The 115,094-nt window shown below is 70.5% G+C and carries 102 protein-coding genes, 1 tRNA gene and 3 pseudogenes (1 of these 106 running past the window's edge); 49 read left to right on the top strand and 57 right to left on the bottom strand.

Features of this window, described 5'->3' with window-relative positions; genetic code table 11:
* Positions 1-558, bottom strand: the 5' portion of a protein-coding gene (locus AB0M30_RS24085) for a GNAT family N-acetyltransferase (protein ID WP_364587342.1). The gene continues 66 nt to the left of window position 1, outside the view; the window shows 558 of its 624 coding nt (coding positions 1-558); it begins with the start codon at positions 556-558; its stop codon lies off the left edge, out of view.
* A gap of 55 nt (positions 559-613) precedes the next feature.
* Positions 614-1,054 (bottom strand): hypothetical protein, encoded by a 441-nt coding sequence (locus tag AB0M30_RS24080; RefSeq protein WP_364587340.1) that lies wholly within the window; start codon positions 1,052-1,054, stop codon positions 614-616.
* Positions 1,055-1,869: 815 nt separating this feature from the next.
* Between AB0M30_RS24080 and AB0M30_RS24075 the strand changes: the two are divergent.
* A pseudogene (locus AB0M30_RS24075) lies at positions 1,870-2,544 on the top strand (phosphotransferase); the annotation flags it as partial.
* A 252-nt stretch (positions 2,545-2,796) separates the two neighbouring features.
* Here AB0M30_RS24075 and AB0M30_RS24070 read toward each other — a convergent pair.
* Positions 2,797-3,243, bottom strand: a complete 447-nt coding sequence (locus AB0M30_RS24070) for an NUDIX domain-containing protein (protein WP_364587586.1) — start codon at positions 3,241-3,243, stop codon at positions 2,797-2,799.
* 123 nt (positions 3,244-3,366) lie between these two features.
* Positions 3,367-5,955 (bottom strand): NB-ARC domain-containing protein, encoded by a 2,589-nt coding sequence (locus AB0M30_RS24065; protein ID WP_364587338.1) that lies wholly within the window; start codon positions 5,953-5,955, stop codon positions 3,367-3,369.
* A gap of 433 nt (positions 5,956-6,388) precedes the next feature.
* On the opposite strand from AB0M30_RS24065, the gene AB0M30_RS24060 reads away from it, so the two are divergent.
* Positions 6,389-6,763 (top strand): PadR family transcriptional regulator, encoded by a 375-nt coding sequence (locus AB0M30_RS24060; RefSeq protein ID WP_364587335.1) that lies wholly within the window; start codon positions 6,389-6,391, stop codon positions 6,761-6,763.
* Between the two features lie 868 nt (positions 6,764-7,631).
* Here the strand turns inward: AB0M30_RS24060 and AB0M30_RS24055 are convergent.
* Positions 7,632-9,467: a hypothetical protein gene (locus AB0M30_RS24055; protein WP_364587332.1), complete on the bottom strand. Its 1,836-nt coding sequence runs from the start codon at positions 9,465-9,467 to the stop codon at positions 7,632-7,634.
* A 486-nt stretch (positions 9,468-9,953) separates the two neighbouring features.
* Here AB0M30_RS24055 and AB0M30_RS24050 point away from each other — a divergent pair, with 486 nt between their 5' ends.
* From AB0M30_RS24050 to AB0M30_RS24025, 6 genes and pseudogenes are all read left to right on the top strand, one after another.
* On the top strand, positions 9,954-11,966 hold the full coding sequence (locus tag AB0M30_RS24050; RefSeq protein WP_364587329.1) for a P-loop NTPase fold protein: 2,013 nt from the start codon (positions 9,954-9,956) through the stop codon (positions 11,964-11,966).
* 125 nt (positions 11,967-12,091) lie between these two features.
* Positions 12,092-12,703 (top strand): hypothetical protein, encoded by a 612-nt coding sequence (locus AB0M30_RS24045; protein WP_364587326.1) that lies wholly within the window; start codon positions 12,092-12,094, stop codon positions 12,701-12,703.
* On the top strand, positions 12,700-14,070 hold the full coding sequence (gene qatC, locus AB0M30_RS24040) for a Qat anti-phage system QueC-like protein QatC (protein ID WP_364587324.1): 1,371 nt from the start codon (positions 12,700-12,702) through the stop codon (positions 14,068-14,070). Before AB0M30_RS24045 ends, qatC begins: the two co-directional genes overlap by 4 nt.
* The gene (locus tag AB0M30_RS24035; RefSeq protein WP_364587321.1) at positions 14,067-14,825 is read left to right on the top strand and encodes a TatD family hydrolase; all 759 of its coding nucleotides are present in this window, start codon (positions 14,067-14,069) and stop codon (positions 14,823-14,825) included. The genes qatC and AB0M30_RS24035 overlap by 4 nt, the downstream gene beginning before the upstream one ends.
* Positions 14,752-15,425: pseudogene (locus tag AB0M30_RS24030) on the top strand (hypothetical protein). Before AB0M30_RS24035 ends, AB0M30_RS24030 begins: the two are co-directional and overlap by 74 nt.
* Positions 15,400-16,509, top strand: coding sequence for a hypothetical protein (locus AB0M30_RS24025; protein WP_364587318.1), 1,110 nt, complete (start codon positions 15,400-15,402; stop codon positions 16,507-16,509). The pseudogene AB0M30_RS24030 and the gene AB0M30_RS24025 overlap by 26 nt, the downstream one beginning before the upstream one ends.
* 411 nt (positions 16,510-16,920) lie before the next feature.
* Here the strand turns inward: AB0M30_RS24025 and AB0M30_RS24020 are convergent, their stop codons facing one another.
* The 4 genes from AB0M30_RS24020 to AB0M30_RS24005 form a co-directional block, all read right to left on the bottom strand.
* Positions 16,921-20,109: a hypothetical protein gene (locus tag AB0M30_RS24020; protein WP_364587316.1), complete on the bottom strand. Its 3,189-nt coding sequence runs from the start codon at positions 20,107-20,109 to the stop codon at positions 16,921-16,923.
* The gene (locus AB0M30_RS24015) at positions 20,106-21,476 is read right to left on the bottom strand and encodes a hypothetical protein (protein ID WP_364587313.1); all 1,371 of its coding nucleotides are present in this window, start codon (positions 21,474-21,476) and stop codon (positions 20,106-20,108) included. The genes AB0M30_RS24020 and AB0M30_RS24015 overlap by 4 nt, the downstream gene beginning before the upstream one ends.
* On the bottom strand, positions 21,466-22,851 hold the full coding sequence (locus AB0M30_RS24010; RefSeq protein ID WP_364587310.1) for a hypothetical protein: 1,386 nt from the start codon (positions 22,849-22,851) through the stop codon (positions 21,466-21,468). Before AB0M30_RS24010 ends, AB0M30_RS24015 begins: the two co-directional genes overlap by 11 nt.
* A 71-nt stretch (positions 22,852-22,922) precedes the next feature.
* The gene (locus AB0M30_RS24005; RefSeq protein WP_364587307.1) at positions 22,923-24,539 is read right to left on the bottom strand and encodes a Wadjet anti-phage system protein JetD domain-containing protein; all 1,617 of its coding nucleotides are present in this window, start codon (positions 24,537-24,539) and stop codon (positions 22,923-22,925) included.
* 425 nt (positions 24,540-24,964) lie between these two features.
* Between AB0M30_RS24005 and AB0M30_RS24000 the strand changes: the two genes are divergently transcribed.
* The 3 genes and pseudogenes from AB0M30_RS24000 to AB0M30_RS23990 all read left to right on the top strand — a co-directional run bounded on the left by AB0M30_RS24000 (position 24,965) and on the right by AB0M30_RS23990 (position 28,706).
* On the top strand, positions 24,965-25,114 hold the full coding sequence (locus AB0M30_RS24000) for a hypothetical protein (protein WP_364587304.1): 150 nt from the start codon (positions 24,965-24,967) through the stop codon (positions 25,112-25,114).
* 225 nt (positions 25,115-25,339) lie between these two features.
* Positions 25,340-27,838 (top strand): DEAD/DEAH box helicase, encoded by a 2,499-nt coding sequence (locus tag AB0M30_RS23995; protein ID WP_364587301.1) that lies wholly within the window; start codon positions 25,340-25,342, stop codon positions 27,836-27,838.
* Between the two features lie 287 nt (positions 27,839-28,125).
* Positions 28,126-28,706 (top strand): annotated as a pseudogene (locus tag AB0M30_RS23990) (TIGR02391 family protein).
* Between the two features lie 21 nt (positions 28,707-28,727).
* On the opposite strand, the gene AB0M30_RS23985 reads toward AB0M30_RS23990, so the two are convergent.
* The 4 genes from AB0M30_RS23985 to AB0M30_RS23970 form a co-directional block, all read right to left on the bottom strand.
* The gene (locus tag AB0M30_RS23985; protein ID WP_364587298.1) at positions 28,728-29,813 is read right to left on the bottom strand and encodes a hypothetical protein; all 1,086 of its coding nucleotides are present in this window, start codon (positions 29,811-29,813) and stop codon (positions 28,728-28,730) included.
* Between the two features lie 64 nt (positions 29,814-29,877).
* Positions 29,878-30,696, bottom strand: coding sequence for a hypothetical protein (locus tag AB0M30_RS23980; protein WP_364587295.1), 819 nt, complete (start codon positions 30,694-30,696; stop codon positions 29,878-29,880).
* Positions 30,693-31,103, bottom strand: a complete 411-nt coding sequence (locus AB0M30_RS23975) for a hypothetical protein (protein WP_364587292.1) — start codon at positions 31,101-31,103, stop codon at positions 30,693-30,695. Before AB0M30_RS23975 ends, AB0M30_RS23980 begins: the two co-directional genes overlap by 4 nt.
* 36 nt (positions 31,104-31,139) lie before the next feature.
* Positions 31,140-32,450, bottom strand: a complete 1,311-nt coding sequence (locus tag AB0M30_RS23970) for a tyrosine-type recombinase/integrase (protein WP_364587289.1) — start codon at positions 32,448-32,450, stop codon at positions 31,140-31,142.
* 476 nt (positions 32,451-32,926) lie between these two features.
* Between AB0M30_RS23970 and AB0M30_RS23965 the strand changes: the two genes are divergently transcribed.
* Positions 32,927-34,597 (top strand): recombinase family protein, encoded by a 1,671-nt coding sequence (locus tag AB0M30_RS23965; RefSeq protein ID WP_364587286.1) that lies wholly within the window; start codon positions 32,927-32,929, stop codon positions 34,595-34,597.
* Here AB0M30_RS23965 and AB0M30_RS23960 read toward each other — a convergent pair.
* Positions 34,562-34,645 (bottom strand) — tRNA-Leu (locus tag AB0M30_RS23960). The genes AB0M30_RS23965 and AB0M30_RS23960 overlap by 36 nt on opposite strands.
* A 494-nt stretch (positions 34,646-35,139) precedes the next feature.
* Between AB0M30_RS23960 and AB0M30_RS23955 the strand changes: the two genes are divergently transcribed.
* On the top strand, positions 35,140-35,691 hold the full coding sequence (locus AB0M30_RS23955) for a cellulose-binding domain-containing protein (protein WP_364587284.1): 552 nt from the start codon (positions 35,140-35,142) through the stop codon (positions 35,689-35,691).
* On the opposite strand, the gene AB0M30_RS23950 is transcribed toward AB0M30_RS23955, so the two are convergent.
* Entirely contained in the window at positions 35,688-36,578 is an 891-nt protein-coding gene (locus AB0M30_RS23950; RefSeq protein WP_364587281.1) for a LysR family transcriptional regulator, read from the bottom strand. The genes AB0M30_RS23955 and AB0M30_RS23950 overlap by 4 nt on opposite strands.
* Before the next feature lie 94 nt (positions 36,579-36,672).
* Here AB0M30_RS23950 and mdlC point away from each other — a divergent pair, with 94 nt between their 5' ends.
* The 3 genes from mdlC to AB0M30_RS23935 are packed head-to-tail and all read left to right on the top strand — an operon-like array spanning position 36,673 to position 40,924.
* Positions 36,673-38,241 carry a benzoylformate decarboxylase gene (mdlC, locus tag AB0M30_RS23945; protein WP_364587278.1) on the top strand — a complete coding sequence of 523 codons (1,569 nt, stop codon included), beginning with the start codon at positions 36,673-36,675 and terminating at the stop codon, positions 38,239-38,241.
* A 2-nt stretch (positions 38,242-38,243) separates the two neighbouring features.
* Positions 38,244-39,671, top strand: a complete 1,428-nt coding sequence (locus AB0M30_RS23940) for a benzaldehyde dehydrogenase (protein ID WP_364587275.1) — start codon at positions 38,244-38,246, stop codon at positions 39,669-39,671.
* Between the two features lie 11 nt (positions 39,672-39,682).
* Complete coding sequence (locus tag AB0M30_RS23935) at positions 39,683-40,924, top strand: aromatic acid/H+ symport family MFS transporter (RefSeq protein WP_364587272.1); 1,242 nt, start codon at positions 39,683-39,685, stop codon at positions 40,922-40,924.
* Here AB0M30_RS23935 and AB0M30_RS23930 read toward each other — a convergent pair.
* The 3 genes from AB0M30_RS23930 to AB0M30_RS23920 form a co-directional block, all read right to left on the bottom strand.
* Complete coding sequence (locus AB0M30_RS23930; protein WP_364587269.1) at positions 40,921-41,094, bottom strand: hypothetical protein; 174 nt, start codon at positions 41,092-41,094, stop codon at positions 40,921-40,923. The genes AB0M30_RS23935 and AB0M30_RS23930 overlap by 4 nt on opposite strands.
* A 29-nt stretch (positions 41,095-41,123) precedes the next feature.
* Positions 41,124-41,360: a DUF6480 family protein gene (locus AB0M30_RS23925; protein WP_103337245.1), complete on the bottom strand. Its 237-nt coding sequence runs from the start codon at positions 41,358-41,360 to the stop codon at positions 41,124-41,126.
* A 71-nt stretch (positions 41,361-41,431) separates the two neighbouring features.
* Complete coding sequence (locus tag AB0M30_RS23920) at positions 41,432-42,040, bottom strand: HSP18 transcriptional regulator (protein ID WP_364587266.1); 609 nt, start codon at positions 42,038-42,040, stop codon at positions 41,432-41,434.
* Between the two features lie 107 nt (positions 42,041-42,147).
* Here AB0M30_RS23920 and AB0M30_RS23915 point away from each other — a divergent pair, with 107 nt between their 5' ends.
* The gene (locus tag AB0M30_RS23915) at positions 42,148-42,579 is read left to right on the top strand and encodes an Hsp20/alpha crystallin family protein (protein ID WP_364587263.1); all 432 of its coding nucleotides are present in this window, start codon (positions 42,148-42,150) and stop codon (positions 42,577-42,579) included.
* 36 nt (positions 42,580-42,615) lie between these two features.
* Here the strand turns inward: AB0M30_RS23915 and AB0M30_RS23910 are convergent, their stop codons facing one another.
* Entirely contained in the window at positions 42,616-43,062 is a 447-nt protein-coding gene (locus AB0M30_RS23910; RefSeq protein WP_364587260.1) for a nitroreductase family deazaflavin-dependent oxidoreductase, read from the bottom strand.
* Positions 43,063-43,388: 326 nt separating this feature from the next.
* Here AB0M30_RS23910 and AB0M30_RS23905 point away from each other — a divergent pair, with 326 nt between their 5' ends.
* On the top strand, positions 43,389-44,687 hold the full coding sequence (locus AB0M30_RS23905; protein WP_364587257.1) for an amidase family protein: 1,299 nt from the start codon (positions 43,389-43,391) through the stop codon (positions 44,685-44,687).
* A complete protein-coding gene (locus AB0M30_RS23900; RefSeq protein ID WP_364587254.1) occupies positions 44,671-45,480 on the top strand; it encodes a MerR family transcriptional regulator in 810 nt (269 codons plus the stop codon). The genes AB0M30_RS23905 and AB0M30_RS23900 overlap by 17 nt, the downstream gene beginning before the upstream one ends.
* Here AB0M30_RS23900 and AB0M30_RS23895 read toward each other — a convergent pair.
* Entirely contained in the window at positions 45,473-45,835 is a 363-nt protein-coding gene (locus AB0M30_RS23895) for a metalloregulator ArsR/SmtB family transcription factor (RefSeq protein WP_364587252.1), read from the bottom strand. The two genes, AB0M30_RS23900 and AB0M30_RS23895, sit on opposite strands and share 8 nt — an antisense overlap.
* A gap of 54 nt (positions 45,836-45,889) precedes the next feature.
* Here AB0M30_RS23895 and AB0M30_RS23890 point away from each other — a divergent pair, with 54 nt between their 5' ends.
* The gene (locus AB0M30_RS23890; protein ID WP_364587249.1) at positions 45,890-46,870 is read left to right on the top strand and encodes a cation diffusion facilitator family transporter; all 981 of its coding nucleotides are present in this window, start codon (positions 45,890-45,892) and stop codon (positions 46,868-46,870) included.
* Between the two features lie 10 nt (positions 46,871-46,880).
* Here AB0M30_RS23890 and AB0M30_RS23885 read toward each other — a convergent pair whose 3' ends face one another.
* Entirely contained in the window at positions 46,881-48,077 is a 1,197-nt protein-coding gene (locus AB0M30_RS23885; RefSeq protein WP_364587246.1) for an MFS transporter, read from the bottom strand.
* The gene (locus AB0M30_RS23880) at positions 48,074-48,850 is read right to left on the bottom strand and encodes a DeoR/GlpR family DNA-binding transcription regulator (RefSeq protein ID WP_364587244.1); all 777 of its coding nucleotides are present in this window, start codon (positions 48,848-48,850) and stop codon (positions 48,074-48,076) included. The genes AB0M30_RS23885 and AB0M30_RS23880 overlap by 4 nt, the downstream gene beginning before the upstream one ends.
* 123 nt (positions 48,851-48,973) lie before the next feature.
* Between AB0M30_RS23880 and AB0M30_RS23875 the strand changes: the two genes are divergently transcribed.
* Entirely contained in the window at positions 48,974-49,561 is a 588-nt protein-coding gene (locus tag AB0M30_RS23875; protein WP_103337238.1) for a TetR/AcrR family transcriptional regulator, read from the top strand.
* On the opposite strand, the gene AB0M30_RS23870 is transcribed toward AB0M30_RS23875, so the two are convergent.
* Entirely contained in the window at positions 49,558-50,658 is a 1,101-nt protein-coding gene (locus AB0M30_RS23870; protein WP_364587241.1) for a Gfo/Idh/MocA family oxidoreductase, read from the bottom strand. The genes AB0M30_RS23875 and AB0M30_RS23870 overlap by 4 nt on opposite strands.
* Positions 50,655-51,389, bottom strand: a complete 735-nt coding sequence (locus tag AB0M30_RS23865; RefSeq protein WP_364587238.1) for a TIM barrel protein — start codon at positions 51,387-51,389, stop codon at positions 50,655-50,657. Before AB0M30_RS23865 ends, AB0M30_RS23870 begins: the two co-directional genes overlap by 4 nt.
* Before the next feature lie 215 nt (positions 51,390-51,604).
* Here AB0M30_RS23865 and AB0M30_RS23860 point away from each other — a divergent pair, with 215 nt between their 5' ends.
* Together AB0M30_RS23860 and AB0M30_RS23855 are read left to right on the top strand one after the other, a co-directional pair.
* Positions 51,605-51,799, top strand: a complete 195-nt coding sequence (locus AB0M30_RS23860; RefSeq protein ID WP_364587236.1) for a hypothetical protein — start codon at positions 51,605-51,607, stop codon at positions 51,797-51,799.
* Positions 51,800-51,884: 85 nt separating this feature from the next.
* Positions 51,885-52,739: an SAM-dependent methyltransferase gene (locus AB0M30_RS23855; RefSeq protein WP_364587583.1), complete on the top strand. Its 855-nt coding sequence runs from the start codon at positions 51,885-51,887 to the stop codon at positions 52,737-52,739.
* Positions 52,740-52,743: 4 nt separating this feature from the next.
* On the opposite strand, the gene AB0M30_RS23850 is transcribed toward AB0M30_RS23855, so the two are convergent.
* The 9 genes from AB0M30_RS23850 to AB0M30_RS23810 are packed head-to-tail and all read right to left on the bottom strand — an operon-like array spanning position 52,744 to position 63,117.
* On the bottom strand, positions 52,744-53,094 hold the full coding sequence (locus AB0M30_RS23850) for a CU044_2847 family protein (RefSeq protein WP_103337234.1): 351 nt from the start codon (positions 53,092-53,094) through the stop codon (positions 52,744-52,746).
* Between the two features lie 21 nt (positions 53,095-53,115).
* Positions 53,116-54,402 (bottom strand): ABC transporter substrate-binding protein, encoded by a 1,287-nt coding sequence (locus AB0M30_RS23845; RefSeq protein ID WP_364587580.1) that lies wholly within the window; start codon positions 54,400-54,402, stop codon positions 53,116-53,118.
* A complete protein-coding gene (locus AB0M30_RS23840; protein WP_364587233.1) occupies positions 54,402-55,517 on the bottom strand; it encodes a hypothetical protein in 1,116 nt (371 codons plus the stop codon). The genes AB0M30_RS23845 and AB0M30_RS23840 overlap by 1 nt, the downstream gene beginning before the upstream one ends.
* Positions 55,514-56,947: a VWA domain-containing protein gene (locus tag AB0M30_RS23835; protein WP_364587230.1), complete on the bottom strand. Its 1,434-nt coding sequence runs from the start codon at positions 56,945-56,947 to the stop codon at positions 55,514-55,516. The genes AB0M30_RS23840 and AB0M30_RS23835 overlap by 4 nt, the downstream gene beginning before the upstream one ends.
* 4 nt (positions 56,948-56,951) lie before the next feature.
* Complete coding sequence (locus AB0M30_RS23830) at positions 56,952-59,165, bottom strand: tetratricopeptide repeat protein (RefSeq protein WP_364587227.1); 2,214 nt, start codon at positions 59,163-59,165, stop codon at positions 56,952-56,954.
* Positions 59,162-60,706: a trypsin-like peptidase domain-containing protein gene (locus AB0M30_RS23825; RefSeq protein WP_364587224.1), complete on the bottom strand. Its 1,545-nt coding sequence runs from the start codon at positions 60,704-60,706 to the stop codon at positions 59,162-59,164. Before AB0M30_RS23825 ends, AB0M30_RS23830 begins: the two co-directional genes overlap by 4 nt.
* Before the next feature lie 51 nt (positions 60,707-60,757).
* Positions 60,758-61,831, bottom strand: coding sequence for an ABC transporter permease subunit (locus tag AB0M30_RS23820; protein ID WP_364587221.1), 1,074 nt, complete (start codon positions 61,829-61,831; stop codon positions 60,758-60,760).
* Positions 61,828-62,712, bottom strand: coding sequence for an ABC transporter ATP-binding protein (locus AB0M30_RS23815; RefSeq protein ID WP_364587218.1), 885 nt, complete (start codon positions 62,710-62,712; stop codon positions 61,828-61,830). The genes AB0M30_RS23820 and AB0M30_RS23815 overlap by 4 nt, the downstream gene beginning before the upstream one ends.
* Before the next feature lie 9 nt (positions 62,713-62,721).
* A complete protein-coding gene (locus AB0M30_RS23810) occupies positions 62,722-63,117 on the bottom strand; it encodes a GntR family transcriptional regulator (RefSeq protein ID WP_364587577.1) in 396 nt (131 codons plus the stop codon).
* Positions 63,118-63,227: 110 nt separating this feature from the next.
* Between AB0M30_RS23810 and AB0M30_RS23805 the strand changes: the two genes are divergently transcribed.
* From AB0M30_RS23805 to AB0M30_RS23795, 3 genes are all read left to right on the top strand, one after another.
* A complete protein-coding gene (locus AB0M30_RS23805) occupies positions 63,228-64,001 on the top strand; it encodes a cyclase family protein (RefSeq protein WP_364587215.1) in 774 nt (257 codons plus the stop codon).
* Positions 63,998-65,617 carry a thiamine pyrophosphate-binding protein gene (locus AB0M30_RS23800; protein ID WP_364587212.1) on the top strand — a complete coding sequence of 540 codons (1,620 nt, stop codon included), beginning with the start codon at positions 63,998-64,000 and terminating at the stop codon, positions 65,615-65,617. Before AB0M30_RS23805 ends, AB0M30_RS23800 begins: the two co-directional genes overlap by 4 nt.
* 91 nt (positions 65,618-65,708) lie before the next feature.
* A complete protein-coding gene (locus AB0M30_RS23795) occupies positions 65,709-66,692 on the top strand; it encodes a hypothetical protein (RefSeq protein WP_364587209.1) in 984 nt (327 codons plus the stop codon).
* A gap of 203 nt (positions 66,693-66,895) precedes the next feature.
* On the opposite strand, the gene AB0M30_RS23790 is transcribed toward AB0M30_RS23795, so the two are convergent.
* The 4 genes from AB0M30_RS23790 to AB0M30_RS23775 form a co-directional block, all read right to left on the bottom strand.
* On the bottom strand, positions 66,896-68,125 hold the full coding sequence (locus tag AB0M30_RS23790) for a DUF222 domain-containing protein (protein WP_364587206.1): 1,230 nt from the start codon (positions 68,123-68,125) through the stop codon (positions 66,896-66,898).
* A gap of 34 nt (positions 68,126-68,159) precedes the next feature.
* Positions 68,160-68,402, bottom strand: a complete 243-nt coding sequence (locus AB0M30_RS23785; RefSeq protein WP_364587574.1) for a DUF6444 domain-containing protein — start codon at positions 68,400-68,402, stop codon at positions 68,160-68,162.
* Between the two features lie 140 nt (positions 68,403-68,542).
* On the bottom strand, positions 68,543-69,274 hold the full coding sequence (locus AB0M30_RS23780; RefSeq protein WP_364587204.1) for a hypothetical protein: 732 nt from the start codon (positions 69,272-69,274) through the stop codon (positions 68,543-68,545).
* 2 nt (positions 69,275-69,276) lie between these two features.
* On the bottom strand, positions 69,277-69,717 hold the full coding sequence (locus AB0M30_RS23775) for an Lrp/AsnC family transcriptional regulator (RefSeq protein ID WP_013227655.1): 441 nt from the start codon (positions 69,715-69,717) through the stop codon (positions 69,277-69,279).
* Positions 69,718-69,870: 153 nt separating this feature from the next.
* On the opposite strand from AB0M30_RS23775, the gene AB0M30_RS23770 reads away from it, so the two are divergent.
* Complete coding sequence (locus AB0M30_RS23770; RefSeq protein ID WP_364587201.1) at positions 69,871-73,269, top strand: indolepyruvate ferredoxin oxidoreductase family protein; 3,399 nt, start codon at positions 69,871-69,873, stop codon at positions 73,267-73,269.
* Here the strand turns inward: AB0M30_RS23770 and AB0M30_RS23765 are convergent.
* The 3 genes from AB0M30_RS23765 to AB0M30_RS23755 all read right to left on the bottom strand — a co-directional run bounded on the left by AB0M30_RS23765 (position 73,250) and on the right by AB0M30_RS23755 (position 75,255).
* The gene (locus AB0M30_RS23765) at positions 73,250-73,876 is read right to left on the bottom strand and encodes a response regulator (RefSeq protein WP_364587198.1); all 627 of its coding nucleotides are present in this window, start codon (positions 73,874-73,876) and stop codon (positions 73,250-73,252) included. The genes AB0M30_RS23770 and AB0M30_RS23765 overlap by 20 nt on opposite strands.
* A gap of 65 nt (positions 73,877-73,941) precedes the next feature.
* Positions 73,942-74,448 carry a histidine kinase gene (locus AB0M30_RS23760; protein ID WP_103340520.1) on the bottom strand — a complete coding sequence of 169 codons (507 nt, stop codon included), beginning with the start codon at positions 74,446-74,448 and terminating at the stop codon, positions 73,942-73,944.
* 165 nt (positions 74,449-74,613) lie between these two features.
* The gene (locus AB0M30_RS23755; protein ID WP_364587195.1) at positions 74,614-75,255 is read right to left on the bottom strand and encodes an NAD(P)H-dependent oxidoreductase; all 642 of its coding nucleotides are present in this window, start codon (positions 75,253-75,255) and stop codon (positions 74,614-74,616) included.
* An 82-nt stretch (positions 75,256-75,337) separates the two neighbouring features.
* Between AB0M30_RS23755 and AB0M30_RS23750 the strand changes: the two genes are divergently transcribed.
* Positions 75,338-75,811, top strand: coding sequence for a MarR family winged helix-turn-helix transcriptional regulator (locus AB0M30_RS23750; protein WP_364587192.1), 474 nt, complete (start codon positions 75,338-75,340; stop codon positions 75,809-75,811).
* A gap of 4 nt (positions 75,812-75,815) precedes the next feature.
* Here AB0M30_RS23750 and AB0M30_RS23745 read toward each other — a convergent pair whose 3' ends face one another.
* The 4 genes from AB0M30_RS23745 to AB0M30_RS23730 are packed head-to-tail and all read right to left on the bottom strand — an operon-like array spanning position 75,816 to position 78,866.
* Entirely contained in the window at positions 75,816-76,418 is a 603-nt protein-coding gene (locus AB0M30_RS23745) for a precorrin-3B C(17)-methyltransferase (protein ID WP_364587571.1), read from the bottom strand.
* 15 nt (positions 76,419-76,433) lie between these two features.
* Positions 76,434-77,048 carry a CPBP family intramembrane glutamic endopeptidase gene (locus AB0M30_RS23740; RefSeq protein ID WP_364587189.1) on the bottom strand — a complete coding sequence of 205 codons (615 nt, stop codon included), beginning with the start codon at positions 77,046-77,048 and terminating at the stop codon, positions 76,434-76,436.
* The gene (locus tag AB0M30_RS23735) at positions 77,045-77,941 is read right to left on the bottom strand and encodes an NAD(P)H-binding protein (RefSeq protein ID WP_364587186.1); all 897 of its coding nucleotides are present in this window, start codon (positions 77,939-77,941) and stop codon (positions 77,045-77,047) included. The genes AB0M30_RS23740 and AB0M30_RS23735 overlap by 4 nt, the downstream gene beginning before the upstream one ends.
* A 10-nt stretch (positions 77,942-77,951) precedes the next feature.
* Positions 77,952-78,866 carry a DMT family transporter gene (locus tag AB0M30_RS23730; protein ID WP_364587183.1) on the bottom strand — a complete coding sequence of 305 codons (915 nt, stop codon included), beginning with the start codon at positions 78,864-78,866 and terminating at the stop codon, positions 77,952-77,954.
* Between the two features lie 73 nt (positions 78,867-78,939).
* Here AB0M30_RS23730 and AB0M30_RS23725 point away from each other — a divergent pair, with 73 nt between their 5' ends.
* Positions 78,940-79,863 carry a LysR family transcriptional regulator gene (locus AB0M30_RS23725; RefSeq protein ID WP_364587180.1) on the top strand — a complete coding sequence of 308 codons (924 nt, stop codon included), beginning with the start codon at positions 78,940-78,942 and terminating at the stop codon, positions 79,861-79,863.
* A 1-nt stretch (position 79,864) separates the two neighbouring features.
* Here the strand turns inward: AB0M30_RS23725 and AB0M30_RS23720 are convergent, their stop codons facing one another.
* Positions 79,865-80,740, bottom strand: a complete 876-nt coding sequence (locus AB0M30_RS23720) for a LysR substrate-binding domain-containing protein (protein WP_364587177.1) — start codon at positions 80,738-80,740, stop codon at positions 79,865-79,867.
* Between the two features lie 84 nt (positions 80,741-80,824).
* Here AB0M30_RS23720 and AB0M30_RS23715 point away from each other — a divergent pair, with 84 nt between their 5' ends.
* Positions 80,825-81,778, top strand: coding sequence for a threonine/serine dehydratase (locus AB0M30_RS23715; RefSeq protein WP_364587174.1), 954 nt, complete (start codon positions 80,825-80,827; stop codon positions 81,776-81,778).
* Here AB0M30_RS23715 and AB0M30_RS23710 read toward each other — a convergent pair.
* The 5 genes from AB0M30_RS23710 to AB0M30_RS23690 form a co-directional block, all read right to left on the bottom strand.
* Positions 81,720-82,538 (bottom strand): LLM class flavin-dependent oxidoreductase, encoded by an 819-nt coding sequence (locus AB0M30_RS23710; RefSeq protein WP_364587171.1) that lies wholly within the window; start codon positions 82,536-82,538, stop codon positions 81,720-81,722. The genes AB0M30_RS23715 and AB0M30_RS23710 overlap by 59 nt on opposite strands.
* Before the next feature lie 82 nt (positions 82,539-82,620).
* Positions 82,621-83,451, bottom strand: coding sequence for a peptidoglycan-binding protein (locus AB0M30_RS23705; RefSeq protein WP_103340511.1), 831 nt, complete (start codon positions 83,449-83,451; stop codon positions 82,621-82,623).
* A 40-nt stretch (positions 83,452-83,491) separates the two neighbouring features.
* Positions 83,492-85,705: a heavy metal translocating P-type ATPase gene (locus AB0M30_RS23700; protein ID WP_364587168.1), complete on the bottom strand. Its 2,214-nt coding sequence runs from the start codon at positions 85,703-85,705 to the stop codon at positions 83,492-83,494.
* Positions 85,702-86,598, bottom strand: a complete 897-nt coding sequence (locus AB0M30_RS23695; RefSeq protein ID WP_364587165.1) for a hypothetical protein — start codon at positions 86,596-86,598, stop codon at positions 85,702-85,704. The genes AB0M30_RS23700 and AB0M30_RS23695 overlap by 4 nt, the downstream gene beginning before the upstream one ends.
* Positions 86,595-86,798 (bottom strand): heavy metal-associated domain-containing protein, encoded by a 204-nt coding sequence (locus tag AB0M30_RS23690; RefSeq protein ID WP_364587163.1) that lies wholly within the window; start codon positions 86,796-86,798, stop codon positions 86,595-86,597. Before AB0M30_RS23690 ends, AB0M30_RS23695 begins: the two co-directional genes overlap by 4 nt.
* Before the next feature lie 355 nt (positions 86,799-87,153).
* Between AB0M30_RS23690 and AB0M30_RS23685 the strand changes: the two genes are divergently transcribed.
* The 5 genes from AB0M30_RS23685 to AB0M30_RS23665 all read left to right on the top strand — a co-directional run bounded on the left by AB0M30_RS23685 (position 87,154) and on the right by AB0M30_RS23665 (position 90,013).
* Positions 87,154-88,206 (top strand): C40 family peptidase, encoded by a 1,053-nt coding sequence (locus AB0M30_RS23685; protein WP_364587160.1) that lies wholly within the window; start codon positions 87,154-87,156, stop codon positions 88,204-88,206.
* A gap of 61 nt (positions 88,207-88,267) precedes the next feature.
* Positions 88,268-88,690 carry a hypothetical protein gene (locus AB0M30_RS23680; protein WP_364587157.1) on the top strand — a complete coding sequence of 141 codons (423 nt, stop codon included), beginning with the start codon at positions 88,268-88,270 and terminating at the stop codon, positions 88,688-88,690.
* A 66-nt stretch (positions 88,691-88,756) separates the two neighbouring features.
* On the top strand, positions 88,757-88,957 hold the full coding sequence (locus tag AB0M30_RS23675) for a DUF3072 domain-containing protein (protein WP_013227672.1): 201 nt from the start codon (positions 88,757-88,759) through the stop codon (positions 88,955-88,957).
* Positions 88,958-89,525: 568 nt separating this feature from the next.
* Positions 89,526-89,804, top strand: coding sequence for a hypothetical protein (locus AB0M30_RS23670; protein ID WP_364587154.1), 279 nt, complete (start codon positions 89,526-89,528; stop codon positions 89,802-89,804).
* A gap of 32 nt (positions 89,805-89,836) precedes the next feature.
* The gene (locus AB0M30_RS23665; protein ID WP_364587151.1) at positions 89,837-90,013 is read left to right on the top strand and encodes a hypothetical protein; all 177 of its coding nucleotides are present in this window, start codon (positions 89,837-89,839) and stop codon (positions 90,011-90,013) included.
* 4 nt (positions 90,014-90,017) lie between these two features.
* Here AB0M30_RS23665 and rho read toward each other — a convergent pair whose 3' ends face one another.
* Positions 90,018-91,079, bottom strand: coding sequence for a transcription termination factor Rho (gene rho / locus AB0M30_RS23660; RefSeq protein WP_364587148.1), 1,062 nt, complete (start codon positions 91,077-91,079; stop codon positions 90,018-90,020).
* Positions 91,080-91,326: 247 nt separating this feature from the next.
* Between rho and AB0M30_RS23655 the strand changes: the two genes are divergently transcribed.
* Positions 91,327-91,842: an ATP-binding protein gene (locus AB0M30_RS23655; RefSeq protein ID WP_364587145.1), complete on the top strand. Its 516-nt coding sequence runs from the start codon at positions 91,327-91,329 to the stop codon at positions 91,840-91,842.
* A 634-nt stretch (positions 91,843-92,476) separates the two neighbouring features.
* Here the strand turns inward: AB0M30_RS23655 and AB0M30_RS23650 are convergent.
* Together AB0M30_RS23650 and AB0M30_RS23645 are read right to left on the bottom strand one after the other, a co-directional pair.
* The gene (locus AB0M30_RS23650) at positions 92,477-92,689 is read right to left on the bottom strand and encodes a hypothetical protein (protein ID WP_103340506.1); all 213 of its coding nucleotides are present in this window, start codon (positions 92,687-92,689) and stop codon (positions 92,477-92,479) included.
* A gap of 63 nt (positions 92,690-92,752) precedes the next feature.
* Positions 92,753-94,996: a PHB depolymerase family esterase gene (locus AB0M30_RS23645; protein ID WP_364587142.1), complete on the bottom strand. Its 2,244-nt coding sequence runs from the start codon at positions 94,994-94,996 to the stop codon at positions 92,753-92,755.
* Positions 94,997-95,144: 148 nt separating this feature from the next.
* Between AB0M30_RS23645 and AB0M30_RS23640 the strand changes: the two genes are divergently transcribed.
* Genes AB0M30_RS23640 through AB0M30_RS23625 form a run of 4 tightly spaced genes read left to right on the top strand, consistent with a single transcriptional unit; the run spans position 95,145 to position 99,217 of the window.
* Positions 95,145-96,722, top strand: a complete 1,578-nt coding sequence (locus tag AB0M30_RS23640; RefSeq protein WP_364587139.1) for an alkaline phosphatase D family protein — start codon at positions 95,145-95,147, stop codon at positions 96,720-96,722.
* Between the two features lie 54 nt (positions 96,723-96,776).
* Positions 96,777-97,598 (top strand): helix-turn-helix transcriptional regulator, encoded by an 822-nt coding sequence (locus AB0M30_RS23635; RefSeq protein WP_364587136.1) that lies wholly within the window; start codon positions 96,777-96,779, stop codon positions 97,596-97,598.
* A 42-nt stretch (positions 97,599-97,640) separates the two neighbouring features.
* Positions 97,641-98,501, top strand: a complete 861-nt coding sequence (locus tag AB0M30_RS23630; RefSeq protein WP_364587133.1) for an oxidoreductase — start codon at positions 97,641-97,643, stop codon at positions 98,499-98,501.
* A complete protein-coding gene (locus tag AB0M30_RS23625) occupies positions 98,498-99,217 on the top strand; it encodes an SDR family oxidoreductase (RefSeq protein WP_364587130.1) in 720 nt (239 codons plus the stop codon). Before AB0M30_RS23630 ends, AB0M30_RS23625 begins: the two co-directional genes overlap by 4 nt.
* A 107-nt stretch (positions 99,218-99,324) precedes the next feature.
* Here the strand turns inward: AB0M30_RS23625 and AB0M30_RS23620 are convergent, their stop codons facing one another.
* Together AB0M30_RS23620 and AB0M30_RS23615 are read right to left on the bottom strand one after the other, a co-directional pair.
* On the bottom strand, positions 99,325-100,194 hold the full coding sequence (locus tag AB0M30_RS23620; RefSeq protein ID WP_364587127.1) for an NAD(P)H-hydrate dehydratase: 870 nt from the start codon (positions 100,192-100,194) through the stop codon (positions 99,325-99,327).
* Positions 100,172-100,891: a histidine phosphatase family protein gene (locus AB0M30_RS23615; protein ID WP_364587124.1), complete on the bottom strand. Its 720-nt coding sequence runs from the start codon at positions 100,889-100,891 to the stop codon at positions 100,172-100,174. Before AB0M30_RS23615 ends, AB0M30_RS23620 begins: the two co-directional genes overlap by 23 nt.
* 81 nt (positions 100,892-100,972) lie before the next feature.
* On the opposite strand from AB0M30_RS23615, the gene AB0M30_RS23610 reads away from it, so the two are divergent.
* Positions 100,973-102,196, top strand: a complete 1,224-nt coding sequence (locus tag AB0M30_RS23610) for a GAF domain-containing SpoIIE family protein phosphatase (RefSeq protein WP_364587121.1) — start codon at positions 100,973-100,975, stop codon at positions 102,194-102,196.
* 22 nt (positions 102,197-102,218) lie between these two features.
* Here the strand turns inward: AB0M30_RS23610 and AB0M30_RS23605 are convergent, their stop codons facing one another.
* Complete coding sequence (locus AB0M30_RS23605; RefSeq protein WP_364587118.1) at positions 102,219-102,602, bottom strand: STAS domain-containing protein; 384 nt, start codon at positions 102,600-102,602, stop codon at positions 102,219-102,221.
* 166 nt (positions 102,603-102,768) lie between these two features.
* Here AB0M30_RS23605 and AB0M30_RS23600 point away from each other — a divergent pair, with 166 nt between their 5' ends.
* From AB0M30_RS23600 to AB0M30_RS23575, 6 genes are all read left to right on the top strand, one after another.
* Positions 102,769-103,149, top strand: coding sequence for an STAS domain-containing protein (locus AB0M30_RS23600; protein WP_364587115.1), 381 nt, complete (start codon positions 102,769-102,771; stop codon positions 103,147-103,149).
* Entirely contained in the window at positions 103,149-104,732 is a 1,584-nt protein-coding gene (locus AB0M30_RS23595; RefSeq protein ID WP_364587112.1) for a GAF domain-containing SpoIIE family protein phosphatase, read from the top strand. The genes AB0M30_RS23600 and AB0M30_RS23595 overlap by 1 nt, the downstream gene beginning before the upstream one ends.
* Positions 104,729-105,160 carry an ATP-binding protein gene (locus tag AB0M30_RS23590; RefSeq protein WP_364587109.1) on the top strand — a complete coding sequence of 144 codons (432 nt, stop codon included), beginning with the start codon at positions 104,729-104,731 and terminating at the stop codon, positions 105,158-105,160. The genes AB0M30_RS23595 and AB0M30_RS23590 overlap by 4 nt, the downstream gene beginning before the upstream one ends.
* Before the next feature lie 64 nt (positions 105,161-105,224).
* Positions 105,225-109,310, top strand: coding sequence for a SpoIIE family protein phosphatase (locus AB0M30_RS23585; RefSeq protein WP_364587107.1), 4,086 nt, complete (start codon positions 105,225-105,227; stop codon positions 109,308-109,310).
* Complete coding sequence (locus AB0M30_RS23580; RefSeq protein WP_364587104.1) at positions 109,307-109,606, top strand: STAS domain-containing protein; 300 nt, start codon at positions 109,307-109,309, stop codon at positions 109,604-109,606. Before AB0M30_RS23585 ends, AB0M30_RS23580 begins: the two co-directional genes overlap by 4 nt.
* 245 nt (positions 109,607-109,851) lie before the next feature.
* The gene (locus AB0M30_RS23575) at positions 109,852-110,583 is read left to right on the top strand and encodes a GAF and ANTAR domain-containing protein (RefSeq protein WP_364587567.1); all 732 of its coding nucleotides are present in this window, start codon (positions 109,852-109,854) and stop codon (positions 110,581-110,583) included.
* A 3-nt stretch (positions 110,584-110,586) separates the two neighbouring features.
* Here AB0M30_RS23575 and AB0M30_RS23570 read toward each other — a convergent pair whose 3' ends face one another.
* A complete protein-coding gene (locus AB0M30_RS23570; protein ID WP_364587101.1) occupies positions 110,587-110,997 on the bottom strand; it encodes an ATP-binding protein in 411 nt (136 codons plus the stop codon).
* Between the two features lie 123 nt (positions 110,998-111,120).
* Here AB0M30_RS23570 and AB0M30_RS23565 point away from each other — a divergent pair, with 123 nt between their 5' ends.
* Complete coding sequence (locus AB0M30_RS23565) at positions 111,121-114,390, top strand: glucodextranase DOMON-like domain-containing protein (RefSeq protein WP_364587098.1); 3,270 nt, start codon at positions 111,121-111,123, stop codon at positions 114,388-114,390.
* Between the two features lie 19 nt (positions 114,391-114,409).
* Entirely contained in the window at positions 114,410-114,970 is a 561-nt protein-coding gene (locus tag AB0M30_RS23560; protein ID WP_364587096.1) for a DinB family protein, read from the top strand.
* Positions 114,971-115,094: the final 124 nt, after the last annotated feature.

Raw genomic sequence — 115,094 nt, 5'->3', positions numbered from 1 at the left:
GGCGCGGAACGACTGCGCCACCGGGCCATCCGGCAATGGCGCCGTCCAGCGGTAAGACGGGGCACGAGCCACGGCAGCTGCCACCAGAGTGCGGCCGAAGCCGAGCCGCCGGTACTCGGCGACGACATGGACGTAGTCCACCGTGGCCGTTCGGCAGCTGGCGCACGGGCTGGCGGTGACCGCGCCGACCTCGGTGCCGTCGAGATGGAGTTCGATCCGGCCGGCCAGCGTCCCCGCAGCCGGTGGATGGGCGACCAGGACGAGCCCGTCGCCCGGGGCCGCGCCGGGCGCGTGCTGGACCGTGACGTCGAGGTGAGCCCATTCGGCAAGGCGCCGGGCTGCGGGGTCGCAGCCTTCCTGCGCGCGGCAGACCTCGCAGAGCGTGCCGTGCAGCCGGTAGCGGTGACTGTAGGGCTTTAGCTTGTCATAGAGGTCCAGGTCAAGCCGATGGCCACGCAAGCAGACGACGAGATTGCCGGTCGCCGGCCGAACGGGAATCAGCCCGCCGAACTCACCGCGCGCCCCTGACCGAACGGCGCCGCCGACTTGGTCGATCATCGGGCACCTCGGTACAGTCCCGACCGATTCGAGCGCGACGGTGACGTTGTGCGGGTCATCCGGCGACCTCGGTCAACCCACGGCCGGCGGGTGCCTCGACGGTGGCGACGGCACCGCCGGGGCCGGGGAGCTGCAGCGCGACGGTGCGCGGACGGGCCGCAGCACCGCGGCCGCGGCTGGTCGCCACGACCTCACGGAACTCCAGGTGGCCGAAGCCGTCGTCAGCGAGACCGCGCCACCGGCGGTTCGCCACGCGCACCTCAAGGTCGGCGGCCGGCCACGAGCCGGCGGCGATCAGGACCGCGCCCCGATTCCGCACCCGCCCCGCCAGCCGACGGGCCAACTGCGGCTGCATCCGGCGAGCGGCGGCCAGACCGAGCGCGACCAAGTCGAACCCGTCGATCAACGCCGACAACACCGCCGCAACCTCGGCCCCGGGCTCGGGCACGAGCGCCAGCCGCTCCAGCTCGACGCCCAGCTCGGCAGCAGCCGCCACACTGCGGGACGGTGCTGGCACTGTCAAGCCGGGCCGGTCAAGCTCACCCCGCCGCGACTGCGCCCGCGCGCAGGGCGGCGGGCAGTCCTTCTGGACTCATGAGCTACCGACGCCAGCAAGCCCAGTGGCTCAGCGGCACGGCAATGTGAGATCCCGCTCGATGCCGAGGATCACCCACGCAGCCCTCGGACTCTTCCCCGGCGTCGCCGCGCGGAAGGATCACATCGGGCCGCTGACCGTACGCGAAGAACTAACGTTGTCGCCTCCCCGCGCGTTAAATCACGACGCGCACGGTGACCTGATCATCCGCCAGCCGGAAGACCCTGGAGGACCGGGCCGTGTGGCCCTGGCTGCCAAGCACGGCCGCGGCCGATAGTTCATGAGTCGGCCCGGGAGCCGCCCCCCAGCTTCCCGGGCCGACGCAGTTGGTCAGGCTGGCGTCGAGAGCCACCACGGCCTCCAGTTGTCGATCGGCGCGGATACCCCCGGACGTCGCCGCCCGTCGCGCCGACGAACGCGGCGGAGACCGCCGTCCCGCGTTCACCGGCGAGCAACGCGCTCACCTCACCTGGGTCGACCATGCGTACGTACTGCTTGCCGAACGAGACCCCCAGCTCACCGCCCTCAATGTCACCAACCTCGACCCGGTCGACACCCACCTAGCCATTCACGCCGCCCTGGGTCAGATCAGCCAGACGGGCGACATCGACCTGGGCTCGTGTGCGGGGCACCACGAAACCGCCGAGCCCGTCTCCTACGCTGGCCACGCCAGGCCCCGTCTATCCGCCCCGAGCCGAAACCGAGAGTCCGAAACGATGACCACGTTGGCCAGCCACCGCGAGAACTCCGCTCCCACCGACCTGCTCAGCGCCCTGCGCACCGCGCGGGCAGCCGGAGCCGACGCACTGGCCGCCACGCTCGACGAACACGGGTTGCACTCACTCGACGGTGGCCGCAACAACGACGTCTTCGCATGGACCGCGGCCACCACGCCGATCTGCATCAAGCTCTACAAGAAGACCGACCGGCAGCGCGTCGAGCGCGAGTGGCATGGCCTCACCCACGCCGCCGGCCTAGGCAGCGCACCGGAACCGCTGTGGCTCGACCGGGACCCCGAACAGCCGGCCCTCGGCATGACGCTGCTCCCCGGCGCCCCGATCCTCGACGTTCTCGACCCGGCGTCAGCCATCAAGTCGCTCGCCAACACCACCCGCGCTCTGCAGAGCGTTCCGCTGAAAGAGCCGCTAGCCAGCCTGGAGCGCGTCGACTCCATCGGCCACTACATCGCCCGGCTCACCGATGTCTGGCCCGGCCAGCTCGCCGACGCCGCCGACGATCCCCAGACCCCGGAGATGCTCGATCTCCTGCACCGCTGGGAGAACAGCGGCGACGCCGAACTGCTCGCGCAGCCCGTCACCCGCGTCTACTCCCGCGGCGACGCGAACCTGCTCAACTGGCTCCACGAGGGCGAGTCCACCTACGTCGCGGACTTCGAGTTCAGCGGCTACTCCGACATCGCCGTCGACGCCGCCGACCACATCGAGCACATCAGCGCCCGCGTCATTCCCGACGACGTCTGGACCAGCGCCGAAGCCGACCTCGGCGTCACACCGGACAACCGGGCTCGGTTCGAGGCCGCGCGGCGCACCATCGCGCTGCGCTGGCTCGCCGTGCTGTGGAAGCAGCGCACCAAGCGGGTCGAGGAGTTCACCGCTGCACGAGCGGGTTCGCGCGCTCCAGGGCTAAATCACGACTGCCCAATGCCCGCCAGCGACGTCAGCACGGCCGCCGCGTCGACGTCGCCCTTGCTCAGCATCGGCACAACCGCGAACAAGCCGGTCGCCAGCAGCCGCGTGTCGGCGAACATCGCGAGGCCGTCGAGCTCCTCCGGCCCCGCCCGCCCAGCGGAACGGATGTTCCGGCTCTCGGACTGCAGCATCAGGGTCGGTGACAAGGGCGAAGTACTGGTGATCGACATGCACGTGACGATCCCCGCAGTACCCATCCGGCGGCACCGGCTGCTCGGTGATCCACCACGGCATCGTCAACACGGTGCGCGGAAAGTCGGCCGGGACTGCTGGACCTGGGGGCCGCACCAACCGAACCCGTCGGCCAGTTTCCTCTTCGACCTCGCGAAGGGCGGCATCAACCTGCGACTCGCCCGGTTCAGCATGACCACCAGGGATCATCCAACGCCGCAGGCGAGGATGCTCGACAGCCCCAAACTCCACACTCCACCGACCAGCCCGAAGATGAACACGCTCGATGTGAAGTGCTTGATCACTCAATGAGTTTGCCAGACCTCGCGATGTTCAACGCCACCGTAGGTGACGGAGCACGGAACGCAACCTTTGCAGGAATGTCCGCCGCTGCAAGGCCGTTCGATGAGCGGCGAGTCGCTTCACCAGGTCGCCGTTATCTGACGCGGCAATGGCTCCCATCGCCGTATCCACCTCTTCGATGGCCGCCGTGTCGTCCCCGAATCGCTGGCGCATTCGATCGTGACGGTCCACGTCGGTGACGCAGTCAACCAAGCGCGCGGCATCCGCGGACTGGTGGAGCATTCGTGGGTATGAAGACAACAAGTAGTCAGGTGTGTCTTCGGGCCAATTGCGAGCTCGGTAACTATCCGCCCAACTGTGCAGCCTATCGCGGTACTTCGCAAGGGTTGTCGGTCCAAACATCTGCAGAGCAGTTACGTTCAGCTCCTCGTGGGCCAAAAAGTAAACGGGTGCGCCGTTTCCCTCGCGCTTGGTGAAGCTGCGTTCGTCCATGAGGTCTTGGACAGCCCACACGGGTGTGTCGGTGAGTTCGGCGAGGTCATGCACCGTCAGGCCGCCGCATGCGGCGGCAATCAGACCAAGCAGGTCACGGTTGCTGCCCTCGCCCAGCAGCCTCTGCAGATCCCGGAGCATCTCGGCTTGTAGAACTCTGGCGTGGGTACTCGGGTTTAGCGGGCGGACGATGCCTGGGATTCGCAGGGAGTGGTGAGGCGGCACGTCGGCCGGGAGTGTCGCGTTCGATCGGTCCGCGACGATGATCCGCAATCCTCGCGGTGGGTGAGTTGGCAGTAGCGCGGCGATGCTGTGGGCGTCAGGTCCCGCGTGCACTCCTCGGTCCTCGTCCAGGCCGTCGACGAGCAGGACCAAATGCTCACCGCGGCTGCTGCAGGCTTGCGCCGCTTCCTCCAGGAGGGCAAGCAAATGGGCCTCGCGGGTCACCTCGGTCGAGAACGGTGGAATTTGCTGGCCTAACACCGCCAGTAGCTGCTCCATGACGTTGTCGACGAACGCCGACCGGTCGGACTGCCCAACCACGCGTCCCGTGACGAAGAACGACACTACCTGCACTCCTGCTGGTGGGTGCAGTGCGAACCAGGACAACAGTGCGGTCTTGCCTGACCAGGCTCCGGCTCGCAGCCACAGGTAGCTAGGTTCGTTGTCGTTTGTGGCGAAGGCAGCCAGCTCCGCGAGTTCGCGGTCGCGGTCAGCGAGCATCTGAGGTGCGATGCGCTGGATTTGGGATGAGTAGCGGGAGCGGACCGGCGAGGTGCGCCAGTCCACTGCAGCGTCTGGGGCGTCGAGCGAGTAGATCTCCACGTCGCCGTGGACCTGGCTTTGCAGGTACACCCCGAGCCGGTCGTACAACGCGTTCGCCTGTGCGTCGGACACCGCCAGGCTCTCGGTGTGCTCGATCACCATGCTGGCGTGTGCTGCGAGCATCGCGCATCGCGGCCATTGGGCCGGGTCGTCCGGGCGGATAGGGAACAGTTGGTTCACCAGCGCGACAGCCCGCGTCGCCCACGTTCGGGCGCTGGCGCCCAGGTGCAACCGCGTCACCTGCGACACCAGCCGGTGCAACCTGATTCGATCGGTGTCGATCCTGGTAAAGAGGTTAGTTCGGACCAAGGCGCCTACCGCGCGCTCGTGGTCGATCGGCTGGGCGACGGTGCCCGCTAATTCGGGCGGAAGGAGCTTGGGTAGGGACAGCAGCAGGTGTAGGTCGATATCCTCGGGGTCGAGGAAGGCACACAGCCTCAGCAGTTGCAGGGCCGCGGGTTCGTCCTCGGCGAGCTGGTCGTAGTGCAGCAGCCAGGTCGTGGCGACACTGGCCGGATATCCGTCGATTGCCTCGGCAAGTAGACGGCCGGCCGCGTCGCGATCCCGATACAACTCCAGGTACCTCTCGATCGGCAGATCCCGCAGGTCGAGGTAGCCAGCGGCCTGAACTAGCGCCAGCGGCAGGTCGCCCAGCGCTTGGGCTAAATCATCGGCGGCGGCCGGGCTATAGCGCACAACAGCGCGGGCCAGATAGGCCAGGGACTCCTCGCGTGTGAACCGATCGAGGTCGACTTGCGCTGCCAGCTTGCCCCAGCCGCGGAACCGGCTGGTGATCAAGGTGGCTCCTAAGCCGACTGGGATCCAGGGGCGGACGGCGTCAGGACCAGCAACATTGTCGAACACGATCAGCCAGCCGCTTCGTTCCTGAAGGGCCGCGCGCACGTCCTTAACGGTTTGGTCTTGGTCATCCGACACGCTCAGGCCCAGGGTGGGGGCCAGGTCTGCGATGTCTTCGACGAGCGTCGATTCCGTCTCCGCCCGTATCCACCAGGCGATGGAGTACCTCCCGGACTCGTGTCCCCGGTGGGCGAGTTCGAGGGCGATGGCCGACTTGCCCATGCCGCCAAGTCCGTGCATCGCCACCACCGCGACGGGGCCGCCCGCGAACTCGGCCTCGATGCGTTCGAACACCGCGTCGCGGCCGATGAAGGCCGGATTGCGCGGCGGCAGGTTGTGGACGGGCTTGACGGTGGCGAGCTCAACGGTGCGGGCGGCAGCAGGCTGGCCAGGTTCGTCGGAGGACAGCCGCTGGAGAGCAACACCAACAAGGATGACCAACATAGCGAGAACCGTGGTTGCACCCCAGGTCCACCAGGGATCCTGGGTCCAGCGTGCGAACCGCTGTGGAACTGCGTTGGTGGCCAGATTGGTGGACACTGCTAGCAGAGCGACGAGCAGGGCGCTCAACCCGGTCAGCAAGGCAAGCAGACCAGTGCGCCGTCGGTGACGCCTGCGCTCCCTAGCGGCCATGACCAAATCGTCCCAGAGGTCCTGCACAGGTACTGGAGTGCCCTCACGAGTCTTGCTCCGGTTGTTGTGACCGCGAGCGATAGTTGTCACCGGGAGGTGTGGGAGATCCACCCACCGACGCGGCTTGTTGTGGCCCCTGGCTGCCACCGGAGTGGGACCTACTCGTCACTACAGGCCACTTGGCCGCTGGACTGGGCACTCTCAGACCTTGCCGGCCACTGTACGACCTAGGTAATATAAGGGGATGGCGGATGCTCCAGCCCGGGTGACCGCGTCCCTTCTCGACGTACTCGTCGTGCTCCTTGATGGGTTCGCGCAGGGCGAGGACGTACACGGATGGGCGATCATGAAGACGATCAAACGCTCCGGCCCCACCGTGTATGGGGTGCTAGATCGGCTCGAAGACATCGGATGGGTGACTGGTCGCTGGGAAGACAGTCCCCCTGAGTCAAATAAACCCCGTCGCCGTTTCTATCGACTTACCCCGCATGGGGAGAGTGCTGCGCGCGCTCTTGTCGCCGAGCGGCGCGGCGAGAACTGCCAATCCCAGGTACACCCCACGCTCGGGTTGGCGCTTGTCCGAGAGCTTTTCGGTCGACAGCCCGGGCGGGCGACGTGACCACTGGAGAAGTAGTAATCACGATAGCCTTGGGTTTGGCGGTTAACGAGACGAGCGAACTTTCCCCTTGGCTTGCCAGGCGTGCAGTCCGAGTCGCCGCGCGTCTACGCTACGCACGGAACCGTCGTAGCGAACTTCGAGGGGAGGAATGGGCGGCACTAATAGACGAACGTCCCGGTAAACTCTTCAAGCTTCTCACCGCAACCGGGTTTCTTCTCGCTGGCTTTTTCGGTTTCACGCTTCGCATAGGCTGGTACGTGACTACCCTATGGTTTGGCGCCGCATGCGCGAAAATGTTGATAATTGGCGGGCTTCGGTACGTCGTCTCCAACGGCGACAGTCGAGCCGCTGAGGCGGCGCAGGCAATTATGCTTCGCGGAGTGCAGTTTACAATACGGCCAGCGGTGCGATTGGGCACTTTTTCAACCGAGGAACAAGCGATGGAGTTCTTGTTTGCTCACCTTTCCAGCGGTGAGCTCATGCAAAGGTTGAGCGAACTGAACTCGAAACCCGCCCCGCCCCTAAGTCGAAGCAGTCAAGTCACTGATGGATGGCTTAGGGTCAAAGCAATCAAATTGCTAGTTCTGACTTTTTTTGGCCTGGCCGCCATAATGACGTTGGTCGGATTTTCGCTAACACGAGCAAGGTTTTCCGAGCATCGCCTGATCCGGCTGACTCAGCAACTTGAGAAGAGATTATTTCATATCTACGCATGAAACCGGTCTGGACGATGACTTACGAGCGCGCGCACGATCGCTACTTTCGGCGAACCCGCGCCGGGTACTTCACGATCCCCATGTGACAGGAGACGTCTTGACGGCCATTCTGCCTCAGGGAGTCGCGCCTCAGCTGACCAAGTCGGATTCGACTACCTCACACTCGGAGGTCGGACGACCAACCCGAAGTCGGCAGCCATCCTGTCCAGCGCCTGGCGGACCCACCTGTCGACGTCCTCACCCGATAGCCCCAGAGGGGCAGTCGCAGCCACGGAGAGATCTCGGGACTGGCTACTGCGTGGGACGCCGAGACTAGACAGGTCGACCATATCTAAGGGCCTGACAGTCCGATCTGTTCCAGCGTATTCCGGACGTTCGCTCTGGATGTAAAGCTCCACCCGTGGCGCGCCGGCAGGCTGGGCACTGATCGGGTCGTCCAAGGCTGCCAGTGGCACCACCATCGTGGCGACACGCCAGGCTTGTATGAAGAACTCGATCAACTCGGCCATCGAAACTCGAAGAGTCACAGGAATCAGCAAGGGAGCATTCGATGCCATAGCAGGGGCAAGTGCGGTGAAGTCGATGCGCAAGTCGACGACTGTCCGCAATTCTTTGGTGTAACCGTCTGGCAGCACCATGTACAAGCAGATCGACACCGCCGGGCGGCCCTCGGCGCCGGTCGCGGTGAGGTGATACGCGCTGAACCGGCTGTTGTTGTGACCGTCAGGTTCGTCGATTTCTTGCCATTCCATCCCGGCAGCGTCGAGTCCGTATCGATCTGCAAGGTGACGGCAGACCTCACCCAGTCCGGTCTTCTGGAGGGCGGTCAGCATCTTCGCCCGACCGCGGTCGGTGATTCCCCAGTCCTCCACTGCCAGCGGGATTCTTCCGGCAAGCCGTAGCCGAAGGTCACGCTTGTCCGACAAGCTCGTCCAGGAGTCCTTATCCCGGCTGGCTTCGCTGTCCAAGACGATCTCCGGCTGCCACACCGGGGTCTTGCCGGGCCGGCGAATCAGGCGACCACGACCTCTACGGCCCCACTGCCCGCCCTCCAGCTCGATCTCCTGGCGGTCCGAGCCGATGAATGGATCCGGGTCGGCGCGATTGACGGCAGGAAAACCGATCCCGATTGTTCCGGAATTCGGCAGCCCGCCACCAATCGCCTGCAGGTCGTCCCACACGGTGCGAGCGAGGACTGAAGCAGGTTTTCCGGGCAATTCGACCAGGACCGCGGGCTCGCCATAGGGTCCGCCAGGGAAGTGCTGAACCCAGCCAGGTCCGGCTTCCTGCACTTCGCCCATCGCCTCACCGAACCGTCCGGCGCCTCCGGCCACGTCATAGGCGGTTTGGAAGGTCGCTTCGTGTCCGGGCTGACCAGGGCGATACTGCGGGCCAGGAAGAACGACATCGACTCGCGAGGGAACGGGGGGCGCCGTGAGACGATCATGCATTGCCGCGAGCACCTCGTTCGGCGTAATCAAGGCCCTGAACGCCCGCCGGACATCGGGGTAGCTGTCGAGCAAGGTGCAGACGGTGATCCCGTCCCAGACTGCCCAGCCCTTCAGACCCAGCGCTGTCGCGTAGCTTCGGATCAACGCATCGATTTGGTCCTTGCCGCCCTTGCCGGGTACAGCAGAGAGTGACACGTTGGTCACAAAGATCAGGTACTCGGGCAACCGACCGTCGAGTACACGTTTCTTACCGGAGGCGGACCACGCCTTCAACTCAGCGGAGACCTGCTGCCGCAACCAGGCCGTATCCGATCCGGTGCCCATGATCTTCGCCTTGTACTTGGCTTGCAGAACGCCGTAGCCGTCCCACGGCTCGATGGGGTTTGGATACGGCAGCCGACCGCGAAAGGTCGCTTCGCGCCCGCCATCCGGTCCCTCGCCGAACACCTCAACGCCCGGACCCAGGACACGGACGGCCAGAGCCTGACTCAGGCGCTCGAAGCCCTGCGGACCAAGCCCGCTTAGGTCGTCTACCACCTGTTCATCCTCGCCGATCGCACCAGTAAGACCCGCATCGGCCCTCTCGGCCCCTCATGATCGAGCCGCCAGCGCGGAGTTCACATGACCGGACGATGTGGAGCACCGCGGCCTCGGCGCTTGGGACGAGCAGGACCTTTCGTTTCGACGCCGGCCTGCCGAGTCCGGAAAGTCTGTTCGCCATCCGAGCCGGGATCGCAACACCCCAGTTCGACGCAGAGCTGCACCTCGTTGACCAGCTGGTTCCGGCCAGAGGCGTGCAACGACGCGAGCAGACGGCCACATCGATGGTGCACCGGGCCCTGCATCGTGATCGCAACGCGCCTATCACGCTTTGGTAACCGCCAGTAACAGTACGTGGTCGTCGGCGACACGTCCGTCAAAAGACCATCGACGCTGATCACCGATCTATCCTCGATGTTCGCCTTCGGCCGGCGGCCACCGAGGAGCGGATAGTCAAGATGCCGCGTCGAACGGAGCAGGGCAATGTGGGCGGACAACGAAACCGAGGTGGATCTTCTCGGCTTCGACTTCCTGGTGGACACCCTGTTCGTGGCGCTCACCGAGCCGCGGCTGCTCCCGCTGACGGTGGGTCTCCTGGGTGACTGGGGCTCTGGGAAGAGCAGCCTGATGCGGATCACCCGGCAGGAGCTTCTGAAGATCCGTGACGGCGAAGAGTTGCCGTCACGGTATGTGTGCGTCGAGTTCAGTCCCTGGCAGTACGAGGACTACGACGACGTCAAGGTCGCGCTGATGACGACCGTGCTCGACGCGGTCGGCCAACGAGTCGCCCCCGACGAGCAGGAACAGGTGTCCAGGCTCCGTAGGTTTGCCCAGGGCCTTGGCCGGTGGGGGCGCAGGAGCGGACGGGTCGCGGTAGCCGGCGCCCAGACCGCGGCTCCCTTGGTGATCCAGGCGATGGATCCGAGCATTGACCCGCAGGTCGTGGACGTGACGAAGGTCGTGGTGAACGCCGCTGCGAGCGAGGCCAACAAGTTGCTGGAGGATCCCAAGACCAAGCAGGCTACGTCAGGCAACGACACGGCTGAGGCGATCGCGGACGCGGGGCGGTTCCGGGCGGAGTTCGCGAAGGTCGTCGCGACGTTGGAGGACGTGGATGCCGTCGTGGTGTTCATCGACGACCTCGACCGGTGCTTGCCCGAGACCGTGGTGGACACCTTCGAGGCGATTCGGTTGTTCCTCAACACTCCCAAGACCGCGTACGTCCTGGCGGCCAACCAGGCGGTTGTCGAGTCCGCGATCGACTCGCGCTATCCGCAGTTGCGCCGGCCCGACGGCGCTGGGATCGGTGCCGACTACCTGGAGAAGATGCTGCAGCTCAAGGTGGCCATCCCGCCGCTGTCCGCCCCGGAGGCCGACACCTACGTCAACCTGCTGCTGGCCGAACTGCGCCTCAACAACGAACAGTTCGCCAAGGTCCTGGACGAGACCCGCAGCCGCCGCGAAGCCGGGAACCTGCAGGTCGCGTTCAACGTCGGCATAGCCGGGGAGGTCCTCGACAACGTGCCAGCCGACCTGGTGCGCGACCTGAACTGGGCGGCCAGCATCGCCCAGGTACTCGGGGGCGGACTGCGCGGGAACCCCAGGCAGCTCAAACGATTCCTCAACAACCTGCTGCTCAAGCACCGCAGCGCGCAGCGCCGGAAGATCGCCCTCGACCTGCCGGTGCTAGCCAAGCTCATGGTCCTGGAGGAACAACACTTCAGCGACTTCCAGCGGCTGTTCGATTGGCAACTCACCTCGCCCGGCCCGATCCCGGAGCTGGCGGCTGCGGAGACCATCGCACGGGCCGGAGCGACCACCTCCAAACCGAACGACGAGAAGGACACGCCTCGGCCTGACGAGAGCGACGCCGCCGACGGGCCTTCGGGCGCCCGCCGGACCCCGGCCGGAAAGCGGGGACGGAGGGCCTCCCAACAGCCGCCAGTCGCCGAAGAGGTGCGGGCATGGGCGGACAAGTCGCACGTTCGTGCGTGGCTGGGGTTGGAGCCTCCGCTCGGTGAGTTGGACTTGAGGCCGTACTTCACCTACTCCCGCGACAAACTCGCCTTCGGTGTCGCCGTCACCCGGCTGCCTCCCCACCTGCAGGAACTACTCGCCAGGGTGCAGACTGAGGTCGCCGCAGCGCGGCGACTCGCCTGTGACGAGATCGCAAAGCTGCCTGACGACGAGCGTGCCCAACTCGTGGAAGCGCTGGTGGAAGTACTGACGCGTCGACCAGGCGGACCGGCCTTGGTCGCTGCGCTCGAACTCGCTGAGCGGGCACCCGACACCGTGTCAGCCGTCTGCGACGCTCTCATGCGGATCCCACCTGCGGCCGTCCCACCCGCGCAGGCTGGGAACGCCGTTCGTCGCCTCCCAGCCAATAACCCGACCGTGTCCACGCTGCTGGACCAGTGGGAAAACAGCGATGTGCCCAGTCTGAAGACCATGGTCAAAGCCGCTCGCGAAGCACAACGACTCAGCGGCCGGCGCTGATGGGGACCTCGGCCGATCGCACCGCGGGCAGTGGCGGAGCGTGGACTCCGCTTAAACACGCGACCGCGTCCTACGTGCGCGGGCTGACCTCCGGATCTCCGAGCACCCGCACGTATGCCCAGCGAGTGCTCGCTCGCCACGTCCCCGTGCTGGGTGGAGCTGGCGGTGCCGCAGCCGGCGCACGTGCAGGACGCAGCGGTGTCCAACGCCTCGGCGCCTTGCTCGCTGGAGTCGGTGGAACCGGGCTCGAAAGCACGCTGACCTCGCTGGGACTGGCCACTCTCGTTGGCCGGACCCGGTTCGACGTCCTGGATGAACTGATCACCTTCATCGCGGGAGACGGCGATGACCTGGACTCCCAAGCCGCCCGTGACGCCGCCTGCGACGTGCTGGACGAGGTGTTCGGCGACGCCGACACGTGGACCGAGCTGACCGACACTGCTGAGACGGCCGTCTCGCGGGAAAACCTGCTTACCCTGCTGGAAACGTTCCTCGCCCAGTACGTTTACAACCGGGTTCCGGTCATTGCCGAACGCCTCAGCCGCATTACCGATCCGCACGCCTTGCGCCAGGCCGACGAGGAAATGCGCCAGATCATCCAGGTCCTCGTCTCGCTCCGCATCCCCCACGACCCCTACGCGGTCGACTGGGCCGGCCCCGAGGGACGCCAGATCGCCGAGGACACCGTCCTCATGACATACGAGGCCCTGCAAGGACTGGACGGAGACGCACAGTGACCACATACCTGGTGCGCACGGATCTCACCACCTCGGTAACCGAACCCGACGACGTTCGGCTGCTCGACTGGGCCCCTGCGCGGACCGCAGCCACGATCCAAACCGGCGACACCGGCCCCGAGTTCTTCGCCGGCTGGCGACCGCCCCGGCCAGCTGCCGACCTCCTGTTGCTCGGAGCAGCCGTGTACTGCGCCGACAAGACCACTCGACGGCGCGCCACATCGGACTCCTGGACGAGGGAGCTCAAACTGCGGCTTCCCGTCGAAGACCCTGCTGCCTGGCAGAGCGCCGGCTTTGACGCGGCCCTGCGATTTCTGACCGGCGACCACTGGGAGATCAGCCCCTACGAGTCCGATCGCCACCCGCTCGCTCATGTGGCCGGCGTTCCCGCTGCTGATCGCCCGGTTGGGCTCGACGTGGACGGCGTGTGCCTGTTCTCCGGCGGTCTCGACTCGCTGTGCGGCGTCATCGATCTTCTGGAAGGAGATCCCAGACCGCGGCTGTGTCTGCTGTCCCACCACGAAGGCGGACAGGCATCCACCGCCCAGCAACTGCTCCTCGACGAACTGAACGAACAGTACGGCGCTGAACGCATCGTTTCCCGCCGCCTCTACCTGCGCCCCGCTCCCGCGAACAGCCGCCAGGCACGCGCGCTGCCCAGGCCACGCGAGAACACCACTCGATCTCGGTCGCTACTCTTCCTGTCGGCCGCCCTGGCTCTCGCCGCCGCTGAGGGAACCGAGACACCGGTGTACGTGCCGGAGAACGGCTTCATCGGCATCAACGTGCCCCTCACCCGATCTCGTGTCGGCAGCGCGAGCACCCGAACCACTCACCCGCACTTCATGAACCAACTCGGCGCCGCCGTCACTGCGATCGGCGTGCCGAATCCGGTCCTCAACCCGTACCGACTGCGGACCAAGGGCGAGATGCTCGCCGAATCCCGGAACGCCGAACTGCTGCGCCGGCTGGCGCCGCTCAGCGTCTCCTGCTCGCACCCCGAAACCGCCCGCTATGTCGGCCGCAAGCAAGGAAACTGCGGATACTGTTTCCCCTGCCTGATTCGCCGCAGCTCGCTGGCGCACATCGGATGGGACGACGACGAGTACGCCTACGACGTGTTCGACGAGCACGACATCACGATTCTCCTCAACCGCCGTAGCCGCCGCGGAGCGGACCTGCGGGCCGTGATAGCCGGTGCGTTCGAAGATCGACCGGACCGCGACGTCCTCCGCAACGGCCCGCTCCCGCAAGGCGAACGCGCAGCGTTCACAGGAGTCTGGCGACGGGGACTCGCCGAGCTTCGCGCCTGGCTAGCCCGCGGGGCCCGCGGGGCCCTGACCGAACTGGTGGAACCGCGATCGTGACTACTGCGGCGCTAACTGACACCCACTGCCACATCGACGCCTACGACAACCCCGTCGCGGTCCTAGACGGCGCCCATGCCGCGGGAGTGCACGTGATCGCCGTGACCGAAGACCCCGGAAAGTACCGCCTCCTGCGCACCCGCCTTGGCCGACGTGACGGCGTCGATGTCGCACTGGGCTTTCACCCGCTTCGTGCAGGAGATGCATCCCCCCACGATTTAGCCCGATTTCTTCGACTTCTGCCGCAGGCCACATGGATCGGCGAGATTGGACTCGACTTCTCCCGCGCTGGAGTCGCAACCCGAAAGCAACAGCTTCGTGTGTTCGAGGCCATCTTGGCTGACCCTCAGGTGCGAACTCGACCTGTCACCGTCCACAGCCGGGGCGCTGAGAGGGAGACCATCGCCCGACTCGCGCAGGCGCACGTGCCGGCAATCCTGCACTGGTATACCGGACCGCTGTCCGCCGTCGACGAGGCGCTGACCGCAGAGCTCTGGTTCTCGATCAACCCGGCCATGGTCCGGTCGAAGAAAGCCGTGCCGCTGCTCCAACGGCTTCCGCAGGAACGCGTCCTGCTGGAAACAGACGGCCCCTTCGCTTGCTCCGGGAGCCGCTCAGCCGTTCCTTCCGATCTCCTCGGAACACTCGATCACCTGGCACGGCTCTGGGGCATGTCGACCGATGAAGCGCGAGAGGCGATTGCGCAGAACGAACAGCGACTTCGCTGCACCGCCAGTGAGCCGCCGCCAGCCTGACTTACGACTCCTTGACCGCCTGCGGCCGACTCCCAGGAGGCATACCATCGCCATGGCGAGCCGTATCACCGACGTCACCCGGCGGCGCCTCATCGAGGGTCTCGCCACCACGGCCCGGTACGGGGTGCTCAACGGAGCGGAGTTCCTCGGGCGCCTCTACGACCTCGACACACTGCCCACCACAGATTCCCGGTCCACGAAATTCCCCACGGCGCGCGAGGACATCATCCAGCACTGCATCGCCAACCTGGACTGGCCCGAAGACTGGATCTTCAACGACGAGCGGTTCGGCTTGGCCGACACGACGACGCGCTCCTGCGGTTCCTGGCCGAGATGCTGCACCCAGCGGTCCGGACCAACCTCACCGAATTCGAGCAGTTGCACGACTTCCTCAATCAGACGCTGGTTCACGCCGGCTACGAGATCGTCCAGGTCGCCGCCATCAGCGGCGCGCCCGTCTTCGCCGGCCGCAGGATCGGTGCTGGTGTGCCCGGCTCCATGAAGAACCTGATCTTCGCCGCGGCCGGCCCCAAGTCGCAGATCATGTTCACGCAGAGTTGCAATGAGGAGTGCTGTGGATATACTCAGCGATTGGTATAACTCTCTTGGCGACGCAGTGAACCCCGAAGATGGCAGAATCACGTGGTTGGGTCGTCGCCTCGCAGTTCCGGGCTTGGAGCCTGTTACCGCTAGCGAGATACTTCACGTGGTCCCAAGAGAGAAGATAATTCGTCCAGGTCGAGGGCCTGAGCGATTGCATATGTTCGGTCTTCCTATTCTCAGAGAGAAGTCGGGCTTCGCTCTATGGGAAGCCGAGTTGTCGTCGGCGGTTGCTGGAGTGTTGACATTTGCCACAGGGCGAAGGATAGAGACTTTTGAGGAGATGGCGCTCAAGCCTAAGGAGGGCGACGTCTTTTTCTCTCCGGTGGTCCAACTAATCGACAAGAGACTAGATGCGCCTATTGATGATGGAGTCGACTTAGCTCAAAGCTTTCGGAATATCGTTTTGAAGCTGGTCAAGCTTGAGGAAAAAGAACGGTTAGCCGTGACTGCCGCGCTTCAACTTCACTACGGCGCTTGCATTCTTGCCCCTAGCTCACCGACTACTGCCTACACGTCTGTAGTTGCAGGAATTGAGACTTTGTCCCGAAAGTTTGGAAGCCCTCCAAGTGATTGGTTCGAGTGGGATCTAGCGGCGACTTGGGATAAGTTTGCCCGTGAAGCTGGCCTAACCGAAGACCAACACCTTAGCCTGCGCGCAAAACTAATGAAGGACCGACAAATTAGACTAAAGGAGACCTTCTCTCGGTATGCAAGCTCTCGACTGCCTGAGAGTTTCTACGATGAAGTTTATGTGGATTGGACATACGTCGGGGACGGTGTTGGCGGATGGCAGAATGGATTCGAGGCATGGCGAGAGCCCTTCTCGAATTTTGTCCCTCGCGACCGTGAAGATCTAAGGCAGAGCTTGAAGCGCAGTTACGATCTTCGGTCGGAGTTTGTTCACACGGGACGCAGTTCTATTACATTTCTTACGCCAGGTATTCCATATGACCTGGGAACTTCGAGGGGTATGACTAATGAATCGCGTTACAAAAGCGGCGACCCGTTGTCGTTTGCGATGCTCCGATCGGTTCTTGTCGCTCTGATTAGGGCCGAGTTGAACTCCGCGCCTGTTGGCTAGTGCTGCGTCATGCGACCTTGATCGGGTAATGGGGCCAAGCCGTAATAGCAGATTACGGCGGTGTAGCCAACGACGATCGACCCAACCGATGAGCGACGTTCGAGGTGGTCTGTAGATCAGGCTGCAAGGGGTTGCCCTTCTCTGCGTCACGCGGTGAACGGCTCAGCCGTTGATCGCCCCTCAATAGGTTCCTGTTACTCGGAGCGCACGGCCTTGACCAGTCGCCGCGCCGGAGTCGCGCCTATGCCTAACTGAACACGACGGGTTTCGCCGAAATCGGCTTCTGGTGCGCGGCACGATGCGTGGTTGGCCGGTGAGCCATGCGCTCGACAGCCCCGTTCACGACATGGGAAGGTTACAACCTTCCCAGTCACGTCTGGTGCTCACTGCCATTTGGGTCTGACTGGCGCGCTAGATTGGGTTACGGCCCTCGGTAAGGGCCTCGGCAGTGAGTTCGACGCGGCTTCCGTTCGGGTCGAAGCCGAACATCCGCGTCGGACGGTTCAGGGGTGCGGATTTCGAGGGATAGTGGAAGTAGAGAACCTCGCCACAGTAGGGGCGCGCCTCTGTCATGATTGCGTCTTGACAGGTCGCCAGAATGGTGATGCCGTGAGCTTTGGCCACGGTCGCAATAGCGTCAAGGACCTCGCGCCGATGTTCTGCTCCGAGCGAATCTGCGAGTTCATCAAGAATGAGTACCCGTCCACGCGGGTGAGGCGCGGCGAGCAGAGCCGCAAGGACAAGGTGGATCGAAAACAGCTTCTCCTGTGCCGTGTTGGTAACATTGTCGTAGGGAAGCAGGGGGCCACCCGGATTCCTGCGCCACCGCGGGGTAACGCGGCATGTCCAGTCTTGGTCCGGCGCACCGGGAGGAATTACGTCGTAGGCAAGTTGAGCACCGATACCGCCTGAACCTCGGTTGAGGTTGTCAAGTGCCGCGCTGATTCCGTCAAGGGCACTGGCCGCGCGCTGGGTGATCGCTTCCTGCGTCTGGTTCAACGCGTCCTGAAGCTGTCTCGTCTGGGAGGTGACGAATTCAGTAGTCGCCGCTCGGTTAGCTCTGGCCGTATGAACTTGTTCGTGCGCGGTTCGATCCCGATCGTCATCGTCATCGAGCCACGCCTGTAGATTGGCCAACGTCGTCTCGAACAGGTCGCCCGCCGGATCCTCCTCTCCGGCCTCGCGTGCCTTCAGGTACAAGTCAGCCGCAAGACGAAGTTCTGACGGTGGGCCTCCTACTCCTTCTGCGTGGTATTCGAACGCTGATAGCGCCGTTGCTAGCTGCGTGCGCGCAGCTTCCGCCAGCGTGATGGCTCGGCGGCGCTCGACCGTGACCAATTCTGCCGAGATTGGAGGAGCTGTGGCCTCCTCGCTCAGTCGATCCGGCATTGCCGATTCCGGCACTCCTGGCGGCCAGCCTAGCTCGGTACGTGCGGCATCCCTGCCTCGACCCCAGGCGGCCAGCACCGCGTCTTCTGGTCGAGCCGCTTGCGTCAGCCGCTCGATCTCCGCGTCTTTCTTACCAAGGCGATCGCGTGTTCCGCGAATGGTGTCGCCGAGGCGATTGAAGTTGCTGTCCCGGTCGGCTAGAACACGTTTCGCGGTCTCGTGGGATTTCCAGGCTTCGTCGCGCTTTTGTTCAAGCGGAGGAAGGACCTCGCTCCGGTGATCGGCGAGTAGTTTCTCTTGTTCAGTCACTTTGGGTGCAAGCGTGGCGACGCGTTCGGCCGCCTCTGCTCTGGTTGCGGTGGCGGTAGCCAGTTCGAGTTTCGTACCCAGGGTTGCCATGTGTCGGGCCAGTGAGCTTAGGCGCTCGCGAGCCTGGTGCATGCGGTTGCCAAGATGTTTCCGCAGATCCTCCCCACCAATAACGGGGTCGTCGAACCCACCTACAACATGGACCCCGGTAGACGGGTCTATGGCGTGTGGCACCGGAACGTCAGTTGCTTCCTGCGTGGCCAATGCGCGCAGAAGGGGAACTGCTTCCGCGGGCGCGTACAGGATCCCTTCAGGCAACGATGTGACGACGTTCGTACTGTCGATATCGTCTTGCTGCGTTGGTAAGGTGTTCGACGAAACTAGGATTGCACCCGGAGCGTCGGCCAAGATACGGAGTGCGTCTGGCAAGTGTGGTGTTGCGACACATACGGCGTCACGCCATGGCGCGAGTCGCGCCTCCCACATCGGGCGCGTTTCGGGTGCCAGACGAGTGACCTCAGCGAGAGATTCTGAGTGGATGTCCTCGGCAGCTAGAGTTCGAATGATCTGGCCGGCGAAGCCGAATTGCCCGTCGCGCGCGTGTTCGAGGTCCTCTTCGAGCTGTCGTACTTTGGTTTTCATCTCCTCGTGCGATTTGCTTGTTTCTTCATGTTCCTTGGCCAGGTCGTCACGTTTGGTCGCGCACTCGGCGGCGGTGCCGTTTCGACTGGTGTCGTGGCCTGCGGCTGCGGCCCGGCTCTCGCGCAGTTGGCGTTCGAGGTCGTTGAGGGTGTATTCGAGTGCCCCCTCGGTACGGACGGCCATGTCGTATGCCGCTTTGTGCGTGGACAGTTCTTGTGCCGCGTCGGCGACGGCTTTCCGTAGCGTGGCGGGTTTGCGCAGTGCTTCCTGATCTTGTAGGTGCTGTTGGAGCTCGGCATAGATTTTGTTGCGATCTGGTTCGGCCTGCGAGAGAAGGGCGGCGGCTGATTCGGCCTTGGCGTAGGTGTCAAGGACGGCCCTCGCACGGTATGCCCGCCATTGGCCGGTGGCGCCCTTTGCCTGTCTGCGGAGCCGATTCCGGGCCTCCACCTGGCGGAGGATCTCGTCCTCACGTGCGGTGTGTTCTTTGTCGCGCTCAATGTGTTTGGCGAGCTCGGTCTGTTTCGCCGAGAGGTCTCGACGGTCCTGTTGGTCCCTGTCGAACAGTGTGGCTCGACCGGTTAGGGCGATCAAGGCGTCACCGATTTGCTCAGGAGTAAAGGTTCCAGCATCGAGTTTGAGTAGGGACGGTCGGGAACGGACCCGGCCGCGGCTGGCGACGTATGCGAGAACGCGAGGGCTTCGTCCGTACAGGCGATGGGCATATTCAGTGCTGCCGAGCGGCTCCACCCCCAACGACCGGCAGATTCTGGGTGCGGCTTCATGGCGCTCTCGATCATCGACGCCGCGCGCGAGATGTACACCTTGTACGTGACGGACCTGCAGGTGAGGCCGTCCCGACGAGATCTTCATCCATACGGTGTGTGCCGTGGTCGACACATCCTGGGGCTCTGCGAACACGCCAACGATGTAGCCCTCGGTCGCAGCATTCAGGCCGACTGTGACGCCGGCTGTAATCGGCTCGAACAGCAGAGCTTCCACGCTGGCGGCACCGGTGCCGGCGACTCGCCACTCCGGGTCGCCCAAGAGCAGAGAAACTGCGGACAGGAAGCTGGTTTTGCCCGACTCGTTTGAATCAACCGGGCCCATCCCTGTCACGGCGACGAAGGTTTCCGGTATGAGACGGACGGGGTGCGCTGTAAGCCTGGCGATATCCAACGTCTGCACGGCAACGAGTTGGCGAGTACCGATGATGCCTAGTCGTTCGGTAGGCATGCCAGGTATTGGATCGGTGGTCATGTCTGGTCCTTACCTGCTGCATCAACGGACGGGAACCCGTGGTGTGTTGCCGTGGCCGCATCGTGGCGCCGGCTCCGAATCTTCTCGGCCATGTAGCCGTTGGGCCGTCCCAGGATTACTAGGTCCTCCCACAGTGCCTCCCGGGCAGCCGGACTGAGCCGGGCGAGCGCGGACCCGGGCACATAGCCGCCGGAGGACGTGGTCGTGACGTAGCCCGCGGCGCGCAGCCCCCGAAGAGCGTCGGTGATGGCGGTGCGAGATAGCCGTCGGTTTGCGTCGAGTTCGTCAAGGGTGGTCGGATGATCGGTGCCAGTCCATCCGCCGTGGTGGTGGCGGCCCTGAGCGCGTGGAATCGCCACGGTGCGTAGCAGAATCAACGCGAGTACCGCCCGTTGCATGTGAGTAAGTGTGCCGGTCTGTTCCGCCGCGAGGGCTTGCGCGATGTGGTCAACGTAGCCCGTCGTCCAGCCACCATCCGGTGTCGAGATCAACGTACGGCCGCAGCCGGCTAGGGCCTCCTCGGTCGCCCGCCGGATGGCGGGATCTGCCAATGCGGGCAGATCCGAGCGGGAGACAGGGCGTTGAGCAATCTCAAGGGCGGTGACGGCCGCGCGGACCGTCGTTTCGATGGGACCGGCTGGGTCGGCACACGGGCCGGGCAGCCTGCGGGCGGTCAACGGCTCTTCTTGTTCATCGCTCTCCCGAGCGGTCCTGTCCTCAACGGAGGTGGATCTGTCAAGAGCGGCGTGCGGTAGACGATCGTGAACTCGGCGAAGGGCGGACCAAACGGCGCTCGGCAGCGCTGCCGCGGCGGGGCCCAGCCGTCCGCTTGCTGCTGAGAAGGTGATCAATCCCGCTTGCGGAAGCGTGCGGTCGAGTGCGGTAACGACGTTGGGCAGGTAGGCGCCCAGGTCCACGCAGGTCTGCAGGATGTGCGTGCGGCGGAACGGCTGGCCAGGGTAGGGTTCGGCTGCCGCGTGGGGCCAGGCTGCGGCCAAACAGACGCCCCATACCAAGTACGGTATCGGGGACAGACGGCTGGGTGGCGCGGATGGATGTTGGTCGGGGTCAGGTCCTGCGCCGTCGGCCCAGCCGAGTACCAGTCTCCGCCTCGCGTCAGAGCGCCGGCTGATTTCAATCAGCCGGCGGTCCACCTGCGTTGCAGCGGCCGAGGCGGACATCAAGGCATCAGCTGAGGCCGTTGCTGGTGCATGTCCAACAGCCCGAATCTGCGCGAGGATCAGTGCGCCACCGATCGTAGATCTGGATGGACGGATACCCAGGGTTTCCTGCACTGCGTCCAGGTCTACTGGCTGCACCTGCGGTGCGGCCGACGCGGTGAACTCGTCATCGAACTCATCGGTCACGGTTTTCTCCGAGTTCTTCCGCGTCGCCCGAAGTGAAACCGCTCTCCGGTATTACAAGATCCGTGCGGATGAGGCGTGCGGGGTGCAGGTACGTTACTGGTGCTGCGGAATCGACCATAAGCCACTCGGCAAGGTCGAGAACGAACGGCTCTCTTGGATCGGCGTCGAGGGCAAGCGCATCAACAACAATCTGTACGGCTGTATCCCAGCTGACCTGCATGTGCGGTGTGAGGTCGACTTCTCGCTCGCCAGCGAGGAGAGCCTCCAGTCCAAGCCGACGATGACGGCGGGCGGCCTCGTCTGCTACCTCGACAGCTGCGAGCGGATCCGGATCATCAGGAGGTGCCACGGATTCGGGTGGGCGGACACGGGTCCGTGACCGGGGCTGGTACTGCTCTATCGCCTCGATCAGCGCTTCAGGGTCTACGTAGGTGCTGGGCGCATCGAATATCAAACTTGTTCCTACCTCAGCGAGCTGGTCGACGCTAGCGGTCAACGCGGCCGTCTCGTACTCAGCCGGGGTTAACACGTCGAAGTTGAGGCCGGCCCCGCCCTGGGCCAACACCTTACCGATCGCTGAACGCACCTGGGAGCGATAGAACTGCTCCGCCTCGATCAGCGCGGTACCTGCCTCCTCCAGCTCATATCGCCCGGCGAACCGGGCCGTCACCAACTGGTTCAGCTCGGCGACCTGGCGGGTGAAGCTGCTGTGGTCATGTTGTCGCCCCGCCTCAATCAGTTCGGCGGCGGTACCGGACGCGACCCGCCGCTGCAAGTCCAACGCAAAGACCATGAGGGCATGCCGACACGAATTCAAATGCGCCAGGATCCGGACAGGGTCGGGATTCCGCAGTTGTAGCGCAGACCGCGTCCGGTCTAGAAGCAAGATGAGCTCGTCGACGCCGCCGCGTTCAGTAACGCGGGCCGCAGCAAGTGCGCCCGCCAGCCCGGCTGGCCGCACCACGTACCGTCCCTGATGCAGTTTCGGCAGGTACGGCTCAAGAAAGCCCATCCGATGAAGGTGCTCAAGCCGAGCTTCGATAACCGCCAACGGGCGCCGAATCCCGAGATGTCGAAGCCCTTCCTTCAGCTGGGCAAAACTCAAACCGCTACGGCTCTGATGATCAGCGAATATGGCGAGAATATGAACAGCCAGCTGAACGAGCTCGGGGTCCTCAACAACGGCACCTGCGTTGGCGGCCAAGGGGGCCGCAAAAGCCCTCCACGTCGCCAGCCGCTCAGCCACGGCGAGTTGCTCGTGCTGAACATCCATGAGGCTCAACTGCTCGATGTGCGCACCGGCGTCGTGGTCCGGCTCAACCGTCAAGTCGTCTGAACCGTCGACTGGCTCAAACGGCACCTCGCTGTCCTGCACTGCTGCACACCCCTCTCCGAGGCATCCAACGTGAACAACTGCTGACAGTTTGCCCTTTCCGAGACGATGTGCTAACGGCTGAGGCCGCGTGTCGCGGCGGGTTCCCCAGATTCGTCAGGGCGGACTATCGCTGCCAGAGTCTCGGCAAGGTGTGGCAGTACCAGATCCTGAATCGCCTCCTGTTCGCACGAACCACCATACGTGGCGATCTCTTGAGCCAGCGCTCGCAGAGACTCGGGACCTTTGGTAGCCAGCCTGGTTGCGAGAGCCTTGTCTCGTGTGATCTGCTCGGGCTTCTGCCGACGGTGAGGGGTAGACCGCCACAGGTCTAGCCCCATGCCGACTGGGCGAATGGGACGCTGCAGCTTTCGGGCAAGGACGTCGATGATGCCGATACCGTCTGCGTCCAGATCACACCAAGCAACCACCGGACGCGGCGCTAGATACGATAGCAAAGCCACGACACCGTCACTTATATGTCCCTTTCCCCAGACACACAGCCATCGTTCAACTATCTCGGGGATCCTGCAAATCTGCTCGAACGTATCGGAATTCTCCACAAGCAGGATGCCGTCGGCCGTGCAACGTACAATTCCGGCAGCATGAAGTCCCTTGGCTGGCAACGAAATCCACGGTTCTGCCACGCCCGCGTCGGCGGCAACTCGACCCAGTCGCCAGACAAGTGGACCACGCACCCTCACGTCGGTATCGGCCTGCGACACCGCCTGGTCGAAACTGATGCCCAGTAAGTTCGAGAACGCAAGCTCCCGCTCAGCAGTCCATCCTTTCGAGTTTCGAAACGCTTTGGAAGCTAACCCTTTTGCCGTCAACGGCTCTCCGCCAGCATGTCGATGTGGCCACCAGACTGCGGCGGCACGGATGACGTTCTCGTAAACGCTCCACGCCTCTGTGCCGGTGGCGCTGCCCTTCGGCACCCGTAGCGGTGAACCCGGAAGGTATGCGGACAACAGCGCGCGTTCGCCGCGCAACTCATCGACCTGCGTCATCATCTGTACCAATTCAGCACGAAGCGCATCAGGGTTTGGACGCCCGCGAAGATCATTCAGAAGGTCCGCGTGCTGCAACGACCATGCATGCGATCGACGCCAGTCGATCGGCTGCGCGAGGTCGAGGTTCTCGTCCGTGCCACAGCGGAGAACCACGCCCCCGCATCGCACGAGTGTGATCGCCATATCCCAAGCCCGTTCCGCCCCGAAGAAGTTCTTAACGGTTGACCATTCCCGACGGCCAGCTTCCAGAGCGAAGATCAATTCGCGGGCTGCCAGATGCGCCGGCGGATTGTAAGCACTGGTCGGCCCATCTGAAATCAGATCCACATCGCCGATCTTCAGTCGACGGCGGCGATCCCGAGGTGCCCTCGCCTCGCCATCTCGGCGTACCGGCACCGACACGGCAATCACGCCGCTCGGAAGATCGCCCACCGGAACCCGCACCCGGCCGTCACGTTCACCGAGCAAGAGTTGGACGTGCGCTAGCCCGGTTCCGTGCAGGTCGGTGCTGTCGCCGTCGCTGCCAGTTGCGGCCATGTTCCGGTCGCCACCAGGGGGACCGGCAGTCACCGCGTCGGGGCGTTCGGCGAGAAGTTGGCTGCGTGCGGTCGAGTACGACTCGCCGGTCTTGGCCATTCGGGCTCGCACGCGCTGCTTGAAGTCAGCCTGCTTAGTCATGGTGTCTCCCGCGACCCTCCGCGGATCCCCCAGCGACCGGTGCGGCGAGTGCACCATCGACAACGAAGCTCCGGCCGAGAGGTGGGCCTCCCTTTGCCTCCGTGGGTAACCCAGCTGGGGCGGGTCGCCGGAGGTTCGGCGCGGACGGGCGCCGCCTGGCATTTTACCGCGCCTGGTGACCGAACACACATGCGCTAGGTCAGCTGGGTGATTCGGGCGGCGTCACGACGATCTTGGACTTGCTTCCCATGCAGGTCAGCGGTACGGCACAAGCCGAGGCCATTCGCCGAGCCAGTTCGCGAAGCCTTCGTCGTGTTCGGGTTCGGCCTTGCCGTCAGTCGGCGCGCCGGCCGGCGCGCGATGGCCCGCGCGAGCGGCAGGCCACCGTCCATGATCACGCTGCCGCTGTCACGGCGGAACCACTGTTGTCGGATCCGACTTGGGCCTTGGCCTGCTCGCCCGAGGCACGCGCCTGGGCTTCGCTGCGCGGCGGCGCCGAGCTCACCGAAGGCCCAGCCACGGACAAGCTCCTCGCCGCGTTCTTCGACCGGCTCGCCGACCGCTACGCGAGTTAGTTAGCCCCCAAGCCTTATCCGCATGGCCCGTCCAAGAGTGGGACCCCGCGGAACGCTAGTATTGACAGCTCCGATGCAGGTCAAAGTGCAATCGTTGCAGGCAGGGACCTCCCGCTGAAGTACACCCGAATGGGTACTGAGGGTGCTCGGTAGAAACGCTGGCCGGAACGATGACGACCAGGACAACACGGACACCGACGTGCGCGACCGCGCAGGGGGCTGATGATGGCGGGACTCGACTTCGGCAAGTTGACCAAGCGATCGGTCGTGGACTCCGCCACCGAACCGCGGCGCATCTTCGCCGCGCTGCCAGCGCGCGACCCGAAGTACGCCCGACCGTGGGACGTGCAGACGCAGGTGTGGGACCGCTGGCACGAGCGGCGCACCGAATCCGACCTGCTGGTCAAGATGAACACCGGCGGCGGAAAGACGGTCGTGGGGCTGATGATGCTTAAGAGTTGCCTCAACGAGGGGGCCGGTCCGGCCGTCTACATCACCCCCGACATCTACCTCGCCGACCAGGTCCGGGTCGAAGCCAAGGCCCTGGGCATCGAGACAACCGACGATCCCCGCTCAGGTCGCTTCCAAACCGGGAAGGCCATCCTCGTTACATACGTGCACAAAGTGATCAACGGCTTGTCCGTGTTCGGCGTCGTGGGCGACACCCGGCAGCACATCGAGATGGGCTCAGTGCTGGTCGACGACACGCACGCCTGCCTGGCGACCCTGGAAGACCAGTTCACGCTGACCATCCCCCGCGGCCACGCGGCCTACAACGCACTGGCCAACCTGTTCGATGATGCGCTGCGGGATCAGTCGCCCTCGGCGCTTCGAGACCTGGCTGAAGACGTCCCCGGTGTCGCGCTGCGCATCCCGTACTGGGCCTGGGCTGACCGTCACGAGAAGGTCCTCAACGCCCTGCACTCGCACCGCGCGAGCGACGAGTTCAAGTTCGTGTGGCCTCTCATCCACGAGGTTCTGCAGCTGTGCGACGTAGCGATCAGCTATGACGAGATCGAGATCAAGCCCCCATGCCCGCCAATCGACCGGATCCCCAGCCTGGCCGCCGCCCAGCGCCGGATCTACCTGACCGCGACCCTGGCCGACGACAGCGTCCTGGTGACGCACTTCGACGCCGCGCCGGCCACGATCGCCACGCCGATCACCCCGCAGACCGCGGACGATCTCGGCGACCGCATGATCCTGACCCCGCTGGAAACCCACCCCGGTACGACCGACGAGGAAGTACGCGACTTCCTGGTCGAGCAGGCCGAGCAGCACAACGTCGTGGTCATCGTGCCGTCCCGCCGCCGAGCCGCGTTCTGGCGCGACGTCGCCGACGCCGAGCACGACAGCAAGACCATCCACGACGGCGTCCGCGCGCTGCGGGACGGACACGTCGGCCTCGTGGTGTTGATCAACAAGTATGACGGCATCGACCTTCCCGGCGACGCCTGCCGCATCCTTGCCCTCGATGGGCTGCCCGAGGCATACAGCGCCTTGGACCGCATCGAAGCCCTCGCGCTGGACGAGAGCGACGCGATGATCACCCGGCAGATCCAGAGGATCGAACAAGGTATGGGCCGCGGCGTGCGGTCCAACGACGACCACTGCGTGGTGCTGCTGCTCGGCTCGAAACTCACCCAACGCCTGCACAAGGCCGGCGGCGCAGCCAAGTTCAGCCCGGCCACCCGAGCCCAGCTGACCCTGTCTGGACAGGTCGCCGACATGCTCCACGGGATGCCGTTCAGTGAACTCGGCAACGTGATCGACCAGTGCCTGGACCGAGATCCCGAGTGGGTCACGGCCAGCCGTGACGTCCTTGACGGCGTCACCTACCCGGCTACCAGCACTATCTCGCCCGTTGCCGTGGCCGAACGGGAGGCGTTCCGCTTGGCTGAGCTCGGCCGCTACCGGGACGCTCACGCGAAAATGCGCGAGGCGATCACTGCTGCCCGCGGCGATCGGCGGCACGAGGGCTGGCTCAAGCAGCGGGCCGCCGGCTATCTGCACTTGGTGGACCCGGCCGCCGCGCTCCAGATGCAGAAGTCCGCGCAGACCGACAATAAGGCGGTGTTGCGTCCGCGCGACGGCGTCGAATACCACCGCTTGAACAGCATCTCCGACCAGGCCCGGCAGGCCGCGGACTACCTGACCGCGCGCTACGACAACGGGAACGACCTGATCGTCGGCGTCGCAGCAGTCCTTGACGACCTCACACCGGACCCGGACCCGGCCAGCGTGCCGAACTTCGAGCAGGCCATGCACGACCTGGGCCTTCACCTCGGGTTTGGCGCACAACGACCTGAGCGCGACACTGGAGAAGGGCCGGACGTGTTGTGGTCCCTGGGCGAGCTGACATATCTGGTCATCGAGTGCAAGAGCGGCAGCACGACGGACGCGATCTGGCGTCACGATGCCGAGCAGCTGTCGCACTCGATGGACTGGTTCGACGAGAAGTACGACCACACCTCCAGCGCGACCCCGGTCCTCATCCACAACACCAACGTGCTGCACAAGCAATCCTCCGCCCGACCTGGGGCCCGAGTGATCACCTTCGCCAAGCTCGCGAAGCTCCGCGAAGCCGTCAGCAAGTACGCCGCAGCCCTGGCAGCCGACAACGCCTACCAGGACGCCGACAAGATCAGTGCCCAGCTGGCGACCTGGGGTCTCAACGGCAAATCCTTCATCCAGAAATGGGGCGTGGCGCCGCGCAAGCCCTGACCGTCCAGGAGACCATGGCGCCGGCAACATGCCGTTGATGAAGGGAAGAACCAGTGGGGCAGCTCCATCCGCCCTGGGACGCGCAGGTCGTCGAAGGTGTCGCCGACGTTCTGGGTGACACCAATACCGGCCTAACCGCCTCCCAGATCGGTCAACTGCTCGCCGAGCTGAACATCCCCGACCCCCTGGAACGCGACACCAAACGAGTGCGGCTTCGCTACGCCCTGCTGTCCAAGCAGCAAAACGACCGCGCGTCCAACTGCGTGATCGCCTTCATCACCCGGTCTATGGCTCCGGTGCGTTATCGGAACGAACCGAGCCTCCGGACGCTGCGCCAGGACGCTCTCAACGAGGTGCTGGTCTACGAGGGACTCCGGGTCAACGACAAGGGGCAGATCCAGCGAGGACCGCTGGCGTCCACCTTGAGCGAGGCCGCTCAGCACGCCAACAACCTGCGCGCAGAGCTTCGCCGCCGCGGCACGCATCCGGACGTTCTGCGCTACTGCACCACCGAACTGCTCCAGAAGAACGCCTTCCACGCCATGCTGGAGGCCACGAAGAGCGTCTTCGACAAGCTCCGTTCCCGGACCGTCTCACCGGCGATGGTGCCGCTCTCGTCGACGCCGCCCTTGCGCTGGGCCGGTCAGGCATCCCGCGGCTGGCCATCAACACCTTGGCCAGTCATACCGACAGGGACGAGCAAACCGGCTGCGCCAACCTGATCAAGGGTCTCTCCGGAATGTTCCGCAATCCTGTGGCGCACGATCCACGCCTGAATCGCACCGTCACCGACGACGAGTTGCTGGAGTTGCTGACGACGCTGTCGATGGTCCATCGCCGCCTCGACAACGCCCAGCTGCAGCCGTAGCCGGCCAGGCGATCTCGTGTGTCAGCCAGTAGCCTTGCGAGGATCAAAATCCTGGTCCGCGCGCTCTTCGTCCTGCGGGTGAACGAGTGTGAGCCCGCGACCGGCCGCCGCGCTGGTGCGCTCTCGCGCTACGGCGACGCCCTGCTCAACCGGCTCCTGATCACGGACGACGACGATGCCGGCGAGCTTCTCGGTAACCCAGCTTGCGGGCGTCCTGCCCGCGAGCAGGTCGTGGACGTAGTCGGGAGGGCGATGCCGCAAGCCACCGAGGACGTGCGCCAGGTAGGGCACGCCGAAGTGTCCACGGTCCGTCGGGAGATGGCTGAACACTGCGTCGTCGACGGTGTCCGCTTCGTCGGAGAGCGCGGCAGAATACTGACCCAGGCGGATCGTGTGGGCCGCTTCCAGCATGACCTTGGCGAGTCGCCGGGCGCCGACCTGCGGACGGCGCATGAACTCGGCGACGTCCGGATGAACCTCTGCCAAGGGATGCAACGGCGGCTGGGGGTGGTTGGGGTCAGCGACGTCCTCAAGCGGCAACGCCCAATGGAACGCCTCAGCCGCGAGGGTGTCGCCTACTCGCGGCATGAGGTAGTGCGGAACGATGCTGGGAACAATGGAGACCCCGGCTCGGTCACGGTCACGGCAGTTGGCGCCTTCGGGGTGTGTCAGGCCGCAGTCGAGACCACTGCGGTACGCAGGCGTACCGCAGTACAGGACGTGTGCAGCCGGGACGTTGAACTCCCTGGACGAGGCGAGGAGCCTGTCAATCTGCGTAGGCTCGGTTTTTCTACGGCGGTATCCGAAGTCGACGTGCCACCCGACGCCGCGGCGTTTCAGGACCTTGGCCTGGGTCAGCAGCCCGAAGCTGGCCCCGGATGTGTCGATCCACCACCACAACCAGTCAGCGCCAACGGTGCTCTCCTGCTGCTTGGTGAATTTCCAGTACCGGACGTCGGGCGCTGCTTCTGCGAGCAGGATGTCCGTCGCCGTCTCCTCTGCCCACATGTCCTCAACCTGGAGCACCTTCGACACGTGTCGGTCGACAGCGAGGCGCCCCCGTTGGAACGCCCGGTACAGATCAGGCTTCCCGTCGCCTACGGTCACGCGCTCACCACCATCCGACACGCCGGGTACAGGCGGAGCTGACCTGGCTCAAGTGACGATTCTCTCATGCAGCCACGGTCGCAGCGGCGTTCTGGACCTCACGCGTGTGTTCCTCGGCTTCGGGATCGGACGCACCATTCGTTTTGAACTTGGCGCGAACGATCTTGACGAGCCGTCGCGCTGTGGCGGAGCCAATCTCCAGCCGAACACGAAGGGTGTCAGCGGAGATCGGCTTCTGGTGGGCAGCCCGATGAGCCGCGTCCTCCTGCCGCGCCCGTTCCAGAAGCTCCTCCAGAGGACGCCTGCGCGTCGCCCGTCGATCAAGCTCCGACGGGCTCAGATCCTTTCTCTCGCCCTCCGGCCGAGCCGAAACATCGCCCAAATTCTCGGTTTCGGCGCCTTGGTGCTCGACGGTGACGACGCCGCCGCCGGACGCTGGTTCTGGCGGGTGGGTCGCGCCGATCGCCTGCAAGAAGCCTGGTCCAACCTCGGCCCAGCCGATCAAGAGAAGAGGTCCGACGGCATCGAAGGCCGCCTTGCCGTACTCGCCGGCAACGAGCGGGTCCGCAACGTTCAACGCCAACGTGACCACACTCGCGAAGATCAGTAGCCGGCGCGCCGGTCGCAGCACTTCTTCGGTAGCGCCGGCCAGCGCAAGGTGCCGGGTGCCGAGCAGCAGTCCGAGGATGGATAAGTCGACTGCCGGTGCGACGAGTGGAGCCACCCAGGCCGGCACCCCCAATCGAAGAGCGAGGTTGAGCACGTTGCCGAACCCGAACATGAAGGTGAGGCCCACTACGGTGCCCATGATCACGCTGACAGCCTTGACGACGGTCACTTCCACACCTGACCGAGTGGCCAGTTCTGCCGCATGCCGCGTCATCGGGCACCCCCTGCTCCGACGCGTGGACGCCCGTGGCTATCTCGGGTGGGGATACCGCGCTCGCGCAGCTTGTTGAGCACGGTTGTGTGGTTGACGCCGAAGTGATCGCCGACTCGCGCCAGGGACCAGCCGAGCTTGTAGAGGTGGATGGCGTCGTCGACCTGCTCAGGCGAGAGGCCGCGGCGGCGCATCTCTACGCCATGCCGATGGAGGATGTTGCTGACTGTTCGCCGCTCGATGCCGAACCGGTCACCGAGTTCGTACACCGTCGCGCCGGACCGGTAGTCGGCGATCAACTGCTCGACTTGCTCGGCAGCGAGTTGCCGGGCGCGGCCGGGGCGGTCGCGCTTCATCGACGGCGGCTCGGGTGTGTCGAGCCCGGGGAGCTTCTCGCGGAGCTCTTCCAAGGCTCTGACCTGGTCTTTTATGTTCGAGTAAGTCCCCTAATCTCCACATCGTAGGAAACCCCTTCGTTTCAGCCTTCCTGGCTGGTCGGAGGGGTTTTCTGCATTCCGGGTTCGATCTTCGGTGATCAGCTGGCGGCGTGATCTTGTGCTCCTGCTGGGGCAGAACTGGAGCACCGCCCCACCGCTGATCCGACGCCGGCGCGGTGTTCCTGCTGCTCCCCGGCTCGTCCGGCGGGTGACCCCCACCGTGGCGAAGAGGGGGACAACCGGCGCCACCCGCCCACCGTCGACCACACCCGGTGACGGTGTCGGCGGTAGTGGTGTCGCCGTGTGCCAGCGGCGCTCGAGATCGTCGAGCAACCGCTGCTCGACCTCCGGCGCGACGTGGGAGTAGGTCTCGATCACCCGGTTGTCCAGGTGGTGACCGAGCCTGCGGGCCTGCGGGATCTCCGGCGCACCGCCCGCGATCAGCCAGGTCTTGTGGCTATGCCGCAACCCGTGGAACGTCAACCCCGGTCGGACCGCTGCACAGCCCGCCTTCGTCCCGGACGCGTCGCTGCCGTCGACGGCGGGGCGGAAGACACGTCGCAGGAACGTCGAACGCCACAACCATGTCCCGCTCGGCGTCGTGAACACGAACTCATACCCGTGCCGCGCGAGATGCTCACGCAGCAACTCCGTCAGGAACGGCGGCAGCGCGATCGTCCGCGCGGAGGCCCGCGTCTTCGGCGGACCCAGCCACCGCATCGACCCCGACTCATGCAACGCCCCCACCAACGGATCGATCACGATCACCCCGCGTCGGAGATCGACGTTGTCCCGATGCAAGCCGGCCAGCTCGCCCCACCGGCAACCGGTCCAGGCCGCCGTGATGATCAGCAGCCGCGCGATCGGCCCACCGAGCAGACCGGCCTGCGCAGCGATCCGCACCACCTGCTCCGGAGTAGCCCAGACCCGCTCCGCCACGGCCCGCCGTGATCGCCGGCCCCTGCGCCGCCGTCGACGCACCGGATTGAACGGGATCAGCCGCTCATCGGCGGCGTCGGTCAGCAGCATCGACAGCAGGTTCAGCTGCGAGCTCACCGTCGACGGGGCGTACCCATCCCGCTCCAGCTCCCGAGCCCACTCGGTCACCCCCAACGCCGTGATCGCACCCAACGACAGGTCCCCGAACTTCGGCAAGACATGACACCGCAGCCGACTCCGATAGCTCTCGATCGTCCGCCGATCGAGATCCAGCGACCGGAACCACCGCCCTGTCCACTCCGCCACCGTCACCGCGCTGTCGGCCGGATCGATCCACACCCGCCGACGCCGATCCACCTCCAACCCGGCGGCATAGGCCATAGCATCACGCCGCGAACCGAACCCCGACACCGAACGAACACCGAAACCTGGCCGCCGATACCTCACGCGCCACGACCTACTGTCGAATCAGACGATCTTTACAACTTGGTGTCGTGGTGTCTCCTTTCCTCTTCTCGAGCGGAGTTGGTCGTCGAGACGCGCGCTGTCAAAGTCGACCTGAGCAGGTACTTCCACTCTGGCCGCTACGACGGTGTCGTGGACGATCCGTGCACACCGACCAAGCCTGGGGCGGACATGACGACTCCTCCGAACACCTCTGCGCGACCAAGCCGAGCGCCGCGCCGTTCACGACCGGCTACGCGCCAGGACACCGCCGGAAGTCGGCCTCGACCTGATCGTCGGCGCGACGTAAGCGCGCCGACAGTGTTACTGCCGGCATCCCCGCCGCAGTTGTCGCACGGCGCTGCCAGCGCGCTGCTGCGGCTGCTGCTTGACGCGGACAAGGCGGCCTGATCATGCGGTTCGCGTTCTACGGCCGGGTCTCCACCGAAGACCAGCAAGACCCCGAAGCATCTCGGAACTGGCAGCTGGCCCGCGCGAAGGCGCTGGTCGACAAGCACGGGGAGATCGTCGCCGAATTCTTCGACATCGGCCAGTCCCGCTCGATTCCCTGGAAACGCCGCCCCGAGGCAACCCGGCTGCTGGCGGCGATGCGCAACCCGGACCGCGGGTTCGACGCCGTCGTCATCGGCGAACCTCAACGCGCGTTCTACGGCAACCAGTACGGCCTGACCTTCCCCGTCCTTGTCCACTACGGCGTCGGACTGTGGGTGCCCGAGGTCGGTGGCGCGATCGAGCCGGAATCCGAAGCCCACGATCTCGTGATGTCGGTCTTCGGCGGGATGAGCAAGGGCGAACGCAACCGGATCAAGATCCGCGTCCGCGCCGCCATGGCCGCCCAAGCCTCCGTCGAAGGCCGCTTCCTCGGCGGCCGGCCGCCCTACGGCTACCGCCTCGCCGACGCCGGCCCTCACCCCAACCCGGCCAAAGCTACTGAAGGCAAACGGTTGCACCGCCTCGAACCCGACCCTGATACCGCGCCAGTCGTGCAGCGCATCTTTGCTGAATACATTGGTGGGCGCGGGAAGTTCGCCATCGCCGAGGCACTCACCCGCGACGGCATCCTCTCCCCCTCGAGCAACGACCCCGCCCGCAACCGCCACCGCACCGGCGTCGCCTGGGCCAAAGGCGCAGTCAGTGTCATCCTCACCAACCCCCGCTACACCGGTCGCCAGGTCTGGAACAAGCAACGCAAAGACGAAGTCCTCATCGACGTCGAAGACGTCGGCCTCGGCCACGAAACCAAGATGCGCTGGAACACCCGCGACAAGTGGATCTTCTCCGAGGAAATCGTCCACGAGCCGATCATCGACGTCGAGACCTTCCAGCGCGCCCAGGAGATCACCGCCGCCAAAGGCGCCGGCCGCACAACCCGCGAACGCACCCGAACTCAGCATCGCTACGTCCTGCGAGGGCTGCTTCACTGCGGCATCTGCGGCCGTCGCATGCAGGGCCAGAAGAGCCGCGACCAGCTCCTCTACCGCTGCCGCTACCCCAACGAGTACGGACTGGCGAACAAAACCGAGCATCCCCGTAACGTCTACCTCGCCGAACGCGACCTGCTCGGCCCGCTCGACAGATGGCTCAGCACCTGCTTCGCACCCCACCGACTCACAGAGACCATCGACAACCTCTATGAAGCCCAGCCAGAACTCGACATCGACCCCGGCGCAGCGGCCGCCACCAAGACGATCGAGGAATGCGACCGAGCGCTCGGACGCCACCGCGCAGCCCTCGAAGCCGGCGCTGACGCCGCACTAGTTGCCGGATGGATCACCGAGACCCAAGCCCGCCGCGCCGAAGCGAAGGCACGCATCGTCGCGCGACCCCAACGGCAGCGGCTGAGCAAAGAGCAGATCGGCGACCTCGTCGAGCGGCTGGGAGACATCCGGAAGATGCTGGCCACGGCCGACGCCGAACGGAAGGCGGAGGTGTACCGGCAGCTCCAGCTGCACGCGACCTACCACCCCGGCAAACGACAAGTGCGGATCGAGACCAATCTCGATCCGCACAGTTGGGGTTATGGTAAGTGTCCGAGGGGGGACTTGAACCCCCACGCCCGTTAAGGGCACTAGCACCTCAAGCTAGCGCGTCTGCCATTCCGCCACTCGGACCTGCTGAGAAAAGAGTATACGGCCACCCCGCCCCCTCGTTCAGGGGGGTCCGGGTCCACGTCCGGACCGGGTCTGGCATCATCGGCCGGTTCTGTGGCTCTGCATCGATCCAGGCGCCGCCGCACCTGGTCGCTTCCTGCGTAACGCTGTTGCTCATACGGTTTACAAGACCGGTTCTGCTTCCTAGGATTCGCCGGGCAAGCCAGCGCGTTCGAGCGCCCTCAGGACCTGGAGGTTCCGGTATGGCGCGCGCCGGTTGGCGGTCTGATGATGAGATTTCCGTTGATGAGCTGCTGCGGGAAACCGGGGCCATGCCTCGGGCGCTGGATGCCTCCGAGCCCCTCGCGCGGGTCCGTGAGGATGACACCGGTGACGGGTACCGGGAACGGCTCGAGCAGCGGGCGCGGGAGGCCGCCGCCGCTCAGCAGCGTGCCGGGCGGCGGATTCGGTGGGTCTCTGCCGTCTGTGGGGCCGTTGTCGTCGTCGGGAGCCTGGTGATCATCGCCGTCACCTCGGAGAGCTCGCCTGGGCGGCAAGCCGCTTTGGCTGGTGATCCGCTGGCTCCCGCCACCACTCCGCGGATCGTGGCCAGCACGACGCCGAGCGCCACGCCGGTGCCCACCGTCCTGCGGCAGGTCTCGACCTCCGCGTCTCCTACCACGACTGCGCCCAAGACCACCGCCGCCACCAGTCAGGCGCAGGTGGCCGCCCCGCCCGCTCCGGTTGCCTCGTGCACCGTCCACTACGCCGTCACCGACCAGTGGAACAACGGGTTCACCGCCGGGGTCGCCGTCACCAACACCGGGAACCAGACGCTCTCGCCCTGGTCCGCCACCTGGAACTTCACCGCCGGCCAGCGGGTCACCCACAGCTGGAACGGCGACTACTCGCAGAGCGGCTCGCGGGTCACCATGAAAGCGGTTTCCTACAACCTGACCCTCGCCCCCGGCGCGACCGTCGACATCGGCTTCAACGGCGCCTTCGACCACGGCAACCCCACGCCCGTCGGCTTCACCCTCGACGGCGCCCGCTGCGCCACGAACTAACCCAGCACCTCGCGCATGAAGCCCACCAGCCAGTGCTGGGCCGGGCTGCGGGCGTGCGTGTGCCGCGTGTACACCGACACCTGGGCCGGCTCGACCTCCATCGGCAGCTCGAACAGCCGGACCCGGTGCTCGGCCGCGAACATCTCCGCCACCAGCCGCGGGACCATCGCCACCAGCTCGCCGTCCTGCACGAGGTACGGCAGCGCCGCGAACCGGGTCACCTCCAGCACCACGCGGTCGAGCAGGCCGCACGCCTCCAGCGCGCGGCGGGGGCCGTCGTGGCCGGTCGGGCCGAACACCGTCACGTGGCGCTCCGCCGCCAGCTCGCCGGACGACACCGTCGCACCCAGACGCGGGTGGTCGCGCGCCACCATGCCCAGGTAGCCCTCGGAAAACAGCGGGATCCGGGCGACCCGCTGGGAGCTGATCAGCGAGGACGCGATGAACGCGTCGATCTCGCCGCGGCCGAGCTGGTCGGCCGCGCGGTCGACGTCCAGGGGCCGGACCGTCAGCGTCACCCCGGGAGCGCGGGCCGGCAGCGCCGCCATCAGCCGTGGCAGCAGCGAGATCTCCCCCAGATCCGACAGGCACAGCGTGAACGCCGTCCGGGCCGTCGACGGCGAGAACGCCTTCGCGCCGCTCACCGCCGTCTCGATCTCGGACAGCGCGCTGTGCAGGGGCTCGTACAGCGCGCGGGCCGTCGTCGTCGGGACCAGGCCGCCACCGGTGCGGCGGAACAGCTCGTCGGCGAACCGGCGCCGCAGCTTCTGCAGGCTGTAGCTGATCGTCGGCTGCGTGACGTGCAGGGACTCGGCCGTGGCGGTCACGCTGCGGGTCTCGTACAGCAGCACGAACGTGCGCACCAGGTTCAGGTCGAAGTCCGGCATCATCGATCCCCTCTATGAAGTACCGAGGCAACATTTATTGGAACACAGGCGAGCAGCTCCATAGGGTCGGTCCGACTTCGAGGAGGCCCCGCCCATGCCCACCGCCCGCCGGCTCGCCCACGAGTTCCTGGACCGCCGTGGCCTGACCACCGTCTTCGGCAACCCCGGTTCCAACGAGCTGCCGTTCCTCGCCGAGCTGCCGGAGCACTTCCGCTACGTCCTCGGCCTGCACGAAGGCGCCGTCGTCGGGATGGCCGACGGCTACGCCCAGGCGACCGGCCGCCCGGTGCTGGTCAACCTGCACGCCGCCGCCGGCTCCGGCAACGCGATGGGGGCGCTCACCAACGCCGTCTACTCCCGCACTCCCCTGGTGCTCACCGCCGGCCAGCAGGTCCGGACGGCGATCGGGCTGGAGGCGATGCTCGCCAACGTCGACGCGACGCAGCTGATGCGCCCCCTGGTCGCCTGGTCGGGCGAGCCGAGCTGCGCCGCGGACGTGCCGCGCTCGCTCGCCCAGGCGGTGTTCGAGGCCGAGCTGCACCGGCGCCCGAGCTACCTCTCGGTGCCCTACGACGACTGGGCCGTGGAGCTGGCGGAGACCGCGACGCTCGACCGGCAGGTCCAGCGAGGGCTCTCCCCGAGCGAAGGCCAGCTCGACGCCCTCGTCACGGCCGTCGCCGCGGCGCGGAACCCGGCGCTGGTCCTGGGCGGCGACATCGACGCCACCGGGCTGTTCGACCGGGCCGTCGCCCTCGCCGAGCACCTCGACGTGGCGACCTGGGTGGCGCCGTCGCCGCACCGGCTGCCCTTCCCCAATCGGCACCGGCTCTTCCGGGGCGTGCTGCCCGCCGGCATCGCGCCGGTATCGGCCGCGCTGACCGGCCACGACCTCGTGCTGGTGCTCGGCGCGCCGGTCTTCCGCTACCACCAGCACGTGCCCGGCACGTACTTGCCGGAGGGCACCCGGCTGATCCAGGTCACCGACGACTTCGGCGCCGCGGCCCGCGCGCCGATGGGCGAAGCGCTGGTCGCCGACCCCGCGCCGGTGATCGAGGCACTGCTGGCGAAAGTCCCCGCCCGGGGCACGACAGGCGGCTACGTCGAGACCCCGGAGCCCAAGACCGGCGCGAAAGCGCTGCACCCCGAGCAGGTGTTCGCCGCGCTACGCGACACCCAGGCGGGCGACACGCGCTACGTCGTCGAGTCGACGTCGACGAACTCGGCCTGGTGGCGGCAGATGGACCTGCGCCGCGAAGGCTCGTACTTCTTCCCGGCCGCCGGCGGGCTCGGCTTCGGCCTGCCCGCCGCCGTCGGCGTCGCGATGGGCAGCCCGGATCGCCCGGTCGTCGGCGTCATCGGCGACGGCTCGGCCAACTACGGCATCACGGCGTTGTGGAGCGCCGCGCACTACCGCGTGCCGGTCACCTTCGTGATCCTGCGCAACGGCGTCTACGGCGCCCTGCGCTGGTTCGGCGAGCTGCTCGGGACGCCGGACGTGCCCGGCACGGAGATCCCCGGGCTCGACTTCACGGCCATCGCGGCCGGATACGGCGTCGAAGCCACCACTGCCGGCGACGAAGACGACTTGCGCGCCCACCTCAAGACGACCCCGGACGGCCCGCGGCTGATCCAGGTCGACACCGAACCGACCACACCGGAGTGATCATGACCCTGCTCGCAAGAGAATTCGCCGGCGGTAGCGGCGGGACCCACCCGGTCGTCGAACCGGCCACCGGGAAAACCCTGGGCCGCGTGGGCATCGCGACGCCGGACGACGTCGCGGAAGCCGCCGCGGCGGCCGCGAAGGCCCAGCGCGACTGGGCCCGGCGCAAGCCCGCCGAACGCGCCGCCGTGCTGCGCCGCGCCGGTGACCTGTGGGAGGCGCACGCCGCCGAGGTGCAGGACTGGATCGTCCGCGAAGCCGGCTCGACGCGGCCCAAGGCCGGGATCGAGACGGAGATGGCGGCCGGGATCTGCTTCGAGGCCGCGGCCCTGCCCACCCACCCGCTCGGCGAGGTGCTGAGCACCGGCGAACCGCGCTGGTCGCTGGCCCGGCGGGTGCCGGCCGGGGTGGTTTCGGTGATCTCGCCGTTCAACTTCCCGCTGATCCTGGCCATCCGCTCGGTCGCGCCCGCGCTCGCGCTCGGCAACGCCGTGCTGCTCAAGCCGGACCTGCGGACCGCGGTGTCCGGCGGCGTGAGCATCCTGCGCGTCTTCGAGGAGGCCGGGCTGCCCGAAGGCCTGCTGCACCTGCTGCCCGGGGACACGGGCGTCGGCGCCGCGGTGGTCGACGCGCCGGAGGTCTCGGTGGTGTCGTTCACCGGCTCGACCGCGGCCGGGCGGAAGGTCGGCGAAGCCGCCGCGCGTTCGCTCAAGCGCGTGCACCTGGAGCTGGGCGGCAACAACGCGCTCGTCGTGCTGCCGGGCGCCGACGTCGCCAAGGCGGCCTCCGCCGGCGCGTTCGGCTCGTTCCTGCACCAGGGCCAGATCTGCATGACGACCGGCCGCCACCTCGTCCACGAGTCCCAGGTGGACGACTACGTCGAAGCCCTCGCGGAGAAGGCCCGGCGGCTTCCGGTGGGGAACCCGGCCGAGAGCGACGTCGCGCTCGGCCCGATCATCGACGACCGTCAGCTCGCGCACGTCACCGACGTGGTCGACCGCAGTGTCGCGGCCGGCGCGCGGGTTCTGGCGGGTGGGAAGCCCGACGCGCCGTTCTACCCACCGACCGTCCTCTTCGGACTCGACGACGCGAGCCCGGCCTGGCGCGAGGAGATCTTCGGCCCGGTGGCGCCGGTGCGCGCCTACCGCGACCTCGACGAGGCCGCCCGGCTGGTCAACGACTCCGAATACGGCCTGTCGGTCGGGATCCTCGGCGACGTCGGCACCGCGATGACGCTGGCCGAGGAGGTCCGCTCGGGCAAGGTGCACATCAACGAGCAGACCGTCGGCGACGAACCGACCGCGCCCTTCGGCGGCGTCGGCGACTCCGGCAACGGCTCCCGCTTCGGCGGGGCGAAGGCCAACATCGAGGCCTTCACCGAGACGCAGTGGCTGACCGTCCGCGCGGACATCGCGAACTACCCGTTCTGAGGAGCACGAAGATGAAGACGTCTCGTGGTGCGTGGACGGCGGTCCTCTGCTGGCTGACCGTCCTGCTCGAGGGCTACGACCTGGTCGCGCTCGGCGCCACCATCCCGACCCTGCTCAAGAGCGGCTACCTCGGCTTCACCGCGGCGGGCGCGACCGCGGTCGCCACGGTGTCGCTGATCGGCGTGGCCGTCGGTGCCGCCGGTCTCGGCCCGCTGACCGACCGGTTCGGCCGCCGCGTGCTGCTCATCGGCTCGGTCCTGCTGTTCTCGCTGTTCACCCTGGTGACGCCGCTCGCGCCGAACGTCGCGACGTTCGGGGTGTTCCGGTTCGTCGCCGGGCTCGGCCTCGGCGCGTGCATGCCGGTGGCGCTGACGGTGATGTCGGAGAACCTGCCGGCCCGGCGGCGCGCCAGCGCGAGCACGTTCACCATGACCGGCTACCACGTCGGCGCGGTGCTGACGTCGGTCCTCGCGCTGTCCGCCAAGGAGGACTGGCACCTGCTCTTCTACGGCGGCGGGGTCATCGGCCTGCTGGCGGTGCCGCTGATGTGGTGGAAGCTGCCGGAGTCCGCGGCCTACCTCGCGGCCCGGGACCAGCACGAACGCGTGGGGCTGAAAGACCTGCTGAGCGGCCGGTTCCGGCGGATCAGCATCGCCGTGTGGACCGGTTCGTTCATGGGGCTGCTGCTGGTCTACGGGCTCAACACCTGGCTGCCGCAGCTGATGCGCACGGCGGGCTACCCGATCTCGACGTCGATCACGCTGCTGCTGGTGCTCAACATCGGCGCGGTGCTCGGGCTGGTGCTGGCCGGCACGATCGCCGACCGGTTCGGCATCCGCCCGATCGCGCGGATCTGGTTCGGTGCCGGGGCGGTCCTGCTGGCGGCGCTGAGCCTGAAGATCCCGAACGCGGTCGTGCTCAACGCGGTCGTGCTGCTGACCGGTGTCTTCGTGTTTTCCGCGCAGGTGCTGATCTACGGCTACGTCGCGCACGCGTTCCCGGCGTCGGCCCGAGGTACCGCGCTCGGGCTGACGTCGGCGGTCGGGCGGCTGGGCTCGATCCTCGGCCCGTTCGTCACCGGGGCGCTGGTCACCGCCGGGGTCGCTTATCCGTGGGGCTTCTACTTCTTCGCCGTCGTGGCGGGGCTGGGTTTGGTCGCGGTGCTGCTGCTGCGCGGCGAGACGCGGTCCGAGGAGCGGTTGGCGCCCGTGTCCGCCGGGTCGCCGGCCACGCAGGAGAACTCCCGCGGCTAGACCGTGTCTTCCGGACGGCGGCGGCCCTGCGTCGCCTCCGGGTGCTCGGTGCGGCGGTCGGAGTCGCGCAGGACCTCGCGGGCCTGGCCCTCGGGGTCCGCGCTGTCCACGGTCTGCTCTTCGGGCAGCAGCTCGGCGCGGGTTTCGGTGCGGTCAGGGGTGTCGGTCATGCTTCGCGAGTACCCGATCCGGAACGATCTCAGACACCCCGCAGCCAGCCGAACGCGAGCGCGATGACCAGCCCGGCGACCATCAGCACGAGAACACCGGTCAGGACCAGCCACAGCACCGGCATCGCCTTGGACGGCATCGGCTGCGGGTGCGACAGCCCCGACGTCTGAGCGGAGTCGGGCGGCGTGCTGCCCGGCGGCACCCCGCCTCCGGCTTCCAGGTCCGGGGTCCGGCGGGGGTCCGGGTCCGGGGGTTCGGCGGTCATGGCGGCACCGTCCTTCCGTCGCTCCCGCGGCGGGTGCCCGGCCGGGAGCCGGGCAAACCCGGTCAAACCGCTCAATCCCGGGACCGGCGGTTGCCTGCGGCGTCGCGGCGCAGCTGGTCGGTGTGGGCCGAGATCTCGCCGAGCTGCTCGGCCAGCCCGGCGTGCGCGCCGGTCAAGTGCGGTTGCGCGGCGGCCAGCGGCGGGAGCAGCGTCGCCGGGTCGTCGTCGCCGAGGGCCGCGCCGAGGCGGTCGGCGCTGGCCTGCCCGGCCGGGCCCAGCCCGTCGAGCGCGCTGACGCGGCCGGCGAGCTGGCGCAGGATCGCGGAGTTGCGGCGGGCCCAGTCGGCGACGGCCCGGTCGCCCGCGCGCCGGTCGCGTTCCGCGTCGACCCGCGCCTCGCCGGTCTTCTCGCCGGTGTGCGACGGCTGCAGCCGCAGGTAACGCCGTTCCGCGGCCTGGCGGCTCGCGACGCCCAGTGCGGGGGCGAGCGCGACCCAGCTGGCGCCGGCCGCCCTGGCCGCCGCGATCAGCTCCGGTTCCCAGCTCGCCAGCTCCTCGCGCAGCAGCCGCAGGCCGGACAGCGCGTCCAGCACCCGGTCCTGGTCGCCCGTCCCGGCCCGGGCGGCCGCGACCGCCTCCTGGATCCGGCGCAGCGCGCCGGTGGGATCGATCCCGTCCATCGTGTCATCCTTTCGACGACCCACACCTTGTCATCGTTTTGACGACATGCTAGAACAGCTTCGCGTGTTGACACCAGAGTCGACGAGTTCCCAGGAGGTGGATCCCGATGTTGATGCGCACCGCCCCGTTCCGCGACTTCGACCGGTTCGCCCAGCAGGTCTTCGGCGCCGGCACCTGGTCGAAGCCGGCCGCGATGCCGATGGACGCCTACCGCGCCGGCGACGAGTTCGTGGTGTGCTTCGACCTGCCCGGCGTCGATCCCGGCGCCGTCGAGCTGGACGTCGAGCGCAACGTCCTTACGGTCAAGGCCGAACGACGGCCCCTGCCGACCGGTGACGACGTCCGGATGCACGTCTCCGAACGGCGGCTGGGCGTGTTCTCCCGCCAGCTGTTCCTCGGCGACACCCTGGACACCGAGCACATCACCGCGAACTACGACGCCGGAGTGCTGACCGTCCGCATCCCGATCGTCGAGAAGGCGAAGCCGCGGCGCATCGAAGTCGGCGGCGCCGGCGACCGCACGCAGATCGAGGCGTGACCCCGGCGGGCCGGGTGCGCCCGGCCCGCCGCCGGCTCAGGACTGTTCGACGCGGAAGACCGCGATGCGCTCCGCGGCCGCCGCGACGGCGTCCGGCGTAGGTGCGTCCGCCAGGCCGGTCGTCACGAACCGCTTCCCCACGCTCGCCGGGCTCGTTTCGACGAGCCGGCGCAGGACCGGCCGCCGCTCCGGCACCGGCAGCTCGGCCAGCCGGGCGACCGACGAACGGCGGCCGCGGGTGAGCGTCACCTCGCCCGCGGCCCGCACGTTCGCCACCCAGGCCGCCTTCGGATAGGCCTGGACGATGTAGCGGGCACCGTCGATCGGAAGCACCGCGATGGGGAACGTGCGGGGCACGCCGGTGCGCCGGCCGGGCACGGTGAGCAGCTGCATCGGGCCGAAGGCGACGCCGAGCCGCTGCAGGCCCACGACGATCTTGTTGCCGGCGTTGACCATCCGGCGGTAGCTCTGCGCTGTTGTCATACCCCGACGGTACACGAGATCATATGAAACTCATATGATCTGTAAGTCATAGCCGATCTCGGTCGGGACCGGGAGCCGGCTCCGGCGGCAGCGGGTCCGGGACGGGCACGCCGGGTCCCGGGAGTGGCCGGCCCGGTCCCGGGTCCGGGACGACCGGGGCAGGCTGGACCGGTTCGGGCGGTATCGGGGGTGCGGTGGACATCGGTCTTCCCTCCGCCTCTCTGCGCCGCCCGCGAATCGGACGACGATCACCGGAGGGCTACCCGCCGCGGCGGGGCGGGGAAACCCGTTGACCCTGACACCGTGTCAGGCGCTATCCCGGACCCATGACGCCTTTCCGCACCGCGACCGAGGTGGCCGCCGGGATCCGCCGCGGCGAACTCTCATCGCGTGACCTGACCGAACAGCTCTTCGCCCGCATCGACGCCTCCACGGTCAACGCCGTGATCGCCACCTGCCGCGACTTCGCGCTCGAAGCCGCTTCGGAGGCCGATCGGGCCGCGGCGCGCGGCGACGACGTCGGCCCGCTGCACGGCGTCCCGATGACGGTCAAGGACGCCTTCGCCGTGAAGGGCCTGCCGACCACCTGGGGCGAGCCGGCGTTCGCGGCCTGCGTCGCGGACGAGGACGCGACGGTCGTCGCCCGGCTGCGGGCCGCGGGCGCGATCGTGGTGGGCAAGTCGAACGTGCACCACCTGCTGGCGGACTTCGGCCGGACCGACAACCCGCTCCACGGGCGGACGCTCAACCCGCGAGACCCCACCCGGACGCCGGGCGGTTCGAGCGGGGGCGCCGCGGCCGCGCTCGCCGACGGCCTGACGTACCTCGAATACGGCTCCGACCTGGCCGGGTCGATCCGGATCCCGGCCGCCTACTGCGGCGTGTACGGCCTCAAACCCACCCCGGGCACCGTGCCCCTGCACGGGTTCCAGCCGCCGGGGCCGCCCGCGCCGCTCGCCCGGGAATTCCCCTCGGCGGTGGGTCCCCTGGCCCGGTCGGCGGCCGACCTGCGGCTCGCCCTGGAAGTCACCGGCGGCCCGCTGCGGCCCGCCCGGCGGTCCCGGCTCGAGGACTTCCGCGTCGGCGTCGTGCTCGACGATCCGGCCTGCCCGGTGACCGGCGAGGTCGGCGCGGTGCTGTCGGACGCCGTCGACGCACTGGCCCGCGCCGGGGTGCGGGTCCGCGCGGGCTGGCCGGCGGGCGTCGACCCGATCGCCCAGGCCGAGGCGTTCGGCTTCCAGGTGGACCTGTTCTTCGCGAGCCAAGAAGGGCGCGAACCGGCCGGGATCGCCGAACAGGAGCGGCGGCGGGCGGCCTTGACCGCTGCCTGGAATCGGCACTTCGCCGACGTCGACGGGTTCCTCTGCCCGACGGTGTTCACCACGGCGCCGGCCCACGACGACCGGCACCGCTACGAAGACCAGGTGTTCTGGATCGCGCAGGCGTCGCTGCCCGGGCTGCCGGCGGTCAGCGCCCCGGTGGGCGGGGCGCGGCCGGCCGAGCTGCAGGTCGTCGGGCCCGCGCACGAGGACGGCACCGCGATCACGTTCGCGGAACTCGCCGCGGACGTCGTCGGCGGGTTCGTCCCGCCTGGGGAAGGATCGAGCCGTGTTCTCGATCGGTGACTTCGCCCGCCACGGCCGGGTTTCGGTCCGGATGCTGCGCCACTACGACGCGCTCGGCCTGCTGCGCCCGGCGCGCGTCGACCCCGCGACCGGCTACCGCAGCTACACCGCGGGCCAGCTCGCGCGGCTCAACCGGATCGTCGCGCTGAAGGACCTCGGGTTCACGCTGGAGCAGGTGGCCACGCTGCTGGCGGACGAGATCACGGTCGAGCAGGTGCGCGGCATGCTGGCGCTGCGGCGCGCGGAGCTGGAAGCCGCGCTCGCCGAAGGCGCGGCCCGGCTCGCGCAGGTCGAAGCCCGGCTGCGGACCATCGAGGCGGAAGGCCGGCCGCCGGCCCACGACGTCGTCGTCAAGGAACTGCCCGGCCTGCGGGTGGTGGAGCTGACGGGGGTCGCGGCGGGGTTCGCGCCGGAGGCGATCGGGCCGGTCGTCCACCCGCTGTGCGCGGAGCTCGGCCGCCGCCTGCCGCAGGCGGACGTCACGCCGGCGGGCAGGCTGACCTGCTACTACGAGCAGCGCGCCGAGGACGAGGTCATCGTGCACGCCGCGGTCCCGGCATCGGTCGGCGGCGGCGATCTCAACGGCCTGGCGGTGGTGGACCTGCCGCCCACCCGCGCGGCGACGCTCGTCCACCGCGGCGCGATCGACGGCGTCCTGCCCGGCTGGCAGGCGGTGGTGCGCTGGATCGACGACCACGGCTGCCGGTCGGCCGGGCCGCAGCGGGAGGTGTACCTGGACTGCCCGGAGGACCCGGCGGGCTGGGTGACGGAGCTGCAGGAGCCGATCAGCTAGACCGCGGGCGGTGGGCGTGCTCGCCCGAGGGGAGGTCGCGGTCCACGTGCTCGGCGTGGTGCAGGGCCTGGGCCAGCAGGCCGCGCACGTGGTTGTCGGCCGCCGAGTAGTACACGAACGTTCCTTCGCGACGGCCCTTCACCAGGCCCGCCAGCCGCAGCTTGGCCAGGTGCTGGCTGACCGCCGTCGGGGCGGCGCCGGCCAGTTCGGCCAGGCAGGCCACCGATGATTCACCCTGCAGCAGCGCCCAGAGCACCTTGATGCGAGTGGGGTCGGCGAGCAGGCGGAACGACTCCGCCGCCAGGTGGACCTGCTCTTCGGTGGGCATGTCGAACTCCGGCAGCGACGCGTGCATGGCCGAAACCTTACTACTTGCGTATCTGCGTGCTTGCGCAGATAGACTGCTTCCATGCCGGGACACGGACACGGCCACGGCCACTCGAAGTGGCGGCCGCACAGCCACGACAGCGCCGACCGCGTCGACCACGCCCTCGAAACCAGCCGGCGCGGCGTGCGGGCGCTCGGGTGGTCGTTCGCCGCGCTGTCCTCGACCGCCGTCGCGCAGCTGGTGCTCGTGCTGGTCACCGGGTCGGTGGCGCTGCTGGGCGACACCATCCACAACTTCGCCGACGCGCTGACCGCCGTCCCGCTCGGCGTCGCGTTCCTGCTCGGCCGCCGCGCCGCGACCCGCCGCTACACCTACGGGCTCGGCCGCGCCGAAGACCTGGCCGGCGTGGTGGTCGTGTTCGTCGTCGCGGCTTCGGCGGCGATCGCCGGCTACGAATCGGTGACGCGGCTGCTCGACCCGCGGCCCGTCGCGCACCCCTGGGTGGTCGCCGCGGCCGGCGTGATCGGCTTCGCCGGCAACGAACTGGTGGCGCGGTACCGGATCAGGGTCGGCCGCGAGATCGGCTCGGCCGCGCTGGTCGCCGATGGGCTGCACGCCCGCACGGACGGCTTCACGTCGCTGGCGGTCGTCGCCGGCGCGGCGGGCGTCGCGTTCGGCTTCCCCGCGGCGGATCCGGTCGTCGGGCTCGTGATCACGGTCGCGATCCTGTTCGTCCTGCGTGACACGGCGAAGGAGGTGTTCCGGCGGCTGCTGGACGCCGTCGACCCGGCGTCGGTCGAGCTGGCCGAACGGACGGCCCGCGCCGTCGGCGGCGTGCTCGGCGCGCGGGACCTCCGGATGCGCTGGATCGGGCACCACCTGCGGGCCGAGCTGGCCGTGACGGTGGCGGCGGACCTGACCGTCGAAGCCGCCCACGCACTGGCCCACGAGGTGGAACACCGCCTGCTGCACACGATCCCGCGGCTGACCGCGGTGGTGATCCACACCGAACCGGCCACCGGCGCGGACCGGGCGCACGAAACCGTGGCCCACCACCGGTGAGCGCCGCCGCTCAAGAGCCGACGGGCTGCTCCACCGGTTCCGGCTTCGGGCTCAGCACCCCGGCGAACACCGCCGCCAGGACGCACAGCACCACCGGTACCCCGAAGGTCACGTTGAGCGGCATCCACCGGGTCAGCCCGCCGATCAGCGCCGGGCCGGCCAGCAGGCCGACGTACCCGAGGCCGACCACCCGGGCCATCAACGCGCCCGATGCCCGCGTGTCCAGGTTGCCCGCCGCCGAGAACAGCTGCGGGACGCCGCCCGAAAGGCCCAGGCCGAACAGCGCCCAGCCCACCAGGGACAGCGGTACCCACGGGGCCGCCGCGGCCGTCGTCAGGCCGACCGCCGCCAGCGTCGCTCCATAACGGACGATCGCCGCCGGGCCCGCCCAGGCCGCGACGCGGTCGGTCAGGAAGCGGCCGGTCGTCATCGCCACCGCGAACGCGCCGTACGCCAGCGCCGCCGTGGACGCCGACGTGCCGAGCACCTTTTCCATGTGCAGCGCCGCCCAGTCGTTCGCGACGCCCTCCGACAGCATCAGCGCGAGCGCCAGCAGGCCGAGCAGCCAGACCGTGCGGCCCGGGGGCCGGCGCGTGCCGACCGGCCCGGAGGCGGCGGCAGGCGCATCAGGAGCAGGCACCGCGTCCGGCTCCATCAGGAAACGCGCCGACAGCACGGAAAGCAGCACGCACAGCAGGCCCGTGCCGGTCAGCGTCACCCCGGTGGGCACGCCCGCGCCGAGCGTCGCCGCGCCGATGACCGCGGCGATCGCGCCGCCGATCGACCACATCGCGTGGAAGGCCGCCATGATCGGGCGCGGGTAGGCCCGCTCCACGACCACCGCGTGGGAGTTCATCCCGACGTCGATCGAGCCGTTGCCGAAGCCGAAGCCGATCAGCCCCAGGCCCAGCGTCCACCACGAGTCCGCGAACCCCGGCCCGCACACCGCGAGCCCCATCAGCACGCCCGCGGCCGGCACCAGCCGCCGGTGCCCCAGCCGGTCGACGAGCGGGCCGGCCACCTGCATGCCGGCGAACGCGGCGCCGCCGAGCACCAGCAGCAGCGCGCCGAGCGTGCTGTGCGAGATGCCCGTCGCGCGCTCGATGTTCGGGATGTGCACCACCCACATGCCCATCGCGAACCCGTTGAGGCCGAAGAACATGAAGGTCGCGAACCGGGCGGCGCGCGGGCGGGGCGGGGCGGTCATCGGCTCTCCATGGGGACGGCGACGTGCACGAGCACGCCGCGCTCGGCCAGCGCGGCACGCTGGTCCTCGGGCGCCGCGGGATCGGTGATCACCACGTCGGCGCGGTCGGCGGGACAGATGCGGGCGAGCGCGGCCCGGCCCCACTTGGCGCCGTCGGCGAGCACGATCGCCCGGGCCGCGACGTCGAGGGCGGCCTGCTTGACCTCGGCGTCGCCCAGGTCGAAGGCGGTGAGCCCGGAGTCGAGGCCCAGCGCGCACGGGCTGATCACGGCGACGTCGAACCGCAGGGCCCGCAGCGACGCCAGCGTCAGCGGGCCCACCAGGGCCTGCTCGCCCGGGCGCGGTTCGCCGCCGGGCAGCAGCAGCCGGACGTCCGGGTCGTCGGCCAGCTCACGGACCGCGTGCAGGGACAGCGGCATCACGGTGACCGGGCGCCCGCGCAGCAGCCGCGCCAGCTCCAGCGCCGTCGTGCCGCTGTCGAGGACGACCGTCTCGCCGTCGCGGATCAGCTCCGCCGCCGCGGCGGCGATGGCCCGTTTCGCCGCCATCGCGGCCGTCGCGCGGGCCGCGAACGGCGGTTCGACTCCCGACGGCGACGCCGGGACCGCGCCGCCGTGCACCCGGCGCAGCACGCCCCGGGACGCCAGGTGGTCGAGGTCGCGGCGGACGGTCATCTCCGACGCGCCGGTCGCTTCGGCCAGCTCGGCGACACCCACCTGGTCGGCGTCCCGCAGCCGCTCCACGATCACCCGTTGCCGGTCCGCGCTCTTCACGCCGTGATGCTCGCAAGCCGTCCGCGTTCGCACAACCGGTTTGTTCGTTCGCTCACGTGGCTTGTGCGAACGACCGCTGCGGCATGATGGTGCCGTGCACGCCGCCGAGACCAGCGCCACCCCGTGACGGGGGGCTACCTGAAGGGCCGGATCCGCCGCGAAGACATCATCACGGCGGCGGCCGCGGCGTACGGCGAACTCGGCTACCACGGCTCGTCGCTGCGCGAAATCGCCAAGCGCGTCGGGATTTCCCACGCCGGTCTCCTCTACTACTTCCCCACGAAGGAAGCCCTGCTCGCCGCCGTGCTCGAACGCCGGGACGCCGAGGACGCCGAGCGCGAGCAGCTGACCGTGCCCCCCGGGCTGGCGGTCCTGCGCCACTTCGTCGCGCTCGCCGAGCACAACGTCCGCCACCCCGGGATCGTCGACCTCTACTCGCGGCTCGCCGCCGAAGCGGTCGCCGCGGACCACCCGGCGCACGAGTACTTCGTGCGCCACTACCGGGCCGCGCGGGACGGCGTGCACGAGTCGTTCGAAGCCCTCGCGGCCCGCGGCGAACTGCGGGAGGGTGTCGAGCCCGCGATGGCGGCGCTGACGTTCATCGCGCTGATGGACGGCCTGCAGGTGCAGTGGCTGACCGTGCCCGGCGCCGTCGACCTGGTCGGCTCGCTGCGCTTCTACCTGCAGAACCTGCTCACCGTCCCGCTCTAGAGGGTCTTCGCGTACGGGTCCCACCCCGCCGGCAGCAGCGGCGGGACCTCGACGGTGCTCGCGACCTCCACGCTCTGCCCGCGCGTCATGGATTCGCCGATGGCCAGCATCGCGTCGAGCACGTGGTAGGCCAGCTCGCCGGACGCGCGTTCGGGCACCCCGGCGCGGATCGCCCGGGCCAGCTCCAGCGCGCCGGTGCCGCGCGAAGCCGCATGTCCTTGCGGCGCCAGCTCTTCCGGCTCGTCCCGGTCGAGCAGGTGCAGCCGCGTCGGCTCGTCGAACCGGTTGGGATCGGGCAGCGCGGCGGTGCCGAGCGCGCCGGTCAGCTCGAGCAGCCCGGTCCGGTGGAGCGCCGAGTCGAAGCTCAGGACCAGCTGCGCCGAGGCGCGTTCGAACTCGACGAGCGCGGTGACCGTCGTCGGCACCGACACCGGGAACTCCGTGCCCGCCCGCGGCCCGGACCCGACGACCCGGGTGTCGCGCGCCCGCCCGCCGGCGCCGGTGACGCGCCGGACCGGGCCCAGCAGGTGCACCAGGGCCGTCAGGTAGTACGGGCCCATGTCGAGCAGCGGCCCGCCGCCGGGCTGGAAGTAGAACTCCGGCGCCGGGTGCCACCGCTCCGGCCCCGGCACCTGGAACAGCGCCAGCGCGGTCAGGGGACGGCCGATCCGGCCCGCGTCGACGGCCTGCCGCGCGGTCTGCAGCGCGGCGCCGAGCACGGTGTCGGGCGCGCCGGCCACGCGCAGGTTCTGCTCCCGTGCGCGGTCGAGGAGCTTGCGGCCGGTCTGGCGGTCCAGCGCGAGGGGCTTCTCGGTCCACACGTGCTTGCCCGCTTCGAGCGCGGCGAGCCCGACCTCGGCGTGCGCGGCCGGGACGGTCAGGTTGACGACCAGCTCGACGTCCGGGTCGGCCAGCAGCTCGGCCACGGTGCCCGATCGCGGCACGCCGTGCTCGGCCGCGCGGGCCGCCGCGCGCCCGGTGTCGAGGTCGGCGACCCGCACCACGCGGACGTCCGGGAAGGCGGTGAGGTTCTCGAGGTAGGTGCCGCTGATGACGCCGGTGCCGATGAGCCCGACGCCGACCGGGCCGCCGGTCACCGGCCCGCGCCGGTCAGGAAGGCGTGGCTGGCGGCGATGGCCTCGAAGAGGTCGCCGTCGAACGCGTCGAACTCGACCACCTGCAGCGCGTCCGGCGCGGCGGCCAGCACCTCGGCGACCGGCACCCGGCCCTGCCCGGCGGGGACCTGGCCGGTGGCGTCGGTGGCGAGGCCGCCGTCCTTGACGTGGATGGCCCGCACCCGGTCGCCGAGCCGCCGCAGCAGGGCGGGCGCGTCCTCGCCGCCCGCGGTGGCCCAGTAGGTGTCGACCTCCAGGGCGACCGCCGGGTCGAGCTGCTCGGCGAACACCTCGAAGGCGCTGCGGCCGTCGATCCGGGACTCCAGTTCCCACCAGTGGTTGTGGTAGCCGACGCGGACGCCGTGCTCGGCCGCGAGCTTCGCGGCGGCGTTCAGCCCCTCCGCCGTGGCCGCGATGTCGGCGGGCTCCTGCCACCGCTCGGGCGGCACGAACGGGTCGATCACCAGGCCGATGCCCAGCTCGGCCGCGGCGGCGAAGACGGCGTGCTGGTCGGCGCCGAGCAGCTGCGCGTGCGCGGTCGGGGCGGTCAGGCCGTTGGCGGGCAGCCCGGCCCGCAGTGCCTCGGCGTTTTCGAGGACGCCGTACGGCTCCACCTGCGTGAAGCCGATCGCGGCGAGCCGCCGCAGGGTGTCGGCGGGTTCGGCCGCGAACGCGTCTCGGACCGAATACAGCTGCACGGAAGGCACGCTCATCACCGGCTCCTCCACTTCGCCGTGACGCCGTCGGCCGCGGCTCCTCAATTTCTACCACCTGGTCAAAATTGTGACCAGGGGATTTCCGGCCGATCCACCGGCCGGCGGATCGGGTCCCGGGTGCGGCGGTTCACGCCGGCGGGGTTTTGGCAACCGCCCAATGGGGCAGTAACGCCAAGAGCAGGGAGCCAGGGCCGATCCGGGAGGTGCCGGTAGTGGACAGGGCAGGGAACGAAAGGGACACCGGGGCCGCCGTCGGGCGCTCGGCGTCCCGGCGCGACCCGACGGACCTGTCCGAGGCCGCGCGCGACCTCGACCGGCGGATCGACCAGCACCTCGCGCGGCTGCGGCGGGAACGCGCCCAGCGCGCGGCCGACATCCCCGGCCAGCGGCTCCGTCCGAGCGGCTGAACGGGCCACCTCGGCTTCACCGCCCGGACGCGACCTACTACTCTGGGTGGCCCCACGCCACCCGCCGAAGTCCTGCGAGGTCGCCATGTCCGACACGCCGTCCGTGCTGTCCCCGAGCCAGAAGCCGGTGGGCGTCGACCCCGCCCGGCCAAGCATCGCGCGGATCTACGACGGATTCCTCGGCGGGCACAACTTCTACGAAGTCGACCGCGTGGTGATGGACAAGATCCGCACGGCCGTCCCGGAAGCGGTGGACATCGCCCGCGGCAACCGCGGGTTCCACAACCGCGCGCTGCGGATGCTGGCCAACCAGACCGGGATCCGCCAGTACCTCGACTGCGGGTCCGGACTGCCGACGGCCGAGAACACCCACCAGATCGTGCAGCGCATCGACAAGGACCACACGGTCGTCTACATCGACAACGACCCGGTGGTCCTCGCCCACGGCCGCGCGCTGCTCGTCGAGAACGACTTCACGCACATGGTCGAGGCGGACATCTTCAAGCCGCGGGAAGTCCTGGGCCACCCGGAAGTCCTGGCGCACGTCGACTTCTCCGAGCCGGTCGCGCTGCTGCAAGTCGGCACGATGCACCACTTCGAAGGCGACGGCGTCGTCGACCTCATGCGCGAATACATCGACGCGCTGCCGTCGGGTTCGTACGTGGTGCTGTCGCACTTCTTCGACCCCGAGGTGCCGGAGCTGACCGCGATCGCCAAGCGCATCGAGCAGATCCTGGTCTCCGGCCCGCTCGGCGCCGGCCGCTTCCGCACCCGCGCGGAGATCGAAGCCATGATGGCCGGCCTCGAACTGGTCCAGCCGAACGCGACCTCCGGCCCGGGCATGGCGGTCTGCGACGAGTGGTGGCCGGACGGCCCCCGGCTCACGCCGCTCAGCGACTCCGCCAAGTGCGTGGCCGGGATCGTCGGCTACAAGCCGTAACGCCTCACCCTTCCGGTTCCTCCGCTGTCTCTTCGGCTGGCACCGCGCCGGCGCGCAGCCACTTCAGCTTGACCTCGAACTGGCCCTGCAGCCCGGTGCGTGCGATCACGGCCCCGGCCTGGGCGTCGAGCTTGACGCCGAACTTGAGCTCGACCTCGTCCGGGCCGAGGTCGCGGAACTGGGTCAGCGCGGCGGACGCGGCCGCGCGGACCTCGCTCAGGGCGTGCTCGAAGGTCGTGGTCGCCTTGCGGAGCACCCCCGAAGGCACCGAAGCCTGCTCCAGGCCCGGTTCCCCTTCGACCTCGACGACCACCGAACCGCCGTCGGCCAGCGGGAAACGCACGAACTCCTGCACCGGATCTCCTTTCGCACGGGTTCAGCACGGCAGGTCGAGCCATTGCTCCCGGCCGATGCCGCGGCGCACCTGTTCGAGCTCCCGGAGCAGGGTGTCCAGCCGGTCCGGGTGGGCCAGGTACTCCAGCACCGCCTGGTAGAACGCGCTGGTCATCGCCGAGGGCATCAGGTCCGACGCGTCGAAGCACAGGTCGGTGCCCTTGGCCAGGGTCGTCGCGATCCGCTGGGTCACGTCGCTGCGGTAGACGTCCCGGCCGGCGAGACCCTGGTGCACCGAGAACGTCGTCCCGCCGGACGGCCAGATCCGCTGCCCCTGCTCCCCGGCCAGGTAGACCATGAGGCGGCGCGCGGCCGGGGTGTCGTGGAACATCCCGGCGAGGTCGGCCGACACCTCCGACCGCGCGGGTTTCCCGGTGCCCGGGAACGGGAAGAACCGGAAGTCCCGGTCGGGCACGGGCGGCCCGGCCGGCCGCGGGACCGCCCGGTAGCCGCCGATCGCGAACGAGCCGAGGTGCTCCAGCAGGCAGTGGGGTGGATCGGCGAACAGGCCCCGGCCGGCGTCGGCGAACGAGGTGAGCAGGGCCGCCGTGCTGCCCCCGCGGACCGCGCCCGGCGCCAGGACCAGCGTGCCCCAGCTCAGCCACGCGTCGCGCACGACCTCGTCGGTCCAGGCCAGCTCGCCGGCCGCCCACTTGCCGTACTTGTCCGGAGCCTGGTGCAGCAGGATGTCCTCGAGCCAGTCGGTGCCCGGGAACCCGGAGTTCGGCGGCGCCCCCATGCCGAGGCACCACGGCTGCTGCCCGGCGGCGGACAGCCGCCGGGAGGTCGCCACGAGCGCGTCCCAGGTGGCCGGCGGGTCTTCCCGGAACCGGTCCGGGTCGTACCAGACGATGCTCTTCAGATCCGCCTTCACCACGACCGTGTACGTCGTGTTCCCGCCGAGCTGCTGCAGTTTCCGCCACGTCGAGCTGTACGCGGCGGTCGCGTCCGCGTCGAGGACGCCGTCCAGGGATTTCAGCTTCCCGGACTGCGCGTAGCCCGCCAGCTCGGCCGGGTTGGACAGCACCGCCACGTCGGGCGGGGTGCCCTGTTGCAGGTCCCCGCGCAGCACCTGGCTCTGCGCGCGGGTGCCCTGGTAGAGCGTGGGAATCCCGGTCTCCCGGGTGAACCCGTCGAGGACCCGCAGGAACGCCGTCTGCTCGTCGCCGGTCCACGACCCCAGCACGGTCACCGGCTCCGCACCGGTCCCGGCGGCACACCCGGAGATCAGGAGCACGAGGGCCAGCACCGAACCGGCGCAGCGCTTCATCACGGCTCTCTCCTCGCGCGGAACCGGTACTCGTCGAGCCGGGGTTGCAGGCCACCTACCGTCAGGACGCCGATTCCGGCGGCCAGCACCGGAATTCCGTAGCCGAGCGCCCCGGTCCAGCCCGGTTCGGTGAGTCCCGGGCCCAGCAGTGCCGATTCGTCGACGGCGCCCGGCGGCTCGTCCGGGACGGCGGCCGGGACGGGTGTCCCGGCGGCGAACGCGGTCACCGTGTCACCGCACGCGGCCACCCCCTCGATCCCGCACTGGGCGGTCAGTACCTGGGCGAGGGTCCACCGGGCATCGCCGGCGGCCGCCGAGGTGGCCGCGGACCGCGCGTCGACGGTGCGCTCCAGCGCGGTGCCGCCGTCCCGGGCGTCGGATTGGATGCCGAGCAGCAGCGCCGTTCCCGCGCCCAGCAGCACGCACGCCACCGTGGCGGCCAGCAGCGCGGTGTTCACCGTGCGCCGGAACCGCCGGGCGAGGAACCGCTGGGCCCAGACGAGCGTGGCGAGCAGCAGGACCAGCGGCACCGCCCACAGCGCCGTGATCGCGGGACCCAGCCAGTTCGCCCCGAGCTGCCGGTCGAGGGCGGCGCGCTGAGCGGCCTCGAGCGCGTCGAGCCGGGCGAGGATCCCGTTTTCCGGCGCGGTCAGCAGGTCCGACGCGGACTGCAGGTTGCTCGCGGCGAGCGGGCCGTCCGGGTCCTCCCGGAAGTGGGCGGCGGCGTGCCCGATGAAACCGTTGTACGACGGCAGCAGCCCTTCGATCAACAGCAGTGTCTGGCTGCCCGCCCCGCCCGCCGCGTTGTGCTCGGCGACCTGGGCGAGCTGCTGGCTCGTCCGGGCGATTTCGTCCTCATACTGCTCGCTGGGGCCGGTGAGGCGCGCTTGCCGGGCGTCGAACGCGATCACCGCCGCCCGGTGCGCGGCCACGATCGCCTCCTTGGCCAGTGACACCTCGAGCACCGCGGGCGCGGTTCGCTCCCGCACCTCGGCGATGCTGGCCCGCACGCCGAGGAAGGTCGCCAGCGCCGTCCCCAGCACGAGCACGCTGGCGGCCACGAGCCCGAGCCGCAGCCACCAGAGGGTCTGCCGGGTGGTGCTGGTCGCGGTCACGAAGGCGCTCCCGCCTCGAACGGCGGCTCGCCGCAGTGCCGGCACCACTTCGCCGCCGGCGGCACCTTTTGTCCACAGTGGACGCACTCGCGCAGGGCCACGTCGGCTTCGGGCGGGACGGCGACGGCGGCGGCGGGTTCCGCCGAGCCGGTGTAGGTGGAGATGGTCGAACCGAGCACCAGGGAGAAGCCGTCTCGCGGGCGGACGCCGTCCTTGATCGCGACCGTGCCGTCGTCGTGCACGTCGATCAGCCGGCCCAGGCGCTTGAGGATCTCCGCGTTGCCCAGCTCGGTCGCCCGCTGGACCGCGGTGCTCCATTCGCGCGCCGCCGTCACCCGGTCGTCGCGCTCGAAGGCCTCCCAGCCCGCCCGGACCGCGCGGCCCAGTTCGGCCTGCCCGGTGACGCGGGCGACGTTGTCGTCCGGCACGCTGGAGAGCGCCAGGTCGTCGGTGAGGTAGCCGACGACGGCCAGCTGGTCGCCGGCCGGCTCGTCGCCGGCGAAGAGCGTGACAGTGCCCAGCAACCGGTCTTCGTACCGCGTCAGCGCCCCCGCGTCGACGTCGAGGCAGAGGTGGTACTCGCGCAGCTCGTCGCCCCACGCCCCGGTGGGCAGCTCGATCGCGCGGCCCTCCTTTGCCTGGCACTGCCGGGTGAGTTCGACCTCGGTCGGAAAGACCTGCTTGACGAACCGCAGCCGGCTGTAGGGCAGCGTGGTCATCCGCAGCCGCAGGTCCGGCACGGTCCGGCCCATCGCCCGCTCGACCAGGCGCCGGAAATCCCCGGCGAGCTCCGCGTCCTCCAGGACGGCGTCCGCGCTGCCGCGCAGGGCGGACGCGATCCGTTGCAGGTCCCGCGGATCCCAGTCGTCGCCGATTCCCCGGGCGTCACAGGCGAACCGGCCCCGGCAGCGGTCGAGCGCGGCGTCCAGCGCCCCCCGGTGGTCGGACTCGTTCTTGCCGTCGGTGAGCAGGACCGCGTGCCGGATCACGGCCGGGGTCGTCCCGAACAGGTCCCGGGCCAGGTCCAGCCACGTGCTCATCGCCGTGCCGCCCCCGGCGATCAGCCCGGAGGCCGCGGCCTTCGCCTCGTGGCGGGTCCGCTCGCCGGCCACCGCCAGCGGCGGCTCGGCCGGGTACACGAGCCGGGCCCGGCTGGTGCATTCGACCACCCCGAACAGCACGCCGTCCCGCAGCGAGCCGATGGCCGCCCGGCAGGCGTGCCGGGCGGCTTCGATCTTCGTCGGCGGCCAGTCCATCGAGCTCGAGCAGTCCACCAGCAGCAGCTCGGCGGTCGGTGGCAGCCCGGCCGCCGGCACCCCGGCGTCGCCCACCCGCACGGTGAGCACGACGTCCATCCGGTCGTCGGAGGGCGCCAGGTACTTGTTCTGGCTCAGCTGAAGGGTGAACGACGGGCGGTCCCGGTCGGGCATCAGATCACCTTCTCGTCTTCGGCCGGACGGAGTTCGCGAGGTCGACCAGCACGCCGTGGGAGTTGCGGTCGGGCGCCCGCTCGGCGAGCCGGCGCAGGGACACCTCCACCAGCGAGCGCAGGCCGCGTTCGGTGACGTGCTCGCCGAGGAGCTCGCCGCCGTACCAGTCTTCGCGGCCGGTGATTGCGGCCAGGGCGGGCAGCTCGGCGAGCGCGGCCTCGCGGACCAGCGCCTCCAGCCGGTCCTGGGCCTCCCGGTCGAGGTAGAGCTCGGGCAGCCGGCGCGCCGCGTCGGCGAAGTCGTCGCGGCCGGGCGGCCCGGACGGCAGGCGCCCGGCCCGGATCCGCACGGCGGCGATCCGCGCGGCGTCGTAGTGGCGCGAGACCGGCGGTACCGCGTCGAGCAGGGCGACCGCGGCGTCGCGGCCGTGCGTCCGCAGGTGGCAGCGGGCCAGGCCGAAGGCGGCGCTGGCCTGGCCGTGGTCGCGGTGCCACACCGAGCGGTAGCAGCGTTCGGCCTGCTCGGTCTCCTTGCGCAGTTCGGCGCAGAACCCGAGCGCCAGCTTCGGGGCGATTTCGCCGGGCCAGCTGCGGTGCACCCGGTCGAACGCGGCCGTCGCCTGCTCGGCGTCGTCGCGGGCCAGCGCCAGCAGCCCGTGGTGCCACGCCGCCCGCCAGTCCCGCGCGGCCTCGTTCCCGAGCTGTTCTTCGGCGGCGGCCAGTGCCGCGGCCGCGGCACCGGAGTTCCCGAGCGCGACCTGGGCTCGCGTCCGGGCGAACGCGATCTCGACCGAGGGCTGCCCGAACATCGTCAGCTTGTCCAGCCAGCGCTGCGGCCCGGGCGCTCCCGCGGCGGCGATGAACTCGGCCGCCGGGTCGTCGGGAGCGACTCGCGGGATCGGCAGCCGGCCGGCGCCGCCGGCGGCACCCGGCAGGCCCAGGTCCAACCGGCCGGCGACGCGTTCGCCGCCGACCCAGTGGTCGAGGCCGGGCACCGCGCCGAGGCCGTCGTCGAGCAGTTCCGCGGTGTCCTCGAACAACGCCGACGGCACCGGCCGCGGCCGTTCGTCCCGCAGCGAAAGGATTTCCCGGCGCACCCCGTCGAGCTGCTCGGCCATTTCGGACGCGGTGGCGAACCGCCGTTCGAACGGCGCGACCGCGCGTTCGAGCACCCGGTGCAGCGAGTCCAGGCCGCCGGCGACGCGCGCCGGATCGGCGTCTTCGCTCGCGGCTTCGAGCAGCACCTGCAGCGTCCGGCCCACGGTGTGCAGGTCCGAGCGCACGGTCAGGCCGTACCGGGTGAGCTCGTGCGCCGGTGCCTGGAACCCTTCGGTGCCGATGCTCGGCCCGGCCGGGTCCGCGATCGAGCGGGCCGCGCCGAGGTCGATGACCTTGACCCGCTTGTCGCCGTGGATCACGTTCTCCGGCTTCATGTCGCAGTAGAGCAGGCCTTCGCCGTGCAGGTAGTCCAGCGCGCCGAGGATCGCCCGGCCGTAGACGACCACGTGCTCCACGCGCGGCGGCGGCCCGTGCTTCAGCAGGTCCCGCAGCGACCGCCCGCCGACGTACTCCATCACCAGGTAGGTGTCCGGTTCGCCGCCGCCGGGCGGCGCGTGCTCGACGAAGTCGCTGATGCGCACGATGTTCGGGTGGTCGAGCCGGACGAGCACATCGCGCTCGACCCGCGCCATCGCGCGCAGCACGGCGTTGCCGCTGTTGATCACGCCCTTGAGGGCGACGTGCTGGCCGGCGAGCGCGGTGTCGGCGGCCAGGTACACCCAGCCGAGCCCGCCGCGGGCGAAGCAGCCGAGGACGTCGTAGCGGTCGCCGACCCGCTCGCCGCGTTTCAGCTTGGGCAGGAAGGAGAAGTGTTCGCCGCAGTTTTCGCAGTACCCCTCGGCGATCGCGGGTTCCCCCGCGTAGGCGCGGCCGACGGGTTCCCCGCAGTGGCCGCAGAACCGGTACTGCTCGGGGTAGTCCGGGTCGGCGAGGACGAGCTTCTCGGGGTCCGGCACCTCGATCGCGGGCAGCGACTGGAAGTCCGCCTCGCCGCTCCAGAGTTCGACACTGCGGCCGAGTTCGACACTGCGCCGGGTGCTCTCGGGAGCCGGCCCGGGCGTGGCCGGCGGCTCGGCCGGCACCCGGAGGCGACCGCACACCTCGCAGAACCCGGTCGGCCCGACCGGTTGTCCGTGGCACCACACCGGTTCCGTCGTCACGCGCCCTCCAGCCGGCGGCGAACCGCCCGCACGTACCGCTCGACCAGTCCGGCCGCGGCCTCCGGTTCGGCCGGCCGCGCGGTCAGCGCCGCCATGGCCGGGCGGTACAAATCGGCCAGTTCCTCGTCTTCCATCAGGCCCGCATCGGTCGCCTTGGCGTTGTAGCCGCGCAGCCGCCCGCGCAGTTCGTCGTGCCGCGCGGCCAGTGCGTCGAGTTCGGCGTACCGCCGGACCAGCTCCCACCGGGCCGCTTCCGCGTCCCGTTCGGTCGCCGCGAGGGCCCGCCGCACGCGGCCGGGTTCGATTCGCTCGCCCGCCGAGCGCAGCGCGGCCAGCCGCAGGCGCAGGTCCGCGGAGCTGCCGGGCACCGCCACGTGCGAACCGATCCGGGCGGCCCGTTCCCGCGTGCGGTCCTCCTCGTGCTCCACCATGTCGACCAGCAGCGCCAGCCGATCCAGGCGCTGCGCGTTCCGTTCGTGCTCCCAGCGCCGCGCCAGGCGCACGGCGGGCGAGTCGGGCCCGCTGAACTGGAGCAGCACGGTGGCGCCCTGGTCCATCAGCGGCCGCACCACGTCGGTGAGCACTTCCTCCGGCGCATGGGCGTCTTCGACGCCGGTGACCGCCACCGCGACGTCTTCCGGGTTGGTCTGCAGCACGGTGACGACCTCTCCGGTGCTGATGCCGGCGCTGACGTGCTCGGCCACCTCGCCGGTGGTCTTGCCGGTCGCGTCCACGATCGCGGTGAGCCGCCCACCGGGCGCCCGGTCGGTCCCCGGTGGGCGGGACACCCGGCGTTCACGCCGCACCTGCGCCTGAAGACTTTCCCGGCCGGCGGAGCCGCGATCGCCGATGACGACGATCAGCGGGCCGGCCGACGGCCGCGGCGGCTCCCCCACCCACCGCGCGACTTCCGGCACGTGCCGGACGATCACCTCCACCGGGATCAGGTACGCGAGCCCCGCCCGTTCGTCGGTGTACTCGGTGACCACCATGCCGAGCACCGCACCGGTCGCCTTGTCGATCACGCCCGCGCCGCTGAACCCGCGCCGCACGCGCTCGCCGGGCAGCGGCGAGTTGAGCTGGATCCATTCCCCGGCGGCGCCGGCCAGGCCGGCCAGTTCGGCGTTGTTCACCCAGACGCCGTAGCGGTGCGGCGCCGGGAAGCCGTAGGTGTGGACCACCCGGTCGCGGACGGCACCCAGGCGCACCAGCGGGGCGCCGGGCACGTGCGGGAACGCTTCGGCGAGGTCCAGCAGCGCGATGTCGCCGCGGCCGTCCTCCGACGGCGGCACCCAGCAACCGGGCCGCACCGTGGCGAGCGTCTCGGGCATCCCGTCCAGGCCGACGAAGCGGACCAGCACGTGCGCCCCCGAAAGCGCTTCCTCCTCCGCGGCCTGCACCACGTGCGCGCAGGTGAGCACCGTGGATTCGCCCAGCAGCATCCCGGCGCCCAGTGCCCGGCCCGACGAGTTCACCAAGCACACTCGCCACGGTTCCGGATCCCCCGCGCGCCCCTCGGCAGAACCGTTGTGCTCCCTCACCGGGTGCGACCTTACGACCCCGCACCGGCCCTCCGGGACGGGTTCGCCCGCTTACCCCCGCAGATCACCCGATCGGCCGCTGACTCCGTGCCACCGTGGGGAAATCACGAACCCGCACCGGCGGCCGGTGGGCCCTGACCGAGGGTGCCGGGTCAGGCGACCGTCCGCAGCCGGCGGAGGGCGAAGAAGACCAGCGCCGCCGCCAGGAGCACGAAGATCCCGGTCTCGATGCCTTGGAAGAGCCAGAACCGGTCCCCCGGCTGGTACCGCAGCCAGTTGACCGCGCCAGGACCGGCCTGGGAGTCGCCGCAACCGCCGGGCGGGCACGGACCGAGCTGCGCGTTCGGCAGGACCAGCTCCCCGGCCGCGTTGCGGACACCGAGGTCCATCACCCAGTTCCCCCGACGCCGGGTTCGGCGTCTGCCCGCCGGTCGGGGCGAACGTGAGGCTCTGCGCCGGCAGGTACCGCGGCCGGGCGAGGACCTCGATCGCGACGCGGACCGCCGCGAACCCGACCAGGGCGATCCCCATGGCGGGCAGGACCTTCCGCCAGTACGTCCCGGCGAAGACGCCCAGCGCCAGCGCGAACAGCGTGTACGCGATCGGGACGATGCCCTGCACGTCGAACGAGAGGTAGTTCAGCCGGCCGGTGCTCGCGCTCACCAGTGGCTGGAACCACCACGACACGCCCAGCGCGTACCCGACGGACAGCGCGGTGGTCATCGCGCCGACCACGCCGAACTTGGCCAGCGCCCACTGAAGGCGGGTCACCCCCTGTGTCCACACCAGACGGTGGGTGCCCTGCTCGACCTCGCGGGCGACGAGCGGTGCGCCGAAAAACACGCCGACCAGTACCGGCAGGACCACGAACAGGACGGCGATGAAGACCATGCCGCCGTACTCCTGCTGCAACTGGTGGCCGAGGCTTTCGCAGCGGGAAACCGCCTCGGTCTGCGTGATCATCGACGCATTGCCGAGCGCGGCCCGGCAAGCGCCCAGGCCCAGGCTGTCGTACTTCGCGTGCATCGCCAGGCCGGTGGGCACCATGACCGCGGCGAGCGCGGCCAGGGCGGCGAGGGTGAACAGCGCCTGCTTGCGGTGCTGCCGCCAGATCAGCCAGATCACGCCGGCACCCCCCACGCGGACGCCGGGACGCGGGGCCCGGCTTCGGCGAGGTGAGCCAGCACCACGTCTTCCAGGGTCACTTCATGCTCCGTCCACAGTGGATCGATCGGGCCGTCGCCGCGGCGGACCAGCAGCGTCGACTGGCGTTCGGTGTGACTCGCGCGGACCACCTCCGCCACCCCGGCGATGGATTCGCTGCCGGCTCGCGGGCCGGTGAGCGTGCAGTACGTGGCGAGCAGCTCGTCGACCGGCGCCGCCAGCCGGACCTCCGACCGCTGCAGGACGATCAGGTGATCGCAGCTGCGTTCGAGATCGGCGAGCAGGTGCGAGGACAGCAGCACGGTCGTCTCGCTTTCGGCCACGGCACCCATCAGCGTCTGCATGAACTCGCGGCGCGCGAGCGGGTCGAGGCTCGCGATGGGTTCGTCCAGCAGGAGCAACCGTGGTCGCTTGGCCAGGGCCAGCGCCAGGGCGACCTGGGCGCGCTGGCCGCCGGACAGCTTCCCCACCGGCTTGTCCGGCGGGATGCCGAGCATGGCGAGCCGGTCACGCGCCAGCGCGGCGTCCCAGCGGCGGCGGTTGAGCTTGCCGCCCATGGTGACCAGCTCCGCCGCGGTGAAGTCGCGGTAGAGCGGGGTGTCCTGCGCGACGAACCCGATGTCCGGCAGCGCGGACCGCGGCTCACGACCGAAGACGCGCACCTCGCCCGCGTCGGGTTTCAGCAGGCCGACGGCCAGGTGCAGCAGCGTCGTCTTGCCCGCGCCGTTCGGGCCGACCAGCGCGGCGATGCGCCCGGCGGGCACCTCCAGCTCGCAGTCCCGCAACGCCCAGGTGCGCCCGTAGCGCTTGCCCAGCGCCCTGGCTTCCACCGCCAGTTCCATTCCGGACTCCTATGCCAGGTCGTGCGGCACCGGGGTGCCGCGGATCGTGGTTTCGATGAGGGCGGCGATGTCGTCGGGCGACATCCCCGCGGTTTCGGCGCGCTCCAGCCAGGCCACCAGCTCCTCGCGCAGCTGCGCCTGGTGGCCCAGCGAAGGCCCGGCCAGGCTGCCGGTCACGAACGTGCCCACCCCCGGGCGGCCTTCGGCCAGCCCCTCCAGCACCAGCTCGCGGTAGGCCTTGAGCACGGTGTTCGGGTTGATCGCCAGCGCCTCGGCCACGGCCCGCACCTTCGGCAGCTGGTCGCCGGGCCGCAGCAGGCCGACGCGCAGCGCCTGCTTCACCTGGACGACGAGCTGCATGTACGTGGCCACCCGGGAACGGCCGTCGAGGACGAACTCGATCACCCTGCCCACCCTCCTATTGTCTTACGACATTAAGACAACACCTGCCGGTGTCCGGCTGTCAAGACATAAGGTCTTGATCGACGGACGCACACCGGCACCGGGAGGCAGGCATGTCGTTGTTGGACGGGCTGAGCAAGGCGATCGCGGGCGGCGCGATCGAGATCGTCGACCTCACCGCTCCCCTGAGCTCCAGCACGCCGATCCTTCAGCTGCCCGAGCCGTTCGCCAACACGATCCCGTTCCGCCTGGAGGAGATCAGCCGGTACGACGAACGCGGCCCGCGGTGGTACTGGAACGACATCCACACCGGCGAGCACACCGGCACCCACCTCGACGTCCCGGTGCACTGGGTGTCCGGAAAGGACGGTCACGACGTCTCGCAGGTGCCGCTGAAGACGCTGGTGGCGCCCGCGGTCGTGCTGGACTTCTCGGCCCGGGCGGCCGAGGACCCGGACTTCCTGCTCTCGATCGACGACGTCCGGGCCTGGACGGCGGAGCACGGGCCGCTGCCCGACGGCGGCTGGCTGCTCTACCGCACCGGCTGGGACGCGCGCAGCGGCGATCAGGAGGACTTCCTCAACGCCGACGAGGCCGGCTCGCACACCCCCGGCGTCGCACCCGGGTGCGCGCGGTGGCTCGCCGAGGAAACGCCGATCACCGGGCTCGGCGTCGAAACGGTGGGCACCGACGCGGGACAGGCACCCGGCCTCGAGCCGATGTTCCCCTGCCACGAACTGCTGCTGGGCGCCGGGAAGCACGGCCTGACGCAGCTGCGGAACCTCGCGTCCCTGCCGCCGACCGGCGTGCTGCTGCTGGTCTCGCCGCTGCCGATCGTCGGCGGCTCGGGCAGCCCCGCCCGCGTGCTGGCCCTGGTGGAGCGGTGAACGTCGCCGAACTGGTCGGCCGGACGTTGGCCGGCCTCGGTGCCGGCACGGCGTTCGGCGTGGTGGGCAGCGGCAACTTCGAGGTCACCAACGCGTTGCGCGCGGGCGGCGTCCGGTTCGTCGCGGCCCGCCACGAGGGCGGCGCGGCGAGCATGGCCGACGCGTACGCCCGGATGAGCGGCCAGGTGCCGGTGCTGTCGCTGCACCAGGGCTGCGGCTTGACCAACGCCGTCACCGGGATCACCGAAGCGGCCAAGAGCAGGACGCCGATGCTGGTCCTCACGGCCGACTCCGCGGCCGCGTCGGTGCTGTCGAACTTCCGCATCGACCAGGACGGCCTGGCGGCGGCGGTCGGCGCGGTCCCCGAGCGCGTGCACTCGGCCGCGACGGCGGTGGCCGACACCGTGCGGGCGTTCCGGACGGCGCGCCAGCAGCGCCGGACGGTGGTGCTGAACCTTCCGCTCGACGTCCAGGCCCAGCCGGCGCCGTCCCCGCCCCCGCTGCCGGACATCCCGGGACCCGCGCTCGTGCGACCGGACACCGCCGCGGTGGCGGCCCTGTCGAACCTCCTGGCCGCCGCCGAGCGGCCGGTGTTCATCGCCGGCCGCGGCGCCCGCGGCAGCGGGGACGTGCTGCGCGAGCTCGCTTCCCGGTGCGGCGCGCTGCTGGCGACCTCCGCCGTCGCGCACGGCCTGTTCCACGACGACCCGTTCGCGCTGGGCATCTCGGGCGGTTTCGCGTCCCCGGCCGCGGCCGAGCTGATCGTGGGCGCCGACCTGGTCGTCGGCTGGGGCTGCGCGCTGAACATGTGGACGACCCGCCACGGCAAGCTGCTCAGCCCGCACGCGAAGCTCGTCCAGGTCGACGTCGAGCAGGCGGCGCTGGGCGCGCACCGGCCGATCGACCTGGGCGTCGTCGGCGACGTCACGGGCACCGCCCTCGACGTGCTCGCCGTGACACCTTCGCGCCAGGGTTACCGCACGGACGAGGTGGCGACCCGGATCGCGACGGGCCGCTGGAACGACGTCGAGCACGAGGACCTGTCCGGCGACGGCCGGATCGACCCGCGGACCCTCAGCAGGCTCCTGGACGAGCTGCTGCCGGCCGAGCGGATCGTCTCCATCGACTCGGGCAATTTCATGGGGTACCCGAGCGCGTACCTGTCGGTGCCCGACGAGCACGGGTTCTGCTTCACCCAGGCGTTCCAGAGCATCGGCCTGGGCCTGGGCACGGCCATCGGCGCGGCCCTGGCCCGCCCGGACCGCCTGCCGGTATTGGGCACGGGCGACGGCGGGTTCCACATGGCACTGTCCGAATTGGACACCGCGGTCCGCCTGGAGCTGCCCTTGGTGGTGATCGTCTACAACGACGCGGCGTACGGCGCGGAGATCCACCACTTCGGCGACGCGGACCTGACCACGGTCCGCTTCCCCGACTCCGACCTGGCGGCCATCGCCCGCGGCTTCGGCTGCACGGGCGTCACGGTGCGCTCGGCCGCGGATCTGCCGGCGGTGCGCGAGTGGCTGGCGGGACCGCGTCCGGCCCCGCTGGTGATCGACGCCAAGATCGCCGACGACGGCGGATCGTGGTGGCTGGCGGAGGCGTTCGGCCACTGACCCGGTCTTGACACGGCCCCGGGGCGCCCTGAATGCTGGCCCAGTTGTCTTATAGTCATAAGACAGTGGGGGAACTATCCGAGGAGCTCTCGTGCGACTCTTCTTGGCCATCCTGGCGGCCGCCGTCCTACTCGCCGCTCCGGCGGACGCGGGCCAGCAACGCCCCGATCCGGTGGCGGCGCTGCTGGCGGCGTTCGACAGCCACGCGATCGTGGCGAAGTCCAGCCCTGATGTGGGAACGTTCGTGTTCGACCTGATCCGCGACCCCGGATTTCCGGCGCGGGTGAACGACATAGCGGTGGAGTGCGGCAACGCGCGTCTCCAGCCGTTGCTGGACGCCTACATCGCCGGAGCCCAGGTCCCGGAGATCAGCGGCGTCTGGCGCGAGACAACGCAGCCGAGCTGCGGGTTCTCGACGTTCTACGAGCAGCTTTTCGCCCTGGTCCGGCAGGTCAACACGACGCTGCCCGCCGCGCGGAAGATCCGCGTGCTGGCCACCGATCCGCCGGTCGACTGGAGCCGCGTGCACACGCCGGCGGACCTGGATCCGTTCCTGGACCGGGACGCCTCCATCGTGTCGGTGGTGAAGACGCAGGTCCTGCAAAGGAACCGCAAGGCGCTGATGTTGTTCGGGCTGGGCCACTTGACCCACGACGGCGGCAGCGGCGCAGTGGCCCAGCTGGAACGCGAGTACCCCGGAGCGGCGTACGTGATCGCGGACCACCGGGGGTTCACGGCGGACAACGCCCGCCTCGAGCGCCGGCTGGGCACGTGGCCGGCGTTGGTGCCGGTGCAGGGATCGTGGCTGGGTGCGCTGGAAACGACGTACTTCCCGCTGAACCGTGAGTACCCGCCGGGAACACGCGGCTACCCGGGTGTGGACGCGTACCTCTACGAGGGCCCGGCGGATCTGTTGTTGCGCGAGCCGTTGTCGGCCCGAGCGGTCCTGGACGCGGGCTACCTGGCCGAGCTCCGCCGCCGAGCCGCGGCGATCGACGCACCACCGGACTCGATCGAGTGGCCGGAGGTGTTCTTCGAGCGGGAGCGAACATCCGGAGTCTTGCTGCGCGGCTGACTCGCCGCGGCCGGGCCCAGGTGTCTCCGGGTGGAACGGAAGCCCGGACGAGATCCACCAACCGAACACCTGCGGGCTCTGCTCCGCAAGCCCAGGCCCAAGCAGACTGCCTGACCAGAGCCTGGCGAACTTGGTCGGCAGGCTCTGGCCGGGGACGCCCGGGGGTGGGCCCGTAGCCGTGTGGCTGCGGGCCTTTCCCGTGTTCAGGCTGCGAATGGGAGTGGTTCGTGGATGTTGTTGCGTCTGGGTTTTCGGCGCCGGTCGATGAACCTTGGTGGGAGGAATTCGGGGAGGCCGTCGGGGGCGATGCGGACTTCCCAGCCGGAGCGGTGCAGGAGTCGGTGGTGGTGGGCGCACATCAGGACCAGGTTGGTGAGGTTGGTGGGGCCTCCGTCGGCCCAGTGGCGGATGTGGTGACCCTGGCAATGCCGTGGCGGCCGATGACAACCAGGGAAGGCGCAACCACGGTCACGCAGGTACAGGGCGCGGCGGAGGCCGGCGGAGATGAGGCGGCGGAGGCGGCCGAGGTTGAGGGGTTCGTTCTTGTCGCCGAGGACGGCGGGGATGAGCATGCTGTCGCAGGCGTGGATGCGGGCTTCGGCGGCGGTCATTTCGCCGGTGTCGCCGAGGGTGGCTGTCCCGACGCCGGTCTTGAGGTCGGCTAGCGACACCGCGACCATCACGTGCGCTCGTTCTCCGGCCTGCATGGGCAGATCCGGGGAGTTCAAAGCAAGGTCGACCGCGTCGGAGAAGGCATCGCCGTAACGCTGAGGCAGCGTTCGGTGGTCGGAGCCCTCGTCGCCGGTGCGGCGTTCGGCCAGCGCATCGAGCAGGGCGCTGGCGCGAGTGCCGGTCTCGTCATCGAACCTGCCGTTCAGCTCCCAGATCCCGGAGCGCTTGCGGCGCAGGAAGAGTTCCCGGGTCGGGGCGGCGGGTTCGGAGTCAGAGGGTTCGGTGCCGTCAGGAGCGAGGTGGGCGAGGATGCGGGCACCGAGGGCCGCAACCTGCTTATGCCCGGCATCGGCAGCAAAGGTCAGAAGGTCGACCTCCGCAGTCGCCTGATGCTCCGGCGGAACCTGCGTGAGAACCCCGGTGATCACATCGATCATCGGGTTGCTCAGCCGCCCCGCCAGTGCGGCAACACCGGTCGCGGGTGCGAGAGCGGGAATCGGGCTGCCGTCAAGGTTCCGGCCCGGGTTGAGGGCCCGAGCCCGTTTCACCAGCCGTTCGCCGGCCTGCTTCGGAACATCGCCGAGGTGCTCCAACAGCCGAGCGACAGAGCGGTAGCCGAATAGCTCCATCACTCCGCGTTGCTCGATTTCTACCAGCAGCGCACCGAGTTCGGCTTCGGCGGAGCGCATGCACGCGAGCAGCTCGCCGATGCGGTCGGCGATGGCCACCGCTTCGGAGGAGAGAGTCGCGTTGTCGGACATAGCTCAAGATTACCGAGCATCGAACACAAGTTCATCACACGATCGGGGGTAACTGTTCAGGTTGTGTCGGTAGTTGTTGGTAGCCAGGGCTTTCCGGTGATGTCGTCGCGGAGCGCGGTGATGATGTGGCGGCCGCGTTTGCGGACGGTGCAGAGCTGAACCGGTCTGATGACGGCGACATGGACGAGTTGCCCGAATGCATCCCGAGGCGGCGTTTCAGCTGGGCGACCTCATCCCGCAGCCGAGTGATCTCCTCCCTCGCACGCGCGAGCTCCACCGCCTGCGCCGCGACCAACGCAGCCAGCTCGTCATACGACGGACGAACACCTTCCCCCACAACAAGATCATTCCATAGTCCCGCTCACGAACCGAAAACGGCCTGAACAGTTACCGAAAGGATGTAAGGGCGCTTCCGAACTACAGCCGATGCGACACCCAGACGTTGGCTTCGACGTAGACGGCATAATCATCCACAGTGGACACAAAGACCGGAGCAAGAGCCCCGGGAACCACCACCGGCCCGTCACGATCGAACGGCAACCCGGTCCACCGCCGCCAATCAGCCAGCGGAGCCTGCACGGTCGCCGAACACGAAGCGACACACTCGATCCGCCCACCGGCACGGACGTGCGTGCGCAACCACCGATCCACCGGCAACCCGTCCGGCCGAACCGCAAACGCGTACGACTCCATCGACACCCCCGGAACCAAGGCCTTGTCCGGCGGCCGAACCGGAACGACAAGAGACGCGAGTCCCGCCGCGGCAACAGCTTCCCGCATCCCGGTCAACACGACAGACGACAGACCACGCCCCTGGTGCGAAGGATGCACGGCGATCTCCAACGCACAAGCGGTATCGGGAGCAAGGCCGTCAAGAGCGTCCTCGGCCGCCCACACGGCCACTTCGTCCCAGCCGCGGGCCGGAAAGGGCGACCGACCGCGGAACGGCACCATGATCCCCCGCGCCACCGGCGACCCGCCCTCGAGCAACGCCACCACCAGGTGCGGCCACCGCCGCGCCACCCGCCGCCCCCGGACCAGCAAGCTCGTGAGGCTGCCCTCCATGAACCGAGGCGACCCCGGCGGATAAGGGATGGCGTACACCGCGTCGGCCAGCTCCGGCCGCTGCGCCAGCGTCACGGTCTCCACGGCTACCGCGACCAGGATTCCAGCGCGATCAACGTCTTCGTCCCCGTCACCTGGTGGTGCCGGCGGATCTCGTCGATCGTCTTCTGCAGGTGGGCCATGTCCCGGACGCGCAGCCACACCAGCGCGTCCGGGTCGCCGGCGATCGTGAACACCGCCTGGGCCTCGGGCATCCGCGTGGTCGTCCGGAGGATCTCGGCCACCTTCGTGTTGCCCACGAACCGCAGCTCGGTGAACGCCTCGATCCCCCAGCCCAGTTTCGCGTGGTCGACCTGGACCGTGAACCCGGTGATCACGCCGCTCTCGCGCAGCCGGTCGATGCGGCGCTTGACCGCCGCCGTCGACAGCGTCACCCGGCCCGCGATGTCGGACAGCGTGCGGCGGGCGTCCTCGCGCAGCAGGCCGAGGATCTCGTGGTCGGTGGCGTCGAGCAGCTCTTCGGGCATGCGCAAGCCTAACCACACGCAAAAATCGGCGTCAAACGCCGTCGAAACCATAATAAGGTTGCGTGGGAGGCCCCAAAACGACGCCGCCTGTTGCGTCGGTGTGGCCCACGTCGCACCCTCCCCCGAAGCACACCGAGGCGAAAGGAGCCGCGCGTGGAGACGTTCACGCTGGAGGACCGCTACCTGCGGGAGGCGGGAACCGTGCACCTGACCGGGGTGCAGGCCCTGGTGCGGCTGCTGTTCGACCGCGTCCGCCACGACCGCGCCCGCGGCGGCGACCCGGCCGTCTTCGTCTCGGGCTACGAGGGTTCGCCGCTGGCCGGCTACGACCTGGAACTCGGCCGCCGGGCGACGCTGCTGGAGAAGCACGACGTCGTGCACCGGCCCGGCCTCAACGAAGAGCTGGCCGCGACGTCGGTCATGGGCAGTCAGCTCGTCGCCGGTGCCGGCGGGCAGCGGGGCGTCACCGGCTTCTGGTACGGCAAGGCACCCGGTCTCGACCGCGCCAGCGACGCCCTCCGCCACGCCAACCTGGCCGGCACCGATCCGCGCGGTGGCGCGGTCGCGCTCGTCGGGGACGATCCCAACGCGAAGTCGTCCACCGTCCCCTGCGCGTCCGAGCTCGCCCTCGCCGACCTGGCCATCCCGGTGCTCTACCCCGCCGACGCCCAGGACGTCCTCGACCTCGGCATGCACGCCGTCGAGCTGTCGCGGGCCAGCGGGCTGTGGACGTCGCTGAAGATCGTCGCCAACGTCGCCGACGCGTCCGGCACGGCGACCGTGAGTCCTCAGTGGACTGCACCCGAGATCGCCGGCTACCGGCACCAGCCCACGTCACGGCTGCTCGGCACCAGCCTCGCCGAGCTGGAGCGCAGCCTCTTCACCGTCCGGCTCCCCCTCGCCCTCGACTACCTGCGCGCGAGCAGGATCAACCGGATCACCCGGCGCGGACCGGCCGACCGGATCGGCATCGTCGCCGCCGGCAAGTCCTACCTGGACCTCCGGCAGGCGCTGCGCACCCTCGGCCTGGACGAGGAACCGCACGGGATCCGCATCCTCAAGCTCGGCGCGATCCACCCCCTCGAGCCCACGATCGTCCGCGAGTTCGCCGACGGCCTCGACGACATCGTGGTCGTCGAGGAGAAGCGGGCGTTCGTCGAAACCGCGCTCAAAGAGATCCTGTACGGCGTTCCCCACGCGCCGAGGATCAGCGGCAAGAAGGACCACGACGGCCGGACGCTGTTCACCGAGCTGGGCGAGCTGGACCCGGACGGCATCGCCGCCGGCCTGGCCAGGGTCCTGCCGAAGGGTATTCCGCCGGTCGAGGCCTACCGGGGACGACGCCGTCGCGAGCGCATCGCCGTCCCGCTGCTCGCGCGCACGCCGTACTTCTGCTCGGGCTGCCCGCACAACTCGTCGACGAAGGTCCCGGAAGGCACCCTCGTCGGCGGCGGCATCGGCTGCCACACCATGGCCCTGTTCATGGAGCCCGACCAGGTCGGCACCGTCCTCGGCGTGACGCAGATGGGCGGCGAAGGCACCCAGTGGATCGGCATGGCGCCGTTCGTCGAGGCCGACCACTTCGTCCAGAACATCGGCGACGGCACGTTCACCCACTCCGGCAGCCTCGCCGTGCGCGCGGCGGTCGCCGCCGGCGTGAACATCACCTACAAGCTGCTCTACAACTCCGCCGTGGCGATGACCGGCGGCCAGGACGCGGTCGGCGGGCTGCCCGTCGAGAAGGTCGCGGAACTGCTGCTCGTCGAAGGCGCGAAGCGGGTCGTGATCACCAGCGACGCCCCGGCGAAGCACCGGAAGCCGCCCGCCGGCGTCGAAGTCCGCGACCGCAGCGAACTCCTGCGCACGCAGGAGGAACTGGCCGCGATCAAGGGCGTCACCGTGCTGATCCACGAGCAGGAGTGCGCGGCCGAGAAGCGCCGGAAACGCCGTCGCGGCAAGCAAACCGCGCCCGCCACGCGCGTGGTCATCAACGAGCGTGTGTGCGAGGGCTGCGGCGACTGCGGCACCAAGTCGAACTGCCTGTCCGTGCAGCCCGTGGACACCGAATTCGGCCGCAAGACCGCGATCCACCAGTCGTCGTGCAACGTCGACTACTCCTGCCTGGCCGGCGACTGCCCGTCGTTCGTCACCGTGGTGCCGACCGGCCGGAAGCAGCGCCGGAAGGCCGCCGACCTGGCCGCCGACGCCGTCCCCGCACCGGAGACACCGGAGACGCCGGAGACGCCGGAGACGCCGGAGATCCCGGCGAAGGACTTCACCGTCCGGATCACTGGGATCGGCGGCACCGGCGTGGTCACCGTGACGCAGATCCTCGCCACCGCCGCGGTGCTCGACGGCCGGCACGTCCGCACGCTCGACCAGACCGGGCTCGCGCAGAAGGGCGGCGCCGTCGTCTCCGACCTGAAGGTGACGGCGGAACCGGTCGAACAGGCCGCGAAGCTCGCCGCCGGCGAGTGCGACCTCTACCTCGCCTGTGACGCGCTGGTCGGCGCGGACGCGGCGAACCTCGGGGTCGCCGACCCGGCCCGCACGACCGCCGTCGTCTCCACGACCGAGGTCCCGACCGGCCGGATGGTCGTCGACACGACGGTGTCCTTCCCCGACCCCGCCGGTGTGCTCGCGCCCATCGAGACCGCCGCGGCGCGCACGGTGTCGCTGGACGCGCGCGGCCTGGCCGAGGAGCTCTTCGACGACGACCAGTTCGCCAACGTGCTGCAGCTCGGCGCGGCCTACCAGACCGGCGCGATCCCGCTGCCCGCGCCGGTGATCGAGCGCGCCATCGAACTGAACGGCACGCAGGTCGCCGCGAACCTGCAGGCGTTCCGCCGCGGCCGCCTGCTCGTCGCCGAGCCCCCGGCGAAGGCTCCGGAGCCGGTGGTCGCCGCGAAGCCCGGCGCGGTGCGGGCGCTGGTGCACGCCGAGCCCGGCTCCGAACTCGCGCGACTGCTCGACATCCGCGTCCCCGAACTGATCGCCTACCAGGACAAGGCCTACGCCCGGGCGTACGCGGAGTTCGTCGAGCGGGTGCGGGTGCTGGAGGACGGGCCGACGGAGATCACCGAGGCCGTCGCGAAGCACCTGTACAAGCTGATGGCGTACAAGGACGAGTACGAGGTCGCCCGGCTGTCACTGGATCCGGCGTTCACCGACGGCCTGGAGGACCGGTTCGGCGTGGGCACGAAGTACGCCTACCGGCTGCACCCGCCGGTGCTGCGGACGCTCGGCATGCGGCGCAAGATCAGCCTGGGCCCGTGGTTCCGCCCGGCGTTCCGGCTGCTCCACGCGCTGCGGCGGCTGCGCGGCACCCGGTTCGACCCGTTCGGCCGCGCCGAGGTGCGCAGGGTCGAGCGCGAGCTGATCGAGGACTACCGAGGTGTGGTCCTGCGGGCGTTGCACGCCGGGGACACCGGCACGGCGCGGGCCCTGGCCGAGCTGCCCGACCTCGTCCGCGGCTACGAAGACGTCAAGCTGGCCAACGTGGCCCGGTACCGGGAGCGGCAGGCCGAAGTCCTCACGCCCGCAGATAGCTGAGCATCGCCTGGGCACCGTCGGGGACGCGCAGCTTCGCGCTGACGTCCCCGGCGTGCTGCCGCGCCGCGGCGGTGCCGATGCCGAGCAGCCGCCCGATCGCCGGCACCGAATGCCCCTCGGCCAGCAACGCCACGACCTCGCGCTCGCGGGCGTTCAGCGTCGCCACCGGGTCACCGGGCCGGGGCCGGGCCAGCTGGACCGCCACGACGTCCCGGTCCAGGACCGTGCCGCCGGCGGCGACGCGCCGCAGGGCGTCGAGGAACTCGCCGGGCTTGCCGACGCGCTCCTTGAGCAGGTACCCGGCTCCGCCGCCGCCGGCGGCCAGGAGGTCGCCCGCGTAGCCGTCTTCGACGAACGCCGAAAGCGCCAGGATCGCCAGGCCGGGCACGCGGCGCCGGGATTCGAGGGCGGCGCGGAGCCCTTCGTCGGTGAACGTCGGCGGCATCCGGACGTCGACGACGGCCAGGTCCGGTTCCACGGCCTCGACCGTCGTCACCAGGTCGCCGGGGTGGTCGACGGCCGCGGCGACCTCGAACCCCTCACTGCGCAGGAGCAGCACCAGCCCTTCCCGCAGCAGGGCGTCGTCCTCCGCGATCACGATCCGCACGGCGGCTGCCTCCTCGCGTCCACGTCACCCCCTGCCTGGATGCACGGACGCGCGAGGGAAAGCGTTCAGCTCTGGCCGGACCAGCCGCTCAGCCGGGTCAGCAGCCGCTCGAGGACCTCCGGGTCCGCGGTCACCGGGTCGCCGGAGACGGGCTCGTCGACCAGCGTCCGGCGCTCCTGACGCCGGGGCAGGCGCACCTGCCGCGCGGTCATCCCGCCCGGCAGCGGCAGTTCGCACCAGGTGGTGCGGCCGCCGCCGTCGGCGGGCGCGACGCCCAGCCGCTCGCCGGGCCGGGCCTGCGGGTCCGGCCGCCCGGGGACGTCGTCGTCGACCTCGATCGAGAGCACCTCGGCGCGCAGCCGCAGCCGCAGCGTGACGAAGGCGGGGGCCTTGGGATCACTGGCGTCGACGACGGCCTCGACCAGCCGTCTCGCGGTGGCGGTCACCTGCTCCAGCATCGGCAGCAGGGACCAGTCGGTGAGAATCAGGCGGACGAACAGCTCGGTGACCGGCAGCGCGCTGGGCTGCGCGACGAGCCGGATGTCGTCCATCTGGGAGGTGTGCGCGCTCAAACCCGACCTTCCTCGCCCCGGTGCGGCCCGTGCCACACCACCTCAGTCCGCCCGCCGCGGCACGGTACCGCCCGGGCCGGGCGTGGCCGCCGTCGGGGTTGCGGGTGCGAGGTCCTCGCGCGCCGGCCGCGCGGACTGCCCCGCGCGGCCGGTCTCCCGGCCGGGTCACACCCGGGCCGGGACCCACAGCTCGTCGATGGCGCGTTCCGCGGCCGCGAGGCTCTCCTCGGCGAGCGGGATGAGGTCGGCCAGCGCCGGGCGCACCGCCGCCAGCGTCAACTCCGCCGTGATGAAGCGCGGTTCCAGGCCGGTCATGGCGACGCCGTGGGGCAGCCACTGCTGGGCGTGGTCCCAGCCTTCGCGGGGCGTGCCTTCGCCGTAGCCGCCGCCCCGGCTGGCCAGCACGACGAACTCACGCCCGCCGAGCAGGCCGGCGTAGGTCTCGGCGTCGACCGAGAGGCCCGGGGCGATGAGGTGGTCCACCCAGGTCTTGACACTGCTCGGCGGCCCGAAGTTGTACAGCGGCAGGCCCAGCACGACCGTGTCGGCCGCCTTGACCTCGTTGACGACCTGGAGCGTCCGCGCCCAGGCCGCTGCCTGCTCCGGCGTGTGCTGCTCCGGCGGCACCCGGTCGGCCAGCCCACCGGCCGCGTCGAGGTGCGGCAGCGGGTTCGCGCCCAGGTCGCGGTAGGTGACCGTGCCGTCCGGGTGCGCGGAGCGCCACGCCGCCGCGGCCCGCGCGCTGAGCCGCCGGCTCACCGAGGCCTCGCCCTGGATGCTCGAGTCGATGTGCAGGAGATGAGCCATTTCGTTAGCCGTCCGTAGATCGTTGGTGTAGGACAAACTATTGATAGCACATCGACCATCAGTCTGCCCATATACTGGGCGCATGACCTCGCTCCCGGTCGTCGACCAGCCCCCGCACCGCTGCGGCGCGCTGGTCGACCACCTCGCGCGCCGGCTGCGGCTGCGCAGCGAGTCGGTGCTGGCCCCGCTCGGGCTGCGGCCGCGGCACCTGATCGCCCTCACGGTGTTGCGCGACCAGGGCGGCAGCGCGCAGCAGGACCTAGCGAAGATCCTGGAGATGGACAGCACGAACGTGGTGAGCCTGCTCAACGAGCTGGAGACCGAGAACCTGATCGAGCGGCGCCGCTCACCGGCGGACCGCCGGCGGCACCTGGTCGAGCTGACCGACGTCGGCGCGAAGCTGCTAGCCCGCGCGGAGTTCGCCCTGGCCGCGGTCGAGGACGAGGTGTTCAGCGCACTGGACGGCGAGCAGCGCGAGACCCTCTACACGCTGCTGCAGCAGGCGACGAGCAAAACGGGCGTGGAAGCCTGCCGGGAAACGCCGCCCCCCTGCTGAGCGGTCAGGCGCCGGCGATCTCCCGCGCCAGCTGCTGCGCTTCGGGCAGCGTGAGCCGGCCCGTGATCTGCGTGGTACCGCCTGTGATGGCGGACTGGATCATCGGCGCGGTGAGCACCCGGCTCTTCAGGACGATGGCGACCTGCTTGCCGATATTGTGCTCGGTCCACTCCGCCCACGTCCCTGCCCCAGCGGCGGTGAAGTTCACGGTGACGGCGGCGTTTCCGGTCTCCGGATCGACCCGTGCCGCCACCCGGCTCACGTCCGCGCCGCTGAGGAAACCCGGGCCGAGGAGGTACCGGCTGCCCTGCGCGCGGTCGCAGCTGACCAGCGGAAGCGCCGGGTCGTCCCGGCCGTCGAAAGCGTCCGGTTCACCCGGTTCGCAGGAGAGCGCCCGCGCGGCGGCTTCCTGCGTGGCGGGGTCCGTGCTCTGCCGCTGCCCCGGTGAGCCGACCGCCGGGCCGGGGGGCACCTCGCTCAGGACGGGGCGAAACCGCAGCTGCGTCCCGTCCTTGACGACGAAGCCGTCTTGGAGGGGAGAGGCGTGGCCCGCCACCTCGGCCTGGCAACCGGCGACAGCGGCGAGGACGGCGACAGCCGCGAGCATGATCCGCACAAGCGGTCATTCTGGTGCGCGAACCCCGGCGGAGTCGAGCGCTTCCGGCGGGAAGAGACGCGGCAGGAAGCCGAGCATCAGCGCCGACCAGACCACGTGCGTCAGCACCGGTGCCTGGACCCCGCCCGACCGGCCGCGCTGCCACGCGAACAGCGTGCCCATCACCGCCGACGCCAGCACCAGCGCGGGATTCCGGGTCGCCACCGTGGAAAGCACGTACACCGCCGTGGAAGTCCGGGCGCCCGCCGCGTCGTAGAGCGCGCCGCGGAAGAACACCTCTTCCGCCGCTCCCGTGAGCAGCGCCGTCGCCGCCACCGAGGCCTTCGGGCCACGGTGGGCGTGGTCCAGGACCCCGGTGATCGCCCGGCGCAGCGGCGGGATGTGGCGGGCCACCAGCGCGCACCCGTAGAACACGCCGAACGCGCCCGCTCCCGCCACCACCGGCTGGACGACGTCCCGGCGGCCGCGGGGCACCGGTCCGGCCGCCTGCGCCCCGGCGAGCCACGTCGCCGCCACCGAAGCGGTGAGCACGTGGAAGCGGCGGGAGCCGGGACGGCTGGCCAGTGACGCGCCGAGCAGGCCGGAGCCCGCGGCGGTCACCGCGGCGAGGAACGGCTTCACGCCGGCCGCCGGCTCTTCGCCCGCTCGCCCAGGGCCTGCAGGACGGCTTCGTCGTAGCCCATCGGCTCGAACTCGACGATCCGGCGGATCGCGTCGTCGCGGACGACGACCTCGTTGGTCATCGAGTCGATCAGCGCCCGCCCGGTGGTGACGTCGATGTCGGTGACGAGCGAAAGCCAGTACGACGACAGGCGCGGGGACAGCAGCGGGACCGGCAGGATCAGCAGCGGCCGGCCTTCGATCACCGCCACCCGCTGCAGCATGTCGCGGTAGGCCAGCACTTCGGGGCCGCCGATGTCGAACGTCCGGCCGGCGGCCTCCGGGTGGTCGAGGACGCCGGCCAGGTAGCGGACGACGTCGGCGATCGCGATCGGCTGCGTGCGCGTGCCGACCCAGCGCGGGGTGACCATCGCCGGCAGGTGCTCGACCAGCTGCCGCGTCAGCTCCCACGACGTGCCGCCGTGCCCGATCACGATGCCGGCGCGCAGCACCGTCACCGGCACGCCGGTCTCCCCCAGCAGCCGTTCGACCTCGCGGCGGCTGGCGAGGTGGTCCGACAGCGCATCGGCGTCGTCCCCGAGCCCGCCGAGGTAGACGATCCGGCGCAGGCCCGCGTCGGCCGCGGCCCGGGCGAACGCGCGCGCGGCGTCCGCGTCGCGGCGCTTGAAGTCCGCACTGTCGAGTGAATGCACGAGGTAGTAGGCGGCTTCGACGCCCTTGAGCGCGTCCCGCAGCGAGCCGACGTCGGCGACGTCGCCGCGGACGGCTTTCCCGGCGCCGCGGTACTTCGCGGGGTGCCGCGTCATGGCGAGCACCTCGTGCCCGGCCTCCTCCAGCGCCGGGCACAACCGGCTGCCGACGAACCCCGACGCTCCGGCCACCAGCACCCGCATGCCCGCGACGTTAGCCGGGACGGCCTTCGCGCGCAGAACGTCCGCTGCCGGCGAAGCAGACCGCGGCGACGACGCCCGCGCACCCGGTCAGCTGGGCCCACCCGGGTGTCTCCCCGAGCAGGCCGACGCCGAGCAGCACCGCGCCGACCGGCTGCAGCAGCATCAACGTCGACCCGGTGGTGGCCGACATCCGGGGCAGCGCGGCGGAAATGAGCAGCCAGCCCGCCAGCTGGCCGACGCCGGCCAGCGCGAGCAGCCAGCCGAACGCGGGCCAGCCCGGCGCCAGGTCGAGGGTGCCGGTCGGGATACCCAGCACGACGGCGACCGCGCCGGCGGAGACGGTGGCCAGCACCAGCGAGTGCGCCTGCGTGCCCGTGCCGCCGCTGAGCCGGATCAGGAACAGGTAGCCGGCGTACCCGGCCCCGGCGAGCAGCGCCGCGACGGCGCCGGTGACCGGGTCCGAGCCGAACGAACCGGTGCCCGCGAACCCGCCGGCCAGCACGATCCCGCCGAGCAGCACGGGCACCGCGGCGAGGAACCGCTTCGCCGGCCGCTCGGCCAGGAACGCGAACGCCAGCAGCGGCACGATCACCACCTGCACGGCGAGCAGCACGGTCGCGATGCCGGCGCCGACCCGCGGGATCGCCTCGCCCCAGAGCACGAAGTCCAGGCCGAGCCCGGCCCCGGCCAGCAGCGGGAAGAGCACCCGGCGGCGTGGCGCGGGGCCGGCCTTCCGCCGTTCGCGCCCGGCCAGCAGGAGCAGCACCGGCAGGGCGAGCAGGCAGCGCCAGAACGCGCTCGTGCTGCCGCTGACGTGCGAAACCTTGATGAAGACCGACGACAGCGAGATGCAGAAGCTGCCGAGCGCGGCGAGCAGCCGCGGGTCGAAGCGGCGGGTGAACGTCGGGGCGTCGGTCGTGAGCACATCCCCAGCCTGCGGTGGGCGACTGTCAAGGACAAGCGAATGTTTCTGCGTGGAATTCGGTAGCATCGCTACTGTGTACGGACTCGAGCGGATGCGGGCGTTGCACGCGGTCGCGACCCACGGCTCGGTCGCCGCGGCGGCCGAGTCCCTGCACGTCACGCCGTCCGGGGTGTCGCAACAGCTGGCGAAGCTGGAACGGGAGGCCGGGCAGCCGCTGCTGGAGCCGCGCGGCCGCGGCGTCCGGCTGACGAAGGCGGGCCAGGTGCTGGCCGGGCACGCGGAGCGGATCCTCGCGCAGGTCGCCGCGGCGAAGGCGGACCTGGAGCTGCTGCGCGAGGACGTCATCGGGCCGCTGCGGATCGGGGCGATCCCGACGACGGTCCACGCGCTGCTGCCGCCCGCGCTGGCCACCCTCGCCGACCGGCACCCGCGGCTGGCGGTCACGCTGCACGAGGGCGAGGCCGAGCAGACGCTGCCCCGCGTGCTGGGCGGCGACATCGACGTCGGCGTGCTGGAGAGCTGGGAGGACCGCCCGACGGTGCTCCCGCCGTCGACGACCCGCATCGCGCTGTTCTCCGACGTCGCGGACCTCGCCCTGCCCGCCGGGCACCGGCTGGCCCACCGCAAGGTGGTCGATCTGTCCGAAGTGGACGACCTGCCGTGGATCGGCTGGAGCGCGGGGTCCGGGTGTCACGCGTGGCTGGTGCAGGTGCTGCGCAAGCAGCGGCTGGAGCCGCGGATCAGCTGCACGGTGGGCGGCTACCCGACCCAGCTGGCCCTGGTGGCGGGCAACGTCGGCGCGGCACTGGTCCCCCGGCTGGCCCGCGACCGGCTGCCGGACGGCGTGCGGATCCTGGCCACGCGCCCGGCCCTGACCCGGACGATCTACGCGGTTTGCCGGGCCGGGGAGGAGGATCGCGGCGCGGTGCGGGCGTGCCTGGACGCGTTGCGGTCGGCGTCGGCGCGATTCGAAAGCACGGGCCGTCCGGTGGGCTGAGTCACCGGCTGAGCCGCGCCACCATCTCGGTCACCAGCGGGCCAGGACGCCGGTGGTGCACCAGAAAGATCTCCCGGACCGGCTGGGCGTCCGCCGCGTCGCGCACCTCGACGCGGGCCGCGCCCACCCGTTCGAGCACGCTCTCCGGCACGAACGCGATGCCCAGCCCGGCTTCCACCAGCGCCAGGATCACCTGGTAGTCCCGGGTTTCGTACGCCACCCGCAGCCGGACACCGGCGGCGTCGGCGAGCTGCTCGAGACACGCACGGTTGGGCACGCCCGGGCTGCCGGAGATCCAGTCCTCCGCGGCCAGCGTCCGCAGGGTGAGCCGGCGGGCGTCGGCCTTCGCGTGCCCGTTCGGCAGGATCAGCCGGAACCGCTCCGAGCGCAGCAGCGTCCGCTGCAGACCACGCGGGTCGGGCAGCGGTGCGCCCGGGTAGCGGTGGGTGATCAGCAGGTCGAGCTCGCGGGAGCTGACCAGGCCGTACCCGTCCGGTGGCTCCAGGTCCAGCAGCCGCAGCGCCACGCCGGGGTGGTCGCGGCGGAAGCCGGCGAGCGCGGCGGGCACCAGGGTCATGCCCGCGCTGGCGAACGTGCCGACGGTGAGCTCCTCGTCGAGCAGCGCGCGAACGGTCCGCTCGGCCGTCCGCAGCTCCCCGACGATCGCCTCGGCGTGGACGAGCAGCGCCTCCCCGACCGGCGTGAGCGTGACGCCGCGGGCGTGCCGGTCCAGCAGGCGGGCCCCGGCGTCGCGCTCCAGCTTGGCCAGCTGCTGCGAGACGGCGGACGGCGTGAACGAAAGCCGCTGGGCGGCCGCGGCGATCGAGCCGGCGTGCGCGACCTCGGCCAGCACGGCCAGGCGGTGGGCGTCGAGCACGGGAGCCTCCAGCCGTAAGTTCTGCTAACTCCAGCATAGGAGACGTCGCTGGTGCTTACGTCGGCCCGCGCGCATGCTGAAGCCATGATCAGCACAGCGGATGTCGAACGGGCGGCGGCGCGCATCGAGGGCCGGGTCCGCCGGACGCCGGTGCTCGCCGCGGACGAAGGCGTGTGGTTCAAGCTGGAGCAGCTGCAGCACACCGGGTCGTTCAAGGCCCGGGGCGCCTTCAACCGGATCCTCGCCGCCGGAGCGCAAACCGGGGTGGTGGCCGCGTCGGGCGGCAACGCCGGGCTCGCCGTCGCGTACGCGGCCCGCGAATTCGGGCTCCCGGCGCGGGTCTACGTCCCGGCGACCGCACCCGTGGTGAAGGTCGCGAAACTCCGGCAGCTCGGCGCGGCGGTGGAACTCGTCGGCGAGAAGTACGCCGACGCCTACGACGCGGCCGTCAAGCACGCGGCGGACTCCGGCGAGCTCTTCTGCCACGCCTACGACCACCCGGACATCTGCGCCGGCCAGGGCACCCTCGGCCTCGAACTGCTGGTGCAGGCGGACACCCCGGACACGATCCTCGTCGCGGTCGGTGGTGGCGGGCTGCTGGCCGGCGTCGCCGCCGCGGTCGAAGGCCGGGCGCGCGTGATCGGCGTCGAGCCGCGCACGATCCCGACGCTGCACTCGGCGCTGGCCGCCGGCGAGCCGGTCACGGTCGACGTCTCCGGTGTCGCCGCCGACTCGCTGGGCGCGTCCCGGCTCGGCGACATCGCGTTCGCGGTCGCCACCCGCACGGACGCGGGCTCGGTGCTGGTGGACGACGCCGCGATCGTCGAAGCGCGGGCGGCGCTGTGGGACCGCTACCGCCTCGCCGTCGAACCCGGTGGGGCGACCGCGTTCGCCGCCCTGCTCACCGGCGCCTACCGGCCCGCGCCGGGCGAACGGGTCGCCGTCCTGCTCTGCGGCGCCAACACCGACCCCGCCACGCTCACTTCCCCGACAGCCGCGCCACCACCGGGGCGAACTCCTCGAGGAACGCGCCGTTGACGCTGAAGTAGGACACGCCGTGTTCCGCGCGACGGCGTTCGAGCTCCGCCACCATGTCGTCGATGTCGCCGCGGAGCAGGCCGAGGGAGTCGTGCTCGATCAGCGTCTCGGCGTCGACGCCGATGAAGCCGCGGATCCACGGCGGGACCGTGTCGCCGACGACCCAGATGTTCATCGCGAACTCGAGGTCGCGGTCACCGGCCGCCGAACGGACTTCCTCGACGTACCCGGTCATTTCCTCCCGGGTGGTCAGCACGCCGCCGGCCATCGTGACGATGTCGGCCTTCCTCCCGGCGAGGCGGCGGACCTTGGGGCCGCCCGCGGCGATCATCACCGGCGTGTGCCCGTCGCCGTCCAGCCGGCGGACGTGGTCGATCGTCTCGGAAATCGAGTCGAGGCGCTCCTGCCCCGAGCCGTACGGCAGCCCGAGTTCTTCGGCCTGCTGCCGCATTTCCGGCCGCCCGGTGCCGAGGCCGAGCTCGAACCGGCCGTCCGTGACGACGGTCAGGCTGTGCGCCTCCCAGGCCGCCGCCCGCGCGGTGCGCAGCGGGCTCGCCAGGACGAACGAGCCGACCCGCAGCTCGGTCGTGGCCGCCGCGGCCGCCGCGAGCGCGGCGGTCGGCGTCGGCATGTTCAGGTTGTCCGGGCAGAGCAGCGTCGAATAGCCGAGCTCCTCGGCACGGCGAGCGGTGGCCAGCCACCGGGCACCCCCATCGGTCGCGCCCGCGACCACGCCGAACCGGAACGCCTTCTGCGGCATCGAAGCACCCCCACGTCGTTGGTCCTTCGATCAAACCACCGGTGGGCCCGGCCGTGCCACCACGGCCGGGCCCACCCCGGCATCAGCCGCGCTGGTACTCCTCCCAGGTGACCTTCGCGACCTGCGGGCCGTCGTCGGCGCCGCGGCCGGCCAGGCCGTTCATGCCCAGGTAGTAGTCGCCGGTCTGGTGCTGCGCACCCGACGACAGGTCCGGGTCGGAGATCGCCATCGCGTGGATGTGGTAGTCGAAGCCCTGCGCCGGCGTGCGGTACCAGGCCGCGAACCCGACGTTGCGCAGCGCCTTCAGCAGGGTGGTCCGGGTGGTCGAGGACATGCCGGACACCGAGATGTCCATCGCGCCGCCGCCGTCGTGGGTCCCGGCCGAGGCGTCGACGCCACCGGGGTTGTACGAGCCCTGCGTCAGGCTGACCTGGAAGCCCGCTTTTCCTTCCGCCGCAACGAGCATCGCCTTGGTGCGGGTGTTGAGGGTCTTGCCGTGGTAGGTCACCTGGCTGCCCGCGGAAACCGCATTCGTGACGGTGTACCGGCCTTCGCCCAGCTTCTCCAGCGAGGTCTTGCCCGGCAGGCCGGAAGCGTCGAGGCCGGTGTAGCCCAGCGACTTCTGGTACTGCGAGTACGCCGTGATCGTCGTGGTGCCGAAGTAGCCGTCGACGTACTGGCTCGCCAGCAGTCCCTTGGCCTGCAACGCCTGCTCGACGAGCAGGACGCTGTCGTGCGCGCCCGGCGTCAAGGTGTCGTCGGCGCGGCGCGGGTCGATCTGGGCCGCCTTGAGCACGGCCTCCATGTTCGCACCGGGCAGCACCGTCGTGGCCGCAGTCTCGGCCTGAGCCGGTGCGGCCACGGCGAACGCAGCGGCGGTGAGCGCCGTGAGCACGGCGGCCTTCGTGAACATCCTGGTCCTCCATGGGTTGGAATCGGTACGGCCATGAGGATCACGCAACCGGATACAAGGGACGTACAAACCGGTTCCACCCGGCCCGGAACCCCCGCAGGCGCAGGCTGTTCGTCACGACGAAGACCGAGCTGACCGCCATCGCCGCGCCGGCGATCATCGGGTTCAGCAGGCCCGCGGCGGCCAGCGGCAGCGCGGCGACGTTGTAGGCGAAGGCCCAGAACAGGTTGCCCTTGATCGTCCGCAGCGTCCGGCGCGACAACCGGATCGCGTCGGCCGCGGCGAGCAGGTCGCCGCGCACGAGCGTCAGGTCGGCCGCCTCGATCGCGGCGTCGGTGCCGGTACCCATGGCCAGGCCCAGATCCGCCTGGGCCAGCGCGGCCGCGTCGTTGACACCGTCGCCGGCCATGGCGACGACCTTGCCGTCCGCCTGCAGCCGCCGCACCACGTCGGCTTTGTCCTTCGGCAGCACTTCGGCGATCACGTGCTCGATGCCGACCTCGGCGGCGACCGCCCGCGCCACGGTTCCGGCGTCCCCGGTCAGCAGCACCGGTGTCAGGCCGAGTGCCCGCAGCCTCCGGACCGCTTCGGCCGACGTCGGCTTCACCGTGTCCGCGACGACCAGCCGCCCGCGAACTTCGCCGTCCCAGGCCACGGAGACCGTGGTGCCCGGGTGCTCCTCCGCGTCGTCCCCGGCGAATTCCGCGCGTCCGACGACGACCTGGTGCCCGTCCACCACGCCTTCCACGCCCAGGCCCGGCGTGCTGCGGAAGTCCACAACGGACGGCAGTGCGCCGAACCGTTCGCGAGCGGCGTCCGCGATCGCCCGGCCCACCGGGTGCTCGGACGCGGCCTCGACCGCGCCCGCGAGGCGCAGTACTTCGCCCTCGCCCCGCACCAGCGCCATCTTCCCGGTGGTCACGGTGCCGGTCTTGTCGAGCACGACGGTGTCCACGCGCCGGGTCGATTCGAGCACCTCCGGGCCCTTGATGAGGATGCCCAGCTGCGCGCCGCGGCCGGTGCCGACCAGCAGCGCCGTCGGCGTCGCGAGCCCCAGCGCGCACGGGCACGCGATGATGAGCACGGCGACCGCGGCGGTGAACGCGGCCGACGGCGTTTCCCCGGCCCCGAGCCAGAAGGCGAGCGTCGCCACGGCGAGCGCGATGACGATCGGGACGAAGACCGCCGAGACGCGGTCCGCCAGCCGCTGCACCTGCGCCTTGCCCGTCTGCGCCGCCTCGACCAGCCGGGCGGTCTGCGCCAGCTGCGTGTCGGCGCCGACGCGGGTGGCGCGGACGACGAGCCGGCCACCGGCGTTCACCGTGGCGCCGGCCACGGCGTCGCCCGGGCGCACCTCCACCGGCACGCTCTCGCCGGTGAGCAGGCTCGCGTCGATCGCGGACCCGCCGTCCTCGACGACGCCGTCAGTCGCCACCTTCTCCCCCGGCCGCACCACGAACCGGTCGCCGACGGCGAGCTCGCCGATCGGGACACGCCGTTCCCCGCCGTCGCGCAGCACGGCGACGTCCTTGGCGCCGAGGTCCAGCAGCGCGTGCAGGGCGGCGCCGGCGCGGCGCTTCGAGCGGGCCTCGAAGTAGCGGCCGGCCAGGATGAACGTCGTCACGCCGGCGGCGACCTCGAGGTAGATCGCGCCGTCGCCGGCCATCCGCTCGACGGTCAGCTCGAACGGGTGGCTCATGCCGGGGGTGCCCGCGCTGCCGAACAGCAGCGCGTACAGCGACCAGCCGAACGCGGCGAGCGTGCCGATCGAGATGAGCGTGTCCATGGTGGCGGCGCCGTGGCGGAGGTTGGCGAACGCGGCGCGGTGGAACGGCCACGCTCCCCACACCAGCACCGGGGCGGCCAGGGTGAGCGAGATCCACTGCCAGTAGGTGAACTGCCAGGCGGGGACCATCGCCAGGACGACCACGGGGACGCTGAGCACCGCGGAACCGAGCAGGCGCTGCCGCAGGGTCCGGGTGGGGTCCTCGGCGGCCCGTTCCGGTTCCTCCGCTTCCTCCGCTTCCGCTGCGGGCAGCGTGGCACCGTAGCCCGCCGCTTCGACCTGGGCGACGAGGTCCTGCGGAGCGACGTCGCCGGCGTAGCTGACCTTCGCCTTCTCCGTGGCGTAGTTGACCGTCGCGGTGACACCGTCCAGCTTGTTGAGCTTGCGTTCGATCCGCATGGCGCAGGACGCGCAGGTCATGCCGGTGATGGCCAGTTCGACCTCGGCCCGGTCCAGCTGCACGGTCACGACGCGCTCCCTTCCGCGGTGGTCACGGTGAATTCGGCGGTCTGGACGACGCCACCGTGGCGGAAGTCCAGGAACAGGCGGTAGGTCCCGGCGGAGGGCACCTCGGCGAAGAACGTCACGGCCGGGCCCGCGGCGGTCTTCCCGTCGCCGGGCTCGCCGTCCGGGTGGACGTGCAGGTAGCCCAGGTCGCCGCCGCGGAGGGCGACGAGATGGCCGTACGCGCCCAGGTAGGGCTGCAGATCGGTGACCGGGCGGCCGTCCTCGGTCACCGTCGCGGTGACCCGCGAGGAGCGGCCGGGGACCAGGTCGCCGTCGAGCCGGACGCGGTAGCCGCTGACATCCGCGACCCGCGACTCCCGGTGGTCGACCGGCTGGAACAGCCCGGGCGCGACGAGGTCGACGCCCAGCGTCTGCGCCTTCCCACCGGAGGGGGTGAAGTCCGCGAAGGCCCGGTAGCTGCCCGCTTCGGCGATCGCGATCGGCACGGTCCACGTGCCGTCGGCGCCGAGGCCGGGGTGCAGGTGCCGGTACCCGGTGGTGTCGCGGCGGACGACGATGAAGTGCATCCGCTTCTCGTGCTCCACGTCGTAGGCGGTCACGGCGGCGCCGTCCGGGCCGGTGATCTTGAAGGTGAACGCCGTGGTGGCGCCCGGGGTGAGCGTGGTGGACGCGGGGGTGAGGGTGTAGCCGCCCGCGGCCGAGGCCAGCCCGCCGGGCTGGTGGTCCGCGACCGCCGCGGCGGTGCCGCCGTGGGTGTCCCCGTGCCCGGCGGCCCCGGTCCCCGCCCCGGTCGCGCCCGGGAAGGGACCGACAGCGGTGCCGGTCACCCAGCCGCCGGCGGCGACCAGGGCGAGGGCCGCGCCGTAAGCGGCGAGCTTCGCTGCGGTGTTCATGTCAGCCGGTACCCCGCTTCTTCCACGGCACCCCGCACGTCGTCGGCGGACAGGGCCGCGGTGCTGCGCACGGTCACCGCGCCGGTACCGAGGTCCACGGCGACCCCGGTGACGCCGTCGAGTCCGCGGATCCCCTCTTCCACCGACCGGGCGCAGTGGCCGCACGTCATGCCGGTGACGGTGTAGGTCGAGTTCGTCATGCCTCCATGGATACCCTAGGGGGGTAGGGTAATCAAGGGTGGTAACGGCATGTAATCCCAGCCACAGTCGAGGACGGTCCCGCTGGTCCAGGCTTGTTAATCGGCGTCACAGAGAGTTTCCGGCGGCCCGCCCTGGACGTACCCGTGCTCGTTTCGTAACCTGTTCGAGATCTCGCGGCCCCCGGTCGTCCCCCGACGGCGACGCGAGATCGCCGCCGATACCCCCCTGCCGGGTACCGGACCCCACGCGGGCTCTTCCTGTTGCGGTCGAGCGCGCCCCGGGCACGGGCGAGGCCCCCGACTCGCCGTCCCGGTACCCGCCGGCGGCCGATCAGCAAAGGAGACCCGCGCGAGAATGCGTTCGCATCAAGTCAAGCGCGTGGTGTCAGGTGCCCTCGCCGCGGCCTCGGTGATCACCCTCGTCACCATGGCCCAGCCGGCGGCCACCGCCGCCCCCGTCCCCGTCCTCCAGGCGCCCCCCGCCGGCTCGGACGCCCTCGCCAAGTACCGCGATCTCGCGGCGCAGGCGGAAAAGCTCAACGAAGACCTGCTCCGGGCCCAGGACGACCTGACCGCGAAGCAGGGTCAGCTCGACAAGGCCAACGCCGACGTCGACGCCGCGAAGAACGCCGGCGCGCAGGCCATCGAGGCGAAGCAGCGGTACCAGTCCGAAGTGGACAAGTTCGCCGGAGCGTCGTTCACCAGCGGCGTCCAGATGAACAAGCTGTCGGCGCTGCTGGCCGGAACGTCCACTCAGGACTTCCTGGACCGCTCGGCGGCGCTCGAGGTCATCGCGACCGACAAGAACGCCGCGATGGGCAACCTCAGCGGCGCGGCGGCCAAGGCCGCGGCGGCCGAGAAGTCGGCCGCCGACGCGGCGAAGCGGGCGCAGGACGCCCGGGACGCGGCGGCGAAGCTGGCCTCGGACATCGAGGCCAAGAAGAAGGACCTGCAGGGCCAGATCGACCAGATCGAGGCGCAGAGCCGGAACCTCAGCACCTCCGACAAGGCCGCCCAGAAGGATACCGGCGGTGCGGCGCCGACCGTGAAGGCGCCCAGCGCGGCGGCCCAGAAGGCGGTCGACGCGGCGCTCAGCAAGCTGGGCAGCGCCTACGTCTGGGGCGCAACCGGGCCGAGCACGTTCGACTGCTCGGGCCTGATGCAGTGGGCGTACAAGCAGGCCGGCATCACCCTGCCGCGGAACTCCGCGGCCCAGGCCGGCTTCGGCACCTCGGTGTCGCGTTCCCAGCTGCAGCCCGGCGACCTCGTCGCCTACTACTCGCCGGTGTCCCACATCGGGATGTACATCGGCGACGGCAAGATGGTGCACGCGCCGACGAGCGGCGACGTCGTCAAGATCTCGCCGCTGATGAGCGAGTACGCGGGAGCCACGCGCCCCACGTCCTGAGGTAGCACGGGTGCCCCGTTCCGCGAAGTGTAGAAATCGCGGAACGGGGCACTTTGCGCGCATGGACGAGAACCCTGACGCCGTCACCGTCGAAGCCGTCGGCAAGGTGACCGAGGCCCTCGAGACGATCGAGCGCGCTCGCGGGCACCTCTACTCCTTCCACCAGCTGACCGGCAGCGCGGACCTGGCCCTCGGCGAGGCCGTGGAGCAGCTCGAGAAGGCCGGCCACGGCGACTGGGCGCGGCGGATCTCCGAAGAGCTCATCGGGCTCAACGTATTACCCGATCGGTGGACTTTCCAGGTCGTCGAGGAGTACGACGACGGTTACTACAAGGCGTGCCGCGACCTTGAGCGTGAGCTGCTCACTTCGCTCACCGGAGGACGCCGCCACCTGCACGAACAGCAGATGAAGGACGACCGCCGCACACACGGCAGGCCGGGGCACGAGCCGGGCGGCCCGAGCACACCCCCGGCAGGCACGTGAGCGGCGATTGTGGGACCCCTGCGCTACAGTCGACCGCAGGCGAACAGATGTTCGATTGGAGTTGAGATGACCGATCAGGTGGAACCGAACCCCGAGAAGGACCCGAGCGACTGGACCACCGGCGACGAGCCGATGACCGGGCCGCAGAAGTCGTACCTGCAGACGTTGGCGCAGGAAGCCGGTGAAGAGGTGCCGGACAACCTGACGAAGGCGGAGGCGTCCGAGCGGATCGACGCTCTCCAGAAGACGACCGGCCGCGGCACGTGAGGGGTGCGGGGGCCGGGGGCCAGGGTGCCGGGCAAGGCAGACCTCCGCGCGGCAGCGCGCAACCGGTGGGCCACGGATAGGCGGTGCCCGGGTCCGGCGCAGGTGAGCCCCGCGCTCGGCCCGCCTGGTGGGGTCGCCGAGGTGCGGTGACGCGCAGGTGAGCCCACCGGTTCGCGCCGGTGCACAACCGGTGCGCCATCGAGGGGCGGCGCCCACTTCCCGCGCAGGTGAGCTCCGCGCTCGCCGCCTGCTGGGGCCGCCGAAGCGCGGTGCCGCGCACGCGCGCCGGTCCACAACCGGTGGGCCGGCGAGGGCGGTGCCCGGGTGCCGCGCAGGGTGGCCTGCGCGCTCGCCCGCCTGCTGGGGCGCCGAGGTGCGGTGCCACGTTCGCGGCGGTGCGCCCGCTGGACCGCCGAGGGACGGTGCCCAGGTCCCGCGCAGGTGAGCCCACCGGTTTGCGTCGGTGCGCCGACTCCGCAACCGCCGGTGTGCCCGACGCCACGGCTTGTCCCTCGCCGGTGGGGGTAGTCATCCGGGAGATGCCCTACTCCCCGATGGAGGACATCCCGTGTACCTGACCGTGCTGCTCGTCACCCTCGCCGGACTGCTCGTGCTCGGTGGAGTCGCCGTGCGGGAGCTGCCGAACCCGTATCCGCTCACCGCGAAACGGACCCTCGTCGCCGCCTGGGTGGTGGCCGCCGCCGGGGTGGGGTGGTGGGCCTTTGCTCCCGGGGCCGCGCCGCTCGTTGTCACCGTTGTCGGGTTCGGGTTTCTCGTGGCCTCCCTGAACCGCGGGCCCGAGCGGCCTTCGTACCCGCGGGCGACCCCGTACCAGCCGCCCCGATGAGTGGAAGCTCGCGGACCGGGTACCTCTCGGGAATGTCGCATCCGAACGAACAGCAACCCGAGATCGCCCGGCCCGGCACCGAAGATCCCGGCCGTACCGAAGACCGGCTCTACGGTCGCGGCGAAGGCGAACCACCGGACAACCCCGGGGAAGCCGACAGCGTCGGCGCGGAAGTGATCGGCGAACTGCGGGAGCGTCGCGAAAGCTGAGCGCTCAGGCCGCTTCCGGCAGCGCCGCACCCGTCACGCGGAGCAGGAACTCGGTGTTGGAGCCGGTCTTGCGGAGCTGCTCCAGCAGCTGCTCGATCGCGTGCGGGCCCGGCAATGCCCGCCGGACTTCGCGCGTGGCCGCGAGTTCGCCCGGGGTGACCAGCAGTTCTTCGCGCCGGGTGCCGGAGGCGGCCACGTCGACCGCCGGGAAGACGCGCCGCTCGGCCGTCTTGCGGTCGAGCTTGAGCTCGGCGTTGCCGGTGCTCTTCAGTTCCTCGAAGAACACCGTGTCGGCCAGTGAACCGGTTTCCACCAGCGCCGACGCGATGATCGTGAGCGAACCGCCGCCCTCGACGTTCCGTGCGGCGCCGAGGATCCGCTTCATCGGCAGCAACGCGGCCGCGTCGACGCCGCCGGACAGCGTGCGGCCGGACGGGCGGGCCGAAAGGTTGTACGCGCGGCCGAGCCGGGTGAGCGAGTCGAGCAGCAGCACGACGTCTTCGCCGTGCTCCACCAAGCGTTTCGCGCGCTCGACGGCCAGTTCCGCGACAGCAACGTGTTCGGCCGGTGGACGGTCGAAAGTGGACGCGATCACCTCGCCGCGCACGGTCCGGCTCAGCTCGGTGACCTCTTCGGGACGTTCGTCGGCGAGCAGGACCAGCAGCCGGCAGTCGGGGTGGTTGACCGACAGCCCGTGGCCGATTTCCTGCAGCACCGTGGTTTTCCCGGCTTTCGGCGGCGAGACGATCAACGCGCGTTGTCCCCGGCCGAGCGGGGTGACGAGGTCGATGACGCGGGGCAGCAGCCGCGCCGGCGTGGTTTCGAGCAGCAGCCGGCGATCCGGGTGCACCGGCACGAGGTCGGCGAAGCGCGGGCGCGGCTCGTCCGGGTCGCGGCCGTTGACGCTGGTGATCTTCTCGGCGGTGCCGGTGACTTCGTCGCCGGGCCGCAGGTTGTGCTGGCGCACCAGGGAAAGCGGGACGGCGACGTCGTCGGGCGCGGGCCGGTAGCCGGGCCGGGCGAACGGGGTTTTGCCGGACAGGTCGAGGATTCCGTGAAAAGACATGGGTGTCTCCTGAGATGGTGATGAGGCCCGCGCACAGACGGCGAGGCCGGGAAGAAGGAAAGAGGCCGACTGGCCTGGATCCGGGGAGCTGCCTCCGGGCGGCCGAGGGGCCGACATCCGCGAGGAGCGTCTCCACTGTAGCGACAGATCTCACGAAGCACAACGGGTAAGACTCCGTGGCGGTGGGTAGTCCACGAGAGAAGCCCGCTGACACGGGGGAACCGCGGCTGAACGATGGGAGCGGATCGTGTATCGACATACCCCGGAAACTGGCGTCGATACGGGCGAGAGCACCGACGCCGACCAAGCCGGGACCACGGCCCCGGAGCGCTTCACCGCCGGAGCCGTGGTCGCCCCGGCATTCGAAGAACTGGCGCCGGCTCTGCCCAACGAGATGGCCGGCCTGCGCCGCAAGCTGATCCAGTGGCTGAGCGAGTTCCCGCTCGACCCGGACAGTCAGCACGACATCACGCTGGCGACATACGAGGCCCTGGCCAACGTAGCGGCCCACGCCTACCCGGACGGCCACGGCTGGGCCCGCTTGCAGGCCCGCCGAGAGGGCGACGCGATCACGGTGACGGTGACGGACACCGGCTGCGGCATCCCGGCGACGCGCCCGCGCAAAGCGGGCCTGCGCACCTCAGGTGGCCGCGGCCTGCTGCTGATCGACAAGGTGACGGACCAGTCCGACATAGACACGAGCACCACGGGAACAACGGTCCGCATGACATGGCGCCCGCCGGCCCTCCGGGACGCAGGCTGACGGCCGCCGCGACGCGGCCGGCCGAGAACCAGAGGAACCGCCGGTCGACTGGCGCGGCAAAGTACCAGTCGACCCCACCCGCCGGCTCGCTACCAGCGCGCCGGCGGGTTTGTGCCCGGCGGCAGCCCGGGCGGATCCCAAGGGTTGGCCCGGTCGGCAACACGCCGGCGGATTTGCCCAGCAGCATCCCCGCCGAACCGCAACGGCCGATCCGGTCGCCAACATGCCAGCGAGATTGTGGCTGCCGACCCCCACCGGCTGGGCCCGCTTGACCAGCACGGCCTGCGCCGGCGAAATAGTCCGAGGCTCTGGGCACGCGCTACCGCGACCGGTGCGCGGTGGTTTCGCGAGACAACAAGCGCGGCATCCCGGCTGAACGCCAAGACGGAGTGCATTTGCTCGGCGCGGTGTCCGGCCCGCATGCAATCCAGAGGCCTCTCACATGGCCGCCGGGGTTATCCCGCCCACACCCACTCCAGCGGCCGCGAAGGCCCCTGCCGGGCATATCCGGGCCGCCCTCAACCCAGCGGCCGCTCAAACCCCGCGCGCCGTCCACCGGCCGGGGTGCCCGGCCCCCAAATACCTCACCCCGGCGCCCCTCAACTCCCCCAGCGACCCCCTGAAGCCCCCTCTCTCAAGCCGCCTCGGCCAGGCGGATCAGCCTGTTCCTCGGGTACGAAACCAGCTCTCGCTCTTCATCCGTGGTGAAGATCTCGACGGAGTCCTCCCGCAACTCCGCCGAATTGACCTGCAGCTGCCACGCGGGCAGCCCCGGCGCCGGCTCGTGCCAGAACCACTGGCCCTTGGTGAGCTGGTGCGCCGGGACTGTCGCGTCGTCCGTTTTCATGTGCTGAGGCTATCCGTCACCACCGACAGTTTTCGCAGCACCTCGACCCTGTGATGACGACCACTATGGACTCGCGCAGGTCACCGTCGGGTCGGTCAGGTTGCCGCCGTGCTGGACCGTGAAGCCGATGACGTTGCCGCTTCCGTTGGGCCTCGCCGTCAGGACGTAGCCCGTGCTGTCCCACGTTCCCGTGTAGTTCCAGCTGCCGATCACCTTCTGGGGTGCGTGGAACGTCACCGTGAGCACCCAGTTGTTCGTCCCCGACACCGTCACCTGGCCGTTGAAGCCGACGTTCCACTCCGCCGTCTTGGCGTAAGCGGCCGAACAGCCACCAGGTGCCGGGGTGGTCGGGGTGGTCGGGGTGGTCGGGGTGGTGGGAGTCGTGGTGGTCGTGCCGCCGTCCGGGGGTGCTCCGGCGTTCAACGCCTCGAGCACCGCCGTGTAGGCCGCCTTCTTCTGGCCGTTGCCGTCGAACAGCAACGGTGTTGCCGACGCCCGCCACGAATCCGTGTCGCGGATGCCCCACACCGTCATCCCGGTGCAGCGCGTGACCGCCATGCACGCCGAAGTGACCATGCCGAAGTTGCTCGCCTGCGCCGTGCCCGAGCCTTCGATGTCCAGCTCGGTGATCTGGACGTCCACGCCGAGGTTCGCGAAGTTCTGCAGCGTCGTCCGGTAGTTCGACGGCACCGGGCTGTTCGGGTTGAAGTGCGACTGGAAGCCCACGCAATCGATCGGGACGCCGCGGGACTTGAAGTCCTGGACCATGCGGTACACGGCCTGGGTCTTCGCCTGGTTCCAGTCGTCGGTGTTGTAGTCGTTGTAACACAGCTTCGCGTCCGGGTCGGCCGCCCGCGCCGCGCGGAACGCCGCCTCGATCCAGTCGTCGCCCGTGCGCTGCAGGTTCGAATCACGCCGGGCACCCGAGCCGCCGTCGGCGAACGCCTCGTTCACCACGTCCCACGCGTAGATCTTGCCGCGGTAGTGGGACGCGACCTGGGTGATGTGGTTCAGGATCGCCTGGCGCAACGCCGAGCCCTCCATGCCCTGCATCCAGCCGGGCTGCTGCGAGTACCAGGCCAGCGTGTGCCCGCGCATCCGGGCGCCCTGGCTGGTCGCCTGGCTCACGATCCGGTCCGCGTTGGCGTACGAGAACTGGCCCTGCGAAGGCTCGGTCGCGTCGATCTTCAGCTCGTTCTCCGGCGTGATCATGGAGAACTCGCGGCTCAGGATGCCGGTGTACACGCTGTCCGACAGCTTGCTCGCCGAGACCGCCGTGCCGAAGTAGCGCCCGGTCCGGGCCGCCGCGCCGCCGAGCGTGCTGCCGGCGGCCGGCACCGACGACGTCGTGGTGGTCGGCGTGGTGGTCGTGGTCGAACCGCTGTTCAAGCCCAGGAACGCGATCGCGTACTGGACCATCCCGTTCTGCGGCAGCGCGTGCCCGGCACCCTGGACGCTGATGCCCTCGACCGGCGGCTGGGTGCCGGTGGCGCCGTAGCGGGTGCGCGTCCAGCCCGACTGCGGGGAATCAGTCGACGACGGCGTCTGGCCGATCCCCTGCAGGTTCGTCCACTGCTTGATCTCCTCCCCGAAGTTCGGGTAGCGCAGGGTGTCGTCCGCCGTGCCGTGCCACAGCTGCATCCGCGGGTACGGGCCGGTGCGCCCGCCGCTCATCTGCCGGGCCTGATCACCCCACTGCTGCGGGGTCTTGGTGAGCTGCCCGTTCGCGCACTGGCTGTTCCAGCTCGACCCGTCGGTGGTCGCGAAACAGCCGGCGGGCACGCCCATGAACGCCGAGCCGGCGGCGAACACGTCCGGGTACTCCGCGGCGAGCACGTTCGTCATCATCGCGCCCGAGGAAAAGCCGGTGACGTACACGCGGGAGGAGTCGACGTTGTAGCGCTGCTTCGCCCAGTTGACCATCGACAGGATGCCGACGGGGTCGCTGCCGCCGCCGCGGGTGAGGGCCTGCGGCGAGGAGACGTCGAAGCACTGTCCGCTGCGGGTGGCTTCCGGGAACACGATGACGTACCCGTACTGGTCGGCCGCGGTGACGTAGTCGCGGGCGTAGCCGTTGTAGATCGCCGACGCCGAGCCCGTGCAGTAGTGGACGGCCACGAGCAGCGCCGGGCGGGCCGCCACGTGGTCCGGGACGTAGGTGTACATGTTGAGGTTGCTGGGATTGCTGCCGAAGTCGGTGACCCTGGTCAACGTGGCCGCGGACGCCGGCTGCGCCGCCACGACCAGCACGATCGCCGCGGCGATCGCCAGCACGGCGGCGGAAAGGGCGGTGAGGAGTCTTCGCACTCGAGGAAATCCTTTCCGGGGGCGGGAACGCAGCTGGGACGATGGTTCGTCCCGCCGCCCGGCCGGTCAACGATTATCGAAACCTTTCGGGAACTTTCGAGCGAGTCACCGATCGGCCGCCCCGGCGGAGTTCTGGCAGGCTGCCGGGATGACCGAGCTGCTGCTGGGCCCGCTGCTGCGGCACGTCGACGCCACTTCGGCGACCATCTGGGTCGAGACCGGCGCCGCGTGCGAAGTCGGTGTCGGCGACGCCACCGCCCGCACGTTCGAGGTCGCCGGCCACCACTACGCGCTGGTCGTGCTCACCGGGCTCGAACCCGGGCGGAGCACGCCGTACGAGGTGCGGCTCGACGGCGACGTCGTCTGGCCCGAACCGGACGGTGACCTGCCGCCGAGCCGCATCCGGACGCTGCGGCCCGGCGACCCGCGGTTCCGGCTGGTGTTCGGGTCCTGCCGCAAGCCGCGGGAGCAGGACGCGCTGGGCCCGGACGCGCTCGCCGCCTACGCCCACCGGATGGCCGCCCTCGACGAGGACGAGTGGCCGGAATCGCTGCTGTTGCTCGGCGATCAGGTCTACGCCGACGAGACCACCGAAGCGACGCAGGAGTGGCTCGCCACCCGGCGTGATACCAAGAAGCCGCCCGGCGACGAGGTCGCCGACTTCGAGGAGTACTGCCACCTGTACTCCGAGGCCTGGTGCGATCCGGCGGTCCGCTGGCTGCTCTCGACCGTGCCGACGTCGATGATCTTCGACGACCACGACGTGCGCGACGACTGGAACACCTCGCAGGCCTGGCGCGCGAAGATGGCCCGGACCTCCTGGTGGCCCGAGCGGATCCGCGGCGCGCTGGTCTCGTACTGGGTCTACCAGCACCTCGGCAACCTGGGTCCGCACGAGCTGGCCGAAGACGAGCTCTACCAGCGGGTGCGCGAGTCGGGGGAAGACAACGCCGAGCTGCTGCGCGAGTTCGCCGACCGGGCCGACCGGGAAGCCGACGGCGCCAAGGGCACCCGGTGGTCCTACCGGCGCGACTTCGGCCCGGTCCGGCTCCTGGTGATCGACTCGCGGGCCGGGCGGATCCTCGAGGGCGGCCAGCGCTCGATGATCGGCGACGAAGAGTTCGGCTGGATCGAGGAGCAGGCGACCGGCGAGTTCGACCACCTGCTGATCGGCACGTCGCTGCCGTGGCTGCTGCCCACCGCGCTGTCGGCCGCCCAGTCGGCCAACGAGCGGCTCTGCGCCCGGCCCGGGCTGCTGGGGCGGGTCAGCGAGTTCATCCGGCAGCTGGTGGACCTCGAGCACTGGCCGGCCTTCCGCGCGTCGTTCGAGCGGCTGGCGAAGCTCATCGCCCGGGTCGCGGACCACGGGCCGGCGTCGGTCAGCGTGCTTTCCGGCGACGTGCACCACGCCTACGTGGCCCGGGCCGAGTTCCCCGGCGGCACCGCGGCGCCGGTCCACCAGCTGACCTGCTCGCCGGTGCACAACACCGTGCCGTGGTACATGAACCGGCTGTTCCGGGCCGGCTGGTCGCGGGCGCTGACCAGGGTGAGCGAGGGGCTGGCGCGCCGCACCGGGGTCCGGCCCGCGCCACTGTCGTGGCACTGCGTGTCCGGGCCGCACTTCGGCAACGCGGTGATGACCTTGGACGTCGACGGGCGCACGGCCACGGCGACGCTGCTGCGGGCCGAGCCGGACGCCGACGAGGAGCCGATCCGGCTGGTCTGAGGGTGGGTGCGGCACGGCCACCCAGGTGCGGCGATTCCGGGTTAGCCTCGAAGCATGGTCAAGGACAACACCCTCGGGGAGTTCCTCCGGGCCCGCCGTGAACAGGTGGGGCCGGAAGAGCTCGGCCTGCCTCCGGGCGGGTCACGACGGGTGGCGGGCCTGCGCCGCGAGGAGGTGGCGCTGCTGGCCGGCGTCAGCACCGACTACTACGTCCGGCTCGAGCAGGGCCGGGAGCGGAACCCGTCGGCGCAGGTCGTCGACGCACTCGCCCGCGGGCTGGCCCTGGACGAGGACGCCTCGGCCCACCTGCACCGGCTCGCCCGGCCGGCGCCCGGACGCCGGCGGCGGTCCCGGCGGCCGGAACGGGTCAGCCCGAACCTGCTGCGGTTGATGGACGGCTGGCCGGACACGCCCGCGCTCGTGCTCGGCCGCTGCCTCGACGTGCTGGCGCACAACGCGCTGGGCCAGGCGCTGTTCGCCGGGCACGCCCACAGCGGCGACCTGATCCGGCTCGTGTTCCTCGACCCGGACGCCCGCGAGTTCTACCCGGACTGGGAGCGCGTGGCCGTCAACACGGTCGGCGGCCTGCGGGCGGCCGCCGGGATCGACCCCGACGATCCGCAGCTCATCGACACCGTCGGCGAGCTGTCGGTCAAGAGCGCGGACTTCCGCCGACTGTGGGCCCGCCACGACATCCGGCAGAAGACCCACGAGACCAAGCGGTTCCGGCACCGGCTGGTCGGCGAGCTGGAACTGAGCTACGAGGCACTGACCGTCAACAGCGCCCCGGGCCAGCAGCTGATCGTCTACCAAGCCGAGCCGGGCAGCCCGTCGGAAGCGGCACTGGCCCTGCTGGGCAGTCTCGCCGCTTCCTGAAACCACTTTCCCATCCTTCCACAATGGACGGAGTACTTCGTCGTGCCCGAAAACTTTTCCGAGAACACCGTCTGGTTCATCACCGGCTGTTCCACCGGCCTCGGCCGCGCACTGGCCGAAACCGTGCTCGAGCGCGGGATGCGCGCGGTCGTCACGGCCCGTGATCCGGCGCGCGTCGCCGATCTCGCCGAGGCACACGGCGACCGCGCGCTGGCCCTGCCGCTCGACGTCACCGACCACGCCCAGGTCGTCGACGCCGTCAAGCGAGCGGAAGCGGCGTTCGGCCGGATCGACGTCCTGGTCGGCAACGCCGGCTACGGCTACCTCGCCGCCGTCGAGGAAGGTGAAGACGCCGAGATCCGGAACCTGTTCGACACCAACGTCTTCGGCCTCGCCGACGTCACCCGTGCGGTCCTGCCGGGCATGCGGGCGCGCCGCAGCGGCCACATCGTCACCGTGTCGTCCCTCGGCGGCCTGGCCGCGTTCGGCGCCACCGGCTACTACCACGCGACGAAGTTCGCCGTGGAAGGGCTTTCGGAGTCGCTGGCCGCGGAGGTGGCGCCGCTGGGCATCAAGGTGACCATCGTGGAGCCCGCCGCGTTCCGCACCAACTGGTCCGGCCCTTCGATGCGGGAGTCGGCGATCCGCATCGACGACTACGCCGAGACCGCGGGCGCCCGCCGGGAGGCGACGCTCGCGACCTACGGGCGGCAGCCGGGCGACCCGGCTCGGGCGGCCGAAGCGATCCTCACCGCCGTCGGCAGCGACGAACCGCCGCTGCGGCTGCTCCTCGGCCGGGCCGCCTACGACATCGCCACCACCCGGCTCGACTCCCTCCGTTCCACGTTCGACACCTGGCGCGAGACCACCCTCGGCGCCGACTTCCCGGAAGGAACCCCGTGAAAACCGTCCTCATCACCGGCGCCAGCAGCGGCATCGGCCGCGCCACCGCGCTGCGCCTCGCCGCCGAAGGCCACCACGTCGTGCTCGGCGCCCGGCGCGAAGACCGGCTGACCGAGCTGGCGAAGGAAATCCACGACGCGGGCGGCACCGCGGACGTGCACCGCCTCGACGTCACCGACCGCGCGGACGTCGCCGCGTTCGCCGAAGCCGCGGTCGAAGCCCATGGCCGGCTCGACGTCTTCGTCGCCAACGCGGGCGTGATGCCGTTGTCGCGGTTGGACTCGCTGCACGTCGGCGAGTGGGACCGGATGATCGACGTCAACGTCCGCGGCCTGCTGCACGGGATCGCGGCCGCCCTGCCGCACTTCCGGCGGCAGGGCGGTGGGCACTTCGTGACGATCGCCTCCACCGGCGCGCACGAGGTCGTGCCGACGGCCGCGGTCTACTGCGCCACCAAGTACGCGGCCCGGGCGATCACCGAGGGCCTGCGCCTGGAGGCCGACCCGGGCATTCGCGTGACGACGGTCTCCCCCGGCGTCACCGAGTCCGAGCTGGCCGACACCATCACCGAGCCCGGCGCCCAGGAGGCGATGCGCACCTACCGCGCGGTGACCATGCCGGCGGACGCCATCGCCGGAGCGGTCTCCTACGCGATCGGACAGCCGGACGGCGTCGACGTCAACGAGATCATCGTGCGGCCCACCGCCCAGCGGTGACACCGTGTCGTCCGCCCAATCACGCGTGTCGACCCTTCCGGCACGGCGTCCGGCGGGGCTCGGCGTGATTGCGGAGCCGACACGCGTGATCAGGAGGTCGACACGGCTCAGCGCTCCAGCTCGGCGATGACCCGCGGGATCTCCGCCACGAGTTCGCGCGCCAGCAGGCCGGTGCTGCCGGTGTCCGGGATCAGGCGCTGGCCGGCCACGGCGTGGACGTGCGTCGCCCAGCAGGCCGCCTGGTCCACGGCGCCGCCGCGGGCGAGGAAGCCGCCGGTCAGGCCGGCCAGCACGTCGCCGCTGCCGGACGTCGCCAGCCCGACGTGGCCGCTGCCGTCGCGCCAGGTGCGCCCGCCCGGCTCGGCGACCACGCCCATGAGCAGCACCACGCCGCCGTAGCGGCCGGCGATCCGCACCGCCGTTTCCAGGTCGTCGACGTCCTTTTCCTCGCAGCCGTCGAGGAAAGCGGCTTCGACCCGGTTCGGGGTGAGGAGGAGCCGGCCCGCCAGGGGTTCGGCGAGCGCGGGGTCTCGGCTCAGCGCGCCCAGCGCGAACGCGTCGAGCACCACCTTCGCGTCCGGGGCGATGGCGGGCACCAAGCCGCGCAGCAGCTCTTCGGTCTCCGAAACGCCGGTGAGGCCGGGGCCGACCACGACGGTGCCGGCGTCGGGGAGCACCTCGGCCAGCCGGTCGACGGCCTCGGCGGCGATCGCCCCGGTGCCGGTCTCCGGCAGCCCGAACACCGACGACTCGGGCACCGAGACACCGATCGCCGTCGCGTGCCGTTCGGCGACCGCCAGCTGCAGCGTGCCGGCTCCGGCGCGCAGGGCGGCGGTGCCGGACAGCGCCGGCGCGCCGGGCACGGTCCGGGCGCCGCCGACGACGAGCACGGTCCCGCGGTCGTCCGGGCCGATCCGCCAGTCCCGCAGCAGGGCCGGGCTGATCGGCGCCGGGTCAGGAGAGCTGCTGCGCGGCATCGTCGTCCGCCGTCGGCGGGGTGTCGGTCTCGTGCAGGTGCCCGACTTCCTGGGCCAGCACCATCGTGAACCCGCCGTCGGAGTCGCGCTCCCAGGCCGTCACCGAGCCGTTCGGGACCTCGGTGGCGTCGGCGGCGCGCAGCAGGTCGGGCTCCGGCAGCCCTTCGAGCAGGTAGCGCAGGGCGAAGACGGTCATCTCGTGGGCGGCCAGCAGAACGCGCTTTCCGGCGTGTTCCACGCTCAGCTCGGTGAGCAGGGACCGCAGCCGCAGCACGACGTCCGCCCAGGATTCGCCACCCGGCGGCCGGTAGTAGAACTTGCCGAGCCGCCGCTTGCGCCGCAGCTCGTCGGGCCACCGCTCACTGACGCCGTGCGAGGTCAGCAGGTCCAGCACGCCGAGCTCGCGGTCGCGCAGCCGTTCGTCCGGGATGATCGTCACCCCTTCGGGGGCGGCCAGCCGGGCGGTGTCCCAGGCCCGGCGGTAAGTGGAGGTGATGACGACATCCGGCGGTTGCTCCGCGAGGAACTTCCCCGCCGCCGAAGCCTGCTCCCGCCCCAGCTCCGTGAGCGGCACGTCGGCGTCGCGTTCGGCGATGTCGATCACGTCCGCGCCGGCCGACTCCGCCTCTTCCCTGGCCACGTTCCCGGTGCTCTGGCCGTGCCGCAGCAGACCCACCCAGTCCAAGTCGACGTTCACGACGGCCTGGTACCCCGGGAGACCCGCCGTCGAAACCCGGGATGGTTAGGCCCGCAAAGGGGTTGCGGCTAGGGTCGTGCCATGTCGCGAAGTCTCGACGCCCAGAACCGGCTGCAGCAGCTGGAGGCGATCATCGGTGCGCCGGCCACCCACCTGGGGCTGGCCGAGATGCTCGCCGAAACCCTCCAGCGGCTGCGCGAGGTCATGGCGGTCGACACCGCGACCGTGCTGCGGTACCAGCCCAGCGGCCGCCAGCTGGTGGCCTTCGCGGCGGCCGGCATCGAGGAGGAGGTCCACCAGGGCGTGCGGGTGCCGGTGGGCCGCGGGTTCGCCGGCCGGGTCGCGCTCGAGCGGGCGCCGGTCATCCTCGACCACGTCGACGAAACGACCGTCGTGAACTCCCTGCTGTGGGAACGCGGGCTGCACTCCATGCTCGGCGTGCCGATGATCGCCGGCGGCGAGCTCGTCGGCGTGCTGCACATCGGTTCCGTGACGCTCCGGCAGTTCGGTGAGTCCGAAGTGATCACCATGCAGCTGCTCGCCGACCGCCTGGCGATGGCCGTCCAGGTGGAGGCGCTGGAGGAGAACCGCACCGCCACCATGGCGCTGCAGCGCAGCCTGCTGCCCGCCAGCCTGCCCGAGGTGCCGGGCCTGGCCTTCGGCGCCCGGTACGTGCCCGGTGCGGAGACCGGGCTCGGCGGCGACTGGTACGACCTGTTCTCCCTGCCGGGTGACCGGCTCGGCGTCGTGATGGGCGACGTCTCCGGGCACGGCCTCGAGGCGGCCGTGATCATGGGGCGGCTGCGCAGCGCCCTGCGGGCCTACGCCCTGGACTGCGAAAGTCCGGCCGAGGTGCTCGCCAAGCTCGACCGCAAGGCCAACCACTTCGAGCACGGGGCGATGGCCACGGTGGCCTACGGGATCATCGGCCCGGACCGCGAGGCGCTGACGTTGTCCCTCGCCGGGCACCTGCCCCCGGTGCTCGCCCTGCCCGGCGAGCCGGGCCGGCTGGTGGACTCGCCCCCCGATCCCCCGATCGGGCTGACCATCGGCGTGCCCGAGCGGCGCACCACCGTCGTCGAACTGCCGTCCGACGGCGTGCTGGTGTTCTACACCGACGGGCTGGTCGAGCGCCGGGACCGCCCGGTGGACGTCGGCATGGAGCAGCTGGCGCAGGCCGTGCGCGCCGGGGACCCCGAATGGGTCTGCGCGCAGGTCATGGCCGCGATGATCGGCAGCCGACCGGCCCAGGACGACGTCGCCGTGCTGGCGATCCGGCGCCGTGACGTCCCGGCCGGCGCCTGAGGCAGGGCCGGGACGATCCGGGTCAGGACCCGGTGAGCGCCGCTTCCCGGGTCGGGAAGAGCGACAGGCTTTCCTCGAGCCCGGTCAGCTGGATCGGGCGCAGGGTGGCCCGGCCGGACGCGACGATCCGCACCGCGGTGCCGGTTCCGGCGTTGCGGTGGATGGTCAGCAACGCAGTCAGGCCGGGCGAGGCGAGGAACTCGACCCGGCTCAGGTCGACCACCAGGACCGGCGGCTGCTCCGCCAGTGCCTCGTCCGCGGCCTGCACGAGCGCCGGTGCGGTGGTGGTGTCCACGTCCCCGGCGACCTCGACGACGATCGCTTCTCCCTGCTCCGTCCGGGCGATCCGGAATTCCCCGAACGGCACAGCGGTGGCCGAGCTTTCGAAGTGGGTGTGCTCGGTCATGGCGTTTGTCTCCTCGCCTTCGGCAACGCCCCCGGCAACCGGCGGGCGTGCGTGTTCACGAAGGCTGTTTGCTCAACCACGGTCAATCATGCCTGCCCGGGCGGCACACCGCCGTCTCAGCACCCCTCCGCTTCCGGTCGCGGCCCCGAACAGGCAAGATGTCGCCATGGGCGAACGGGACGTGACCGGGGACTCACTCGACGACGCCGCCAGTTCCGCGGGATCGGTCGCACTGGAGAACCTCGACGGTGCGGTGGTCCTGCGCGTCGACGGCGCTCTCGACCTCGCACTCGCGCCGAAACTGCGCCGGTTGGCCGAACGGGCGGCGCGGCTGGGGCCGCCGCTGCTCGTCATCGACCTCACCGGCGTCACGTTCCTGGCCTCGGCGGGCATGGCCGAACTCGTCCGGGCGCACCGCGGGCCCGCCGCGTCGGCGCCGCTGCGGGTGGTGGCCACCGGGCGGATCACGCTGCGCCCGCTGGAACTGACCCGGCTGGTCGACGAACTCGCCATCTACCCGTCGCTGCCGGAAGCGCTGGCGCCGTGATGACGTCCGGGCCGGCATTCGACGCGATCCTGGACGCCGTGCGCGCGGCCTTCGCCGGCCGCGACGGCGCTCCGGCGGCCACCGCGGTCCGCGCGCTCGGCCCGGCCGAGGTGCGCACGGTGCTCGGCGACCACGTCGCGCTGGCGGTCACCGATCGCCCGGTCCTCGCGAACCTGGTGCCGGGCACCGAGATCACCCACGCGATCGCCGTCGCGGCCGGCGACGGCGAGCACGGCGCGTTGGTCTACACCACCGAGGAGATCGGCGGAGGTCCCCCGGCCGTCGCCGCGGCCATCGAGGCCGCCACCGCCGGCCTGGCGGCCACCGTCCGGCGGCTGCGGAGCGAAGCCGCGGTCCTCGACGCGCTGCACTCCACGGGCCGCGAACTGACCGCGCACCTCGACATCGACCGGATCGTCCAGGAGGCGACCGACGCGGCCACGAAAGCCACCGGAGCCGCCTTCGGCGCGTTCTTCTACAACCTGATCGACGAACTCGGCGAGTCGTACACGCTGTACACGATTTCGGGCGTGCCGCGCGAAGCCTTTTCCCGGTTCCCGATGCCGCGCAACACCGAAGTGTTCGGGCCGACCTTCGACGGCGTCGGCACCGTCCGCAGCCCCGACATCACGAAGGATCCGCGATTCGGGAAGAACGCGCCGCACCACGGGATGCCGGCGGGGCACCTGCCGGTGTGCAGCTACCTGGCCGTCTCGGCGATCAGCCCGACCTCCGGCGAGGTACTGGGCGGGTTCTTCTTCGGCCACCCGGAGCCGGACCGGTTCACCGCCCGGCACGAATACCTCGCCGAGGGCATCGCCGCGTATTCGGCCATCGCGCTGGACAACGCCCGGCTCTACGAACGCGAGCGCACCCTGGCCACGGAACTGTCCCGCAGCATGCTGCCGGTGGCCCCGCCCACCCCGGGCCTCGACGTGCTCACCCGGTACCTGCCCGCGGCGACCGGGAGCAAGGTCGGCGGCGACTGGTTCGACGTGATCCGGCTGCCCTCGGGCGCCACCGCGTTCGTCATCGGCGACGTCGTCGGCCACGGCGTCACCGCCGCGACGGTGATGGGCCAGGTCCGCACGGCCATCCGCAGCTACGCCCTGCTGGAACTGCCGCCGTCGGAGGTGCTGCGCAACGTCTCCGAACTGACCGCCGGCCTGTTCGGCGAAAGCTTCGTGACCTGCTTCTACGCGGTCCACCAGGCCTCCACCGGGACGCTCGCCTACGCGAACGCCGGCCACCTGCCCGCGATCCTGATCCGCCCGGGCGAGCCGCCCGAGCAGATCGGCGAGGCACTGGCGCAGCCGCTGGGCGTCGGCTCGGTCTTCCCGCAGCGCACCGCGGGCTTCCCGGTGGGCGCGGATCTGGTGCTCTACACCGACGGGCTGGTCGAGAGCCGCACCCGGGACCTCACCCTGGGCATCGAATGGCTGCTTTCGGGTATCCCGGGACTGCTGACCGCGGCCGACCTGGAAACGGCGTGGGACAAGCTGGTCGACGAACTGACGCGTGGACGGCACGACGACGACATCGCCGTGATCCACGTGCACCACCGCGGAGAGGACACGCCATGACGGACCCCCTCCCGCCGGACGCACCCGCTCCCCCGGTCTCGTTCCACCGGCGCACGGCCGCGATCGCCGAACGGCTGCCGGACCTGCGCGAGGCCCTGTCGCGGTGGCTGGCCACGCTGGGCCGGTTCAACGTGCGCTTGAGCCTCGAACGCCGGGAGGACATCGTGCTCGCCGGGTACGAGGCGATGGCCAACTCGGCCGAACACGCCTACCCCCACGGGCAGGCCGGCCCGGTCGACGTCCGGGCCGAAGCACAGCCCGGGCGGGTGACCGTGACGGTCACCGACTACGGCACCTGGCGGCCGCCGGCGTCCTCGAACGGGCTGCGGGGCCGCGGCCTGCTGCTCATCGACACCCTCGCCGACCACAGCGCGCAGGTGCACCGCGACGACGGCACCACGGTCACCATGACCTGGCTGACCGGTTGACGTACCCGGCACGGCCGGGGCCGGTCGAGTAGGCTCGGCCCGGGCCGCGTGAACCTGGAGTGTGATGAGCGTCGGGGAAGAGGCCGGCCACCGCGCCGTGTTTCCCGGGACCAGCCGGATGGCCGCCCGGATGCGGGACTTCGACTGGACGTCGTCCCCGCTCGGGCCGCCGCGGGACTGGCCGGCCAGCCTGACGACGGCGGTCCGCATCTGCCTCACCTCCCGCTTCCCCATGATCGTCTGGTGGGGGCCGGAGCTGCGGTTCCTTTACAACGACGCGTACCTGCCGCTGCTGGGCACGAAGCACCCGGCGCTGGACAAGCCGGGCTCCGAGGTCTGGGCCGAGATCTGGCACATCATCGGGCCGATGCTGGACAGCGTGATGACCACCGGCGAGGCGACCTGGTCGGAGGACCTGCTGCTGCCGATGAACCGGCACGGCTACTGGGAAGAGACCTACTGGACGTACTCCTACAGCCCGGTGCACGACGACCGCGGCGCCGTCCGGGCCGTGTTCACCGCGGTCTCGGACACGACCGAGCGCGTGATCGGCGCCCGCCGGCTGGCGACGCTGCGCGAACTCGGCGCCCAGGCCGGGGTCGCCCGCACCGTGGACGAGGCCTGTGAGCTGGTCGCCGGCGTGCTGGGACGGGCGGCGGCCGACGTCCCCTACGCCGCGATCCACATCCGCGGGGCCGAGGGCGAACTGGCGCTCGCGGCCGTCACCCCCGGAGGGGCCGGCGCGGGTGACGAGACCGCGTGGCCGCTGAAGGACGTGCTCGCCGACGGGGTCGCGCGGACGGTGTCGGACGGGGTGTTCGGCGAGCTGCCCGCGGGCGGCTGGTCGACGCCGCCCACCGAGGCGATGGTGCTGCCCCTGCGCGGCGACGCCGGTGATGCCGCCACCGGGGTGATCGTGCTGGCGTCGAGCGCCGGGCGTGCGCTCGACGAGTCCTACCGGACGTTCCTGGGGCTGGTCGCCCAGCAGACGACGGCACTGGTCAACGGCGCGATCGCCTACCAGGTCCAGCAGCGGCGCGCCGAGGAACTGGCCGCCCTGGACGCGGCGAAGACCACGTTCTTCGCCAACATCAGCCACGAGTTCCGGACCCCGCTGACGCTGATCCTGGGCCCCGCCGCCGAGCTGCGCGAGGCGCTGGACGGCGCCGACGAGCGGGTGCGGGAGGAGGTCGAGGTCATCCAGCGCAACGCGTTGCGGCTCGGGCGGCTGGTGAACAACCTGCTCGACTTCTCCCGGATCGAAGCCGGCCGGATGCAGGCGCGCTTCGAACCGGTGGACCTCGGGACGTTCACCGCGGAGCTGGCGAGCGTCTTCCGCGCCGCCGTCGAACGGGCCGGGCTGGCGTTCGACGTCGACTGCCGCCCGTCGGACGAGCCGGTGTACGTCGATCGCGGGATGTGGGAGAAGGTCGTCTTCAACCTGCTGTCCAACGCGGTCAAGTTCACCTTCGACGGCGCGATCCGGGTGGCGAGCGCCGTCGACGCCGGGCACGCCGTGGTCGCCGTGTCCGACACCGGGATCGGGATCGACGCCGCCGAGCTGCCGCGCCTGTTCGAGCGGTTCCACCGGATCCCGTCCGCGCGGGCGCGGTCGAACGAGGGCAGCGGCATCGGCCTGGCGCTGGTGCGCGAGCTCGCCGGCATGCACGGCGGCAGCGTCACCGTGGAAAGCACGCCGGGCGCCGGGACGACGTTCCGGGTCCGGGTGCCGCTGGGCACCCGGCACCTGCCCGCCGAGCACGTCGTCGAGGAAGCCACGACCGGCCAGCTCACCGCGGACTCCGCGGAACCGTACGTGCAGGAAGCCCTGCGCTGGCTGCCGGACGGCGACCGGGCCACCGACCCGGCGGTCGTCGGCGACCGGCACCTGGGCGCCCGCGTGCTGGTCGCCGACGACAACGCCGACATGCGCGACTACCTCGTCCGGCTGCTGCGCGACGACTACGCGGTGACCGCGGTGCGCGACGGCGTCGAGGCGTTCGCCGCCGCCTGCGCCGAGCCGCCCGAGCTGATCATCAGCGACGTCATGATGCCGCGGCTGGACGGCCTCGGTCTGCTCGCCGAGCTGCGGGGCGATCCGCGCACCGCCGCCGTGCCCGTCCTGCTGCTCTCGGCCAGGGCCGGTCAGGAAGCCGCCGTCGACGGGCTGGCCGCCGGGGCCGACGACTACCTCGTGAAGCCGTTTTCGGCGCGGGAGCTGCTCGCCCGCGTCCGCACGACCGTGCAGCTGGCGAGGCTGCGCACGCAGCACGCCCGGTGGCGCGCGGCGATGATCGACTCGCTGCAGGAGGGTTTCTTCGTCTGCGACGCCGAAGGCCGGGTCGTGGAGATCAACACGGCGTTCACCGAGCTGCTCGGCTTCGGCACCGGCGGGCTGCCCTACACCCCGCCGTTCGCGTGGTGGCCCGATCGGGAGGCCGAACCCGCCGCCCACCGCCAGGTCGCGGCCGCCTTCGGTGGCGCGTGGGACGAGCCGGGCGGCAGCTTCGTGCTGCCGATGCGGCACCGGGACGGGCACCGGTTGTGGGTCGCGGTCGCCTACAACCAGCTGCAGGACGACGAGGGCCGCCGCCGGCTGGTCGGCACGATCCGCGACGTCACGGCCGAGCGCTACGCGGTCCAGCGCGAAAGCACGCTCGCCTCGATGAACCAGCGCCTCGCCGGGATCAGCGGGGCGCCGGAGGTGCTCCGGACCGCGCTGGAGCTGCTGCGCGAGCTGTGGGACGCCCAGCGCGTCCTCGCGGTGACCTGGCCGCGGGACGACGAGCCGGAGCTCGCGTCCACCGATCCCGCCGACCGGAGCTGGGCGGACCTCGCCGCGCCGCTGCGCTCGACCCTGGACCAGCTCCGTTCGCTCCCGGCGTTGCACGCGACCCCGGCCGGCAGCGGCGCGGGCACCACCGTCGACCACCCCGGCGGCCGGCTGACGCTGTGGGTCGAGCCCGCGCCGGGGCGCCCGCTCGGCACCGAAGACCGGACGCTGCTGGCGCTGCTGGCCGGGACGCTCGCGCACGCCCTGCGCCGCGCCTACCGCGACGACCGGCAGCGGGAGGTCGCCCTCGCGCTGCAGCGCTCGATCCTCGGGCCCGCCCGGCTTCCCGATGGCTTCGCGGTGCGCTACGAGCCGGCGAACCCGCCCCTGGAGGTCGGCGGCGACTGGTACGACGTCGTCCCGCTGGCCGGCGACCGGATCGGCATCGTCGTCGGCGACTGCGTCGGCCGGGGACTCGCCGCGGCCGCGGTGATGGGCCAGCTCCGCAGCGCCTGCCGCGCGCTGCTGCTGGAAGCCAGCAGCCCGGCGCACACGCTCAGCGCCCTCGACCGCTTCGCCGGGCGGCTGCCGGGTGCCCTGTGCACCACCGTCTTCTGCGGGGTGCTCGACCCGGCCACCGGCACCCTCACCTACAGCAGCGCCGGGCACCCGCCCGCCACCCTCGTGCACCGCGACGGCACGGCGGAGTTCCTCGACGAGGGCGGCAGCCTGCCGCTGGCCGTCGGGGTCACCGGGTCGCGCCCGGAAGCCACCGCGGTCGTGCCGATCGGGTCGCTGCTGATGCTCTACACCGACGGGCTGGTCGAGCGCCGCCGCGAGTCGCTCGACGAGGGCATGGGCCGGGCCACCACGGTCGCCCACGACACGCGGGACGCCGAGCTCGGCGAGCTGGCGACCGCCCTGATGGACCGGCTCCGCCCGGCCGAAGGCTACGAGGACGACGTCGCGCTGCTGCTCTACCGGCGGTCGATCCCCCCGCTGGACTTCGCGTTCGCCGCGCACCCGGACCACCTCGCCTCGACCCGCCAGTGGCTGCGCGCCTGGCTGGAGAACGCGGCTCTCGAGCCGGACCTCGCCCAGGACGTGCTCGTCGCGGTGGGCGAAGCCTGCGCCAATGCCGTCGAGCACGCCTACCTCGACGGCACCGGCGCGACCGCGCACCTCTCGGCCCGGCTCACCGGCGCCCACCTGGTCGTCACGGTGACCGACCGGGGCGACTGGAAGCAGCCGCCGCCGGACAACCACGTGCTGCGCGGGCGCGGCGTGCCGATGATGGAAGCGCTGGCCGACGCGGTCGCCTTCCGGCACGACGCCACCGGGACCACCGTCACGCTGGAATGGAGGATCGGTTCGTGACGACGGCACTCACGCTGGTCAGCGGCCCGGGCGACGACGGGGGCCGGGTCCTGTCCGTCACCGGGGAGATCGACATGAGCAACGCCGCGGAGTTCGGCGCGGCGCTGGACGGCGAACTGGCGGCGGGCGCCGTCACCGTGGACCTCACCGGGGTGGCCTACCTCGACAGCGCCGGCGTCTCGGTGCTGTTCGACCGGGCCGCCGAACACGACCTGCGGCTGGTCGCGCCGCGGCTGCTCGACCGCGTACTGCGCGTGTCCGGGCTCACCCAGGTAGTGAAGGTCATGATCCGCTGAACGGTTGACCGCGGGCTCATGGGGTAAGCAAGCCGCAGCGACGGCGAGTGGGTGGGTTGTGCTGCCGTCCGTCGCCAGGTGGCCCCGGCGCCCAACCCACGACGTTCAGCAGCGAGCGCCGGCCCGGAGCCACCGCCCCCTTCGATGTTGCGGAAGACGCACCGAACGCGGGTAAGGTTCTGCCGTTCCGTTGAAGCACAGCGGTTCGGCACGAGCCGCAGCCGTCCGGGACGGAGATGACGCCAGTGACCGGTGAGCCGATCCTGCCCGAGCACCTCGACGAGCTGACCGCCGCGATGGCGGACCTCACGGGCGCCCTGGAGACCGAACCAGCCGAAGGGGAAATCCTCGACGCCGTCTGCGCCGAAGCCCTCCGGGCCATCCCGGGCGCCGACATGGCCAGCATCACCGCGATCCGGGACGGCGAGCCGAAGACGGCGGCCAGCACGGACGAGCGCGCCGTCGAGATCGACCGGGCCCAGTACGCGGCGGGCGCGGGTCCCTGCCTGCAGGCCGCGGAGACCGGCGAGATCGTCCGGGTGCCGCTCGCCACGGCCGGGACGACGTGGCCGGAATTCACCGGACGTGCCCAGGAACTCGGGGTCGGCAGCTACCTCGCCGCGCCGCTGCGCGTCGACGAACGCCTCTCCGGCGCGCTCAACCTCTTCGGCTACGGCGACCACGGCTTCGCGGAGACCGATTCGCGGCTGCTGCACCTCTACACCACGGTCGTCTCGTTCGGGCTGCGCACCACGCGGCGCTACCACCGGGCCCGGCAGCGGGCCGTCGAACTCGAAGCGGCGATGCGGGCGCGCGCGGTGATCGAGCAGGCCAAGGGCATCCTGATGGCCGTGCACCGGATCAGTGCCGACGATGCGATGAAACGGCTGGTCACGGAGTCGCAGCGGACCAACGTGAAGCTCCGGGACATCGCGACCCGGTTCGTCGAAGACCTGTCCTCGACGAAGTCGACCTGAACCTCAGGCGCTGCGGCGGGCCGGGAACGGCCAGGTGAGCGTGATGACGGTGCCGCCGTCGGTCGAGCGGACGTCGAGCCCGTCGACCAGGGCCTGGATCAGGCGCAGCCCGCGGCCGCCGTCCGCCCGCTCCGCCACCGACTCCCAGCGGCCCTGGTCGGCGACGGTGACGATCAGCACGTCCTGGTCGATCCGGGCCCGGACGTCGATCAGCCCCGGCCGGCCGCGGTAAGCGTGGCCGAGCACGTTGGCCATCGCTTCCCAGCAGGCCAGCACGACGTCGTCGGCCTGCCGCCCGACCTCGTCGCCGGCGCGCCGCCGCAACCACGAGACCAGGTGCCGGCGCAAGCTCGGCAAGGTCCGTGGCGAAATCGTGCCGCGGTACCGCCATCCGTCCGATCCCAGCTCTTCCACGTTCACCTCCTCGGGGGATATCAGGTTTGCTACCCACCGGTTCGGATTCTCAATCACCGGTAAAGCCGCCCTGGCGCCGTTCGGACCTGGTGCGCGCCCGGGCGGCCGTGGTCGGATGGGCGGATGAATCGGTCGACGTCGTCCGTGGTGCTGTGCGCGGTGCTGGCCGCGACCCTCCTGCCCGCTGTGTCCACCACAGCCGACGCGGCCGCCGCGGCGCCCGGACCGGGCGCCGTCTCGCACTTCGGCCTGGCCCGCAAGGACTGCCTGGGCACCGCGCGGAACACGGCGAGCAAGGCGTGGTTCACCGTGGCGGGCGGCGTCCTCTCCGACGTCTACGCGCCGGTGATCGACAACACGAACGTCGAAACGCTGCAGTTCGCCGTCACCGACGGGCGCAGCTTCACCGACCTGCAGGCCCGCGACATGACCTACACGGTCCGCACGAGCGCGGGCGGGATGGCGTGCGAGGTGACGTCGACCCCACGCAGCGGGCGGTACCGGCTGATCACCGAGTACCTGGCGGACCCGGCCCGGACCGGCGTGCTCATCCGCACCCGGCTGGAGCCGCTGCGGGACTCCGGGCGGGACCTGAAGGTCTACGTGCGGTTCGACGCGAGCGTCAACGGCAACGGCGGAGGCGGCCCGGCCAACGGCGGCGGCGACACCGCCACGGTCGACCCGGCGACGTCCGCGCTGGTCAGCGCCGACGCGAACACCGTGTCCAGCGCGCCGGCCCGCGACTACGGCACCCCGCTGGCCGCCGCGCTGCGCGCCGACCGCCGGTTCCTGGCCACCGGCAGCGGCTTCGCCGGCACCGCGGGCGACGGCCTGGCCCAGCTGGACCGCGACCACCGGCTCAGCGACACGACCCCGTCGGCGGTGAACGGCAACGTCGTGCAGACCGCGCAGCTGGACCTCCAGCCGCGCCGCCCGGCGGTGCTGGCGCTCGGCTTCGGCGCGGACGCGCGCGCCGCCGTCGCCACGGCCGGGGCGAGCCTGCGCACGCCGTTCGAGCAGAGCTACCGCGAGTACGCGCGCCAGTGGCGTGACTACGACAACGGGCTGATCCCGTTACGGGGCAAGGACTCTGACGCTTACTACCAGTCGGTCAACGTGCTGAAAGCCAGTGAGGACAAGACCTTCCCCGGCGCGGTCGTCGCTTCGCTGGGCAGCCCGTGGGGTCAGGCGGTGTCCGCGGGTGACGCGCCCGGCGGGAAGCCGGTCTACTTCGGTTCCTACCGCGAGATCTTCGCGCGCGACCTCTACGAAAGCTTCTCCGGCCTGCTCTCCGCCGGCGACCGCGAGACGGCGCGGGCGAGTGTCCGCTGGCTGTTCGCGCGGCAGCAGCAACCGGACGGCCGGTTCCCGCGCAACTCGCTGCTCAACGGCAAGAAGGCCCCCGACTCCGGCGGTGACCAGCTCGACGAGAGCGCGTACCCGATCCTGATGGCCTTGCAGGCCGGGCTCGACCGCGACCGCACCCTCTACACCGACCACATCCGCGCCGCCGCCGACTTCGTCGTCGCGCACGGGCCCGCGTTCGGCTCGGAACGCTGGGAAGAGCAGGGCGGCTACTCCCCTTCGACGATCGCCGCCGAAATCGCCGGTCTGGTCGCCGCGGGCGTGATCGCCGACCGCAACGGCGACAGTGCGCGCGCGAACGTCTACCGCGCGACCGCCGACCACTTCCAGCGCAGCATCAAGGGCTGGACGGTGACGCGGAACGGGCCTTACGGCGGCCGGTACTTCCTGCGGCTGACGAAGAACGGCGATCCGAACTCGGAGTGGAACTACAACCTCGGCAACGGCTCGGTCGACGCCGACCAGCGCGCGATCGTCGACGCCGGGTTCCTCGAGCTGACTCGCCTGGGCGTGCTGCCCGCGAACGACCCGGACGTCGCCGCGTCGCTCGGCGTCGTGGACCGCGTGATCAAGCGGGACACCCCGGCCGGGCCGGGCTGGTACCGCTACGGGACGTCGACGCCGGGCAGCGAAGACGGCTACGGCGACTGCTACGAACCGGATCCGACGAACTGCGCCCCGACCGGCGCTCCCTGGCCGTCGACGAACGCCGGGTCCGGGCACCTGTGGCCGGTGCTCGCCGGCGAACGCGGCGAGCAGGCCGTGCAGACCGGCGACCGGGCCGGAGCGGCAGCGCTGCTGCGCGCGATGCGGGCGCAGACCGGCGGCACCGGCCTGATCCCCGAGCAGATCTGGGAGAACCCGGCGCTGCCCGCGTCGCCGTACGGCGCGGACCCGAAGACAGCATCGATCGGCTTCACGCCGGGGCAGTCCGTGGGCTCGGTGGCGCCGCTGAGCTGGGCGCAGTCGCAGTCGGTGCGGCTGGCCAGGGCCCTCGACGACGGGCGGCTGCCCGAGCAGCCCGCCGACGTCCGCTCGCGGTACGTCCACGCACCACCTGCTTTGGCTGTCACCCTCGACGCACCCGCGTCGGTGTCCACCGCGACCGCCCAGGTCACCGGCACCGCGCCCGCCGGCAGCCGCATCGACCTCGCCGTTTCGGCCACCGACGCGGGGACGACTTCGGTGCTGTCGACCCGGGCTTCGGCGGCGGGGACGTTCAGCGCCACGGTGCCGACGCCGCTCGGCGCGAACGTCGTCACGGCGGCCGCGACCGGCGCGGGAACCGGGTACGCGCAGAAGACGATCAGCTCGGACTTCGTCACCGGCACCGTCCTGCTGGACACCACGGACCCGGACGGCGACGACACCGGCCCGGGCACCTACACGTACCCGACGGCGGGCGACTTCCACGCGGGCGCGTTCGACCTGCAGCGGTTCCAGGTCATCGATTCCGGCACCACCCTGGTGTTCCGGGCGCAGGTGCGTGACCTGTCGCCGACGTTCGGCTCGCCGCTGGGCGCCCAGCTGCTGACGATCCACGGGCACGACCCGGCCGCGACGGCGACGTCGACCGCGGCGCCGTTCCCGAGCCGGGCGTACACGATCGCGCCGCAGGACGCATGGAGCCGGCGCATCGAGGTCCAGGGCTTCGCCGAGCCGTCGCTCGTCGACGCTTCGGGCGCTTCGCTGGCCACGCCGTCCGTGCAGGCTTCGCAGGCGACGCGGTACATCACGGTCAGCGTGGCGAAGACGGCCTTCGGGACGCCGGGGCCGGGCTGGACGTTCGCCGTGGTGCTCACCGGGCAGGACGGCAACGCCCCCGACCAGGCCCGGCCGTTCACGCCGACCGCGGGCCAGTACACGTTCGGCCTCTGCGCGGCCGGCGGGACGGCCCCGATCTGCGCCGCGGACCCGGCGACCGCACCCAAGGCGGTCGACGTGCTGACGCCGTCCGGAGTGGACCAGCAGCTCGAGCTGGACCCGGCCCGCGGGCCGGTCACCGTGCGCGCGGTGCCCGTGGGCTGAGTTCTGGCACCCTGGACGCATGATCGACGAGTTCGCGAAGCAATACCTGCACGGCGACCTGCGCGAGATCCGCGAAGAGCTGGTCGGCAAACTCGACGGGCTCGGCGAGTACGACATCCGCCGTCCCCTGACCGCGACCGGCACCAACCTGCTCGGTCTCGTCAAGCACCTGACCCTGACCGAAGCGAGGTACTTCGGCGACATCTTCGGGCGGCCGTTCCCCGAGCCGATGCCCCGGTGGGACGACCGCGAGGCGCGCGGCACGGACATGTGGGCGACCGAGCACGAGACACGCGCGGAGATCGTCGACCGCTACCGGCGGGTGTGGGCCCATTCCGACGCGACGATCACCGAGCTCGCCGTCGACACGCCGGGGCACGTGCCCTGGTGGCCCCGCCCGGACGTGCTGCTGTTCAACGTCTTGGTCCACGTGCTCACCGAGACCAGCCGGCACGCCGGGCACGCGGACATCCTGCGCGAACAGCTCGACGGCTCGCTCGCCACCGACGGCCACCGCGACGCGGAGTTCTGGGCCACCCGGCACGCGGAGGTCGAGCGGGCCGCCGAGGCCGCGCGCTGACGTCCACTGTGGACTCCCGACCCGGTGTCGCGCGGCCCCCGGGAGGTGGGGGGGGGGGTGCGAGAATTCGGTGGTGTTATGCGGCGGGGTCTAGTTTATTTGGAGGTGGGCGGTCGACGCGGGG

It is taken from the genome of Amycolatopsis sp. NPDC051716 (genome assembly GCF_040681595.1).
In the GTDB taxonomy this organism is placed as follows: Bacteria; Actinomycetota; Actinomycetes; order Mycobacteriales; family Pseudonocardiaceae; genus Amycolatopsis.
The sequence above is the reverse complement of the archived record's forward strand: the minus strand, read 5'-3'. Positions and strand labels throughout refer to the sequence as shown.

Coding starts and splice junctions, on each gene's coding strand:
- AB0M30_RS24070 (WP_364587586.1), bottom strand. CDS start 3,243: ATGATCCCTGGTGGTCATGCTGAACCGGGCGAGTCGCAGGTTGATGCC.
- AB0M30_RS24065 (WP_364587338.1), bottom strand. CDS start 5,955: ATGTTGGTCATCCTTGTTGGTGTTGCTCTCCAGCGGCTGTCCTCCGAC.
- AB0M30_RS24060 (WP_364587335.1), top strand. CDS start 6,389: ATGGCGGATGCTCCAGCCCGGGTGACCGCGTCCCTTCTCGACGTACTC.
- AB0M30_RS24050 (WP_364587329.1), top strand. CDS start 9,954: ATGTGGGCGGACAACGAAACCGAGGTGGATCTTCTCGGCTTCGACTTC.
- AB0M30_RS24020 (WP_364587316.1), bottom strand. CDS start 20,109: ATGACCACCGATCCAATACCTGGCATGCCTACCGAACGACTAGGCATC.
- AB0M30_RS24005 (WP_364587307.1), bottom strand. CDS start 24,539: ATGACTAAGCAGGCTGACTTCAAGCAGCGCGTGCGAGCCCGAATGGCC.
- AB0M30_RS23995 (WP_364587301.1), top strand. CDS start 25,340: ATGGCGGGACTCGACTTCGGCAAGTTGACCAAGCGATCGGTCGTGGAC.
- AB0M30_RS23980 (WP_364587295.1), bottom strand. CDS start 30,696: ATGACGCGGCATGCGGCAGAACTGGCCACTCGGTCAGGTGTGGAAGTG.
- AB0M30_RS23970 (WP_364587289.1), bottom strand. CDS start 32,450: ATGGCCTATGCCGCCGGGTTGGAGGTGGATCGGCGTCGGCGGGTGTGG.
- AB0M30_RS23965 (WP_364587286.1), top strand. CDS start 32,927: ATGCGGTTCGCGTTCTACGGCCGGGTCTCCACCGAAGACCAGCAAGAC.
- AB0M30_RS23950 (WP_364587281.1), bottom strand. CDS start 36,578: ATGCCGGACTTCGACCTGAACCTGGTGCGCACGTTCGTGCTGCTGTAC.
- mdlC (WP_364587278.1), top strand. CDS start 36,673: ATGCCCACCGCCCGCCGGCTCGCCCACGAGTTCCTGGACCGCCGTGGC.
- AB0M30_RS23940 (WP_364587275.1), top strand. CDS start 38,244: ATGACCCTGCTCGCAAGAGAATTCGCCGGCGGTAGCGGCGGGACCCAC.
- AB0M30_RS23935 (WP_364587272.1), top strand. CDS start 39,683: ATGAAGACGTCTCGTGGTGCGTGGACGGCGGTCCTCTGCTGGCTGACC.
- AB0M30_RS23930 (WP_364587269.1), bottom strand. CDS start 41,094: ATGACCGACACCCCTGACCGCACCGAAACCCGCGCCGAGCTGCTGCCC.
- AB0M30_RS23925 (WP_103337245.1), bottom strand. CDS start 41,360: ATGACCGCCGAACCCCCGGACCCGGACCCCCGCCGGACCCCGGACCTG.
- AB0M30_RS23920 (WP_364587266.1), bottom strand. CDS start 42,040: ATGGACGGGATCGATCCCACCGGCGCGCTGCGCCGGATCCAGGAGGCG.
- AB0M30_RS23915 (WP_364587263.1), top strand. CDS start 42,148: ATGTTGATGCGCACCGCCCCGTTCCGCGACTTCGACCGGTTCGCCCAG.
- AB0M30_RS23910 (WP_364587260.1), bottom strand. CDS start 43,062: ATGACAACAGCGCAGAGCTACCGCCGGATGGTCAACGCCGGCAACAAG.
- AB0M30_RS23905 (WP_364587257.1), top strand. CDS start 43,389: ATGACGCCTTTCCGCACCGCGACCGAGGTGGCCGCCGGGATCCGCCGC.
- AB0M30_RS23895 (WP_364587252.1), bottom strand. CDS start 45,835: ATGCACGCGTCGCTGCCGGAGTTCGACATGCCCACCGAAGAGCAGGTC.
- AB0M30_RS23890 (WP_364587249.1), top strand. CDS start 45,890: ATGCCGGGACACGGACACGGCCACGGCCACTCGAAGTGGCGGCCGCAC.
- AB0M30_RS23885 (WP_364587246.1), bottom strand. CDS start 48,077: ATGACCGCCCCGCCCCGCCCGCGCGCCGCCCGGTTCGCGACCTTCATG.
- AB0M30_RS23865 (WP_364587238.1), bottom strand. CDS start 51,389: ATGAGCGTGCCTTCCGTGCAGCTGTATTCGGTCCGAGACGCGTTCGCG.
- AB0M30_RS23855 (WP_364587583.1), top strand. CDS start 51,885: ATGTCCGACACGCCGTCCGTGCTGTCCCCGAGCCAGAAGCCGGTGGGC.
- AB0M30_RS23845 (WP_364587580.1), bottom strand. CDS start 54,402: ATGAAGCGCTGCGCCGGTTCGGTGCTGGCCCTCGTGCTCCTGATCTCC.
- AB0M30_RS23835 (WP_364587230.1), bottom strand. CDS start 56,947: ATGCCCGACCGGGACCGCCCGTCGTTCACCCTTCAGCTGAGCCAGAAC.
- AB0M30_RS23815 (WP_364587218.1), bottom strand. CDS start 62,712: ATGGAACTGGCGGTGGAAGCCAGGGCGCTGGGCAAGCGCTACGGGCGC.
- AB0M30_RS23805 (WP_364587215.1), top strand. CDS start 63,228: ATGTCGTTGTTGGACGGGCTGAGCAAGGCGATCGCGGGCGGCGCGATC.
- AB0M30_RS23790 (WP_364587206.1), bottom strand. CDS start 68,125: ATGTCCGACAACGCGACTCTCTCCTCCGAAGCGGTGGCCATCGCCGAC.
- AB0M30_RS23775 (WP_013227655.1), bottom strand. CDS start 69,717: ATGCCCGAAGAGCTGCTCGACGCCACCGACCACGAGATCCTCGGCCTG.
- AB0M30_RS23755 (WP_364587195.1), bottom strand. CDS start 75,255: ATGGCTCATCTCCTGCACATCGACTCGAGCATCCAGGGCGAGGCCTCG.
- AB0M30_RS23750 (WP_364587192.1), top strand. CDS start 75,338: ATGACCTCGCTCCCGGTCGTCGACCAGCCCCCGCACCGCTGCGGCGCG.
- AB0M30_RS23745 (WP_364587571.1), bottom strand. CDS start 76,418: ATGCTCGCGGCTGTCGCCGTCCTCGCCGCTGTCGCCGGTTGCCAGGCC.
- AB0M30_RS23735 (WP_364587186.1), bottom strand. CDS start 77,941: ATGCGGGTGCTGGTGGCCGGAGCGTCGGGGTTCGTCGGCAGCCGGTTG.
- AB0M30_RS23715 (WP_364587174.1), top strand. CDS start 80,825: ATGATCAGCACAGCGGATGTCGAACGGGCGGCGGCGCGCATCGAGGGC.
- AB0M30_RS23710 (WP_364587171.1), bottom strand. CDS start 82,538: ATGCCGCAGAAGGCGTTCCGGTTCGGCGTGGTCGCGGGCGCGACCGAT.
- AB0M30_RS23705 (WP_103340511.1), bottom strand. CDS start 83,451: ATGTTCACGAAGGCCGCCGTGCTCACGGCGCTCACCGCCGCTGCGTTC.
- AB0M30_RS23695 (WP_364587165.1), bottom strand. CDS start 86,598: ATGAACACCGCAGCGAAGCTCGCCGCTTACGGCGCGGCCCTCGCCCTG.
- AB0M30_RS23690 (WP_364587163.1), bottom strand. CDS start 86,798: ATGACGAACTCGACCTACACCGTCACCGGCATGACGTGCGGCCACTGC.
- AB0M30_RS23685 (WP_364587160.1), top strand. CDS start 87,154: ATGCGTTCGCATCAAGTCAAGCGCGTGGTGTCAGGTGCCCTCGCCGCG.
- AB0M30_RS23680 (WP_364587157.1), top strand. CDS start 88,268: ATGGACGAGAACCCTGACGCCGTCACCGTCGAAGCCGTCGGCAAGGTG.
- AB0M30_RS23675 (WP_013227672.1), top strand. CDS start 88,757: ATGACCGATCAGGTGGAACCGAACCCCGAGAAGGACCCGAGCGACTGG.
- AB0M30_RS23665 (WP_364587151.1), top strand. CDS start 89,837: ATGTCGCATCCGAACGAACAGCAACCCGAGATCGCCCGGCCCGGCACC.
- rho (WP_364587148.1), bottom strand. CDS start 91,079: ATGTCTTTTCACGGAATCCTCGACCTGTCCGGCAAAACCCCGTTCGCC.
- AB0M30_RS23650 (WP_103340506.1), bottom strand. CDS start 92,689: ATGAAAACGGACGACGCGACAGTCCCGGCGCACCAGCTCACCAAGGGC.
- AB0M30_RS23640 (WP_364587139.1), top strand. CDS start 95,145: ATGACCGAGCTGCTGCTGGGCCCGCTGCTGCGGCACGTCGACGCCACT.
- AB0M30_RS23635 (WP_364587136.1), top strand. CDS start 96,777: ATGGTCAAGGACAACACCCTCGGGGAGTTCCTCCGGGCCCGCCGTGAA.
- AB0M30_RS23620 (WP_364587127.1), bottom strand. CDS start 100,194: ATGCCGCGCAGCAGCTCTCCTGACCCGGCGCCGATCAGCCCGGCCCTG.
- AB0M30_RS23610 (WP_364587121.1), top strand. CDS start 100,973: ATGTCGCGAAGTCTCGACGCCCAGAACCGGCTGCAGCAGCTGGAGGCG.
- AB0M30_RS23605 (WP_364587118.1), bottom strand. CDS start 102,602: ATGACCGAGCACACCCACTTCGAAAGCTCGGCCACCGCTGTGCCGTTC.
- AB0M30_RS23600 (WP_364587115.1), top strand. CDS start 102,769: ATGGGCGAACGGGACGTGACCGGGGACTCACTCGACGACGCCGCCAGT.
- AB0M30_RS23595 (WP_364587112.1), top strand. CDS start 103,149: ATGACGTCCGGGCCGGCATTCGACGCGATCCTGGACGCCGTGCGCGCG.
- AB0M30_RS23590 (WP_364587109.1), top strand. CDS start 104,729: ATGACGGACCCCCTCCCGCCGGACGCACCCGCTCCCCCGGTCTCGTTC.
- AB0M30_RS23585 (WP_364587107.1), top strand. CDS start 105,225: ATGAGCGTCGGGGAAGAGGCCGGCCACCGCGCCGTGTTTCCCGGGACC.
- AB0M30_RS23565 (WP_364587098.1), top strand. CDS start 111,121: ATGAATCGGTCGACGTCGTCCGTGGTGCTGTGCGCGGTGCTGGCCGCG.
- AB0M30_RS23560 (WP_364587096.1), top strand. CDS start 114,410: ATGATCGACGAGTTCGCGAAGCAATACCTGCACGGCGACCTGCGCGAG.